Annotated in this window: 104 protein-coding genes, 2 tRNA genes, 1 other RNA gene and 1 pseudogene (1 of these 108 running past the window's edge); 56 read left to right on the forward strand and 52 right to left on the reverse strand. The window is 73.2% G+C overall.

What is annotated here, in order from left to right; all coding sequences use genetic code 11:
- The first annotated feature begins 11 nt into the window (after positions 1 to 11).
- Complete coding sequence (locus ACERM0_RS04500; RefSeq protein WP_373677319.1) at positions 12 to 758, forward strand: DUF899 domain-containing protein; 747 nt, start codon at positions 12 to 14, stop codon at positions 756 to 758.
- Between the two features lie 55 nt (positions 759 to 813).
- On the opposite strand, the gene rnpB is transcribed toward ACERM0_RS04500, so the two are convergent.
- From rnpB to ACERM0_RS04515, 3 genes are all read right to left on the reverse strand, one after another.
- An RNA gene (gene rnpB, locus ACERM0_RS04505) (RNase P RNA component class A) lies at positions 814 to 1,181 on the reverse strand.
- Positions 1,182 to 1,217: 36 nt separating this feature from the next.
- Positions 1,218 to 1,751 carry a hypothetical protein gene (locus tag ACERM0_RS04510; protein ID WP_373677320.1) on the reverse strand — a complete coding sequence of 178 codons (534 nt, stop codon included), beginning with the start codon at positions 1,749 to 1,751 and terminating at the stop codon, positions 1,218 to 1,220.
- Entirely contained in the window at positions 1,748 to 2,230 is a 483-nt protein-coding gene (locus ACERM0_RS04515) for a DUF4442 domain-containing protein (RefSeq protein ID WP_373677321.1), read from the reverse strand. The genes ACERM0_RS04510 and ACERM0_RS04515 overlap by 4 nt, the downstream gene beginning before the upstream one ends.
- Before the next feature lie 101 nt (positions 2,231 to 2,331).
- Here ACERM0_RS04515 and ACERM0_RS04520 point away from each other — a divergent pair, with 101 nt between their 5' ends.
- The 4 genes from ACERM0_RS04520 (at position 2,332) to ACERM0_RS04535 (ending at position 6,434) form a co-directional block, all read left to right on the forward strand.
- Positions 2,332 to 3,156 (forward strand): aminotransferase class IV, encoded by an 825-nt coding sequence (locus ACERM0_RS04520; RefSeq protein ID WP_373677322.1) that lies wholly within the window; start codon positions 2,332 to 2,334, stop codon positions 3,154 to 3,156.
- A gap of 142 nt (positions 3,157 to 3,298) precedes the next feature.
- Positions 3,299 to 4,735, forward strand: coding sequence for a trehalose-6-phosphate synthase (locus ACERM0_RS04525; protein WP_373677323.1), 1,437 nt, complete (start codon positions 3,299 to 3,301; stop codon positions 4,733 to 4,735).
- A complete protein-coding gene (otsB, locus tag ACERM0_RS04530; protein WP_373677324.1) occupies positions 4,732 to 5,529 on the forward strand; it encodes a trehalose-phosphatase in 798 nt (265 codons plus the stop codon). The genes ACERM0_RS04525 and otsB overlap by 4 nt, the downstream gene beginning before the upstream one ends.
- Positions 5,530 to 5,552: 23 nt before the next feature.
- Entirely contained in the window at positions 5,553 to 6,434 is an 882-nt protein-coding gene (locus ACERM0_RS04535) for a GGDEF domain-containing protein (RefSeq protein ID WP_373677325.1), read from the forward strand.
- 4 nt (positions 6,435 to 6,438) lie between these two features.
- Here the strand turns inward: ACERM0_RS04535 and ACERM0_RS04540 are convergent, their stop codons facing one another.
- The 3 genes from ACERM0_RS04540 to ACERM0_RS04550 are packed head-to-tail and all read right to left on the reverse strand — an operon-like array spanning position 6,439 to position 8,692.
- Positions 6,439 to 6,843, reverse strand: a complete 405-nt coding sequence (locus tag ACERM0_RS04540; protein WP_373677326.1) for a hypothetical protein — start codon at positions 6,841 to 6,843, stop codon at positions 6,439 to 6,441.
- Positions 6,840 to 7,568 (reverse strand): zinc ribbon domain-containing protein, encoded by a 729-nt coding sequence (locus ACERM0_RS04545; RefSeq protein ID WP_373677327.1) that lies wholly within the window; start codon positions 7,566 to 7,568, stop codon positions 6,840 to 6,842. Before ACERM0_RS04545 ends, ACERM0_RS04540 begins: the two co-directional genes overlap by 4 nt.
- A gap of 2 nt (positions 7,569 to 7,570) precedes the next feature.
- Positions 7,571 to 8,692, reverse strand: coding sequence for a Nif3-like dinuclear metal center hexameric protein (locus ACERM0_RS04550; protein WP_373677328.1), 1,122 nt, complete (start codon positions 8,690 to 8,692; stop codon positions 7,571 to 7,573).
- 67 nt (positions 8,693 to 8,759) lie between these two features.
- Here ACERM0_RS04550 and ACERM0_RS04555 point away from each other — a divergent pair.
- Positions 8,760 to 8,833: transfer RNA gene (locus tag ACERM0_RS04555), tRNA-Val, on the forward strand.
- A gap of 107 nt (positions 8,834 to 8,940) precedes the next feature.
- Here ACERM0_RS04555 and ACERM0_RS04560 read toward each other — a convergent pair.
- Both ACERM0_RS04560 and ACERM0_RS04565 read right to left on the reverse strand, forming a co-directional pair.
- Positions 8,941 to 9,288, reverse strand: coding sequence for a hypothetical protein (locus ACERM0_RS04560; protein ID WP_373677329.1), 348 nt, complete (start codon positions 9,286 to 9,288; stop codon positions 8,941 to 8,943).
- 112 nt (positions 9,289 to 9,400) lie between these two features.
- Positions 9,401 to 10,930 (reverse strand): glucose-6-phosphate isomerase, encoded by a 1,530-nt coding sequence (locus ACERM0_RS04565; RefSeq protein ID WP_373677330.1) that lies wholly within the window; start codon positions 10,928 to 10,930, stop codon positions 9,401 to 9,403.
- Between the two features lie 126 nt (positions 10,931 to 11,056).
- Between ACERM0_RS04565 and ACERM0_RS04570 the strand changes: the two genes are divergently transcribed.
- The 3 genes from ACERM0_RS04570 to ACERM0_RS04580 are packed head-to-tail and all read left to right on the forward strand — an operon-like array spanning position 11,057 to position 12,538.
- Positions 11,057 to 11,353, forward strand: coding sequence for a DUF3467 domain-containing protein (locus ACERM0_RS04570; RefSeq protein ID WP_373677331.1), 297 nt, complete (start codon positions 11,057 to 11,059; stop codon positions 11,351 to 11,353).
- 1 nt (position 11,354) lies between these two features.
- Positions 11,355 to 12,245, forward strand: coding sequence for an HAD hydrolase family protein (locus ACERM0_RS04575; RefSeq protein WP_373677332.1), 891 nt, complete (start codon positions 11,355 to 11,357; stop codon positions 12,243 to 12,245).
- On the forward strand, positions 12,242 to 12,538 hold the full coding sequence (locus ACERM0_RS04580) for a DUF5522 domain-containing protein (RefSeq protein ID WP_373677333.1): 297 nt from the start codon (positions 12,242 to 12,244) through the stop codon (positions 12,536 to 12,538). Before ACERM0_RS04575 ends, ACERM0_RS04580 begins: the two co-directional genes overlap by 4 nt.
- Positions 12,539 to 12,547: 9 nt before the next feature.
- On the opposite strand, the gene guaB is transcribed toward ACERM0_RS04580, so the two are convergent.
- Both guaB and ACERM0_RS04590 read right to left on the reverse strand, forming a co-directional pair.
- On the reverse strand, positions 12,548 to 14,098 hold the full coding sequence (gene guaB, locus ACERM0_RS04585; protein WP_373677489.1) for an IMP dehydrogenase: 1,551 nt from the start codon (positions 14,096 to 14,098) through the stop codon (positions 12,548 to 12,550).
- Positions 14,099 to 14,177: 79 nt separating this feature from the next.
- The gene (locus ACERM0_RS04590) at positions 14,178 to 14,774 is read right to left on the reverse strand and encodes a hypothetical protein (RefSeq protein ID WP_373677334.1); all 597 of its coding nucleotides are present in this window, start codon (positions 14,772 to 14,774) and stop codon (positions 14,178 to 14,180) included.
- Between the two features lie 139 nt (positions 14,775 to 14,913).
- On the opposite strand from ACERM0_RS04590, the gene ACERM0_RS04595 reads away from it, so the two are divergent.
- The 4 genes from ACERM0_RS04595 to ACERM0_RS04610 all read left to right on the forward strand — a co-directional run bounded on the left by ACERM0_RS04595 (position 14,914) and on the right by ACERM0_RS04610 (position 20,581).
- The gene (locus ACERM0_RS04595; RefSeq protein ID WP_373677335.1) at positions 14,914 to 18,246 is read left to right on the forward strand and encodes an efflux RND transporter permease subunit; all 3,333 of its coding nucleotides are present in this window, start codon (positions 14,914 to 14,916) and stop codon (positions 18,244 to 18,246) included.
- Between the two features lie 148 nt (positions 18,247 to 18,394).
- The gene (locus tag ACERM0_RS04600) at positions 18,395 to 18,706 is read left to right on the forward strand and encodes a sigma factor (protein ID WP_373677336.1); all 312 of its coding nucleotides are present in this window, start codon (positions 18,395 to 18,397) and stop codon (positions 18,704 to 18,706) included.
- A 19-nt stretch (positions 18,707 to 18,725) separates the two neighbouring features.
- Positions 18,726 to 18,908 carry an RNA polymerase sigma factor gene (locus tag ACERM0_RS04605; RefSeq protein ID WP_373677337.1) on the forward strand — a complete coding sequence of 61 codons (183 nt, stop codon included), beginning with the start codon at positions 18,726 to 18,728 and terminating at the stop codon, positions 18,906 to 18,908.
- Positions 18,905 to 20,581 (forward strand): hypothetical protein, encoded by a 1,677-nt coding sequence (locus ACERM0_RS04610; RefSeq protein WP_373677338.1) that lies wholly within the window; start codon positions 18,905 to 18,907, stop codon positions 20,579 to 20,581. Before ACERM0_RS04605 ends, ACERM0_RS04610 begins: the two co-directional genes overlap by 4 nt.
- A 59-nt stretch (positions 20,582 to 20,640) precedes the next feature.
- Here the strand turns inward: ACERM0_RS04610 and ACERM0_RS04615 are convergent, their stop codons facing one another.
- Together ACERM0_RS04615 and ACERM0_RS04620 are read right to left on the reverse strand one after the other, a co-directional pair.
- Complete coding sequence (locus ACERM0_RS04615; protein ID WP_373677339.1) at positions 20,641 to 21,405, reverse strand: DUF4386 domain-containing protein; 765 nt, start codon at positions 21,403 to 21,405, stop codon at positions 20,641 to 20,643.
- A gap of 102 nt (positions 21,406 to 21,507) precedes the next feature.
- Positions 21,508 to 24,873, reverse strand: a complete 3,366-nt coding sequence (locus ACERM0_RS04620; RefSeq protein ID WP_373677340.1) for a BTAD domain-containing putative transcriptional regulator — start codon at positions 24,871 to 24,873, stop codon at positions 21,508 to 21,510.
- Between the two features lie 161 nt (positions 24,874 to 25,034).
- Between ACERM0_RS04620 and ACERM0_RS04625 the strand changes: the two genes are divergently transcribed.
- From ACERM0_RS04625 to ACERM0_RS04645, 5 genes are read left to right on the forward strand one after another with little or no spacing between them, the layout of a single operon-like run.
- A complete protein-coding gene (locus ACERM0_RS04625; protein WP_373677341.1) occupies positions 25,035 to 26,096 on the forward strand; it encodes an NAD(P)-dependent alcohol dehydrogenase in 1,062 nt (353 codons plus the stop codon).
- Entirely contained in the window at positions 26,093 to 26,797 is a 705-nt protein-coding gene (locus ACERM0_RS04630) for a DUF4386 domain-containing protein (protein ID WP_373677342.1), read from the forward strand. Before ACERM0_RS04625 ends, ACERM0_RS04630 begins: the two co-directional genes overlap by 4 nt.
- Positions 26,794 to 27,708, forward strand: a complete 915-nt coding sequence (locus ACERM0_RS04635; protein WP_373677343.1) for an ABC transporter ATP-binding protein — start codon at positions 26,794 to 26,796, stop codon at positions 27,706 to 27,708. The genes ACERM0_RS04630 and ACERM0_RS04635 overlap by 4 nt, the downstream gene beginning before the upstream one ends.
- Positions 27,708 to 28,535: an ABC transporter permease gene (locus ACERM0_RS04640; protein ID WP_373677344.1), complete on the forward strand. Its 828-nt coding sequence runs from the start codon at positions 27,708 to 27,710 to the stop codon at positions 28,533 to 28,535. The genes ACERM0_RS04635 and ACERM0_RS04640 overlap by 1 nt, the downstream gene beginning before the upstream one ends.
- A gap of 59 nt (positions 28,536 to 28,594) precedes the next feature.
- The gene (locus ACERM0_RS04645; protein WP_373677345.1) at positions 28,595 to 29,524 is read left to right on the forward strand and encodes an SDR family NAD(P)-dependent oxidoreductase; all 930 of its coding nucleotides are present in this window, start codon (positions 28,595 to 28,597) and stop codon (positions 29,522 to 29,524) included.
- A gap of 37 nt (positions 29,525 to 29,561) precedes the next feature.
- Here the strand turns inward: ACERM0_RS04645 and ACERM0_RS04650 are convergent, their stop codons facing one another.
- A complete protein-coding gene (locus tag ACERM0_RS04650; protein ID WP_373677346.1) occupies positions 29,562 to 30,548 on the reverse strand; it encodes a GlxA family transcriptional regulator in 987 nt (328 codons plus the stop codon).
- Positions 30,549 to 30,669: 121 nt separating this feature from the next.
- Between ACERM0_RS04650 and ACERM0_RS04655 the strand changes: the two genes are divergently transcribed.
- From ACERM0_RS04655 to ACERM0_RS04670, 4 genes are read left to right on the forward strand one after another with little or no spacing between them, the layout of a single operon-like run.
- Positions 30,670 to 32,169 (forward strand): serine hydrolase domain-containing protein, encoded by a 1,500-nt coding sequence (locus ACERM0_RS04655; RefSeq protein WP_373677347.1) that lies wholly within the window; start codon positions 30,670 to 30,672, stop codon positions 32,167 to 32,169.
- A 44-nt stretch (positions 32,170 to 32,213) separates the two neighbouring features.
- Positions 32,214 to 33,386 carry a DJ-1/PfpI family protein gene (locus ACERM0_RS04660; protein ID WP_373677348.1) on the forward strand — a complete coding sequence of 391 codons (1,173 nt, stop codon included), beginning with the start codon at positions 32,214 to 32,216 and terminating at the stop codon, positions 33,384 to 33,386.
- A complete protein-coding gene (locus ACERM0_RS04665; protein WP_373677349.1) occupies positions 33,383 to 36,013 on the forward strand; it encodes an MMPL family transporter in 2,631 nt (876 codons plus the stop codon). The genes ACERM0_RS04660 and ACERM0_RS04665 overlap by 4 nt, the downstream gene beginning before the upstream one ends.
- A 52-nt stretch (positions 36,014 to 36,065) precedes the next feature.
- Complete coding sequence (locus tag ACERM0_RS04670; protein ID WP_373677350.1) at positions 36,066 to 36,992, forward strand: NAD(P)/FAD-dependent oxidoreductase; 927 nt, start codon at positions 36,066 to 36,068, stop codon at positions 36,990 to 36,992.
- A 573-nt stretch (positions 36,993 to 37,565) separates the two neighbouring features.
- Here ACERM0_RS04670 and ACERM0_RS04675 read toward each other — a convergent pair.
- The 6 genes from ACERM0_RS04675 to ACERM0_RS04700 all read right to left on the reverse strand — a co-directional run bounded on the left by ACERM0_RS04675 (position 37,566) and on the right by ACERM0_RS04700 (position 43,156).
- Positions 37,566 to 38,174: a hypothetical protein gene (locus tag ACERM0_RS04675; protein WP_373677351.1), complete on the reverse strand. Its 609-nt coding sequence runs from the start codon at positions 38,172 to 38,174 to the stop codon at positions 37,566 to 37,568.
- A 100-nt stretch (positions 38,175 to 38,274) separates the two neighbouring features.
- Positions 38,275 to 38,745, reverse strand: a complete 471-nt coding sequence (locus tag ACERM0_RS04680; protein ID WP_373677352.1) for a peroxiredoxin — start codon at positions 38,743 to 38,745, stop codon at positions 38,275 to 38,277.
- A gap of 70 nt (positions 38,746 to 38,815) precedes the next feature.
- Positions 38,816 to 39,607 carry a 5-formyltetrahydrofolate cyclo-ligase gene (locus ACERM0_RS04685; protein ID WP_373677353.1) on the reverse strand — a complete coding sequence of 264 codons (792 nt, stop codon included), beginning with the start codon at positions 39,605 to 39,607 and terminating at the stop codon, positions 38,816 to 38,818.
- Entirely contained in the window at positions 39,582 to 40,826 is a 1,245-nt protein-coding gene (locus tag ACERM0_RS04690; RefSeq protein ID WP_373677354.1) for a DNA recombination protein RmuC, read from the reverse strand. The genes ACERM0_RS04685 and ACERM0_RS04690 overlap by 26 nt, the downstream gene beginning before the upstream one ends.
- A gap of 132 nt (positions 40,827 to 40,958) precedes the next feature.
- Positions 40,959 to 42,173, reverse strand: coding sequence for an osmoprotectant NAGGN system M42 family peptidase (locus tag ACERM0_RS04695; RefSeq protein ID WP_373677355.1), 1,215 nt, complete (start codon positions 42,171 to 42,173; stop codon positions 40,959 to 40,961).
- Positions 42,174 to 42,280: 107 nt separating this feature from the next.
- Positions 42,281 to 43,156, reverse strand: coding sequence for an NAD-dependent protein deacetylase (locus tag ACERM0_RS04700; RefSeq protein ID WP_373677356.1), 876 nt, complete (start codon positions 43,154 to 43,156; stop codon positions 42,281 to 42,283).
- 145 nt (positions 43,157 to 43,301) lie between these two features.
- Between ACERM0_RS04700 and ACERM0_RS04705 the strand changes: the two genes are divergently transcribed.
- Together ACERM0_RS04705 and ACERM0_RS04710 are read left to right on the forward strand one after the other, a co-directional pair.
- Positions 43,302 to 43,607, forward strand: coding sequence for a hypothetical protein (locus ACERM0_RS04705; RefSeq protein ID WP_373677357.1), 306 nt, complete (start codon positions 43,302 to 43,304; stop codon positions 43,605 to 43,607).
- Between the two features lie 139 nt (positions 43,608 to 43,746).
- On the forward strand, positions 43,747 to 44,151 hold the full coding sequence (locus tag ACERM0_RS04710; protein WP_373677358.1) for a hypothetical protein: 405 nt from the start codon (positions 43,747 to 43,749) through the stop codon (positions 44,149 to 44,151).
- A 120-nt stretch (positions 44,152 to 44,271) separates the two neighbouring features.
- Here the strand turns inward: ACERM0_RS04710 and ACERM0_RS04715 are convergent, their stop codons facing one another.
- The gene (locus tag ACERM0_RS04715; protein ID WP_373677359.1) at positions 44,272 to 45,849 is read right to left on the reverse strand and encodes a glycoside hydrolase family 10 protein; all 1,578 of its coding nucleotides are present in this window, start codon (positions 45,847 to 45,849) and stop codon (positions 44,272 to 44,274) included.
- A gap of 276 nt (positions 45,850 to 46,125) precedes the next feature.
- On the opposite strand from ACERM0_RS04715, the gene ACERM0_RS04720 reads away from it, so the two are divergent.
- The 11 genes from ACERM0_RS04720 (at position 46,126) to ACERM0_RS04770 (ending at position 57,428) form a co-directional block, all read left to right on the forward strand.
- Complete coding sequence (locus ACERM0_RS04720; RefSeq protein ID WP_373677360.1) at positions 46,126 to 46,899, forward strand: GntR family transcriptional regulator; 774 nt, start codon at positions 46,126 to 46,128, stop codon at positions 46,897 to 46,899.
- The gene (locus tag ACERM0_RS04725) at positions 46,896 to 47,900 is read left to right on the forward strand and encodes a BadF/BadG/BcrA/BcrD ATPase family protein (RefSeq protein ID WP_373677361.1); all 1,005 of its coding nucleotides are present in this window, start codon (positions 46,896 to 46,898) and stop codon (positions 47,898 to 47,900) included. The genes ACERM0_RS04720 and ACERM0_RS04725 overlap by 4 nt, the downstream gene beginning before the upstream one ends.
- A 10-nt stretch (positions 47,901 to 47,910) precedes the next feature.
- Complete coding sequence (locus tag ACERM0_RS04730; RefSeq protein WP_373677362.1) at positions 47,911 to 49,209, forward strand: sugar ABC transporter substrate-binding protein; 1,299 nt, start codon at positions 47,911 to 47,913, stop codon at positions 49,207 to 49,209.
- Complete coding sequence (locus ACERM0_RS04735) at positions 49,209 to 50,231, forward strand: carbohydrate ABC transporter permease (protein WP_373677363.1); 1,023 nt, start codon at positions 49,209 to 49,211, stop codon at positions 50,229 to 50,231. Before ACERM0_RS04730 ends, ACERM0_RS04735 begins: the two co-directional genes overlap by 1 nt.
- Positions 50,231 to 51,112 carry a carbohydrate ABC transporter permease gene (locus ACERM0_RS04740; protein WP_373677364.1) on the forward strand — a complete coding sequence of 294 codons (882 nt, stop codon included), beginning with the start codon at positions 50,231 to 50,233 and terminating at the stop codon, positions 51,110 to 51,112. Before ACERM0_RS04735 ends, ACERM0_RS04740 begins: the two co-directional genes overlap by 1 nt.
- 119 nt (positions 51,113 to 51,231) lie before the next feature.
- On the forward strand, positions 51,232 to 52,176 hold the full coding sequence (locus ACERM0_RS04745) for a hypothetical protein (protein ID WP_373677365.1): 945 nt from the start codon (positions 51,232 to 51,234) through the stop codon (positions 52,174 to 52,176).
- Entirely contained in the window at positions 52,173 to 53,087 is a 915-nt protein-coding gene (gene murQ, locus ACERM0_RS04750) for an N-acetylmuramic acid 6-phosphate etherase (protein WP_373677366.1), read from the forward strand. Before ACERM0_RS04745 ends, murQ begins: the two co-directional genes overlap by 4 nt.
- The gene (locus ACERM0_RS04755; RefSeq protein ID WP_373677367.1) at positions 53,087 to 54,376 is read left to right on the forward strand and encodes an anhydro-N-acetylmuramic acid kinase; all 1,290 of its coding nucleotides are present in this window, start codon (positions 53,087 to 53,089) and stop codon (positions 54,374 to 54,376) included. The genes murQ and ACERM0_RS04755 overlap by 1 nt, the downstream gene beginning before the upstream one ends.
- Entirely contained in the window at positions 54,373 to 55,479 is a 1,107-nt protein-coding gene (nagA, locus tag ACERM0_RS04760) for an N-acetylglucosamine-6-phosphate deacetylase (RefSeq protein WP_373677368.1), read from the forward strand. Before ACERM0_RS04755 ends, nagA begins: the two co-directional genes overlap by 4 nt.
- On the forward strand, positions 55,476 to 56,516 hold the full coding sequence (locus tag ACERM0_RS04765) for an SIS domain-containing protein (RefSeq protein WP_373677369.1): 1,041 nt from the start codon (positions 55,476 to 55,478) through the stop codon (positions 56,514 to 56,516). The genes nagA and ACERM0_RS04765 overlap by 4 nt, the downstream gene beginning before the upstream one ends.
- A 69-nt stretch (positions 56,517 to 56,585) precedes the next feature.
- Positions 56,586 to 57,428, forward strand: a complete 843-nt coding sequence (locus ACERM0_RS04770; RefSeq protein ID WP_373677370.1) for a rhomboid family intramembrane serine protease — start codon at positions 56,586 to 56,588, stop codon at positions 57,426 to 57,428.
- Positions 57,429 to 57,452: 24 nt separating this feature from the next.
- Here ACERM0_RS04770 and ACERM0_RS04775 read toward each other — a convergent pair whose 3' ends face one another.
- The 5 genes from ACERM0_RS04775 to ACERM0_RS04795 all read right to left on the reverse strand — a co-directional run bounded on the left by ACERM0_RS04775 (position 57,453) and on the right by ACERM0_RS04795 (position 61,313).
- The gene (locus tag ACERM0_RS04775; protein ID WP_373677371.1) at positions 57,453 to 58,196 is read right to left on the reverse strand and encodes a hypothetical protein; all 744 of its coding nucleotides are present in this window, start codon (positions 58,194 to 58,196) and stop codon (positions 57,453 to 57,455) included.
- Positions 58,197 to 58,341: 145 nt separating this feature from the next.
- A complete protein-coding gene (locus ACERM0_RS04780; RefSeq protein WP_373677372.1) occupies positions 58,342 to 58,578 on the reverse strand; it encodes a hypothetical protein in 237 nt (78 codons plus the stop codon).
- Positions 58,575 to 59,918 carry an acetamidase/formamidase family protein gene (locus tag ACERM0_RS04785; protein WP_373677373.1) on the reverse strand — a complete coding sequence of 448 codons (1,344 nt, stop codon included), beginning with the start codon at positions 59,916 to 59,918 and terminating at the stop codon, positions 58,575 to 58,577. The genes ACERM0_RS04780 and ACERM0_RS04785 overlap by 4 nt, the downstream gene beginning before the upstream one ends.
- Positions 59,915 to 60,931, reverse strand: a complete 1,017-nt coding sequence (locus tag ACERM0_RS04790) for an amidohydrolase family protein (protein WP_373677374.1) — start codon at positions 60,929 to 60,931, stop codon at positions 59,915 to 59,917. Before ACERM0_RS04790 ends, ACERM0_RS04785 begins: the two co-directional genes overlap by 4 nt.
- Entirely contained in the window at positions 60,921 to 61,313 is a 393-nt protein-coding gene (locus ACERM0_RS04795; RefSeq protein ID WP_373677375.1) for a metal-sulfur cluster assembly factor, read from the reverse strand. Before ACERM0_RS04795 ends, ACERM0_RS04790 begins: the two co-directional genes overlap by 11 nt.
- Positions 61,314 to 61,448: 135 nt before the next feature.
- On the opposite strand from ACERM0_RS04795, the gene ACERM0_RS04800 reads away from it, so the two are divergent.
- Positions 61,449 to 62,201 carry an IclR family transcriptional regulator gene (locus ACERM0_RS04800; protein WP_373677376.1) on the forward strand — a complete coding sequence of 251 codons (753 nt, stop codon included), beginning with the start codon at positions 61,449 to 61,451 and terminating at the stop codon, positions 62,199 to 62,201.
- A 17-nt stretch (positions 62,202 to 62,218) separates the two neighbouring features.
- Here the strand turns inward: ACERM0_RS04800 and ACERM0_RS04805 are convergent, their stop codons facing one another.
- The 5 genes from ACERM0_RS04805 to ACERM0_RS04825 form a co-directional block, all read right to left on the reverse strand.
- Positions 62,219 to 63,034 (reverse strand): inositol monophosphatase, encoded by an 816-nt coding sequence (locus tag ACERM0_RS04805; RefSeq protein WP_373677377.1) that lies wholly within the window; start codon positions 63,032 to 63,034, stop codon positions 62,219 to 62,221.
- Entirely contained in the window at positions 63,021 to 63,689 is a 669-nt protein-coding gene (locus ACERM0_RS04810; RefSeq protein WP_373677378.1) for a hypothetical protein, read from the reverse strand. Before ACERM0_RS04810 ends, ACERM0_RS04805 begins: the two co-directional genes overlap by 14 nt.
- Positions 63,690 to 63,710: 21 nt before the next feature.
- Positions 63,711 to 65,603, reverse strand: coding sequence for an N-acetylglutaminylglutamine synthetase (gene ngg, locus ACERM0_RS04815; protein ID WP_373677379.1), 1,893 nt, complete (start codon positions 65,601 to 65,603; stop codon positions 63,711 to 63,713).
- On the reverse strand, positions 65,587 to 67,407 hold the full coding sequence (locus ACERM0_RS04820) for an N-acetylglutaminylglutamine amidotransferase (RefSeq protein ID WP_373677380.1): 1,821 nt from the start codon (positions 67,405 to 67,407) through the stop codon (positions 65,587 to 65,589). The genes ngg and ACERM0_RS04820 overlap by 17 nt, the downstream gene beginning before the upstream one ends.
- A 289-nt stretch (positions 67,408 to 67,696) precedes the next feature.
- The gene (locus ACERM0_RS04825) at positions 67,697 to 68,503 is read right to left on the reverse strand and encodes an alpha/beta hydrolase family protein (protein WP_373677381.1); all 807 of its coding nucleotides are present in this window, start codon (positions 68,501 to 68,503) and stop codon (positions 67,697 to 67,699) included.
- Between the two features lie 88 nt (positions 68,504 to 68,591).
- On the opposite strand from ACERM0_RS04825, the gene ACERM0_RS04830 reads away from it, so the two are divergent.
- Positions 68,592 to 70,292 carry an FAD-dependent oxidoreductase gene (locus ACERM0_RS04830; RefSeq protein ID WP_373677382.1) on the forward strand — a complete coding sequence of 567 codons (1,701 nt, stop codon included), beginning with the start codon at positions 68,592 to 68,594 and terminating at the stop codon, positions 70,290 to 70,292.
- A gap of 7 nt (positions 70,293 to 70,299) precedes the next feature.
- On the opposite strand, the gene ACERM0_RS04835 is transcribed toward ACERM0_RS04830, so the two are convergent.
- A complete protein-coding gene (locus ACERM0_RS04835; protein ID WP_373677383.1) occupies positions 70,300 to 71,238 on the reverse strand; it encodes an acetamidase/formamidase family protein in 939 nt (312 codons plus the stop codon).
- A 106-nt stretch (positions 71,239 to 71,344) separates the two neighbouring features.
- On the opposite strand from ACERM0_RS04835, the gene ACERM0_RS04840 reads away from it, so the two are divergent.
- Together ACERM0_RS04840 and ACERM0_RS04845 are read left to right on the forward strand one after the other, a co-directional pair.
- Positions 71,345 to 72,142, forward strand: a complete 798-nt coding sequence (locus ACERM0_RS04840) for an SURF1 family protein (RefSeq protein ID WP_373677384.1) — start codon at positions 71,345 to 71,347, stop codon at positions 72,140 to 72,142.
- Between the two features lie 265 nt (positions 72,143 to 72,407).
- Positions 72,408 to 73,091 carry a response regulator gene (locus tag ACERM0_RS04845; RefSeq protein WP_373677385.1) on the forward strand — a complete coding sequence of 228 codons (684 nt, stop codon included), beginning with the start codon at positions 72,408 to 72,410 and terminating at the stop codon, positions 73,089 to 73,091.
- A 48-nt stretch (positions 73,092 to 73,139) separates the two neighbouring features.
- Here ACERM0_RS04845 and ACERM0_RS04850 read toward each other — a convergent pair.
- Both ACERM0_RS04850 and ACERM0_RS04855 read right to left on the reverse strand, forming a co-directional pair.
- Positions 73,140 to 74,825: pseudogene (locus tag ACERM0_RS04850) on the reverse strand (histidine kinase); the annotation flags it as partial.
- A gap of 13 nt (positions 74,826 to 74,838) precedes the next feature.
- Positions 74,839 to 76,092, reverse strand: coding sequence for an extracellular solute-binding protein (locus tag ACERM0_RS04855; RefSeq protein ID WP_373677386.1), 1,254 nt, complete (start codon positions 76,090 to 76,092; stop codon positions 74,839 to 74,841).
- A gap of 143 nt (positions 76,093 to 76,235) precedes the next feature.
- Between ACERM0_RS04855 and ACERM0_RS04860 the strand changes: the two genes are divergently transcribed.
- Genes ACERM0_RS04860 through ACERM0_RS04870 form a run of 3 tightly spaced genes read left to right on the forward strand, consistent with a single transcriptional unit; the run spans position 76,236 to position 78,524 of the window.
- On the forward strand, positions 76,236 to 77,108 hold the full coding sequence (locus ACERM0_RS04860; protein WP_373677387.1) for a dihydrodipicolinate synthase family protein: 873 nt from the start codon (positions 76,236 to 76,238) through the stop codon (positions 77,106 to 77,108).
- Positions 77,109 to 77,131: 23 nt separating this feature from the next.
- Positions 77,132 to 77,875 (forward strand): N-acetyltransferase family protein, encoded by a 744-nt coding sequence (locus ACERM0_RS04865; protein WP_373677388.1) that lies wholly within the window; start codon positions 77,132 to 77,134, stop codon positions 77,873 to 77,875.
- Between the two features lie 10 nt (positions 77,876 to 77,885).
- Positions 77,886 to 78,524, forward strand: coding sequence for a YitT family protein (locus ACERM0_RS04870; protein ID WP_373677390.1), 639 nt, complete (start codon positions 77,886 to 77,888; stop codon positions 78,522 to 78,524).
- Between the two features lie 31 nt (positions 78,525 to 78,555).
- Here ACERM0_RS04870 and ACERM0_RS04875 read toward each other — a convergent pair whose 3' ends face one another.
- The 3 genes from ACERM0_RS04875 to ACERM0_RS04885 all read right to left on the reverse strand — a co-directional run bounded on the left by ACERM0_RS04875 (position 78,556) and on the right by ACERM0_RS04885 (position 82,088).
- Positions 78,556 to 79,923: a murein hydrolase activator EnvC gene (locus tag ACERM0_RS04875; protein WP_373677392.1), complete on the reverse strand. Its 1,368-nt coding sequence runs from the start codon at positions 79,921 to 79,923 to the stop codon at positions 78,556 to 78,558.
- A gap of 96 nt (positions 79,924 to 80,019) precedes the next feature.
- Complete coding sequence (locus tag ACERM0_RS04880; protein WP_373677393.1) at positions 80,020 to 81,345, reverse strand: sensor histidine kinase; 1,326 nt, start codon at positions 81,343 to 81,345, stop codon at positions 80,020 to 80,022.
- Positions 81,342 to 82,088, reverse strand: coding sequence for a response regulator transcription factor (locus tag ACERM0_RS04885; protein WP_373677394.1), 747 nt, complete (start codon positions 82,086 to 82,088; stop codon positions 81,342 to 81,344). Before ACERM0_RS04885 ends, ACERM0_RS04880 begins: the two co-directional genes overlap by 4 nt.
- Before the next feature lie 203 nt (positions 82,089 to 82,291).
- On the opposite strand from ACERM0_RS04885, the gene ACERM0_RS04890 reads away from it, so the two are divergent.
- Complete coding sequence (locus ACERM0_RS04890) at positions 82,292 to 83,503, forward strand: S1C family serine protease (RefSeq protein WP_373677395.1); 1,212 nt, start codon at positions 82,292 to 82,294, stop codon at positions 83,501 to 83,503.
- A 164-nt stretch (positions 83,504 to 83,667) separates the two neighbouring features.
- Here the strand turns inward: ACERM0_RS04890 and ACERM0_RS04895 are convergent, their stop codons facing one another.
- Complete coding sequence (locus tag ACERM0_RS04895; RefSeq protein WP_373677396.1) at positions 83,668 to 84,444, reverse strand: SDR family oxidoreductase; 777 nt, start codon at positions 84,442 to 84,444, stop codon at positions 83,668 to 83,670.
- A 170-nt stretch (positions 84,445 to 84,614) separates the two neighbouring features.
- On the opposite strand from ACERM0_RS04895, the gene ACERM0_RS04900 reads away from it, so the two are divergent.
- Positions 84,615 to 86,423: an acyclic terpene utilization AtuA family protein gene (locus tag ACERM0_RS04900; protein WP_373677397.1), complete on the forward strand. Its 1,809-nt coding sequence runs from the start codon at positions 84,615 to 84,617 to the stop codon at positions 86,421 to 86,423.
- Between the two features lie 22 nt (positions 86,424 to 86,445).
- Here the strand turns inward: ACERM0_RS04900 and ACERM0_RS04905 are convergent, their stop codons facing one another.
- Entirely contained in the window at positions 86,446 to 87,393 is a 948-nt protein-coding gene (locus ACERM0_RS04905) for a hypothetical protein (protein ID WP_373677399.1), read from the reverse strand.
- Entirely contained in the window at positions 87,390 to 90,485 is a 3,096-nt protein-coding gene (locus ACERM0_RS04910; protein WP_373677400.1) for a DEAD/DEAH box helicase, read from the reverse strand. The genes ACERM0_RS04905 and ACERM0_RS04910 overlap by 4 nt, the downstream gene beginning before the upstream one ends.
- A gap of 274 nt (positions 90,486 to 90,759) precedes the next feature.
- Between ACERM0_RS04910 and ACERM0_RS04915 the strand changes: the two genes are divergently transcribed.
- Positions 90,760 to 91,038 carry a hypothetical protein gene (locus tag ACERM0_RS04915; RefSeq protein ID WP_373677401.1) on the forward strand — a complete coding sequence of 93 codons (279 nt, stop codon included), beginning with the start codon at positions 90,760 to 90,762 and terminating at the stop codon, positions 91,036 to 91,038.
- Between the two features lie 153 nt (positions 91,039 to 91,191).
- Positions 91,192 to 92,352 carry a MarP family serine protease gene (locus tag ACERM0_RS04920; RefSeq protein ID WP_373677402.1) on the forward strand — a complete coding sequence of 387 codons (1,161 nt, stop codon included), beginning with the start codon at positions 91,192 to 91,194 and terminating at the stop codon, positions 92,350 to 92,352.
- A 213-nt stretch (positions 92,353 to 92,565) separates the two neighbouring features.
- On the opposite strand, the gene ACERM0_RS04925 is transcribed toward ACERM0_RS04920, so the two are convergent.
- Genes ACERM0_RS04925 through ACERM0_RS04935 form a run of 3 tightly spaced genes read right to left on the reverse strand, consistent with a single transcriptional unit; the run spans position 92,566 to position 93,267 of the window.
- Complete coding sequence (locus ACERM0_RS04925; RefSeq protein WP_373677403.1) at positions 92,566 to 92,751, reverse strand: hypothetical protein; 186 nt, start codon at positions 92,749 to 92,751, stop codon at positions 92,566 to 92,568.
- On the reverse strand, positions 92,721 to 93,125 hold the full coding sequence (locus ACERM0_RS04930) for a hypothetical protein (RefSeq protein WP_373677404.1): 405 nt from the start codon (positions 93,123 to 93,125) through the stop codon (positions 92,721 to 92,723). The genes ACERM0_RS04925 and ACERM0_RS04930 overlap by 31 nt, the downstream gene beginning before the upstream one ends.
- Complete coding sequence (locus ACERM0_RS04935; protein ID WP_373677405.1) at positions 93,118 to 93,267, reverse strand: hypothetical protein; 150 nt, start codon at positions 93,265 to 93,267, stop codon at positions 93,118 to 93,120. The genes ACERM0_RS04930 and ACERM0_RS04935 overlap by 8 nt, the downstream gene beginning before the upstream one ends.
- 171 nt (positions 93,268 to 93,438) lie before the next feature.
- Here ACERM0_RS04935 and ACERM0_RS04940 point away from each other — a divergent pair, with 171 nt between their 5' ends.
- The 3 genes from ACERM0_RS04940 to ACERM0_RS04950 are packed head-to-tail and all read left to right on the forward strand — an operon-like array spanning position 93,439 to position 95,866.
- Positions 93,439 to 93,900, forward strand: a complete 462-nt coding sequence (locus ACERM0_RS04940; protein WP_373677406.1) for a PPOX class F420-dependent oxidoreductase — start codon at positions 93,439 to 93,441, stop codon at positions 93,898 to 93,900.
- Positions 93,901 to 93,926: 26 nt separating this feature from the next.
- Positions 93,927 to 94,550 carry a DJ-1/PfpI family protein gene (locus tag ACERM0_RS04945; RefSeq protein WP_373677407.1) on the forward strand — a complete coding sequence of 208 codons (624 nt, stop codon included), beginning with the start codon at positions 93,927 to 93,929 and terminating at the stop codon, positions 94,548 to 94,550.
- On the forward strand, positions 94,547 to 95,866 hold the full coding sequence (locus tag ACERM0_RS04950; protein ID WP_373677408.1) for an MFS transporter: 1,320 nt from the start codon (positions 94,547 to 94,549) through the stop codon (positions 95,864 to 95,866). Before ACERM0_RS04945 ends, ACERM0_RS04950 begins: the two co-directional genes overlap by 4 nt.
- Positions 95,867 to 95,894: 28 nt before the next feature.
- Here ACERM0_RS04950 and ACERM0_RS04955 read toward each other — a convergent pair whose 3' ends face one another.
- The 3 genes from ACERM0_RS04955 to ACERM0_RS04965 all read right to left on the reverse strand — a co-directional run bounded on the left by ACERM0_RS04955 (position 95,895) and on the right by ACERM0_RS04965 (position 99,340).
- Entirely contained in the window at positions 95,895 to 97,166 is a 1,272-nt protein-coding gene (locus tag ACERM0_RS04955) for an MFS transporter (RefSeq protein WP_373677409.1), read from the reverse strand.
- A gap of 80 nt (positions 97,167 to 97,246) precedes the next feature.
- Entirely contained in the window at positions 97,247 to 98,392 is a 1,146-nt protein-coding gene (locus tag ACERM0_RS04960) for a hypothetical protein (RefSeq protein WP_373677410.1), read from the reverse strand.
- A 528-nt stretch (positions 98,393 to 98,920) separates the two neighbouring features.
- A complete protein-coding gene (locus ACERM0_RS04965) occupies positions 98,921 to 99,340 on the reverse strand; it encodes a hypothetical protein (protein ID WP_373677411.1) in 420 nt (139 codons plus the stop codon).
- A gap of 183 nt (positions 99,341 to 99,523) precedes the next feature.
- On the opposite strand from ACERM0_RS04965, the gene typA reads away from it, so the two are divergent.
- From typA to ACERM0_RS04990, 5 genes are all read left to right on the forward strand, one after another.
- Positions 99,524 to 101,380, forward strand: coding sequence for a translational GTPase TypA (gene typA / locus ACERM0_RS04970; protein WP_373677412.1), 1,857 nt, complete (start codon positions 99,524 to 99,526; stop codon positions 101,378 to 101,380).
- A 106-nt stretch (positions 101,381 to 101,486) separates the two neighbouring features.
- Positions 101,487 to 103,001 (forward strand): sodium/proline symporter PutP, encoded by a 1,515-nt coding sequence (putP, locus tag ACERM0_RS04975; RefSeq protein ID WP_373677413.1) that lies wholly within the window; start codon positions 101,487 to 101,489, stop codon positions 102,999 to 103,001.
- A 184-nt stretch (positions 103,002 to 103,185) separates the two neighbouring features.
- Positions 103,186 to 104,109, forward strand: a complete 924-nt coding sequence (locus tag ACERM0_RS04980) for a proline dehydrogenase family protein (RefSeq protein WP_373677414.1) — start codon at positions 103,186 to 103,188, stop codon at positions 104,107 to 104,109.
- Complete coding sequence (gene pruA, locus ACERM0_RS04985; RefSeq protein ID WP_373677415.1) at positions 104,106 to 105,731, forward strand: L-glutamate gamma-semialdehyde dehydrogenase; 1,626 nt, start codon at positions 104,106 to 104,108, stop codon at positions 105,729 to 105,731. Before ACERM0_RS04980 ends, pruA begins: the two co-directional genes overlap by 4 nt.
- Positions 105,732 to 105,866: 135 nt before the next feature.
- Entirely contained in the window at positions 105,867 to 106,301 is a 435-nt protein-coding gene (locus ACERM0_RS04990) for an SRPBCC domain-containing protein (RefSeq protein WP_373677416.1), read from the forward strand.
- Between the two features lie 6 nt (positions 106,302 to 106,307).
- Here ACERM0_RS04990 and ACERM0_RS04995 read toward each other — a convergent pair whose 3' ends face one another.
- Together ACERM0_RS04995 and ACERM0_RS05000 are read right to left on the reverse strand one after the other, a co-directional pair.
- Entirely contained in the window at positions 106,308 to 106,793 is a 486-nt protein-coding gene (locus ACERM0_RS04995) for a DUF456 domain-containing protein (protein ID WP_373677417.1), read from the reverse strand.
- A 118-nt stretch (positions 106,794 to 106,911) separates the two neighbouring features.
- A tRNA-Ile gene (locus ACERM0_RS05000) sits at positions 106,912 to 106,988 on the reverse strand.
- Positions 106,989 to 107,150: 162 nt separating this feature from the next.
- Here ACERM0_RS05000 and ACERM0_RS05005 point away from each other — a divergent pair.
- Together ACERM0_RS05005 and ACERM0_RS05010 are read left to right on the forward strand one after the other, a co-directional pair.
- Complete coding sequence (locus ACERM0_RS05005) at positions 107,151 to 108,098, forward strand: ring-cleaving dioxygenase (RefSeq protein WP_373677418.1); 948 nt, start codon at positions 107,151 to 107,153, stop codon at positions 108,096 to 108,098.
- Between the two features lie 2 nt (positions 108,099 to 108,100).
- A complete protein-coding gene (locus ACERM0_RS05010) occupies positions 108,101 to 108,760 on the forward strand; it encodes an alpha/beta hydrolase (protein ID WP_373677419.1) in 660 nt (219 codons plus the stop codon).
- Positions 108,761 to 108,777: 17 nt separating this feature from the next.
- Here the strand turns inward: ACERM0_RS05010 and ACERM0_RS05015 are convergent, their stop codons facing one another.
- The 5 genes from ACERM0_RS05015 to ACERM0_RS05035 form a co-directional block, all read right to left on the reverse strand.
- On the reverse strand, positions 108,778 to 109,485 hold the full coding sequence (locus ACERM0_RS05015; RefSeq protein WP_373677420.1) for an S-layer homology domain-containing protein: 708 nt from the start codon (positions 109,483 to 109,485) through the stop codon (positions 108,778 to 108,780).
- A gap of 55 nt (positions 109,486 to 109,540) precedes the next feature.
- Positions 109,541 to 111,199: an LGFP repeat-containing protein gene (locus tag ACERM0_RS05020; RefSeq protein ID WP_373677421.1), complete on the reverse strand. Its 1,659-nt coding sequence runs from the start codon at positions 111,197 to 111,199 to the stop codon at positions 109,541 to 109,543.
- Entirely contained in the window at positions 111,196 to 111,708 is a 513-nt protein-coding gene (locus tag ACERM0_RS05025) for a hypothetical protein (RefSeq protein WP_373677422.1), read from the reverse strand. The genes ACERM0_RS05020 and ACERM0_RS05025 overlap by 4 nt, the downstream gene beginning before the upstream one ends.
- An 11-nt stretch (positions 111,709 to 111,719) precedes the next feature.
- Positions 111,720 to 112,334, reverse strand: a complete 615-nt coding sequence (locus tag ACERM0_RS05030) for a hypothetical protein (RefSeq protein ID WP_373677423.1) — start codon at positions 112,332 to 112,334, stop codon at positions 111,720 to 111,722.
- A gap of 71 nt (positions 112,335 to 112,405) precedes the next feature.
- Positions 112,406 to 113,159, reverse strand: partial view of a hypothetical protein gene (locus tag ACERM0_RS05035; RefSeq protein WP_373677424.1) — the 3' portion only. It continues 29 nt past the right edge of the window; only the last 754 of its 783 coding nucleotides appear in the window; the start codon falls outside the window, past its right edge; the stop codon is at positions 112,406 to 112,408.

A 113,159-nucleotide genomic window follows, 5' to 3' on the forward strand; every position in this document is an offset into this window, starting at 1 on the left:
AGGAGGAACCAGTGAGCCTTCCGAGGATCGCCACGCGGGATGAGTGGTTGGTGGCGCGCAGAGAGCTGCTCGCCGCGGAGAAGGACCTGACACGGCGGCGCGACGCGATCAACACGCGGCGTCGGGAGCTGCCGATGGTCGAGATCGAGAAGAACTACGTCTTCGAGGGCCCGAACGGCCCGGTGGGCCTCGTCGACCTCTTCGAGGGACGTCGGCAACTGATCATCTACCACTTCATGTTCCATCCCGAGTGGGACGAGGGGTGCCCGAGCTGCACCGCGGGCACCGACGAGGTGTCCAGGGGGTTCCTCGAGCACCTCCGCATCCGCGACACGACCTATGCGCTGGTGTCGCGGGCGCCGTTGGTCAAACTCGAGCAGTGGAAGAAGACGAAGGGCTGGGATCTGCCCTGGTACTCGTCGTTCGGGTCCGACTTCAACTATGACTTCGGCGTCACGATCGACGAATCCCGCGGCTACGACGAGTACAACTTCCGGACGCTCGACGAGTACGCAGCGATGGGCCAGGAGAGCATGAAGACGGCCGAGCAGCCCTATGACATGCCGGGCCGGAGTTGCTTCCTGCAGGTGGATGGGCGCGTGTTCCACACCTACTCCCACTACGCACGAGCCCTCGAGGCCACGGGCGGCTCGTACTACTTCCTCGACCTCACGGCGCTGGGTCGACAGGAGGAATGGGAGGAGCCGAAGGGTCGCACCGAGTCGGCTCGGGCGGCCAGCCCGGACTTCGCGTCATGACACGGCTCGCAGGGGACGTTTTCTGGAGTGCGTCATGGAGCGCGGAGCGGTTGTCGGGAGGAGTCGGCCGGTAAGCCGGATTCTGTCCCGTCGGCGCGTCGCCGCGCCGACGGTGGCGACCATCTCTCTGGGGCGTCGGTCTCCCGGCGCCTCGGTGCGGCCCACCTGGGACGTGGCGGACGGGCCATCCTGTCCCTGCTTGGCCTTGCTCCGGGTGGGGCTTGCCGAGCCACGGCGGTCACCCGCCGTGCTGGTGAGCTCTTACCTCACCGTTTCACCCTCACCGCGACCGGCAGCCGCGGCGGTCTGTTTTCTGTGGCGCTTTCCGCGTGTCACCACGCCTGGGCGTTACCCAGCACCCTGCCCTGAGGAGTCCGGACTTTCCTCACCGCACGGATGCGGCGCGGCCGCCTGGCCGACTCCTCCCGAACGTCCCAGGGTAGCGCGCCGGCGGGCGCGTCAGGGGGCAGCCGTGGTCGCCTCGGGCGGTTGGATCAGGGCGAGTTCAGCGGTGTCGACGACCTCTCCGGCCGCGTCGTACGCCTCGAGCGTGAGCACGGCCTCCGTGTCGGCTAGCTCGACGAGGAACCACTGCCAGCCCTGTGCCTCGAAGAGCGTCGCGTCGTGCTCCGCGCCCAGGTCCGTGGTGACGAGGACGCTGGCGGCATCGGCGCGGACGGGCCCGGCGACCAGCGCGACGTCTCGGCCCGCCAGCGGTATCTCGAGGTGGCTGGCCTCCGCGAGCACGGGCGGGTCGGCGTACTCCGAGACCGCCGAGGCGGTGGTGCGGTCCGGTTCCCGCCGTTGCCAACGCAGCTCCGGTCCGGGCGCGACCCCGAGCCACCACCCGCTGCCCTCGGCCACCACCTCGACGTCGTCACGCATGGTGCGGTGGCCGCCGCAACCGGCCGTGCCGGCGACCAGGCACGTGAGCAGCAACAGCGCGATGGCTGACGGTCGGCCGCCACGCCGCAGACGCGCGCGGTCGCTCACGTCGGCTCCGGAGCGACCGCCAGGTACACGAAGTGCAACCGGGCGTCGGCGACCTGGGTGCCGTCCGGGTCGGTGACCCGCACCTCGACGTCCAGGCGTGGTCGCTCGCCGGCGTCGGCCGCCGCCAGCGCGGGAGCCAGCACCTGCTCGCCGACTTCGGCGGTCGCGGTCAGCTCGCCACGGGCGGGCGCCGTGTAGCGGACCTGCAGCCCGCCGACGACCGGGACGTAGCCGCGCTCGAGCAGCGGGACCAGGCGGCTGGAGGCGGCCAGCGCGCCAGCCAGCTCGACCGGCGCCAGCTCGGCGATCGCGTGCACACCACCGACGTGGTTGCCCAACCGCTCGTCGGCCGGCAGCCGCGTGCGGGCGAGCCCGGGTGCCAGTTCGACCACCTCGACGCCGAGGTGCCGGTTGAACGGCAGCTGGGTGCCCAGTTGCCGCAGTCCGTCCAGCAGCGTCTCCGTCGATCCGTCCGGCACCCGCGCCCCTCCCCTGGTCCGGCCCGGGACGCTAGCCGGACGGCGTCGGGCACCGTGCCACCGGCCGGTCGCAAGCGGCGGCGTCTGGTTGGATGCGCGCCATGGCTGCCACCCACGACCACACCCCACCGACGCCCGGACGCGCGATCGCGTGGGTCGACGGGCGCGTCCTGCCCGCGTCCGACGCCACGGTCCCGCTGACCGACGAGGGCTTCCTGCGCGGCGACGCCGTGTTCGAGGCGGTGCTCGTGCGCGGCGGGCGGACCCATGCCCTCGAACCCCATCTCGCCCGCCTGGAGCGCTCCGCCCGTGCGATCGACCTGCCGCTGCCGCCGGTCCGGCGGGCGGTCGCCGACCTCCTCGCAGCCTGGGGCGAGCGTGACGGCGCCCTGCGCATCATCGTGACCCGCGGCGGCGCGGTCCGCGGCATCCTCGGCGGCGTGTCGTGGCCGCCGACGATCTCGCTGGCCCTGGTCGCGGCGCCGTGGCGCACCGCCATCTCCGGGGTGAAGACCCTCTCGTACGCCGCGAACCAGTGGGCGTTGCGCCAGGCCAGGGCCCGCGACGCGGACGACGCCCTGATCGTCGACGGAGGCCTGCTGCACGAACTGCCCACCGGCGCGTTGTTGCTGGTGACCGACGGGCAGGTGACGACACCCGATCCGGGCAAGCTCCCCATCCTCGACTCGGTGACGGTGCAGGCGCTCGGCCAGATCGTCGAGGTGGAGCAGGCGACCCCGGACGTGGACACGCTGCGTGCCGCCGACGAGGTGTTCGTCGTCTCCGCGACCCGTCCGGTCCTGCCCGTCCACGCCGTGCTGTTCGAGGGCGAGGAGGAGGTCGAGTACCCGGCGCCCGGGCCGGTCACCGCCCGGCTGCAGGAGGCGTTCGCGGCGCACGTGCTGGCCAACCTCGACGACGGCTGATCGCCCACCCGGCACCCTTGGCCCACCGCCGCGTGGGCGATGGGCCCGCGTCGCCGCCTCACAGGCGGGTACGTCCGGCCGACCCCGCGGCGCCAGGAGCGCGGGCGGCCCTCGTTAGGCTCGCCGCCCGAGGAGGACCGCCGTGCCGACCGATACATCGTCACCCGCCGCATCCCTTCGCCGACCGCTCGTCGTCGTCGCCAACCGGCTCCCGGTCAAGCAGACCGAACGGGGTTGGGAGGCCGCGGCGGGCGGCCTGGTCACGGCGCTTCGTCCGGTCATCGAAGAGACCGGCGGGGCCTGGGTCGGCTGGGACGACGCCGGCGAGTCCGTCCCGCGTCGGGTCGACGGGCTGCCGGCCGACCTGCACGCCGTCACGCTGACGCCCGAGGAGGTCGCGGGCCACTACCACGGCTTCTCCAACCGCACGCTGTGGCCGCTCTTCCACGACCTCGTGGTCCAGCCGGTGATCGACCGCAGCTGGTGGCACACCTACGAGGACGTCAACCGCCGCTTCGCGGACACGGTCGCCAAGGTCGTCGGCGACCACGACGAGCCGCCGGTGCTGTGGGTGCAGGACTACCACCTGCTGCCGCTACCGGAGATGCTGCGCCGCGTCAGTCCCGCCAGCCCGATCGGCTTCTTCCTCCACATCCCGTTTCCCCCGCCGGAGCTGGTCGCGCGCCTGCCGTGGCGCGACCAGTTGCTGCACGGCATGCTGGCCGCCGACTCGATCGGGTTCCACACGACCCGCTACCGCGACAACTTCGTGCGCACCGTCCAGCAGCTGTTCAGCGGCGTGACGTCGTTGGGCGACACGCTGGCCCTGCCCGACGGCCGGCACGTGCGCGCGGTCGCCCACCCGATCTCCATCGACGCCGACGAGTTCGCGCAGCTGGCCACGGACCCGGAGACCGAGCGCGACCTCGCCGAGTTGCGCGAGCAGTTCGCCGGTCGGCGGGTGTTCCTGGGCGTCGACCGGCTCGACTACACCAAGGGCATCCGCCACCGGCTGCAGTCGATCGAGTTGATGCTCGAGGAGAACCCGGACCTGCGTCGCGAGGTCGCCTTCGTCCAGATCGCGGTCCCCAGCCGGGACGACGTGCAGGAGTACCAGGAGCTGCGCACCGAGGTGGAGACCGAGGTCGGGCGGATCAACGGCCGGTTCACCGAGCCGGGCCACGACGTCCCCGTGCACTACCTCTACCGCGGCGTGCCGCGCCACCACCTCGCCGCCTACTACCGCCTCGCCGACGTCATGTGCATCACCCCGCTCAAGGACGGGATGAACCTCGTCGCCAAGGAATTCGTGACGGTCCAAGCCGCCGCCGGCGAGGCGGGCGTCCTGCTGCTGAGCGAGTTCACCGGGGCGGCCCAGGAGTTCGAGCCCGACGCCGTGCGCTGCAACCCGTTCGACATCGAGGGGACGAGCCACCTGATGCGCTCGGCGCTGACGCTCGAGCACGACGACCGGCGCGAACGCATCGGGCGCATGGCGGAGTCCGTCCGCTCCTGCGACGTCTTCCGCTGGGTCGCCGACGAACTGGCCGACATCGAACGGGGACACGCCGGACCATGAACCTCGATCTCGACGACCCGGACACGCTGGCCGCGGACCTCGGCGCCGCCGAGGACTGGCTGGTCGTGCTCGACTTCGACGGTGTGCTGTCCCCCATCGTCGAGCACCCCGAGGACGCCGCCACCGCTCCCGGCGTGGTGCCGGCCATCGAGCAGCTCGCCGGCCGCACCCAGGTCGCGGTCGTGTCGGGGCGACCGATCGCCGAGCTCGAGGCACGCCTGGGCCTGCTGCCGGTGACCTACGCCGGCGGCCACGGCGCCGAGGTGCGCACCGCCGACGGCCGGCAGACCGCCTTCGTCTCGCCCGACGCGGTCGCCGGCACCCTCGACGACGTCGAGGCAGCGCTCGAAGAGCTGCTGTCGACCGACGCCGGCTGGCAGGTGGAACGCAAGGCCGCCTCGCTCGCCGTCCACCACCGCCGGGTCGACGACCGCGACCGCGACGCCCTCCTGCCGCGCGTCCACGAGTTGCTCGAGGCACGTCGCGACGACGACCCCGGCTTCGAGGTGCTGGCGGGCAAGGCCGTCGTCGAACTGCGCCCCGCCGGGGTGGACAAGGGCCGCGCACTGGCCTGGATCGCCGAGCGGGCCGACGGGCGCCGGCCGGTGGTGCTCGGCGACGACGTCACCGACGAGGACGCGTTCCGCGCGGCCGTGGAGCGCGACGGGCTGGGTGTCCTCGTCGCCGACGCCCCGCGCGCTACCGTGGCACGCCGCCGCCTGCGCGACCCGGATGCGGTCGTGGACTTCCTTCGCGCGTTCGGGACCGGGCGGGGTTCCGGCGCGCCCGACTAGAGCCGGGACCGACGAGGACGACGGTGGGACGACCGACGCTGCCGGGACGGACCCGAACGCTGCTGGCCGAGGCGGCCAGCGCGCTCGCTCCTCGCCCCGTGCGCCTGGCCGTGCTCATCGGGTCGTTGGCCGTCACCCTCGGCCTGCACCTGGCGCTGCGCGACGACACGGTGGCGTGGCTGCTGGTCCCGTTCGTGCTGCTGGCCGGCCTGGCCGGCGGAACCCGCACCGCACTGGTCTACGCCGCCATCGCCGCCGTCGGACACGCCGCCCTGGACATCGCGTTCGACTTCACCGGCGGCGACGTCGTCGGCCTGCTGGTGCGCACCGCCGTGCTGCCGTGGCTGGCACTGGTCGGAGCCGCCGGGGCGGAGTTGACCCGCGCCCGCGACGTGGCGGTTGCCCGGTCGGTCAGCGAGGATCCCGTCACGGGACTCCTCAACGTCCGGGTGTTCTACGACGAGTTGGCGCGGCTGCGCCGGGCCGGCATGCCGTTCACGATCCTGCTGGCCGACATCCGCGGCATGCGCAAGCTCAACGAGCGCTATGGCCACCCGACCGGTACGGAGGCGGTCCGCGTCCTCGCCCACGTCATGCGTCGCGCCGCCGGCGAGGAGTTCACCGCCTGCCGCCTCGGCAGCGACGAGGTGGCCATGGCCCTCGCCGGCGAGGACCGCCAGCGCACCCGCGAGATCGTCAAGCGGGTGATCGAGCGACTGCACGACGAGCAGGTCGTGCTGCCCGACGGTGAGTGGTTCGAGGTCCACGCCGCCTACGGCCTGGCCCGCTTCCCGGAGGACGGCGCGGACGAGGTCGCGGTGCTCCGCGCCGCCGACCGAGCCAAGGAGCGCGCCAAATCGGCCGGCCTCGACCGGGTGGCCAACGCCGACGGCAGCGTCGTCTGACCGCTCAGGTCTCGTCGGCCTCGTCGTCGACGAGGTCTTCCGGCGTGGGCGCCTCGTCCGGTACCGGCATCTCGTCGGCGGCCACCCCGTCGGCGGCCGCCTCCTGGGTGGATGCCTCGCCGGTCGGCGCCACGCGCTCGGCTGGCGCGGCCGGGTCCGCCCCACCGCCGAGGTCGTTCGCCGAGAGTTCGCCCGTGGGACTGGGACCGCCGGTACGCAGTGCCATCGCGACCGTCGCGACGAGCTTCGACGCCTCGGCACGGGAGCCGGCGCGCCAGAGGCGGGTCTCGTCGTCGGTGCGGGCCTCCACCAGCCACGTCGTGCCCGGCAGCAGTGCAGCCAGCGGACGTTGCGGGTCGGGACGCCGGGCGACCTCCCAGACTCGTCCGTCGGGACCGTGCGACTTCATGCGCTCACCACCAGCAGTCGACGGCACTGCGGACACGTGGTCAGCGGCGGACCGTCGAAGAGCTCGCCCACGTCCGCGTACGACATCTCGATCCGGCAGGCGGTGCAGGCGTTGCCTTCCAGCTTGCCGATGCCGGTCCCGCCGCCGCGCTGGGCGGCCTGCTCGTAGCGCTGCAGCAGCTCCGGCGCGACCTCGCCTGCCTGCCGGTCACGGACGACGCGCAGCTCGGCCAGTTCGGCCAGCCAATCGCGCGCGGACTCGTCCAGGGCGACCTCCAGCTCGGCGACCTGCTGGCGGGTCGCGTCCGCGGCGGCCAGCAATTCGGCGGAGCGCTGCTCGAGCTCGTCGAGACGCTCCATCACCTCGAGCATGGATTCCTCGTGCTCCTCGATGCGGCGCACCGTCGCGTCGACCTCGGCCTCCACCGACTTCAGCTCGCGGGCATTGGTGACCGAACCGTCGTAGAGCCGGACCCGTTCGGCGTCGCGGCGTTCGATCAGCACGTCGGTCTCGCGCTCGAGCTGGCGCTGCTCGGCGGTCACCCGCTCCAGCTCGACCCGGAGGTCCTCGTGCTGGCGACCGAGCTCGGCCAGCCGCTCGGTGGCCTCCGCGAGCTGGCGCTGCTCGGGCAGGTCGTCGAGGGTGTGCTGCACCTTCCGGATGCGATGATCGGTGGCCTGCAGCTCGAGCAGGCGCTCGAGGTCCTCGGGACTGGGGTCGGCCACCGTCACCTCCACGGGGTCGTCGGCGTGTCCGACGCTATCACCGGGGCGGTCAGGCCCCGGCCGTCCGCCGCCTCGGTCAGGCGGGCGATCCAGTGCGGCAGCGCGGCCGCCTCGGTCGCGTGATGGCCGGCATCGACCAGGCAGAGGCCCTGTTCGAGCGCATCCAGGGTCACGTGATGTCGAAGGTCGCCGGTCACGTAGACGTCCGCGCCTGCGCGCAGGGCGTCCCCGATGTGGCCGTCGCCGGCCCCGCCGACGACCGCGACCCTCTCCACCGTGCGGTCGGGATCGCCGGCGAAACGCAGGTGCGGGGCCGGCAGCCCGTGGCGCACGGTCTCGGCCAGGTCGGCCAGCGTCCGCGGTTCCGGCAGCCGCCCGATGCGACCGAGGCCGACCTCGGCGCCCGCCACCAGCGGGTACAGGTCGTAGGCGACCTCCTCGTACGGATGTGCCTCGTCGAGCGCGGTGACGACCGCACCGGCCCGGCCGCGTGGCAGCACCACCTCGAGGCGCCACTCCTGCTCCGCGGCGTCCTGGCCGACGCCCTCGCCGCTGTAGGGGTCGCTGCCGGGCAGCGGCCGGAAGGTGCCGGTGCCGTCGACCCGGAAGCTGCATCGCTCGTAGTCGCCGATCCGTCCCGCGCCGGCGGCCGCGACGGCGTCCAGGACGGTGTCGAGCGCCTCCGGCGGCACGAACGTCACCAGCTTGAGGTCACCGGACTCGCGCAGCTCCGTCGTCAGGGGCCGCACGTCACGCAGACCGAGCACCCCCACCACCGGGTCGGACGTGCCGGCACCGTCCCGGGCGACGTCGAGGTTGGTGTGCGCCGCGACCACCGCGACGCCGGCCCGGGCGGCGGCGAGTGCCGTGCGGCCGCTGGCCGTCGACGGGGTCAGGGCGGCCAGCGGCCGGAACAGCAGCGGGTGGTGGGCAAGGACGAGCGTGTCGGGGACAGCGGCCGCCTCCTCGACCACGGCGCCGGTGACGTCGAGGCAGACCAGGACCCGCGCAACCGGCCAGGCGGGGTCACCGACCTGCAGGCCGACGTGGTCCCAGCTGGCCGCCTCGGCCGGTGGGTAGCGGTCGTGGACGAGTTGCAGCCAGTCGCCGACCCGGTCGCTCATCGCTTCGTCGCCTCACGTCGCGGACGTCGTGGGCGGCGCAGCCTACGGGTTACCCTGCCGCCCTTCCGGGCGGTTAGCTCAGCTGGCCAGAGCGCCTCGTTTACACCGAGGAGGTCGGGGGTTCGAGCCCCTCACCGCCCACAGGCCCAGAGGCCCCTTTCCACCGAGGAGGTCGGGGGTTCGAGCCCCTCACCGCCCACCGGCCCAGAGGCCCCCTTTCCGCCGAGGAGGTCGGGGGTTCGAGCCCCTCACCGCCCACCGACGCGGCGCCGGTCCGGCGGCGACGAGGATTCGTGCCGGCGGCGTGCGCGCGTCACGAGCCGGGTCACGACGACCGCCGCGATCCCGGCGAGCAGCGCCAGCAGCAGCACCTCGTCGAAGGACAGGCCGTCGATGTTCGGCTGCAGTTCGTCCTGCGTCGCCCAGCCGAACCAGACCTCGCTGATCAGGATCCCGGCGACGAAGTAGGTCACGGCCGCGATCGCCCACAACCACCGCGTGATCGACCGGCCCGCGACGAACTGGGCGATGAGCCCGAAACCGAGCGACATCCCGACGAGCAGGCCCACGCCCTGCGGCCCAAGGTCCCACTGCATGGTGGTCACCTCCCCCGCGTGGCGCCACGCCCATCCTGCGCGCACCGCCCCGCGGGGAACAGGGCGACATGGCCCTGTCCCCGTCGGGTCGCCCCTTTCCTGGGCGGCGCGCTCAGAGGTCGGCGATCGCCTCGGTGGTGATGCGTACGGCGCGGCGGCCGGCCGCCTGCAACGCGGCGAGGTCGCCGGCTGCCTGGGCCCGTTTCAGGCGCCCGAACGTGTAGTCCCGACCGGGGATGTCGACGTCCTGGGCGTCGTCGCCGACCACGACCAGGAACCGGCCGGTGTCGGGCCCGCCTTTGTGCAGTTGGCCGGTCGAGTGCAGGTAGCGCGGGCCGATGCCGACGGTGACCGGGACCCCGAGCCGGGCGCGCAGCCGGCTGGCGGCCGCGTGCAGCGCCCGCTCGTCGTCGCCGCCCGGCGTCACGAACCCGAGCAGCGCGACGTAGTTCCCTGCCGAAACGTCCGCCAGTACCTCCTCGGCATCACCGGCCGGCGGAACGTCCTCGCCGGAGGACAGGACCCGGTCGGTCGCCGTCTTGGCCGACTGCACGTCGGGTTGGTCGAACGGGTTGATGCCCAGCAGCGCACCGGCCACCGCCGTGGCGACCTCCCAGCGCACCACCTCGCCGGCGAGCTGCTCGGGGCCCTTCCACGGCAGCTGGACGACGGGGTGCCCGGCCCGGGCGATCTCCTCGGCGGCGGGGTGTTCGCCAAGCACGACCACCAGCCGGTCATCACCCCACCGGTCGACGTCGGCGAGGTCGGCGTCCAACACCGGCAGGATGCCCACGCCCTCCTTGCCGGTGGATTCGGCGACCAGCTGCTCGATCCACAGGCCGAAGGTGGCGATCTCCTCCGGCAGGACCAGCACCAGCTTGTCGCGGCCCGAGCGGTGGGCCGCCGCCATGGTGGCGCCCAGCACGGCGGGTGCGTTCACGTCCGGATCGCTGCTGCGGGCGGCGGTCAGCTGCTCACGCGCCGGGGCGAGGTGAGCCTCGAGGTCGAGCCCGAGCAGCGCGGCCGGCAGGAGCCCGAACGGGGTCAGGGCGCTGAAGCGGCCGCCGACGTCCGGCTGGCCGTGCACGACGGTGCGGTAGCCCCGATCCTGTGCCTCGTGTTCCAGCGCGCTGCCCGGATCGGTGATGGGCACGATGTGACTGCCGGCGGCGGACTCGCCCACGACCTCGAGCAGCCGCTGGCGGAAGCGCGCCAGGTGGCAGGCCATCTCGACCGTGCCCCCCGACTTCGAGGCGGGGACCAGGAGCGTCGCCTGCCAGGGCAGGTCCTGCTCGACCGCGGCCACCGCGGCCGGGTCGACGGAGTCCAGCACCCGCAACCGCGGGAACCCGGCCGACGGCCCGAACGTGGTGGCGAGCACCTCCGGGTACAGCGACGAGCCGCCCATCCCGACCAGCAGCACGTCGGTGATCCCGTCGGCGACCACGTCGGCGACCAGCCGGGTCAGCTCACCCAGGATCTCGTCGGCGCGCTCGGGGGCGTCCAGCCACCCCAGCCGATCGCTGATCTCCGTGGGATCGTCGCGCCAGACGGTGTGGTCGCGCTCCCACATGCGGGGCACGAGCTCCATGGCCTGCGTGGTCGCGGAGGAGACGGCGTCGGTGAGCGGTCCGAGGGTCATCCGGCACTCCGGGAGACGGGACGGCGGGCGGAGCCCGGCAGCCTAGGCGCCCCGACCACCGGCGCCTCCCGGTCGATAGCCTCGGGCGCACGTGTCCCCGCTCCCGCCACCACGACGAGGTGCCCCGTGTCCGACCAGCCCACGCCCGAGCAGCCCCGCCAGCAGCCGCAGGTCCAGGTGGTCGTCCCCGACGACACCAAGCACGGCGAATACGCCAACTTCCTGGTCGTGTCGCACTCGCCGCACGAGTTCACGCTCGACTTCTGCCAGCTGCTGCCCGCCGGCGAGGCCGGTCGCGTCAACGCCGAGGTGGTCAGCCGCGTGCGCATCGCGCCGACCATGGTCGGCCGGGTCCTGAACGCGCTCAACACGAACCTGTCGAACTACGAGGAGCGGTTCGGCCAGGTCAAGGCGCTGGGCTGAGATGACCACCTCCCCCACGGCGCTGCCGGCCGGCATCCGCCCGGGCGGCCGTTACGCCGACTGGCACCAGCCGGCCCCCGCATACGTCGTCTGCGACGTCGACGGGACCCTCATCGGCCCGCAGGTGGACGCGACCGACGAGGTCGTCGAGGCGGTCGTGCGTGCCCAGGACGCCGGCCTGCGCATCGGGTTCGCGACCGGTCGGGCGCGTCTGGGCGTGCAGGCCCTGTGGGACCAGCTGCGCACCGGCGGCCCACACCTGCTGCACAACGGTGCCGAGGTACGCGCCGACGGCCGTACGGTGGCGGCCTGGTCGCTCACCGTGGACCAGGTGGCCCGGCTGCTGACCTTCGCGCGCGAGCGTGACGACGCCTACCTCGAGGTCTACACCGACGACGGCTACTGGGTCTCGGCCTGGGACGAGCGCGCGCGGACCCACTGGGAGATCCTCGGCCACGAGCCGCTGGGCGTGCTCGAGGACCCGGCGAACCTGGCCGGTCAGCCGATCCCGAAGATCACCATGACCGTGTTCGAGACCGCCGCGGTGCCGGCGATCATCGACGGCATCACCTCGGCGGGCCTCACGCCGGGTCAGGCCGACTCCCCCCGGGCACCGGAGCTGCACTTCGTCAACGCCACGCATCCCGACACCGACAAGGGCCGGGCGCTGGCGCGTGCGGCCGAACACCTCGGGATCGACCTGTCGCGCACCGTCGCCATCGGCGACGCCGCCAACGACCTGTCGATGCTGCAGGTGGCCGGCACCGCGATCGCGATGGGACAGGCCCCGGCGGAGATCCAGGAGGTCGCCCACCTCGTCGTCCCGGACGTGGACGCGCACGGGGTCGCGGTCGCCCTCGACGCCGTGCGGGTCTGGCGCGAGCAGGGATGACGGCGGGTCCGCCGGACGAGCGGCGACGGCCGCTCGTCGCGCGCTTCTCGCCGGACGCAGCCGGCTTCGACGCCGCGATCCGGGCCCACGAGACGGCGATGGCGCGCGGCGAGCCCGGCTATCTCGACCCGGCCACGGGCGCGTTCGTGTTCACGGCGGCGGCCCTGTGGGCACGCGGGCGCTGCTGCGGTTCCGGGTGCCGGCACTGCCCCTACGAGGCCGGAGAACGGGTCGACTGCTGCCAGACGCACTGCCCGGGCTGCCCGTTCACCGACCACTTCGTCGAGGGCTGAGCACGAACCTCAGCGCTTGCCGGGCACCGAGTAGTTCGGGGCCTCGTGGACCACGTCGAGGTCGTGGACGTGCGACTCGCGGGCGCCGGCGGCGGACTGGCGGACGAACCGGGCCTTGGCAACCAGCGACGGCAGGTCCGGCGCGCCGACCAGCCCCATCCCGGCCCGCAGACCACCCTCGAGCTGGCCCGTGACCTCGGCCAGCGCGCCGCGGTAGGGCAGCAGGCCGGACACGCCCTCGGGTACCAGCTTGGAGGGCTGGTTGGCGGCCTCGCGGGCGCTGCCGGCGAGCTTGTCGCCCTGGAAGTAGCGGTCCGCCGACCCCGCGCGCATCGCGTCGATCGAGCCCATGCCGCGGTACTCCTTGTAGCGGCGACCGCCGACCAGCACCTGCTCACCGGGCGACTCGTCGGTGCCGGCCAGCAGGTTGCCGACCATGACCGCGGACGCGCCGGCGGCCAGCGCCTTGACGACGTCGCCGGAGTAGCGCACGCCACCGTCGGCGACCGTGGCGACGCCGAGCTCCACGCCCACCTCGGCACAGTCCATCACGGCACTGAACTGCGGCATGCCGACGCCGGTCACCACACGGGTGGTGCAGATCGAGCCGGGCCCGACCCCCACCTTGACCACGTCCGCGCCGTGGTCGACGCACGCCCGCACGCCGTCGCCGGTGGCGACGTTGCCGACCATCAGCACCACGTCGGGCAGGCGCGCCTTGAGCTTGGCGGCGAACTCCAGGATGCCGGCGGAGTGGCCGTGCGAGGAGTCGATCGCCAGCAGGTCCACGCCGGCGGCGGCGAGGGCCTCGGCGCGCTGCTCGCCCTCCGGGCCGACGCCGACGGCGGCCGCGCACAGCAGCCGCCCGCGCGCGTCCTTGGCCGCGTTCGGGTAGGTGATCACCTTCTCGATGTCCTTGAAGGTGAACATGCCGGTCAGCAGCCCGGGGACGTCGCCCTGGCTGTCGACGATGGGCAGCTTCTCCACCCGGTGGCGCTGCATGAGGTCGCGCGCCTGCTCGAGGGTGGTGCCCGGCTCGGCGGTGACCAGCCCCTGCGAGGTCATGTACTCCGACACGGGGCGGCCCGGCTCTGCCCCCAGCCGCAGGTCGCGGTTGGTGACGATGCCCACCAGGCGCCCGGCGTCGTCGACGACCGGGAAGCCGGACACCTTGTAGCGCGCCATCAGCTCGAAGGCGGTGTCGACCGTGTCGACCGGTGTCAGGGTCACCGGATCGAGGATGAACCCCGACTCCGAGCGCTTGACCGACTCCACCATCGCGGCCTGCGCCTCGATGGTCGTGTTCTTGTGCACGACACCGAGGCCGCCCTGGCGGGCCAAGCCGACGGCCATCTCGGCCTCGGTGACCTTGTCCATCGCCGCGGACAGCAGCGGCAACTGCAGGCGGATCCGGTCGTGCAGGCCGGTCGAGATGTCCACGTCGCGGGGCAGCACCGCCGATGCTTGCGGCACCAGCAGCACGTCGTCGTAGCTGAGGGCCTCGGGGATGTCGGACACGGGCACGCCGGACTCCTCCTGTCCCCACACGGCGGGGAGCATCGCAGTGGGTGGCGACACCGTACCCCTCCCGGCTCGCCCGGTCGCCGCCGCGGCGGGCGGCGGCCGGGCGGCGGTGCTGCTAGCTCCAGATCACCGGCTGCGGCAGGTCGAAGTACCTCGGCTCACCGAAACGGCTCCAGAACTCCTCCATCTCGGCGGCCGCGTCCTCGGGCAGTTCGGCCGCCTCGTGCTCGCGTGCCTCCTGCTCCGAGGTGAAGTAGACGACCTCGAACATCGTCCCGTCCGGGGCGACGGCGCACAGGCCGCCGAGGACGTCGGGCCGGTGGGCCGAGACGAACCGGGAAGCGCGCTCGGCCACCTCCTTCGCCGTGACACCCTCGTCGGCACGGGCCGTGATCACCTGCACGAATCCGGCCTCGTCGCTGCCCCCCTCCAGCATCGTGGCGACGTCGGTGCAGTCGTGGAAGCGCACCTCACCATGGAGGTGCTTGCTCACCTGTGACCACCAGTCGCCCTGCTCGGGGCGCTCGCTGTTGCGGCGCGCCTCCTCCTCCGAGGCGAAGCGGGCCACCACGATCAGGTCACCGGACGGCGTGCGCCCGCCGGTCGAGCCGAGGAACCCGATCGCACCGGGCCGCAGCTCCTGCTGCCAACGCGTCATGACGTCGAGCACGTCGGGGTCGGCGTCGGCAGCGTGGATCACCTGTACGAACATCTCCCACCTCCTCGCGTCCTACCTGCTCAGCATCCCCCTGTTCGGGCCGGCATGGAAGGGGCGGTGTCGACAGCGTCTCGAAAGGTTGCCTGGGTAGCGTCGATCGGCAGGTCGGTCGTGGTGCGCCGAAGGGGCTCCCATGGAGGCGTTCGTCGCTGCGGTGCTGCGGCGTCGCTCGGTGGTCCTGTTGGTGGCGGTCGGGCTGGCGGTGGCCGGCCTGTGGGCGGCGTCGTCACTGCGGCAGGAGGTCTTCCCGGCGATCGAGACGCCCTACCTCGTGGTCACCGCCGTGTGGCCGGGCGCGGATCCCGCGTCGGTCGCCGACGAGGTGGCCGAGCCGATCGAGGACGCCCTCGAGGGCACCGAAGGCATCGAGCACGTCAGCTCGACCAGCGTCGAGGGGCTGACGATCGTGTCGGGCGAGTACGAGTTCGGCACCGATGTCGTCGACCGGGAGCGGCGCGTGCGCGACAACCTCGCGCAGGAGGACCTGCCCGACGACGTCGAGGATCCCGAGGTCCAGCGGGTCAACCCGCAGTCGGCGCCGGTCTTCACCATCGCGCTCACCGGCGGGAACGAGGCGGACCTGCGCACCTTCGCCGAGGACGTCCTCGAACCGCGGCTGGTCACCGTCGACGGTGTCGGTCAGGTCCGCGTCGCCGGCGGGCGCGAGCGCGTGGTGGCCGTCGAGCTGGACCCTCGGCAGTCCGAGCGGGAGGACGTGACCGCGTTCGGCGTCGTCGGCGCACTGGCGGACGCCGACTTGTCGGTGCCGGTCGGGAGTCTGCCCGAGGGCGACCGCGAGGCGACGGTGCGGGTCACCGGGCCCACCGACGCGCTGGACGTCGTGGCTGCCGTCCCCGTCGGCCGCGGCGCCGACACGGCGTCGCTGCCGCCCGCGACCGCGACCGTGGGCGCCGGCCCGGCGGCGAGCGGCGACCCGGCGGCGAGCGACGACCAGGCCGTGACCGACGACCCGGCGGCGGACGGCGAACCTGCGGCGGGCGACGGCGGACCGGGCGGGCAGGGCCGCGAGGCGGGCGGCCAGCGCGGCGCCCGCTCGACGTGGTCGGCGCCGATCGTCGCGGGCGACCCGGACGAGAACGTCCGGTCCGCACCGCCCTCGCCCGAAGACGTGCTGCTGGAACAGCAGCTCGAGCAGCTGCGGCGGCTCGACCTCGAGGTCGGCGACGTGGCCGCAGTCACCTTCGACGACCGCCGTCCCGACGACGCCATCAGCACGCTCGGCGGGGCGCCCAGCGTCACGCTGGAGGTGATCCGCCAGCAGGATGCCAACACCATCGAGGTCGTGGACGGGCTCCAGGCCCAGCTGACCGACGTCGAGGTGCCCGCGGGCATCACCGCCACGGAGATCGTCAACCAGGCGCCCGACGTGCGCGAGGCCGTCAGCGACCTGTCGACCGACGCGCTGATCGGTGGCGCGCTGGCCGTCCTGGTGATCTCGCTGTTCCTCGGCAGCCTGCGCAGCACCGTGGTCGCCGGCGTGTCGATCCCGCTTTCGCTGCTGGTCGCGCTGCTGGCGATGCGGGTCGGCGACCTGACCCTGAACATCCTGACCCTGGGGGCGCTCTCGGTGGCGGCCGGGCGGGTGATCGACGACTCCATCGTCGTGCTGGAGAACATCGCGCGGCTGCGCGAGGCCGGCCTGACCCGCTGGACGGCCGTCATCACCGGCACCTCGCAGATGGTGCCCGCCATCACGGCCTCGGCGATCACCTCGTGTGCGGTGTTCGTGCCACTGGCGTTCGTCGGCGGCCTGGTCGGCGAGGTGTTCGTCGGCTTCGCGCTCACGATCGTGTTCGCCCTGCTGGCCAGCCTGGCGGTGGCCGCGATGGTCGTGCCCGCGCTCACCTCGGTGCTGCTGCCGGAGCGGGCCGCCGAGCGGGGCCTGCGGACTTCGGTCACCAGCCGGCTGGCGGCGGGGGCCCTGCGCCCGGCGCTGCGCCACCGGGCGCTGACGGTGCTGGTCGCCCTCGGGCTGCTGGCGGCGTCCGCGGCCACCCTCCAGTTCGTGCCGGTCGTGCTGTTCCCGGCCGAGCAGGTCGAGGAGCTGGAGGTTGTCGCCGAGGCCCCGACCGGTACCAGCCTGGAGGGCACGGCGCAGCGCATCGACGCGCTGGAGGCGCAACTGCGCGAGGTGCCGGGCATCGAACGGATCACGGCCGTGATCGGCAGCGTGCCGGGCGCGTTCGGCGGCGCCCGCGGCGTGGAGTCGGCGACGCTGACCGTCACCATGGCCGACGGTGCCGATGAGGCCGAGGTCACCGCCGCGATCGACACGGCGGTGGCGGAGACCGACCTGACCGGCGCGGTGTCTCCGTTCGCGGGCATCCCCGGTGGGTCGGACATCTCGCTGCAGGTCAGCGGCGACGACTTCTCGCAGGTGCAGGCGGCGGCGGACACGCTGGTCGGCGCGCTCGAGCAGGTCGACGGGCTGCGCAACGTCGAGTCGAACCTCGACGAGGCACAGCCGGAGATCGACGTCGAGGTGGACCGCGAGGAGGCGGCGGACGAGGGGCTGACGCCGGCGACGGTGGCCCAGGAGATCGGCGCGATGCTGTCGGAGACCGAGGCCGCGACCGTCGACATCGACGGTGACGAGCGCCCCGTCGAGGTGTCGATGGCGCTCGGCGACACGGTCACGGTCGAGGAGCTCGGCGAGCTGGAGGTGGCGCCCGGCGTCGAGGTGTCCGAGGTCGCGACGCTGACGGAGGTGCAGGGCCCCACCGCCGTGACCCGCTACGACGACGAGCGGTCCGCGGAGGTCAGCGGCCGGATCACGGCCGAGAACGCCGGCGCGGTGTCGGACGTCGTGCAGCAGGTGGTGGCGGCCCAGGACCTGCCGCCCGGGGTGAGCGTGAGCTTCGGCGGGATCACCCAGCAGTTGAACGACAGCTTCAGCTCGTTGATCGGGGCGATGGGGGTCGCCCTGGTGCTCGTCTACCTGTCGCTGGTCGCGACGTTCGGCAGCCTGCTCGTGCCGCTGGTGATGATGGGCAGTATCCCGCTGGCGGCGATCGGCGCCTTCCCGCTGCTGTGGATCACCGGGCGGGAGCTCGGCCTGCCGACCCTGATCGGCCTGCTGATGCTGATCGGCATCGTCGTCACGAACGGCATCGTGCTGTTGGAGTTCGTCGAACGGCTGCGCCGCGAGGGACGCACCACGTACGACGCGCTGGTCGAGGCTGCCGGCACCCGCGTGCGCCCGATCCTGATGACCGCGCTGACGACGATCTTCGCGCTGGTGCCGCTGGCGCTCGGCCTGAACGAGGGGGCCCTGCTGTCCGCGGGACTCGCGACGGTGGTGATCGGCGGGCTGATCAGCTCCACCGCACTGACGCTGGTCGTGGTACCGGTGATCTACAGCCTCGTCGATGATCTCCGGCGATGGCTCCTCCGAACGCCGCAGCGTCCCGACACGCCCACACGGCCCGACACTTCCCCACCGTGACGCGGCCGGGGCGGCCCCGTGGCTGCGCCGTCGCGCGAGACGCGGATGATCGGGCATAGGTCGTTCGAGGTCGGCTAAAACCTGCGACGGCACTCCGGCGTCTATCTGCGGACGCCGAGGTCGACAGGGGTGAACGCTGGCAGCGGGGGTGGAGTCCGACGACGTGGCCGTGACCGGCCACGACTTCGACGAGGTCTACACACAGCACGCGGAGGCCACCCTGGCGGTGGTGATCGCCCTCCGGGGCGCACGTGTCGGGGTCGAGGACGTCGTCCAGGAAGCCTTCACCCGGGCACTGCAGCGGTGGGATCAGGTCGGGGCGATGGAGCGACCGGATCTCTGGATCCAGAGGGTCGCGCTGAACCTGGCCACCTCCCGACTGCGGCGGCTCGCCTCGGAACGACGTGCACTGGAGCGTCTGCGGCGCCACCGCGCCGCGATCGGCAGCGTTCGCACGTGAGCAGCCGTTCTGGGACCTCGTGCGGCGACTCCCCGAGCGGCAGGCCCGGGTGGTGGCACTCCGCTACGCGGGCGACCTGTCGGTGCGAGAGATCGCGCAGGTGGTCGGCGTCGCCGAGGGCACGGTCAAGGCGCAGCTGCACACGGCGCGTGCACGTCTGCAGGCCTTCCTGGAGGCGACCGAGCGGCGGGAGCGGCCATGAGCGACGTCGAGACCCTGGCACGTCGTGCGGGTGCGGCGGCGCGTGAAGAGGCACGAATGCGTCTGGCCGGTACAGCCGTGCCGGCGATGCCCGACCGTCGGCGCGGCGGCCGTGTTCGCGCCGTCGGGCTGGTCGTCACGGGCCTGGTCACCGGGATCGTCGTCGCCGCCCTGGCGGTGTCGGCGAACGGTCCCCCGACACCGGTCGTCGAGCCGGCGAGTCCACCGGTGCTGCCCGCCGTGACACCCGACCAGCCGACGGCGCGGGGCGGCGAGCTGCCCGTCCCGGCCGTGGGCGAGGCCCTCGCCGCCTATCTCGACGACGGACGCCCCGTCTTCGTCAGCCACCCCGTCGAGAGCGAGGTCGTCGTCCTGGACGCAGAGGACCCGCGTGCGCCCTGGGGCTCGCGCCAGCTGGTGGCCTACTGCTCGAGCAGCGGATGGTTCGAGGAGCTCCGCCATGGCAGCCGTTTCAATGGCTGGGGGCAGTGGACGGGGGGACCGTCCCCGGCTGGTCTGGCGGTCCATCCGAGCGAGCTCGCGCCGGACGGGCAGACCGTGCGGGTCACCGGCCCCGCGGGCGAGCACCCGGAGCGCGACCCCGCCGACCAGCGGGACCAGTCCTCGCGCGGGCCGTCGTGCAGCGACGAGACCGACGGCCGCGCGACCGGCGGGCCCGGTGTCGTCCAGCACCTGCCGCCAGACTCTCCTTCGGTGACGGACGGCAACGACCTCCCCACGGATCGGTGGACGTGGGTTCGCCTGCTGGTCGGCGGGTCGGCGGCCGAAGCGGTCGTGTGCGACCGTGACGGCACGTGTCCGCAGGATGGCCCGGCGATCGCCGGGCTCGAGCCGTCGGATCCGTTCGTCCTGCTTCCCGACGTCCGCCGCACGATGCTCGCACGAGCGACCGAACATGGTGCCGTCGAGGTGGTCCTGCCGGCGAGCGATGCCGAGGGGCCGCACCCCTTCTTCGTGCCGGTCGAGGACCGACTGCTCGCGCGTCCCCCCGCGGGCGAGGCTTCGGCGAGCTTTCTCGCGGACGGGACACCGGTCTGGGTCGTCCATGAGGCCGGCGGTGAGGTGCGCGTCGTCGACGGCACGTCACCGGACATGCCGACCAGCCTGCTGACCTGGTGCCCCGAGGAGTCCGTGCTCGTCGACGCGGGCGGCCGCGCCTACGGACCTTCGAACCTCGCCCACTACCCCAGCGGACTGGTGGACCATGCTGACACCGTCGGGGTACGCGTCACCGGCGGCGGACCAGTACCGGGATCGGGCGCCGCATCGGAGACGGCGGCCGGGACCACATGCCGCCGCGGGGTCGGTCACGCGCCTCCCCAGTTGGCCATGGTTGCAGAGGGCGGGCGGTTCGTCGCCGGCCCCCACCGATGGACCTGGGTCGACATGGAGATCCGGTCACAGGCCGGCGATCTGTACCTGTGTGCGAGCAGCCGGCACGGCTGCGTCTCCGGTACGGATCCGGAAGCGGCAGCCCGTTGCGAGACCCTCGGGACGCACGCGGATCCCGAGGACTGCGAGCCCTACCGGGATCCGATCGTGACGACGCCGGGCGCGAGGCCCTCCGACGGACGTCAACTCATGCTCGTACGCCTCGCCTCCGACGGGACGGTCGACGTCCGCATCCCGTTGGTGGCGTTCACCTCGAACTGAGCACGGCATCCGGGTCAGGCATCCGGTTCCAAGCCATCAGTTCTCTACGGAGGTTCTGCCTATGTCGGCCGGATGACCTGATCGCGGGCTGTGATGAGGACGTTCGAGTTCGGCGGTCCATGCGGCGTCTGGGGGCCGGTGAAGCCTCGTGCGATCAGCCACCCGCCGAAGAAGACCTCGAACAGGCCGCCGGGAAGGGACAGCACGAGTCCCCCAGCCAGGCCGAAGAGCTCGAGCAGGGCGCCCGCCAGGAACACGGCGTATCCGACCAGTCCCCAGATGGCGAGCGGCCGTGGCACCAGTCCGGCCCGGTCCAGCAGACGGCAGAAGAAGAGGCTGCCGAGACCGAGGGCGGCCATGCCCACCTGGTAGGAGATGTCGTTGACGGCGACAGCGAACGTACTGACCGTCCCGATGTCGGCGGTACCACCGCCGGCCATGTCCGCGATCGGGATGAGTGTCAGGAGTGCGACGACCCCGAGGGCGAGGAGCGTCCCTTCGATGATCCGGCAGGCGAGGTAGCCCAGTGCGACACGTTCGTTGGCCGGCCGCAGGATGGGGTAGGTCAGCACGCCGATGGCGACCACGACGGCGCAGTTGAGCAGCATCAGGACGGCACCGGACACGAAGAACGACGGCCGGTCCGCGACGCGGGTCAGGAAGTCGGGTGCGTCGACGAAGGATGCCACGATGCCGCTTCCGGGCCCGTAGGTGAACATCGCAGCCAGGAAGAGCAGACCGATGGCGCGCGCCCGGGTCCGGCCAGGCGCCCGGCCGGTTTTGGAACGAGGTTCGGTGGACGGGGTGCGGGTCGCGGACGTCATCGGTGTGCTCCTGTCGATCGGATCGGTGACTCGCGATCGACAGCATCACGACGACGGGTGGAGTCTCGGTGGAGACCGGGTGGATCCGCGGTTGCGAAGCCCTCAGTTCCGCTCACGCGCGATGACGTCCTCGAGGACGTCCCGCATGTGGGCCAAGGCGGCTCTCGCGTCGGGGTCGGCATCGAGTTGGGTGGCCAGGGTCGGGTCGGACTCGATGTCGGCGATCGGTTCGGCGATCAGGTGCGTCCGGGCCATGCTGGCGAAGTCGCCGGTGGTGTCCAGGTAAGGCAGTACCCGGGCGGCGTCGCCGAGGCGACCGAGCGACGTCATCATGGGGATGAACTCGACGGCGACCATTCGGGTCACGTCGGTGTAGTCGCTGTCGAGCAGCACCTGGATGTTGTCGCGCAGGATGCGACAGGCCCCGGTGCGGTCGCCGTGCTCGAAGGTCAGCCGGGCCTGCGCGGTCTGGAGCACGCGGTAGGTGCCGGCGGGTAGGTCCAGTCGCTCGGCCTTGTCGAACAGGCGCTTGGCCTCGTCGTAACGGCCGCGGTACTGCGCGGCGTAGGCCTGCATGCCGAGCGCGAAGTAGTGCAGCGTCGGTGGGGCGTGTCGGCGGTGCCGTTCCACCATCTCGGCCGCAACGTCCGCGAGTTCGTCGAACCGCTGGAGCACGATCAACGAGGCCGCCGATCCGGATACCTCGAGCAGGTTGGCCGAGTGTTCCTCGCCGTGCGCGCGGAGCCAGTCGACGGCGGCGAGCGACACCGCCAGCGAGTCGGCACCGACGTTCGCCATGTAGGTGTGGTTGAACCGGACGACCGGGTGATCGGCGTAGCCATGGCGGGCGACGAGCTCGGCGTACTCCCCGGGTGCGTCGGCCTGTGCCCGGCGGTGGCCGGCCCACAGCAACCAGTACACGATCCGTGGTTCGTCCTCGGGTGGGGTGAGGTCCAGGATCCGTTCGGCCCAGTCCGCGATCTCGACCTGGCGTCGCAGGCTGACTTCGGCGGCGATGGGGTGCACCAGCGCATCGGCGAGGTCCGCAGCCCGCGTCGTGCAGGCCCACTCGACCGCAGCACGCAGGTCGGCCCAGAGCTCGGCGAGTCGCGCGACGCCCTCGATCTCGCCGTTGCCGGCCAGGAGTTGACCGATGTCGGCGGTCTGGTCTCGGCACCAGCGGGCGTGGCGGGTCGAGACTTCCTCGTGCTCGCCGCGCTCCGCCAGCGCTTCCCGCGCGAACTCCCGCAGGGTCTCGAGCAGCCGGAACCGCCGCCCGAAGGGACCGGATTCGACGGTGACCAGGGAGCGTTCGACCAGTCCCCCGACGAGCCGGTCGACCTCGACCGCGTCGAGGTCGGCGTCGGTGGCCACGGCCTCAGCGGCGGCGAGGTCGAACGCGCCGGCGAACACGCCGAGCCGTTCGAACAGTCGCTGCTCGTCGGGGGTGAGCAGGTCGTAGGACCAACGCACGGTGGCGCGCAGGGTCTGGTGCCGTGCCACGGTGGCGTGGCGTCCGCCGCCGAGCAACCGGAGGCGGTCGTCGAGCCTTGCGAGCAGCTGCGCTGGTGACAGGCTGGTGGTGCGCGCGGCGGCCAGCTCGATCGCCAGAGGCAGGCCGTCGAGGCGGCGGCAGAGCTCCACGACGTCCGCGCGGGTATCCGCCAGGTCGAGCTCGCCGCCAGCGGCGCGTGCCCGGTCGGCGAACAGTGCGACGGCGGCACCCGCCGCCTCGAGCGGATGGACGGAGACCACCTGCTCGGCAGGGATGCCGAGCGGCTCACGTGAGGTCGTCAGGACCCGCAGGTCGACCGCAGCGTCGGTGATCGCCTGCACGAGCCTCGCCGCGCCCGTCACAACGTGCTCGCAGTTGTCCAGCACCAGCAGCGTGGGACGCGCCTGGAGGGCGGCCGCGATCGACTGGGTCAGGGTGCGGCCGGCGCCGCCGCCGATGCCGAGCGTCTCGGCGACCAGATGGGGGACGTCCGCGGAGGTCGTGATCTCGCTCAGTTCGACCAGCCGCACCTGCGTGCGGTGATCGTCGGCGGCACGGTGTGCCGCGGCGAGCGCCAGCGACGTCTTCCCGACGCCGCCGGGACCCGTGAGCGTGACGACCGGCGAGGAGGTGAGCGCGTCGGCGAGGGCAGCCAGGTCCTCGTCACGTCCGAACAGGCGCACGGAACGGCCCGGCAGCTGGCTACTGCTCGTGCGGGGCGGCGGGTGGTGCCCCGCGTCGAGCTGGAACAGGTCGTGGCCGCCGGCCACCCCGTCGAGCTGGTGCCGACCGAGGTCCTGCAGGCCGTCGCGCTCGAGCAACGCGGCGGTGACCCCGGACACCAGGATCTGCCCGGGATGTGCGGTGGCGGCCATCCTCGAGGCGATGTGCACGGCCGGTCCGAAGTACCCGCCACCCTCCTCCCGCGTCTCGCCGGTATGGAGCGCGATCTGTAGCCGCAGCGCGACCCCGCCGGGCCACGGCTCGTCATCGACCACCGTCTGCAGCTCGCTCGCCCAGCTGGCGGCATCCTCGGCGCGGTGGAAGGCGGCGCCGATCGACTCCCCGGCGGCCACGACGACCGTGCCGCCGTGTCGCCCGGTTACCTCTCGCACCACCTCGTCGAGCCGCCCCAAGGCCACCGCCATCTTGCGGCGATGCTCGACCCACAGGCTGGTGGCGTCCGCGACCTCGGCGAACCCGAAGGTCACCGTCCCCGTCGGCGCCACAGGCGCCAGCGCCTGGCCCCGGTTCGGGCTCGAGGCCTGCGTCTCGCCGTGCAGCGCCTCGTCGTGGGCGAGGATCATCGACTCGACCTCACGCAGGCGACGCCCCGGTTCGACGCCCAGCTCGTCGACGAGGTGGGCGCGGGCGCGCTGGAAGGCACCCAGGGCGTCGGCCTGACGGCCGGTCCGGTACAGGGCGCTCATCAGCAACGCCCACAGCTCCTCGCGGAAGGGATGGGCCGCGGTCAGCTCCGTCAGGGTGGCGACCGTCGAGGCCGCATCCTCGCCCACCAGGTGGCCGAGTTGTGTCTCCATGGCGCCCAGCCACTGTTCGACGAGGCTGTCGATCGCTGGCTGCAGCCCGGGCGCATCCAGGCCTGCGAGCGGTGTGCCGGTCCAGACCGCCAGGGCGCCGTCGACGTCGCCGGCGGCGAGCCGTCGCCGGAACCGGGCCACGTCGACCTGCTCGGGGTCCAGTTCGAGCCGGTAGGCCGCGCCGACCCGTGCGACGACGTCGTGCCCGAGCCCCCGTCGAAGCTGCGCGACGTAGCCCTGCAGGGTCTTGTCGGCCGTGCGCGGCGGCGCCTCGCCCCAGATCACGTCGATGAGCCGCACCACCGGAACCGGCTCGCCGACGGCGAGCGCAAGCGCCGCCAGCAGCACCTGGCACTTGGCCGGGCCGACGTCGAGCGGCTCGCCAGACGCGGTGGCGGCCCCGACACCACCGAGGAGCCGGACCCGCACCACGGCTGCTCCTCGCCTCGGTCGTCGGTCCCTGGGCCAGCGTAGGGCGACCCCCGGCGTGGTGGTCCGGATCGGCTCCACCGGTTCCCCACCGCAGCCCCACCGGGCTCCCCGATGGTGATCCCACCGCGACCGACGACGGTCGCTTCCCACCAGGAGCCACCATGGAACCCACCACCATCCCGCGGCACGCCACACCCGACGCAGCGACACCGATGATGCGGGCCGCAACCCGCGATCACTACGGGCCCGCGAGCAACGTGCAGGTCCGCACCGTCCCCCGCCCCCGGATCAACGACGACGAGGTGCTCGTCCGCGTCCACGCTGCCGGCGTCGACCGCGGCGTCTGGCACGTCATGGCCGGGCTGCCCCACCCGATCCGTCTCGCCGGCTTCGGCCTCCGCACGCCGAACAAGCCTGTGCTCGGCACCGACGTCGCGGGCGTCGTCGAAGCGGTCGGCGCGGCCGTGACACGGTTCCAGCCAGGCGATGCCGTCTTCGGCATGGGCAAGGGCTCGTTCGCCGAGTTCGTCGCCGTGCCCGACGCCAAGCTCGCCACCAAGCCGGCCAACCTCAGCTTCGTCCATGCCGCGGCCATGCCGGTCTCCGGGGTCACGGCGCTGCAGGCGCTGCGTGACAAGGGCGGCGTCCGGGCCGGCCAGAAGGTCCTGATCATCGGCGCATCCGGCGGGGTCGGCACCTTCGCCGTGCAGATCGCCAAGGCCTTCGGCGCCGAGGTCACCGCGGTGTGCAGCCCGGCCAAGGCCGTCATCGTCCGCTCCACCGGCGCCGACCGCGTCCTCGACTACACCCGCGAGGACTTCGTCGCCGACGGACCGATCCACGACGTCATCATCGACATCGGCGGTAACTCCTCGCTCACACGCCTCCGCCGGGCACTCGCCCCCACCGGCACGCTCGTCATCACGGGCGGCGAGACCGGCGGCCGCTGGCTCGGCGGCAACGACCGCCAGGTCCGTGCACTCCTGCTCTCACCCTTCGTCTCCCAGACGCTGCGCACGTTCGTCGCCTCCGAGAACCACCAGGACCTGGCCGTCCTCACCGAGCTCGCCGAGGCCGGCAAGATCGCCCCGGTCATCGACCGCGTCTACCCGCTCGCCGACGCCGCGACGGCCATCCAGCACGTGGCCGACGGTCGCGCCCGCGGCAAGGTCGTCCTCGCCGTCCACCCGACCGACCACACCACGGGGGGTGGCCCGCGATGACCGCCACCACCCTCACCCCCACACGTGACCTCCGCCTCACCGCCCTGATCGGCGGGCTCGGCATCCTCCTCCTGGCCGTCCTGTCGGGTTGGGCGCACTTCGGCGTGCTCGAGGCCCTCGTCACCGACGGTGACGCCGCCCGGACCGCGACCGACGTCCTCGCCGCCTCCACCAGGTTCCGGTTCGGCGTCGTCGCCCTGGTCCTGACCGCGCTCCTCGACATCGTCGTCGGCTGGGCACTGTGGGCCTTCTTCGCCCCGGTCCGCCCCACCGCGGCCGCGGTCGGCGGTGCGCTGCGCGTCGTCTACGGCGTCGTCTTCCTCGCCGCGATCGCGCAACTGGTGGCCGCGCTGGACGTGCTGACCTCGGCGAGGACCGTCACCACACAGGTGCAGCTCGAGGCGCTGCACCGGATCGAGAACTTCCACGTCGTTTGGGACGCTGGCCTGGCCATCTTCGGCCTGCACCTGCTGATCACCGGCTACCTCGTCGCCCGCGCCACCTACGCCCCGCGGCTACTGGGCTGGCTGCTTGCCCTGGCCGGAGTCGGCTACCTCGTCGACAGCGGCGTGGCCCTGCTGGCCCCCGGCGCCGTACCCGAACTGGCCATCGTCACCTTCGTCGGCGAGGTCTGGCTGTTCGTCTGGCTGCTCGCCAAGGGGCGCCACGTGACCCTCGACAGCGAGAAGGTGGACCGATGACGTCGATCCGGACCCGGGGACTGACCAAGGACTTCGGCGACCTCCGGGCCGTCAACGCGATCGACCTGGACCTCCCCTCCGGCGGGGTCGTCGGGTTCGTCGGCCCCAACGGCGCCGGCAAGAGCACCACCATCCGCATGCTGCTCGGCCTGATCGAGCCGACCAGCGGCGAGGCACACGTGCTCGGGCACCCGATCGCCGACCCCTCGGGCTACCTCCACCGCGTCGGTGCGCTCATCGAAGCGCCGGCGTTCTACCCGACACTGACGGGAGAGGAGAACCTGCGGGTGTTCGCCACCTTGGGCGGTCACGACCGCCGTCGCATCGGCGAACTCCTCGAGGTCGTGGGCCTGGGGCGCCGCGGCCAGGACAGGTACAGGAGCTACTCGCTGGGGATGAAGCAGCGGCTCGGCATCGCCGGGGCCCTGCTCCCCGACCCCCACCTGCTGGTGCTCGACGAGCCAACGAACGGGCTCGACCCGCAAGGCATCGTCGAGATCCGCACCCTGCTCCGCGACATCGGCGCCAGTGGCAAGACGGTGTTCGTCTCCAGCCACCTCCTCGCGGAGATCCAGGCCGCCTGCGACTCGATCGTGATGATCGATCACGGCGGCGTGGTCTTCAGCGGCACGATGGCCGACCTGCTCGAGAGGACCTCCCCCGCCATCCGGGCCGCCGCGCAACACGACACCGACACCCCCCGTCTGCTCCAGCTGGCGACCGACGCGGGCTACCGCGCGACGAGAAGCAACGGAGCGATCCAGGTCGACGCCCCCGCGGACTGGGCGCCAGACCTCAACCGTCTCGCCTGGCACGCCGGCATCACCCTCCGAGAGCTGCGGGCCACCTCCGCCGACCTCGAACGTGCCTTCTTCGCCATGACCGGCGCCGACCAGCGAGGAACCGACTGATGCGTGCCTTCCGTTCAGAATGGGTCAAACTCAGCAGACGCAGCACGCTGCTCGGGTTCGGGGGCGCCATGATCGGCTTCTCCCTGCTGTTCACCATCCTCGCCTTCGTCAACGTCGGCGGTGGGAACATCGATCTCGACAGCGGAGGGGCCGAGTCGTTCGTCACCACGGCCGCACTCTCCCGACCCGGCGGCTCGGTCTTCGCCGCCACCAACGTGGCGAGCTTCCTCGGCGTCATCGCCCTCTCGCTCTTCGCCTCCAACGTGGCCGGCGAATTCAGCAAGGGCACCCTCCGCACGCTGTTCGTGACCGAGCCCGACCGGATCAAGGTGTTCGCCGGGAAGATCGCCGCCCTGCTCTCGTTCACCGCGATCGCGGTCGCGGCGACGCTGGCCGTCAGCATCACCGCCGGCGCGCTGCTGGCACCAGGCGTCGGCGTCGAGACGGCAGCCTGGTGGACCGCGGACGGCCTCTCCGCTATCGGAACCACCTACCTCAACCTCACCAGCGCGGCGCTGGTGCCGGCACTGCTCGGCGCCACCATCGCCATGCTGTCCCGATCCGCAGCGATCGCCATCTCCGTCGGTGTCGCCTGGTTCATCCTGGGAGAAGCACTCATCAGCGCCTTCTGGTCCGACCTCGCCGAGTGGGGGCCCGCAGCGGTCACCAACGCGCTGGCCGTCGGTGGCGTCGGTGGCCCCGGACTCATGGGCGGCCCCCCACCCGTGATCGGTTACGCCACCGCGGCCCTGCTCGCCGTTGGCTACGGCGCCTTCAGCCTCCTGCTCTCCTCCGCCGTCCTCGCCAAACGGGACGTGACCAGCTGATCAGCCGGGGAGGTCGCCCGCCCAGCGGCCGGCCCCGGCTCCGACAGGACGGATCGGCCATGAGAAGCTCCGCCTGGCACCCACGGCAACTTGGTCCACGAACCGGGCGCACGTTCGTCGTCACGGGCGCCAACAGCGGCATCGGCCTGGAGGTCACGCGCGACCTCGTGCGACGCGGCGCCCACGTCGTCATGGCCGTCCGCGACACCGCCCGAGGAGCCGCCGTCGCGTCGCAGCTCGACGGGCCAGGCACCACCACGGTCCTGCGACTCGACCTCGCCGACCTCGACCAGATCCCCGAACTCACCCGAGCGCTCCTCACGGGGCACGACGAGGTGGCCGCACTCGTCGCCAACGCCGGGATCATGGGCGGACCTCTCCGCCGCAGCCCGCAAGGCCACGAACTCCAGATGGCCACCAACCACCTCGGGCACGCTGCCCTCATCGCCGGCTTGTGGCCGCTCCTGGAAGCCAGCCGCTCACGGCTCGTCCTGGTCACCAGTGGCGAGGCCCGCGACGGCCACCTGTCGCCCGCCACCACCCGCAAGGAGCTCCTCGACCCCGACCCCTACGACGGCAGACAGGCCTACCGCAACAGCAAACAGGCCAACCTGCTGTTCGCCCAGGAGCTCCACCGCCGGAGCTGCGCGACCGGATCGGCCGTGTCCGCGGTGGCGGCTCATCCCGGCGCGGCTGCGACCGGCCTGCTCGCCCGCCAGCTCCAGCGGGCGGGACGCCCTCGGCTCGCCGGGCTGAGCAGGGGCGTCACTTGCGTCATCCTCCCCTCCGCGCGGGCGGGCGCACGGTCGACGCTCCGGACCCTCGACCCGGACACCCCGAGCGGCGCGTTGGTTGGTCCGGCCCGGTTCGGTCAGCTCCACGGACCACCGCAGCTCCTCGACGTCTACGACTCGGCGAGCGACCCCGCAACCGCCGCCCGCCTCTGGCAACTCACCCAGGATGCGCTCGGCACCCCGTTACCGTTCTGACCCCGATCGTCGACGCCGGGCACCGACCTCGAACGATCTACGTCGCCTCAGGCAGGCTCACATGGTCGCCGGCGCCGAAGTGGTGCCGGTGTCCGCCCGGGGTGGTGTTCAGCCGACGACGGAACACCCGGTTCATGGTCTCGGTGGCACCGAACCCGCACACCCTGGCGATCTCCTCGATGGGGTTGTCCGTGGTCTCGAGGAGCCGGCAGGCAGCATCGAGCCGCAGGGTTTCGACGTGCTCGGCCGGGCTCGCGCCGACCTCGTGCTTGAAGCGCCGGCTGAACTGCCGCTCGGAGAGGTTCACGTTGCGGGCCAGCGCGGGGACGGACAGGTTGTCGGCGAGGTGGTCGGGGAGCCACGCGAGCAGTTCGCGGATCGGTTCGCTGTCGGCGGACTGCGCCGCCAGGAGTTTGGAGAACTGGCTCTGACCACCGGAACGGCGCAGGTACACGACGAGCTGGCGGGCGACGCGCGCGGCCGCGCGTCGGCCGTGGTCCTCGGCGACGAGCGCCAGGGCCATGTCGATCCCCGCGGTGATGCCGGCGGAGGTCCACACGTGGCCTTCCTGTACGTAGAGCGCGTCGGGGTCCACCTCGACCTCGGGGTAGCGCTCCGCCAGCTCGTCGCATTCGGCCCAGTGGGTGGTGGCCCGTCGGCCGTCGAGCAGCCCTGCGGCAGCGAGCAGGAACGCGCCTGAACACACCGAGGCCACTCGGGGTGCCTTGCAGGCGAGCCGTTGCAGGTGCTCCACCAGGATCTCGTCGTTGCTCGGCTCGTCCATGTCCTGGCCGCCCGCGGCCACCAGCGTGTCGAGTGGGCCGTCAAGGTCGACGATCGATGAGGTCGCCATCTCGAGCCCGCAGCTCGACCGGACCGGTCCGCCGTGGGTGCTGACGAGCTCGGTCCGGTAGTCGGCCGTGTCGAGGAACCGGGTCGCGGTCGAGAACACCTCCATCGGCCCGGTCACGTCGAGGATTTGTACGCCCGGGAACGCGACGAAGACGACCCGTCGTGCACGCACGCGCTGGCTCCTGCTCGCGGGCCTCTGACCCTTCCAGCCGTGTCCGACATCGTCAAGCACGTGTCATGGCGTCGTGAGGTGAGGTGCCGGAGTCTGCGAGGACATCCCGATCGGAGCCTCCATGTCTTCTCGCCGTCTCGTCCAGCTTCTCGTCTCGGCAGCCGTCGCCGTGAGCCTGCTCGCATCACCTGTCGTCGCCGCGGCGGCGGCCGAACCCATCGCGCCAGAGCGTCTCGATGCCTGGATCACCGAGCGCATGGATGCCCACGGGATTCCCGGCGCTGCGGTCGCGGTCGTCCAGGGTGGCCGCACGGTGCACCTGGGTGGCTATGGCAGTGCCGACGGCGCGGACCGGCCGGTCACCGAGACCACGCCGTTCCTGATCGGTTCGGCGAGCAAGCCGTTCACCGCCAACGTGGTGCTGCAACTGGTCGACGAAGAGCGGCTGTCGCTGGACGAGCCGGCCTGGCCCTACATCTCCGACTTCGTACCGTCGCCACCGGACGGGTTCGAGGACGCCACGATCCGGCAGCTGCTGACCCACACGGCCGGTCTGGGCATGTCCGTGGGGCTGCCGGGCACCGTGCCGGTCCACACTTCAGCCGACGCGCTCGAGCGGCGGGTGGCCGACATGCTCGCCCAGCCGCTGGCCGCACCGCCTGGTGAGCGCTACGAGTACGCGAACAGCGGCTACGCGGTGCTGGCCGCGGTCGTCGAACAGGTGACGGGACAGCGTTTCGACGAGGTGCTGCGCGAACGCATCCTCGATCCGCTCGGCATGCAGGACACCTTCGCCACCGACGACCACCCTGCCGCATCGCGTTTGGCCAGCGGGCACCGGCAGTGGTTCGGCAGCTGGCGCCCGGCTGACCTGCCGTTCGACCGGGCCGGGGTCGCGTACGGCTATCTCGGCTCCACCGCCGCCGACCTCGCGACCTTCCTGCAGGCCCACTTCGACGGCGAGTCGCCCGCCATTCCGCGCAGCGCGGCACAGATCGCGGACGGACCCACCATGCCCAGCGGCTGGGACTTGCCGCTGGAGGCCAACCAGGGGCTGGGCTGGATGGTCGACGAGCTCGCCGGCCACCAGGTCGTCAGCCACGCCGGCTCGCTCGGCCACTTCACCACCCACCTCATCCTGGTGCCTGGCGCGGACGACCTCGGTATCGCGGTGGCCACCAACGCCAGCGCGTTCGTGGCTGCCGGCCACACCAGCCAGTACGACCTCAGCGTCGGTCTCACCGAGCTGCTGCTCGGCCAGGAGGGAGCCGTCGAGACCGCCAGCCCACTGACGGTCCTGGTCGCTCCGATCGTGACCTGGCTGCTGCTCGCGGCCCTGGTCGGCCTCGCAGTACGGCATCTGGTGACGACATTGCCGCGCTGGAGGCGAGCGGCCGCGACCGGAACCGGCCGTCGTTGGCTGCGCAGGGTCGTCCTGCCCGCTGCCGGCTGGCTGTCCCTCGCCCTCGGACTGTCGCTGTCGCTGCCGCTGGGCGCTGCACGCCACTTCTACCCGGACGTCGGCTGGGCAGCGACCGCCATCGTCGCCGTCGCGCTGCCCTGGGCCGTGATCCGCACCGCAGTGACCATCGCCGCCCTGCGGCCCCGAGCGACCGCCTGACCCGGCGCGCCTCCCTCCGTCCTCGACCCGAGGAGAGATAGATCATGCCCGCGTCCGTCATCAGCACGCTCATCGTCGCTGCCGTCGCAGCGATCGGCGCCACGGGGGCCGTACGAGCGAAGCGTGCCGCACGCACGTTGTACCCGGCGCCGCCACCGGTGGTCGACGACAACACGGTCGACCTCGACCGTCACGACCCGGACCGCCCCACGGCCTTGGTGCTGCTCGACCACGCCGGCACAGAGGTCTCCGACTTCCTGCTGCCCTACGAACTGTTGGCCGCCTCACGGGCGTTCAACGTCTACGCCGTCGCCCCCGAACGCCGCCCCGCAACCCTGACCGGCGGCCTGGACGTCGTCCCGCACCTCGGCTTCGCCGACGTCGCGACGCTGCCGTCGAGCCGGGTCGAGGTGGTGGTCGTCCCGCACCTGCCCACGCCGGACGACCGTGTGCTCGGCTGGCTGCGGGCGCGCTCCGAGGCCGGTGCGCTGGTGCTGACCATCTGCACCGGCGCCGGCGTCGCCGCAGCGGCCGGCTTGCTCGACGGCCGGACGTCGACGGCCCACTGGGGCGACATCGGCCGTTTCGAGCGGCGCTACCCGCAGGTCCGCTGGCGGCGTGACGTCCGCTATGTCGACGACGGCGACTTCATCGCCAGCGCCGGCATCACGTCCGGGATCGACGCGACCCTCCACGTCATCCGACGTCTCGCCGGCGACGAAGGCATGCACCGCGCCGCTGAGACGGTCGGCTACACCGACCTCGGCTACCTCGACGATCCCGCGGTCGAGCCCTTCCGGGTCTCGATGGCTGACCTCATCGTCGTGCTCCGGGCGGCCTTCGCCCGTCGGCCGCGCATCGACGTGTTCCTCGACGACGACGTCGACGAGTTCGCGCTCGCCGCCGTCATGGACACGCTCGCCGCCAGCTTCACCGCGCGCCTGACCACCGTCACCCCGGACGGCACGGCGGTGCGCACCCGGCACGGGCTCACCGTCATCCCCCGGGCATCGGCGGCCACGGCACCGGCCTCTCAGCGCCGCTACCCGGCCCGGACGTCCGGGACGCCGTACCGCGCGTTCGACGAGGCGCTCACCGACCTCGCCGACCTCGGCGGCCGGGCGATCGCCCGGTTCGCCGCCAAACGCCTCGAACTTCGCAACACCCCGATCGACCCCACGACCACGCAGAACGACCACGCAAGGAGCATCCGATGACCCACCACGCCCCCAACCCGCCGTCCGCCAACGTCGACCGGCCGCTTCGCGAACTGGTCGCTCGCCCGGTCGCCGGCCTCGCCCGTGCGGTCCACCGCGCCCCCCGCCTGGTGATCGCCGTCGCCGTGGCCGTCACCGCCATCATGGCGGTGGCCTCCGGTCGGGCGCACGACGCGCCCTCCGGCGAGGGGATGATGCCCGACGTCGCGGAGGCGGCCGCGGCCGAGACCATCAGCGAACGCTTCGGTGACGACCGCGAACAGCTGCTGCAGGTCGTGGTCCGCTCCCGCCGCGAGAGCCTGGTCGGCGCTCACGGCTACCTCGCCGCCGCGCGGATCGAGGCGGCCGTGCGCGACAGCGACGCGGCTGCACGGATCGCTGATCGCGACGGCCGGCCCGGCGTCATCACCTGGGCCTTCCCGGCCCAACGGGCGCTGGCCGGGGCAGATCCGGCGCGGGTCACCGACGCGGAGGTCCGCGCGGCCTACGCCGACGGGCTACAGGCGCTGCCGAGCGAGCACGCCGCGATGGCCACCGCGCTACTGCCCGCCGACACCCCTCCCGAGCAGGCCGACCGCGCGCTCGCGCTGGTCGCGATCGACACCACCGGCCTGAGCGACGATCCCGAGCAGCGCCACGATGAACTGCTCGCGATCCACACCACACTGGCCGACGCCATCGCCGCGGCCGACCTCCCGAGCGATGTCCACGCCGAGCCGTTCACGCCCGAGCTGCTGTTCGCCGGCGCCGAGGAAGCCTTCGAGGTCGAGATCGGGCGACTGTTCACCAGCGCGCTCCTCATCATCGTGGCCATCCTGGCCGTCGTCTACTGGGTCCGGCCCGGCGCCGGGATGTCCAGACGACGTGCCGGCCGCCGCTCGGCAGCCGACGTGCTTCTCAGCACCGCCACCACCTTCATGGCGATCGTGTGGATGACCGGCGCCGCCGCGCTGCTCGGCCCCGGTGGCCTCGACGTCATCGGCGGCATGAACGAATTCACCCAGGTCATCCCCATCCTGCTCATCGGCCTCGGCGTCGACTACGCCATCCACCTGACCTCCCGCTTCCGCGAGAACCTCGGCACCGGCGCATCGGTGACCGAAGCGGTCACCGGCTCGATCCGCACGGTCGGCGGCGCACTCGTGCTGGCCACCATCACCACCGCACTCGGGTTCCTCACCAACGTCTTCAACCCCATCCCCGCGCTTCGCGACTTCGGTGTCCTCGCCGCGATCGGCATCGTCGCCGCCTTCGCCCTCACGATCACCGTGCTGCCCGCCGCCCGGCTGCTGCTCGACCGTCGCGCCGAACGGGCCGGTCGTCTGCCCACGACCGCGTTGGCGCGATCGTCCGATCAGTTCCTGCCGCGCCTGATGGGCCGCACCGCCGTCGTCGCCGAGCGAGCCCCGGTGGCGACCCTCGTCGTCACCGCCTGCCTGGCTGTCGTCGGCGTGTACGGCATGACCCAGCTCGATACGCGGTTCAGCAACACCGACTTCGTGCCGCAGGACGCTCCTGCCCTCAAGACGTTGGAGACCCTTCAGGACGACTTCGCCAGCGCCTACGCCGAGACCACGGACGTGCTGATCACCGGCGAGGTCGCAACGCCTGCCGTGCACAACGCCCTGGTCGCCGTCCACCACGACCTCGCGGCGGTCGACGGGGTGGTGACCGTCGGCGGGATCGCCGACGCGGCCTCCCCCGTGACCATGCTGGCCGGGCTCCTCCAGCCCGGACCAGACGGCGCGACGGCTCCTGGACAGCTGGCGGCTGCCGCGTCGGCGACCGGTCTCGGTGACGATCTCACCGTGGCCGAGGATGCTGACGTGGACGCGCTGTACCGCGAGCTCACGTCGGTCGCCCCGGAGGCCGCCGAGATGATCGCGAGCGACGGGTCCGGCAGTATCGATCACCTGCGACTGCAGGTAGCGACCGTCGCCGACCAGGATCGGGCGGCAACGCTCATGGCCGACCTCGCCGCGGTGTTCGCCCCAGTCGAGGCACACGGCGTCGAGGTGGTCGCGACCTCGACGGGCATCCAACAACAGGTCGTCGTCGACGCCCTCCAGGAATCCCAGGCCACCTCCATGATGCTGACCCTGGTCGTCGCGATGCTGCTGCTGATGGCGGTGTTCGCTTACGAACAGCGACGGCCGGCCCTCGGCGTGATCACGACCATCCCAGTCATCCTGGTGGTGCTCTGGACCTTCGGGATGATGGCCGCAACCGGGATCCCGTTCGGTCCCATCACCGCGACCATCGCCGCGCTCGCCATCGGCATCGGTCTGCCCTACGCGATCCACATGACGCACCGCTTCACCGAAGACCGCCGACGTCACGCGGACATCGGCGCAGCGATCCGGGCGACGGTCCGCCACACCGGTGGTGCGATGGCAGGCTCCGCGTTCACCACGATGGCCGGCTTCGGGATCCTGATCACCTCGTCGCTCGTCCCGTTCCGCCAGCTCGGCGCCGTCACCGCCTACGCCGTCGGCTTCAGCCTGCTGGCCGCAACGCTCGTGCTGCCCAGCCTGCTGGTCCTGTGGGACCGGTGGCACCACCGACACAGCGAGCCGGCTCCCACCACCGAGGTCGATGAGCCGCTCCTGGCCACCGTCGACGCGTGAGCACCCGGCGGGGCCGTCGAGACGGCGGCCCCGCCCACCACCGGAGACAGACATGAAGACCGAGCTCGACGTGGCCATCATCGGAGGCGGCGCCGGCGGCCTCAGCGCTGCCCTCGTCCTCTGCCGCGCACGACGGCGCGTCGCCGTCATCGATGCAGGACAGCCGCGCAACGCTCCGGCGGCTCACCTGCACGGCTTCCTCACCCGCGACGGCACCTCACCGGCCGACCTCATCGACCGGGGCCGGCAAGAGGTCGCCAGCTACGGGGGCCACCTCATCGACGCCCGTGTCCTGGACATCGACGCGGGCGACGAGAGCTTCCGGCTCCGGCTGTCCGACGACGCCGAGCTGTCCGCGCGCCGCCTGCTGTTCGCCACCGGCCTGACCGACCGCCTCCCCGACGTGGAAGGCATCGAGGCCCGCTGGGGCCACGACGTCCTGCACTGCCCCTACTGCCACGGCTACGAGATCGCCGACCAGCCCCTCGGCGTCCTCAACGCCGGACCCACCGCCGTCGAGCAGGCAGCGACCATCCGCAACTGGTCCACGGACGTCACCCTGTTCACCAACGGGTCACGACTCGAAGCGCAGGAACGCGCCACCCTCACAGCGATCGGCATCGAAGCGGTCACCACGCGAGTCGACCGACTCGTCATCACCGACGACGCACTCGCCGGCCTCCGCCTCGCCAATGGCACGCTCGTCACCCGCACCGCACTGTTCGTCGCCATGACACCCATCCCCAACGACACCCTGCTCCGACACCTCGGCGCCGCAACCCGCGACCACCCGATGGGCAAATTCGTGAGCACCGACGAGCAAGGACGCACCAGCATCTCTGGCACATGGGCCATCGGCAACGTCGTCGACCCACGGGCACAACTGATCACCGCCGCCGGCGATGGCTCGAGAGCGGCGATCAGCATCAACACCGACCTGATCGCAGAAGACATCAGGCTGGCCGCCGCCACACACTGAACAGGTCCTGGCATCGTCGTCTGCAGACTCGTGATGTACCGCCGATACGAACCCACATACGAAGGACGGCGAGTGGTGACGCCCCTCGCGGCGATCCGCCGTGGCCTCGACGCCATTGCGGCCGGCGAGGTCGTCTCGCTCGACGAGTCGGTGCCGAGCATGCCGCCCGCGACCGCTCGTAGTGGCGCGGGTCTTCCTCAGCCGTCTGCCGATCATCTACGAGCTCCGAGACCACCGGACTCACCCCGTGGTCGCCATTCGGCACCGCGGCAGCGCTCACGGCACCGACCCGCGGTAGGCCCCGGCGACCAGGGCGCAACGCCCGGCTCCGCCGCTGCCGTACGCGCTCGAGCGGAGCACGCTCCGCGGTTCGTGCTCCCGCTCTAGGCACACGCACCCCCTACCGCCCGAAAGCATGGTCGAGGCAGTGCCGCACGGTCGCACAGATGACGCACCGGCGCGGCGCTCGACCGACCGTGCATCGCAGATCCGACCTCCTACCGGGCGGGGCGCCACTTCCCCTCACCCGCGTGTCCGCTGCCACGCCCTGAGCACGGGAAAGCGGCGCCGGCGTCAGTAGCCCTCGAGGCGCTGCCAGCCCTCGCCGACGACGTGGAGGAAGGCGACGCCATTGCCGCGGGCGACGCGATCCACGCCGTCGGTGCCGTCGCCGAGGTACCAGTGCTCGGCACCTGCCTCGACGTCGAAGGGATGGGCCTGCTCCGACAGGTCGAACCGGCGACCGTCGACCTCCCAGTGCACCCAGCACGGCTCCGGGTACTCGACGCCGTCGTCGTCGGTGAAGTCCTCCTCGACGTCGACCGGCTCGCTGCACTCCTCGACCAGCTGCACCGGCATGATCTCGCACGGCTCCGGCAGTGGTGCCTCGTCGTCGGTGAGGTCGAGGTCGGCACGCTCGTCGGCCGTCATGCAGCGGGCCCAGGGGCCGTCGAGGTGGCCGTGGTCGTCGGGAACGACCGACGGGTCCTCGATGACGCCGGCCCGAATCAGCGCCGTCTGCAGCTGCTGGATCTCCCAGGAGTCGTCACCGTCGGGAACCGAGCCGGCCGACCAGGCGGCGTCGCGTGCCTCGAACGCGACCTGCATCGCCACGAAGGCGAAGACGGCGGCCAGCCCAGCGAGCACGAGCGTGACGACCTGGACCCAGTGCGGCCGTTCCATGCGACTCCCCTGCCCCGTACGGCGGCGAGCGCCACCCCTGATGCGGAGGATAAGTCACCGAGCTGCGGGCACCCGGCCGAAACCGCGCGGCGGTACGCCGTCAGTCGATCGCGCCGATCTCGCGAAGGGCGGTCTTCCAGGTGTCCTGGTCGCGCGCCTCGGGGATCGGGTTGTTGTCGGCGTAGATCACCTTGCCGTCCTTGTCGACGATGAAGGTGCCACGCGTCGCGATCCCGAGCCGCTCGTCGAACACCCCGTAGGCCTGCGCGACGGCCCCGTGCGGCCAGAAGTCGCTCAGCAGTGGGAACTCGAAGCCCTGCTCGTGGGCCCAGCGCTGGTGGGTCGGCGGCGAGTCGACGGAGATCGCCACCGTCTCCACCTCTTCGTTGCGGAACACGTCGATGGCGTCGCGGATCCCGCACATCTCGGACTCGCACACGCCGGTGAAGGACATCGGGTAGAAGACCACGACGACGTTCTTCTTGCCCCGGTAGTCCGACAGCCGCACCGGCTGACCGGTCTGGTCGCGGAGTTCGAAGTCGGGCGCTTCCTGGCCGATCTGCACCGTCACGGTTCGTGCTCCTGACGACGCCGGGGCGGGGATGCGGGAGGAGGAACAGCGGGCGCCGCGGCCGCGCAGGCTACTGCGCCGCCGGCCGACCACGGTCGCGGGCGAGGCGGCCGAGCAGCGGGATGGCGGCGATCTTGTCGTCGGTGAGCTGGTCCCAGACGATCCGGCCGGCACTCCAGTCCTGCGTCCGCGGGATCCGCAGCACCCGTTCGGGCGTGACCACCAGGTCGACGCGCAGGTCGTGGGCCGTGCGCGGGATCTGGCCGGCCGGCAGCACCTGCAGGTCGTGCACGGTCGTGGCGATCACCGTGTCCGGACCGATCATCCCGGCCTCGCAGGCCAGCGCGAACTCCAGGTCGCTGAACCCGCCGCCCTTGCCCAGCCGCGTGCCGTCCTCGGACACGGCGACGCAGCCGGTGACCACGAGGTCGACCGGCTCGAGCTCCTCGACGGCGACGGTGCGGGCGCTGGCGGACGCACCCTTGATGGACGAGGCCTTGCGCGGCGTGTCCGCGAGGTGATCGGGATCGAGTAGGAAGAACGGGTCGTCGCCGGCCAGCCGCGGCACCGCCATGAACACGACCTTGCCGTCCTCGAGCGCCCGCTGCCGCACCGGCCACTGCGGGCTGTCCGGGTTGGCCTTGACCGTGCGGGCGGCCGCCCACTCCTCGGTCTCGCGCAGCCGCTGCGCGGCCGCTTCTGCGCCGACGAAGTTGCTGATCCGGTGGTGCGCGCCCGGGAAGCGGGCCACCTTCGCGGCGCTCAGCGCGTCCCAGGTCCGCGTGCGGAGCTCGGCCTTGCGCTCCAGCAGCTGCCGGTCACCGCCGGCGTCGGCGTCATGCCGTCGAGGCTTCCGGGCCACGCTCGACCTCCTCCCCCGGCTGCTCCACGGTGTCGGGCAGACGCAGCAGGCGCGGCCGGTCGTCGACGGTCTCCGGCGCGACCTGCCGCTGCTCGCGCACCTCCTCGATGCGCTCCAGCTGCCGCTCGAGCTGCCGGCGGCGGGTCGTTGCGAGCCCGTCGTAGGTGCGCCGCACCGTGTCGAGCTGCCGGCCGAGCTTGTCCATGTCGTCCACGTACTTGCCCCACTGCTGCGTGAAGCCCGACAGCAGCGCGACGATCTGGTCGGACGTGCGCTGCAACGCCACGCCGTCGCAGGCCTGACGCACCACCGCCAGAACGGCGAAGAGGGTCGAAGGCGAGCACAGCACGACCCCTTGTCGCAGCGCGTCGTCCAGCAGCTGCGGATCCTGTTCGTGCACGTAGCCGTACACGTGTTCGTTGGGCAGGAACAGCAGCACGAAGTCGAGCGTGCCCGCCTCGGGGTCCACGTACCCGCGTGTCGCGAGCTCCTTCACCCGGCCACGGACGTCGCGCAGGAACGCCTTGCGGCAGCGCTCCTGGTCGGCCTCGCCCGCACACTCCAGCATCGCGAGGTAGTTCGCCAGTGGGAACTTCACGTCCATGTGCACGCACAGCTCGCCGGGCAGCAGGAACGTCACGTCGGGCCGGCTGCCCGAGGCGAGCGTGCGCTGCGTGACGTAGTTGACGCCGTGCTTGAACCCGGCCGCGTGCAGCACGTCCTCGGCCATGCGCTCGCCCCACTGACCGCGCGCCTGCGACGAGGTCAGCGCCTCGCGCAGCGCACCGGCGGTCGCCGCCAGCTCCGCATGGGTGCGCGTCACCCCCTGCAGCTGTTCGCGCACCTGCCCGAGCTGGCCTGCCCGCTCCGACTCCAGCTGCTGGACCAGCTCCACCACCTGGCCGAGGGTGGCCCCCATGCGCTGCAGTTCCGCGTCGATCAGCGCCTTGCGCCCGTCCAGTTCGGCCGCGCCGGTGCGCTGCGTGGCCGCGACCTGCTGGTCGGCCACCTCGACCAGGGTCTGGATGGCGTGCTGCAGCTCCTGGCGGTTGCGTTGCGCCACCACCTCCGTCGCGGCCTGCTGCTGGGCGAGCAGCTCACCGCGCAGCCGCTCGACCAGGTCGCGGGAGTCGTCGCGCTGCTGGCGCGACATCCACCACGCGACGGCCAGACCGACCGCGGCCGCGGCGAGCGTGGCGGTCAGCATGGTCGTGAGCATCGGCGTCCCTTCGTCGAGCGAACGGGCGCACCGTACGAACCGGGTGTGACACGACCGCGGATTTGGCCCCGCCATGGCGGCCACCACGTCCCGCCGCGACACCGCCACCGCACGGCGCCGCCGGCGACGCCCTCAGGCCTCGTGGTCCTCGGGGAAGGGTGTGTCCTCGATCAGTTCCTCGGCCTCCGGGTCCCACTCGGGCTCGCGGCGGACCGGTTGCACGGCCGTCGACGGGAAGTCCTTGAGCGGGCCGCTGGGCTCGGCGTCCCACTTCGCGAAGGTCAACGGTGTCTGCAGGTACAGCGCCAGCAGCTCGCCGACCGCCACCAGCGAGTCGAGGTGGGTGCGCTCGTGCCCGTGGGTCGCGTCGACACCGAATCCCAGCAGCGCCGCGCGGGTCTCCGCGCCCGCCTCGAGTGCGGAGGCGACGTCCGAGCGGTAGTAGCGGAACACGTCGCGGTGGGCCTCGATGCCGTGCTCGCGGGCCAGCCCGTGCAGCTTGCGCGACAGGTGGTAGTCGAACGGGCCGTGCAGGTCCTGCATGGCGACCGTCACGCCGGTCTCGGTCGAGTGCTGGCCCGGCGCCACGACCGCCGCGTCGACGGACACCAGTTCGGCCACGTCATGGTAGAGACCCGAGGACGCCCCGTGACCGACCTCCTCCGCGACGGTGATCAGCAGGTGCGCGCCGACCTGCAGTTCCTCGCCGCGGTCGAGGACCGCCTTGAACGCCGCCAGCGTCGCGGCCACGCCCGCCTTGTCGTCGAGGTGGCGTGAGGTGACGAACCCGGACCGGGTGATGACCGGGAACGCGACCTGCGCCACGAAGTCGCCGACCTGGATGCCGAGGTCCGCGAGGTCCTGCGCCGTGGCCACGCGCTCGTCGACCCGCACCTCGACGTGCTGCCAGCCGATCGGGTGCGTGTCGATGTCGTCGCCGAAGGCGTGCCCGGACGCCTTGGTCGGCAGGATGGTGCCGTAGTAGGTGTTCTCCGGGTCGTCGGTGAAGATCTGCACGCGCGTGCCCTCGGAGAACCGCGCACTGTGGGTGCCGACGGGCACGATCGCGAGCCGGCCGTTGGGCTTGAGCTCCTGGACCATGCAGCCGATCGTGTCCGTGTGGACCACGACGGCGCGGTCGAGGGTGCCTTCCTCGCCGTCGAGGCTGCCCACCATGACACCACGGCGGGTGACCTCGAAGGGCAGGCCGATCTCCTCCAGGCGCTCGCCGACGTGCTGCATGATCACGTCGGTCCGCCCGGACGGGCTGGGGATGCGCAACAGCTCGAGCAGGACCTCCTGCATCCAGTCCACGTCGAGGTCGAGCTTCTTCTCGTCGGTCGTCATGATCTCTCCGAGGTCGCCTCCGGGCCCGAGAGCACGCTCCGGAGCCGTTCGCCGCCGGCCGGCCGTGCCCGGTGGCCGGCCGCGCCGCGCTGGTCGGCCGCGCCACGCTACCCGGCCGGCGCCACCTCGGGATCCCGCGCCCCCATGGCCAGGACCAGGTCCGGCAGCACCTCGCCGAGCGGGGCGTCGATCTTCAACGTCGCCTGGCGGTCCCCGCGCGTCACCCCTCGGGTGACGACGGCGACCGGCAGCCCCCGACGTGCCGCCGCGGTCACGAACCGGAACCCCGAGCCGACCATCAGCGACGATCCCAGCACCAGCAGCGCCGCCGAACGGTCGAGCAACCCCAACGCCGCCCGGAAGCGCTCGGCCGGGACGTGCTCGCCGAAGAACACCACGCCCGGCTTGAGGGTGCCCTCGCAGCGGCGGCAGTCGACCACCCGGAACCGGGACACGACGTCGTCGGGTATGACGACGTCGCCGTCGGGCCGGTGCGTGGCGACGCCTTCGTCCAGCAGCCGCCGGAAGCCCGGATTCACCGCGTCCAGCCGCAGACCGAGCTCCAGGCGTGGCCGGCGCACCCCGCAGTCGAGACACACGACCGTGTCCAGTCGCCCGTGCAGGTCGATCACGTCTCGCGTGCCCGCCGCGGTGTGCAGCCCGTCGACGTTCTGCGTGACGACGCCGGACAGCCGGCCGGCCCGCTGCAACTGGGCGACCGCCCGGTGGGTCGGGTTCGGGCGGGCGAGTGCGATGCGCTGCCAGCCGAGGTGGCTGCGCGCCCAGTAGCGCCGGCGCTCGTCGAGGCTGCCGCAGAAGCGCTGGAAGGTCATCGGCGATGCATGGCGCATGCGGCCGGTGGCGTCGCGGTAGTCGGGGATGCCCGAGTCGGTGGAGACACCCGCGCCCGTGAGGACCAGGACCGGACCCCGCGCGAACAGCTCGCTCAGCGCCCTGGTCTGCTGCCGCACCGCCGGTGTCATGGCGGCGAGGGTACGGCCCGACCGCAAGTGGCACGTCAGCGGCCCCAGAGCGACCTGGGGGCAGATCCGGGTGGTCGTGGGGCGCAGCGCGGGCGATGGTGTCAACCGGCGCGGCGCCGTCCGGGCGCCGGCAGAAGGCACACGGATGTCCGGCAACACCTCCCCCGCCCCCCACGACGCGAGCCCCACCACCCGGGTCGGCGAGATCGTCGCCCTGGTCGTCGCGGCACTCCTGCAACTCGTGGTCGGCTTCTTCACCTGGAGCAGCGGCCTGGTGGCGCCGCTCTGGGCGATCGCACTCCTCGGCCTGCTGTGGGTCGCCGCCGTGGTCGTCCTCGTGAGACTCGCCCGTCGGCGGCCCCTGGCCACCCCCGCCGTCCCGGTCGTCAACGGCCTGCTGTGGTGGGGGCTGCTGACCGCGGGCGAGCGGTTGCTCGGCTGGACCGCCTGAGCGCGGCCCCCGACCGCTGAGAGCCGATGCGGCCCGAGCCGACCTTCGCGGCACGCGACACGTTCGGCGTTGACCCGTGTCCGCGACCGGCGTACCGGTGGACCCGGGCGCGGCGTCGGGCCGCGCCGAGGAGGCGACGATGCTCGGCAGGGAGATCGGACACGAGATCGGACAGCAGACCGGCGTGCGGGTGCTGCCCGACCCGCAGCACGGCATCGTGATGGAGGTCAGCGTGCACGCCGAGGGGAGCCTGCTCGGCACCCATTACGACGACCACACCACCTACCGCAGCTGGGAGGAGGCCGACGGGACCATCCGCGGCAGTGGACACGGGATCGTGGCCGGTGAGGACGGCGAACAGGCGACCTGGGAGGGCATGGGGGCCGGGACGCGCCAAGGCGACGGTTCCGTGCAGTTCCGCGGCGCGCTGTTCTACCGCAGCCGCACGCCGCGGTTCTCGGAGATCAACGGCCGGTGCTGTGTCTTCGAGTACGACGTGGACCCGGGCGGCAAGTCCGAGGGCCGGTTCTGGCTGTGGGAGTGAGACCCCCGGAGCAACCGGCAGCCGCGCCAGGGCCCGGATGCCGGTTGCCGTCGGCCTGGCACACGGCGACGGCCCGCCCCCGGGAGGGGCGGGCCGTCACGACGTGCGTCAGGTCGCGGGTCAGGGTGCGACCGGCTGCAGGCGCACCTCGGTCAGGGAACCGGCCGTCACCGTGACGACCTGGTTGCGCGGCCCCTCGATGCCGGGTCCGTCGACCCGGACCTGGTAACGGCCGGGCGGCAGGTCCACCGCGCCGAACCAGCCGGAGCCGTCGGTCAGCGCCGTGCGGGGCTCGCCGCCTGGGCCGAGCCGGCGGACGGTCACCTCGACCTGGTCGGCCGCGTCGCCGGAGAGGGTCACCTCGCCGGCGAGGTGGCCGGTGGTCGGCGCGGACTTCCACGGCATGTCCGGGACGGCGGCCGGCTCCGCGAACACCGGAATGTCACCCTCCGGGTCGTCGGTGGTGAGCGCGGCGATCAGGGCGTCGCGCTCCGCGACCTTCGTCGCGGTGGCACTGCTGGCCGTCGCCGTCTGGGACGCGTTGGCGTACGAGTAGCCGCTCCAGCCGGCCACGGTGTTGCCCGCTGGGCTCGGCACGAACGTCCGGCGCACCTGCGCGATCGAGTCCTCGACGTCGTTGAGGTACAGCGCCGGGCCGTTGACGGCGTGGCGGTCGTACTGGAAGTCGGCGAGCGCGTCGGTCCACTCGTCGAACATGCGCGCCTGGTCGTCGAGCCAGTTGCGCTTGTAGTTCATCGCCACGTTGAGGTCGACGATCCCCTCCTCCATCCAGGCACGCCAGTCCTGCAGCACGTTGGTGTAGGGGCGGGTGCCCTCCCAGCCGCCGTAGGTCGGCGGCCCGAACGCGTAGGTGGTGGCGTTCACGCTCACCGCGACGTCCGGGTCGGAGGCATGGGCGCCGAGGTAGAGCTTGCGGACCAGGTTCGTGACCTGCGCGCGACGCCAGTCGGACCACTCCGGGTCGTCCACGGCCGGCACGTCGGTGCGGCCGGTGGCGTCCTGGAAGCGCGCCAGGGCGACCTCGGTGTAGCCCCAGTCGTTCTGGAACTCGCCGGCGTTGAAGTCGGGGTAGCGGATGTAGTCGAAGTTGACGCCGTCCACGTCGTAGTTGTCGATGATGCTGCGCACACCCGCGACGACGTAGTCCACCGCAGCAGGGTTGCCCGGGTCGATGTAGGCGTTGTTGCCGACGAGTTCCGTCCCGTCGACGCGCCGGTTGAGCCAGCGGTGCGCACCCTCGGCGCTGGGACCGTTGGTGTTGAAGGCGTGGTCGGCGGAGCGCGGCGGCGTCGCCAGGTTCCACAGGGTCGTCGCGTTGATCCAGGCGTGCACCTCGATGCCGGCGGCGTGGGCCTGCTCGATCACCTCGGCGAGCGGGTCGTAGGGGGCCGGGGCGATGGCGGCATCGGTGCGCGGGTAGAGCGCCTCGTTGCAGAAGCAGTCGAAACGCCGGCCGACCTGGACGAACAGCGCGTTGGCGTTGGCCGCCCGCGCGTCGTCGACCAGCGTGGCGACCTGCTGTGCGTCGTAGATGCCGGGGTTGAAGGCGTCCACCCAGAACCCCCGGAGCTGTTCCTGTTGGGCGGCGGCGCCCTGCGCCGCCGGCTCGGTGGCCACGGCGGCCGCCGGCGGCAGCGCCAGCGTCATCGCCAGCGCCGCGAGCAGTGTCCTTCGCACGTCGTGTCTCCCTCTCCCGCCGCCACGCCTGCCGCGGCGGCGCTCGCTGACCAGCACCTCGATTGGTCTGGACCAGTGGTTGCGAGACCCTAGGCGTGGCTCTGCGCGTATGTCTAGTCCTTTTCAACCTCGCCTCTGGGCCGCCTCGCCACAGACCGCCGTAGCTGGCCCCCACGACCCGAGGAACGAAGGTGACCCACGGCGACTGCTTGCCGGGATTGGTCTAGACCTTCTAGGGTGTGCGTCGGCACCGGTCCGAGGGAGCAGGGAAACACGATGACGGAGACGGCATCGCCGGCGGCGTCGTCGAGGACGAAGTACCGCTCGGCGCACGCGGAGCTGCTCGAGCTGCTCGAGGACCTGGCGGTCGGCGACGCCCTGCCGGCCGAGCGCACCCTCGCCGCCCGCCTCGGCGTGTCCCGCATGACCCTGCGCCGGGCCGTGGACGAGCTCGTGCGCGACGGCCGACTCGTACGCCGCCAGGGCGCCGGGACCTTCGTGGCCGCGCCCAAGATCTCGGCCTCGTTGCACGTCAGCTCGTTCTCCGAGGACATGCGCCGGCGCGGCCACGTCCCGCGCAGCCGAACCGTCGAACTGGACGAGATCTTCGCCGGGCCGCAGCTGGGGCGCCGGCTCGACGTCTCCCCCAGCGCCCGCGTCCTGCGGGTGGTGCGCCTGCGGCTGGCCGACGACGCGCCCATGGCGATAGAGACGCTGCACGTCCCGTTGGAACTCGTGCCGGGACTGACCGGCGGCGACCTGGCGGACGCGTCCTTCTACGAACTGCTCTCCACGCGGTACGGCATCGTGCTGGCCCGCGGCCTGCAGGAGATCGAGCCCACGGTCACCGACGAACGCGAGTCGGGCCTGCTCGAGGTGCCGCTGCACTCCCCCGCCTTCCTGTTCGAGCGCACGTCGTGGGACCAGGCCGGCCGCACCGTCGAGTTCGTGCGCAGCGTCTACCGCGGCGACCGGTACCGGCTGACCGCCGAACTGCTGCCCGACACGCCGGCGACCGGCAGCCTCGGCAGCACCGGATCGCGGGCATGAGCGCCGTCCTGGTCGCCGACGTGGGCCGCACCACCTGCCGGGTGGCGCGGTTCGCCGGCGCACACCGCGAGGCCGAGGCCCGCGCCCACAGCGGCGCCAGCCTGGCCGACGCCGACGGCGCGGCGCGGATCGCCGCCGCGGTGCGCCGTGCCGTGACCGCGTTGCCGGCCGGCGAGGCCGCGACCGCCGTCGTCGTCGGCACCACGGGGCTGGCGCAGGCACCTGCGGCCGGGCGCGCACTGGCGGATGCGCTGCTCGTGGACCATCCGGACGCCGAGGTGGTCCTCGCCACCGACGTCCTGACGGCCCATCTCGGCGCGTTGGCAGGTGACCCGGGCGTGTGCCTCGTCGCCGGGACGGGCGCCGTCGCGCTGGCCGTGCCGGCCCACGGCAGGTCGCGCATCGTCGACGGGCACGGCTACCTGCTCGGCGACGACGGCAGCGGCTTCGCGGTCGGGCGCGCGGGACTGCGCGCCGCTCTACGCCACCACGAGGGCCGTTCCGGGGGGTCGGCGGCACTCGCCCGTGCCGCCCGCGTCCACGTCGGTGACCTCGGCCGCCTCGCGGGTGCGGTGCAGTCGGACCCGGACGCCGTCCGCCGTGTGGCCGGCTTCGCGGTGGCCGTCGCCGACGCCGCCCGCGCCGGGGACACCACCGCGCGCGCCATCTGGGCGGACGCGGTCGCGGCACTGGCCGACACCGCCGCGGCCGCCTGCCGCCACGTCGCCGTGGACCCGGTCCCCGTCGGGCTGGCCGGCAGCCTGTTCGACCTCGACGACCTCGTGACCGCCCCGCTCGCGGCCGCGATCACGACGGCGTGCCCCGGGGCACGTCCCGAGCGTGCCCGGGGGGACGCGCTCGACGGTGCCCGGCTGTTGGCCGGGCACCACCCGGGCATCGACACCGACCGTCTGCAGGCCGACGGCCTGCTCCTCCGCTTCGCACGGGGGGAGACACCCGCACGCCATCGGCGGCGGGCCGAGAGGGAACACACGAGCTGAGGAGGCTTGGATGAGGACCCGTAGCTGGCTGGCCGGCACGGCCGCCGTGGCGCTGCTCGCCACGGCGTGCGGTGGCGGCGGCGACGACACCGCGAGCGCGGACGGCGGCGCGGAGGGCGGCGCCGAGAACGCGTCGGGCGACGCCGGCCCCCAGACGCTCAGCGTCTGGATCATGGAGCCGGGCAACGACGAGGTCGAGCGCATCGTTCGCGACTCGGCCGAGCAGTTCGAGGCCGAGAACGAGGGCGTGACCGTCGAACTCGAATTCGTCCCGTGGGCCAGTGCCCACGACCAGTTCGTCACCGCCGTGGGCGGCGGGCAGGTCCCCGACGTCGCGGAGATGGGCACGACCTGGACCGCCGAGTTCGCCCAGCTCGGACTCGCCCCGGTCGAGGCCGACGCCGACGCCGACTACGTCGCCAGCCTGGTCGAGGCCGGCACGGTCGAGGGCACCAGCTACGGCTACCCGTGGTACGCCGGCGCCCGCGCCCTCATCTACCGCGCCGACGTGTTCGAGGAGCACGGCCTGGAGGTCCCGGAGACCTGGGACGAGCTGCTGGACGTCGCGGAGACGATCGAGGCGGAGACCGACCTCGCCCCGATCCACGTCGCCGGCAACTACAACCACATGCTGCTGCCGATGGTGTGGCAGGCCGGCGGTGAGATCGCCACGCAGGAGGGCGAGGCGTGGAACGCCACGCTCGACAGCCAGGAGGGCCGCGAGGCCTTCGGCTTCTACGCCGACCTGTGGGAGCGCGGCTGGACGCCCGAGGGCGCCGTCAGCTGGAACTCCGCCGACGTGCGTACCGCCTTCGCCAACGAGGAGTCGGCCATGATGGTCGGCGGCGGCTGGGACCTGGGTGCCCTGCTGGCCGACAACCCGGAGCTCGAGGGCCGCGTCGGCACGGCGCTGCTGCCCGAGGGCCCCGGCGGCTCGCGTGACACGTTCGCCGGTGGCAGCCACCTCGTCGTCTTCGAGGAGGCCGAGAACCCCGACCTCGCGGTGCAGTTCGTCGAGTTCATGCTGCAGGACGAGCAGGTCTCCGCGTTCGCCGAGGCGGTCGGGTTCCTGCCGGGCACGGAGTCGGGTGTCGCGGCCTCCAGCGCCGCCACCGATCCGCTCTACGAGCCCTTCACCACCCAGCTGGTCGAGCACTCCCGCAGCTACCCGGCCAGCCCGAACTGGGGCACGGTCGAGGGCGACGCGGTGTTCGTCAACGCCATGCAGCAGGTGATGACCGGTGACCTCACGGTCGACGAAGCCGTCGAGCAGGCCAACCAGCAGCTCGACGACACGCTCAACCGCTGATGTCCCTCCCGCCGGACACCGTCGGACGGCGTCGCGCCGAGCAGGCCGCGACGCCGTCCGGCGCGGGCGGTGACGGGGCGGCCCGCGGCCGGGGTCCCCGTCGCCGCCGCCGGCGCGGTGCCAGCTGGCGGCAGCGCTTCGACCGGACCCTGCTGCCGCCGCTGCTGCTCGCCCCGGCCCTGCTGATCATCTTCGGCCTGGTCGGTTATCCGGTCCTGCGCACCTTCTGGCTCTCGTTCCACGACGCCGGGCTGGCCGCCATGGTCAGTGGGGACATGGAGTTCGTCGGGATCGACAACTACGTCACGATCCTGACCGACGCCCACTACCGGCGCGTGTTCCTGGTCACGGCCGTGTTCGGCCTGGCCTGCGTCGTCGGCACCATGGTCCTGGGCATCGGCGTCGCCCTCCTGCTCAACCAGCCCTTCAAGGGCCGCTTCGTGCTGGGCGTGCTCGTCCTGCTGCCGTGGGCGATGCCGCGGGTCGCGGCCGCCACGATCTGGCGGTGGATGTTCCACGACCAGTACGGCGTCGTGAACTGGCTGTTCACCACGTTCGGGTTCTCGAACTTCGAGGGCTTCGCGTGGTTCGTGTCACCACTGCGCGCCTTCACCGCCATCGGCGTGGTCGTGGTCTGGCAGTCGTTCCCGTTCGTGGCGCTGTCGGTCCTGGCCGCGTTGCAGTCGATCCCCCAGGACGTCGTCGAGGCCGCCCGCCTCGACGGTGCGACCGCGACCCAGCGGCTGCGGCACATCACCCTGCCGATGATCAAACCCGTCCTGGTCGTGATGGTGATCATCTCCACGATCTGGAACTTCAAGGTCTTCGACCAGGTCTTCGTCATGACCGAGGGCGGACCGGCCCGCTCCACCGAGGTGCTGTCGATCGCCACCTGGCGCGAGGCGTTCACCCGCCTGGACTTCGGCCTGGCGTCGGCGCTCGCGATCGCGATGTTCCTGATCCTGACCGTCGTCACGATCGTCTACGTGCGGGTCATCCGTGACGACGAGGAGCTGACCTGATGGCTGCCGTCCCCGCCGCTGGCACCCGGCCGCGCACCAGCCTGCGCCGCTCGCGCGCCAAGCGCCGTGCCGGCCGCGTCGCCACCTACCTCGTCGCCGCCGTCGTCGGTCTCTTCAGCGTGTTCCCGCTGTTCTGGATGGTGCTGACCTCCATCAAGCCGCGCGCGGAGATCGTCACCCGCGACCCGGTGTTCTGGCCCAGTGAGTTCCAGTGGGAGCGCTACGGCGACGTGCTCGCCCGCGGCTTCACGACCTACCTCGGCAACTCGCTGTTCATCGCCACGACCGTCACCGTCATCGGCGTCCTGGTCGCGGCGCTGGCCGGCTACTCGCTGGCACGCTTCGACCTGCCGCTGAAGCGCTACCTGCTGCTGGTCGTGCTCGCGACGCAGATGTTCCCCGTGGTCGTGCTGCTGATCCCGTTCTTCGCCGTCATGCGGCAGTTGGATCTGCTGAACAGCTACACCGGGCTCATCATCACCTACATGAGCTTCTCCATCCCGTTGGCGATCTGGATCCTGCGCGGCTTCTTCCGGGGCATCCCCGACGAACTCGAGGACGCCGCGCTGGTCGACGGCTGCAGCCGCTTCGGTGCCATGTGGCGGATCGTGCTGCCGCTGGCCGGCCCCGGCATCGCCGCCTGCTCCATCTACGTGTTCATCGCGGCCTGGAACGAGTTCCTGTTCGCGCTGACGTTCACCAGCTCCGACGACATGCGCACGCTGCCGGTGGCGCTGCAGGCCTTCATCGGCCGCGACGCCACCGACCACGGCGCGATCATGGCCGCCAGCACGTTGTTCACGCTGCCGGTGGTGAGCTTCTTCCTGTTCGTCCACAAGCGGCTGACCGAGGGCATGGTCAGCGGCGCGGTGAAGGGCTGACACCCAGCGGCGGCCCTCGGCCACGCATCCCACCGACCTCGCCAGCACGGAAAGGCAGTCCCATCGCCATCGGCGTCTCGTACTTCGGCAACCGCATCCTGCGCCACGTCCAGGCCGACATGGAGGACCTCGTCGCCCGCGGTTTCACCGGCGTCCTGCACACGTTCAGCGAGAACGACTACAACTGGTACCGGCGCCAGATGGCGCGGATCGTGCAGGTCTCGCACGACCTCGGCCTCGAGGTCCAGGTCGGGCCCTGGGGGCTCGCGCACGCGTTCGGTGGTGAGGCCGAGTCGCTGTTCATGACGCAGAACCCCCACCTCGGCCAGCAGTTCGCCGACGGCCGTCGCGTCGGCGCCGGCTGCCCGAGCCAGCCCGCGTTTCGCGCGTTCGTGAAGCAGTGGGCCGAGGCCGCGATCGAGATCGGTGCCGACCGGGTCTTCTGGGACGAGCCGCACTGGGCCCATCCGGTCCGTTTCCACCCGGAGCCCAACTCCGCCGGCGCCTGGACCTGCGTGTGCGAGGCGTGCACCGCCGGGTTCCGCGAGCGCTTCGGTCACGACCTGCCGCGCGAGCTCACCGAGGAGGTCCGCGCCTTCCGCGAGGACGTGCTGACCGACTTCGTGCGCGAACTGGTCGCTCACGTCGACGGCCTCGGTGGCCGCTCGACCGTGTGCCTGCTGCCGTCCGTCGACGGGCTGCACGCCGTCGACAGCTGGGAGCCGGTCGCCACGGCGCCCGGGCTGGACACGCTGGCGACCGACCCGTACTGGAGCTTCTTCGGCCTGGACGTGCGCGAGTTCGTGGGTGGCCAGGCGCGCCGCACCGTGGAGCTGGCGCGCGCCAACGACCTGACCCCGCAGATCTGGATCCAAGGTTTCAAGCTCGGCCCCGAGGACGAGGCCGACATCCACGCCGCCGTGCAGGCCGCCCGCGACGCGGGGGTCGCGGACCTGTGGACCTGGGGCTACGAGGCGTGCGGCCACATGAGTCACCTGGACACGCGCGAGCCCGAGAAGGTCTGGGAGATCCTGACCGAGGCGCTCACCGGGGGCCGCCCGTGACCGAGCGACTCGTGCTCGACCACCTCGCGACCGAGGGGCGTCTGCCCGCCGCGCGCGACCTCGACCGGCTGCCCACCCGCGAGCAGGTGGCGCTGTTCGCCGCCGAGGATGCCCGGGCGGCCGCCGCCGTGGCCGCGGCCGGTGACCAGATCGCGGACGCGATCGACCTGGTCGTCGCCGGCATGCGACGCGGCGGCCGGCTGGTCTACGTCGGAGCGGGGACCCCGGGCCGGCTCGCCGTGACCGACGCCGCGGAGTGCCGCCCCACGTTCGGGCTCACCGACGGGCACGTCGTCGCGGTCATGGCCGGCGGTGACGACGCCATGTCGAAGGCGGCCGAGCGCGGCGAGGACGATGCCGACGCCGGCCGGGCCGACCTGGTCGCCCAGGACCTGCGCCCCGAGGACGTGGTCGTCGGCATCACCGCCTCCGGGCGGACCCCCTACGTGGCCTCGGCCCTCGCGTACGCGCGCGAGGTCGGCGCGCCGACGGTCGCCGTCGTGAACAACCCCGGCTCCCCCATCGGCGACGCGGCCGACGTCGCCATCGTCGCCGACACCGGACCCGAGATCCTGGCCGGCTCCACCCGCCTCAAGGCCGGCACGGCCCAGAAGCTGGTCCTCAACACCATCTCCACCCTGACCATGGTGCAGCTCGGGCGCACCTACGGCGACCTGATGGTCGATGTACAGGCCAACAACGCCAAGCTCGTCGCGCGGGCCCGCAGCATCGTCGTCGCCGCGACCGGGGTCGACCACGACACCGCCGAGGCCGCGCTGACGGCGGCCGGTGGGCGCGCCAAGGTGGCCATCGTGGCGCTGTTGGCCGGGGTCGACGTCGTGGAGGCCGAACGCCGGCTCGCGGCCGCCGACGGCCACGTGCGGGCCGCCGCCGAGCGGCCCGACCACTGATGCGCGTCGTCGGCCTGCTCTCGGGCACGTCCGTCGACGCCGTCGACGCGGCCGTCGTGGACGCCGAACTGGCCGACGGTGGCGAGGTACTGCACCTGCGCCGTGTCGGCGAGACGACCGTCCCCTTCGACGAGGACCTTCGCCGCCGGGTCCTGGACGCCCTGCCGACCGGCGCGAGCGCGCCCCGGGGCGAGGCCGACACCCGTGCGTTGTGCCTGCTCGACGCCGACCTCGGGCGGGCGTTCGCCGCCGCGGCACGCCGCACCGTCGAGCGCGTCGCCGGCGGCCACGCCGACCTGCTGGTCAGCCATGGACAGACCGTGCACCACGAGGTCGCCGACGGCCGGGTGCTGGCCACCCTGCAGTTGGGGCAGCCGGCCGAGCTGGCCGAGGCCACCGGCCTACCAGTGGTCGCCGACCTGCGCACCCGCGACGTCGCCGCCGGCGGGCAGGGAGCCCCGTTGGTCAGCATGCTCGACCACCTCGTGCTCGCCGGAGCGGACGCCCCCGTCGCCGCGCTGAACCTCGGCGGCATCGCCAACCTCACCGTGGTCCGGCCCGACGGGCCGACGATCGCCTTCGATGCCGGTCCGGCCAACGCGCTGCTGGACGCCGCGATGCGCGCGGCGACCGAGGGTGGCGGGGATCACGACGAGGGTGGCCGGCTGACGGCGGCCGGCCGCGTCGACGCCCGCCTGCTCGGGGTGCTGCTCGACGACCCGTTCCTCGCGGCCCCGCCGCCGAAGTCCACCGGCAAGGAGCGCTACCACGCCGGCTACCTCGACGCCGCCCTGGCCCGTGCCCCCGTACCACGACTCGAAGACCGGCTGGCCACCCTCGCCGACGCCGTCGCCGCCGCGGTGGCCGACCACGCGGCCCGCTACGGGGTGCGGCGCGTGGTCGCCAGCGGCGGTGGCGTCCACAACGCCGGGCTCGTCGCCGCGCTGCGTCGCCGGCTCGGCGACGTCGGGGCCACCTGGGCGACCACCGACGACGTCGGCCTGCCCGTGGACGCCAAGGAGGCCATCGCGTTCGCACTGCTGGGCTGGCTGACCTGGCACGGGCTGCCCGGCACGGTGGCGTCGTGCACGGGTGCGGCCGGTCCCCGCGTGCTCGGTTCGATCACCCCGGGGGCGCAGCCGCTGCGCCTGCCCGAGCCGCTGCCCGTCCTGCCCTCCCGCGTCGTGGTGAGCCCGCCGGCCGGGACGTCCGGGGCGGGGTCCGATGGGCCACGCACCGACCGCGACCGCCTGCCGCGGGCCGGCACCATCCCGGAGAGGGCCCCATGAGACTCGGAGTCGACGCCGTCGTGGACGCCGGTGTCCTGCGCCCCGGCGACGTGGAGATCGCCGATGGCCGGATCGCCGCCGTCGACCTGCCACCCGCCGGCAGCGGCCTGCTGGGCGCCCGCGGGTTCGTCGACCTGCAGGTCAACGGCTTCGCGGGGGTCGACGTGCTGGCAGCCGACGCCGACGGCCTGCGCGAGGCCGGCCGCGCGATGGCGGCCACCGGCGTGCAGGCCTGGCAGCCGACGCTGATCACGTCGGCCGAGCCGGACACGCTGCGGGCCCTGCGGGCCCTGGCCACCGTCGGCGAGGACCCCGGCGGGGCCCGAATCCTCGGCGTCCACCTCGAAGGTCCGTTCCTGGCCCCGGAGCGGCTCGGGACCCATCCCGCCGAGCACCGCCGCGAGCCCGACCGAGCCCTGCTGCTCCGGCTGCTGGCAGCTGGCCCGGTGACCTACGTCACGCTCGCGCCGGAGCGTCCCGGCGCGATGGCGCTCGTGGACCTGCTCGTCGCCCGCGGCATCGTCGTGTCGCTCGGGCACAGCGCGGCCGACGCGGCGCAGGCGCACGCCGCCTTCGATCGTGGCGCCCGCACCGTCACGCACCTGTTCAACGCGATGACCGCCTTCACGCCGCGCGCACCCGGCATCGCCGGGGCCGCCCTCTCGCGCGACGACGTGGTGGTCCAGCTCATCGTCGACGGCCATCACCTCGCGCCCGAGACGGTGCGGTTGGCATTCGCCGCCGCCCGCGGCCGGGTGGCGCTGGTGACCGACGCCGTCGCCGCGGCCGCGCTCGGTGACGGCGACTACCGGCTGGGTGACGTCGAGGTGCACGTCGCGGAGGGCGCCGTACGTCGCGGTGACGGCACGCTGGCCGGCAGCGCGCTGACGATGCCGGCAGCCGTCCGGAACGCCGTGGCCCTCGGGATCCCGCTGGTCGAGGCGGTCGCTGCCGCCACCGTCACCCCGGCCGGCCTGGTCGGTCATGCCGAGCTCGCCACCGTGCGACCCGGCGCCCCCGCCGACCTCGTCGCGCTCGACGAGACGGGTGGGCTGCGACGGGTCCTGCAGGCCGGTCAGGAGTACGAGGAGGTCCACGGATGAGCCGCCTGTCCACGGAGATCGCCGAGCAGCCCGCCGCCGTGGGCCGCCTCGTCGACCGCGTCACACCGATGCTGCCGGAGTTGCACCGTGCCCTGTGGCCGGCCGACGTCCACCACGTCGTGCTCGTCGCCCGCGGCTCCTCCGACAACGCCGCCCGTTACGCGCAGTACCTGTTCGGCCTGCACCACCGCCTCCCGGTCGCGTTGGCGGCTCCGTCGCTGGGGTCGGTCTACGGCGTGGAGCCGGACTTCCGCGGGGCGATGGTGATCGCGGTGTCACAGTCGGGCCAGTCCCCCGACGTGGTCGGCGTCCTGGACGCGGCCCAGCGTCAGGGCCGTCCGACGCTCGCGGTCACCAACGACCCCGACTCGCCGCTGGCCGCCGCTGCCGGGCAGGTCCTCGACCTCGGCGTCGGCCCCGAGCGGTCGGTCGCCGCCACCAAGACCTACACCGCCTCGCTCGCCGCCTTGGCACTGGTCAGCGTCGCGCGGTTCGGCGACGACCGGCGCGCCGCGCTGCTGGCGGACCTGGCGGCGCTGCCCGAGGTGCTGTCCGCGACCGTCGACCTCGACGTGACCGCCGCGGCGGCCGGGCTGCGCGACACCGAGCACCTGCTGGTGGCCGGGCGCGGGCTCAACTACGGCACCACCTTCGAGGTCGCGCTGAAGGTCCGCGAGCTCAGCGGCATGGTCGCCGAGGCCTATTCGCCGCCAGACCTGCTCCACGGTCCCATCGCGGCCGTCGCGCCCGGCGCCGCGGCCCTGCTGGTGGCCCCGACGGAGCCCAGCCTGGCCGGCCACCGCGAACTGGTCGCGCCGCTGCGCGCCCGCGGCGCGGTCGTGGCCGCGCTGAGCGCCGACCCCGAACTGTTGGAGTCGGTCGACCTGCCGATCGCGCTGCCGCGCGAGCCGGCGGACTGGCTCACCCCGGTCAGCACCGTCGTGCCGGCGCAACGGCTGGCCGCCGCGCTGGCCGCCGACCGGGGACGCGACCTGGACGCGCCGCCGGGGCTGCACAAGGTGACCCGCACGAGCTGAGGTGGGAGGAGGGGCCCGGATCCACGTCGGTACCTTGGCGTTCCGACGAGCGACGAGGGCCCCGCCTCCGTGAGCGAGCACGAGACCAGCACCGACACCTGCTACCTGCACCCGGATCGCGAGGCCCTGCTGCGTTGCTCGCGCTGCGAGCGACCGATCTGCGCCGACGACATGATCGAGGCCCCGGTCGGGTACCAGTGCCGGCAGTGTGCCCAGGGCGGGCAGCCGGTCCGCCGGCTCGGTGACCTGTTCGTCCGCCCGCTCGTGAGCCAGACGCTGGTCGGGATCATCGCCGTCGTCTACGTGGTCAGCATGGCGGTGCCGCTCACCCGGCAGTTCGGCCTGGTGCCGGTGCTCGTCGGCACCGAGCCGTGGCGGCTGATCACCAGCGCGTTCCTGCACGTCGGGCTGATCCACGTCGGCTTCAACGGCCTGCTGTTGTGGCGGCTCGGCGAGATGCTGGAGCCCGTCCTCGGCCACCTGCGCTTCGGCGCGCTGTACCTCGCCGGGCTGGCCGGCGGTGCGCTGGGCGTGGTGGGCCTCGCCTGGCTGACGGCCTTCACCCCGCTGGCGAGCATCCCGCTGCTGGGCGTCGTGTTCGCGACCGGACCGGCGAGCGTGACCGTGGGCGCGTCCGGTGCCGTGTTCGGGCTGATGGGCGCCGCCATGGCCGGGATGCGGGCGCGCGGTGTCGACCCGTGGCGCACCGACGTGGGCAGCCTGGTGCTGCTCAACCTCGTCATCACGTTCTTGATCCCCGGCATCTCCGTGGGCGGCCACCTGGGCGGTCTGCTGGCGGGCTTCGTCGCCGGCAAGGTCCTGTTCGTCGACGCCGGCCGCGCACGTCGAGCGGCCACCGTCACCTTCGCCGCGGCCGCCGCGGTCCTGCTCACCACCACGCTGCTGTTCTGAGCGACCGTTCCGCCCGTCCGAGCGTCAGACGAGCCGGACGGTGTCGCGCACGAGGTCGACCAGCCCGACCGCGAAGACCAGCACGAGCGCACCGCGGGCCACCAACGCGGTGGTCCGACCGACCGCGGGACGTCGCAGGGTCGGCACCGACCGGTGGGCGAGATGGCCGATGAGCACCGGCAGCAGCAGAACGAGGCCCGGCCCGGCGAGGACCAGCGGCACCAGCCCGAGCAGTGCCCACCGCGAGCCGGTGAGGAACCACGAGTCCTCGCGCAGCCAGCGGTCACCCAGCCGTACGACCGCGTAGGCGTACATCGCGGGAAGTGCGACGAAGAGCGCGATGGAGAGCCACGCGGGCTGCAGCAGCGTGAAGTCGACGCCACCGGTGTGCACGAGCAGCGCGCCGACGACGACCGCTGGCCCGACCACCATGGAGCTCGTCCGAAACCACCGCGGCCCGAACCGCAAGCCACGCACCACCAGGAAGATCACCCCGCCCAGGACGCCGATCGCCACGCCGAAGGTGACGAGGTCGAGGGTCTCGGCCAGCCCGAACTGCCCCATCCGGAAGCCGTCGTCGCTGATCCGCCCGGTCGCCTGCGGATTGAGCCGGGCCAGCAGCAGCATGGCCAGACGCGAGCCCACCCCGTTGACCAGAAAGCCGACGACCAGCCCGGCCGTGGCGGCCGCGGCCAGCCGCCGCAGATCGCGTTCCACCCAGCCCGTCGCCGCCGCCTGCCGCACGGCCACCTCGTCGGCAACCCCCATGCCCTGCTCCCCCACTGCTCGTCGCGACCGGGCAGCATCGCGCCACGGGCGTGCCCGCAGGCGGCACTCGGGAGCGCGGTCCGCACCGACGCGCAGCGCCGGCCGTCCGGCCGCCGGCCGCGCCGCCCGCTCGAGCCGGCGGCCGTCAGCCGCCGGCCATCGGCGGATGGAGCTCCACCCGGGCGCCGTCGGGAATGGCGGCACTGCCGCGGACGGCGGTGCCGCCCACGACCGCGACGTAGGGGCCGGGCGGCAGTCCGAGTGCCGACACCAGCGACGTCACCGTGGCATCGCCCGGCACGTCGACCGGGCCACGCCCGCCGGGCAGGCGGGGGATCTGCCCGGCGAGCGGGCCCTTGAGGACCACCTCGACGGTGGTCACCAGCCGTCGGCCGGACCGTAGGCCTGCTCGACCAGCCCGGCGACTCCGAGCGCCTCGAGCCGCCGGCGCGGCACCTGCAGGCTCAACTGCACGAACCCGGGGAGCCGGCCGATCTCGACCGCGCCCGCGATCGTGCCGCGGTTGCGGACCTCGTGCACGCTCAGGTCCAGCAGCCGGGCCGCGCGTTCGACCGCGTTGTCGACAGCGGCGTTGACGAACGGTCCCGAACCCAGCACCTGGATGGGCAGGACCGCTCCCTCCAGCACCGTCGCGTTGGCGTCGGCCAGTTGCCGGGCGCGCTCGACCTCGTCGGCGGCGAAGGGGCGGGCCAGGAAGGGCAGGTCCTCCACCGGCGGCAGCAGCAACGGCCCGTCCAGGGTCAGGCCCTTCACGACCTCGACACGAACCACCAGCCGCGCCCCGATGTCGGTGGTGTGCACCGCGATCTCGCCGTCGCCGATCATCGCGTGGACGTCGCCGGCGTAGATCCCGGCGCCGTCGACCTTGACGGGCACGACCACCGTCGCGCCCTCGCGGACCGAGTCGACGTCCATGTGCACGTCGGTGCGGGCCTCGAGTTGCTCCTCGGTGACGGCGAACTCGTGCTCGGCCCCGACCAGGAAGGCCCCGAAGTCGCCGCAGTTGTGCGAACTGGGCAGGTCGATCGCCGGGATGGAGCCGAGGTTGCCCGCCGAGATGCGACACCGCGTCATCGTGCCGACGAGGTCCGCCTTGGCGAGGACCGTGATCGGGTGCTGCGCCGCGTTGTCGGGCAGGCCCACCCACGCGCGCCCGTCGCCGGCGATCTCCTCCGCCCGCTGGCCGGTGACGGTGACCCCGATCGCCTGGTCGTCGTCGAAGACCATCGTGTAGCCCTCGATCATGCGAAACGGGATCACCTCGCCGTGGCAGGCCGAGCACCGCACCGCGGCGTGCCCGAGACCGTCGAGGTAGGTGTCGGGGTACAGGAAGTGACGGCCCTCGTCGCGGCACGTCGGACAGATCCCGGCGACGAACGGATCCGACAGGAACCGGCCGTCCCAGCCCTCGTGCGTGCCCGAGGTCGTGGCGCGCGAGACCTGCTCCAGCCGCTCGACGTGCAGGGCCACGGCGTCACCGACCTCGGCGCCCTCGACCCGCACCGGCAGGGTGACCTCGTGGCCGCTGCGGATCGACGGGGTGATCATGGGCCCCCAGCAGCCGGGGACCGTGAGGTACTCGATCCGGCCACCGTCGCGGACCGGGCCCAGCATCTCGTTGCTCGGACCGACGACGTCGGTGTAGCGATCGACCAGGACGTGGTCGAGGGCCTCCTGGCGGCCCGTCTCCATGGTGGTCATCGTTCGCCCTCCCGGCGGCGGCCGAGCCGCGCGACCGTCTCCTCGACGTCCATGCCGTGCAGGCGCAGCAGGTTCTCGCCGAGGATCTTGCGCTTGGCCTGTTCGGTGAGCTGCGGGTAGCCGTAGCCCTCGACGAGGTCGTCGGGGATCTGAAAGTCCCAGAACGCCTCGAGTGCCCACTGCGGATGGAAGATCGGCGCCTCGCTGCCGTAGACGATCTTGTCCTCGCCGGCCCAGAACAACAGCTTGCCGAGCACCTCGGCGAACTGCCGTGGCGCCCGGACGATGAAGTCGATCGTCGCCGCCAGTGACGCGTACAGGTTGGGATGCCGGATCAGCTGCCAGCAGGTCTCGTCGAGGAAGGGCAGCCCGACGTGGAAGATGACGAAGTCGATGTCGGGGAACGCGGCGGCGGCGCCGTCCATGTCCCACGTCTGGGTGTGCTCGATGGGCTGCGGTCCGAGTGGCACGCCCTTGTGGACCCCGATCAGGTGGATCCCGAGCTCGCGGGCCTTCTCGAACACCGGGAACGCGACCACCGGGTCGTCCATCCGCCACGGCACCGGCCGGCCGTAGTCGTAGCGGGTGTTGTAGAACTTGAAGGCCCTCGCGCCGTAGCGCTCGACCTGTTCCTCCATCTCGTCGAGCGCCTTGCGGCCCTCCATCGGGTTGACGGTGCCCCAGAAGACGATCCGTTCCGGATCGCGCTGAGCGAGCTCGGCGCACTCCTGCCACGGCGACAGCCCGTCCCGGAACAGGTCCGTCAGCGGCAACGGCATCGACACCAGCATGTCCGTGTCGGACTGGTCGAAGACCATCTCGCGGATCTCGCCGATGTCCCACTGCTTGAGCCACTCCTCCGGCGGCAGGACGGTCTGGCCCTCCGGTGTCAGAGTCGCGTGGAAGGCGTACAGGTGCTGGCCGAACGCCTCGCCGGCGGAGCCGAGGGCGTTCTTGGGGTCGGCGTTGAAGGGGTGGGCCACCCCGTCGAACACGAAGGCGTCACCGATCATGGTCGGCTCCTGGCTCGGAGTTCGTCGCGGCGAGGAAGGCGTCGCGGTCGCCGACCTCGACGGGTTCGGGCAGGAAGCGCAGCGCCGCGCGGGCCGCCGGCGAGAGACGGTCGCCGGACCAGGCCGTGTCGAGGGTGATCCGCACCGCCGCGTCCGCGACCCCAGGCACCGTCCGCACCGCGGCGGTGATCTCGTCCAGCAAATCCACCTGGAACGGGCACCAGCCGCTGGTCAGCACGATCTCCACGTCGGCGTTGCCCTGGCCGTCGACGCGGACGTCGTCGACCAGCCCCATGTCGACCACCGAGATGCCGCGGTCCCGGCAGCACGGATCGACGACCCCACGCAACGACTCGACGATGGCCTCGGGTACCGACGCCACGGCGACCTCCCGTCCGACCGGCCGGCGCACGGCGCCGTCCGATCCGCTCCCGAGGTCAGCCAACGCGGCGGGACCCCTTCCCGCAACGACGGGGTTTTCATATCCTGAACGCCGGGTCGAGCGGGAGGCGGGATCGTGGAGCCGCCGTCGGATCTCATCCAGAGCGTGTCGCGGGCGCTGCGGATCCTGGAGGCCGTTGGCGCCTCGCCCGGTGGCTGCAACCCGAAGGTGGTCGCGCGGCGCTGCGACCTGCACCTGTCGACCACCTACCACCTGCTGCGGACCCTGGCCTACGAGGGCTACCTGGCGCGAACGTCCGAAGGCGACTACCGGCTGGGGCTGGAGATCTCGGACCGGTTCCGCGACCTGCAGGCCAGCCTCACCCGGCCGCCACGCGTCGCCGCGGTGCTGCGCCACCTGGCCGACACCACCGGCCACAGCGCCTACCTCGCCCGGTTCGTCGACGACCGGGTCGCCATCGCCGGGGTGGTCGAGGCCGCCGGCTCACCGCACCTCGAGGACCTCATCCCCGGTTTCGACGAAGCCCCGCACGCCACCGCGCTGGGCAAGGCGCTGCTGTCGCGGCTGCCGTCGCGTCGTCGTCACGATCTCGTGCGGGGGGCCGGGATGCGGCCGTTCACGTCACGCACCATCCGCGACCTCGCCGCACTGGACGCGGAACTGGCCGGCACGGATGTCGACACGGTGTTCGTCGAGCACGGCCAGTTCCGCGGCGGCGTGTCGTGCGCGGCGATGCTGGTGCCCACCGCCGACCCGGAGGACCCCTGGTGGGCGATCGCGGTCAGCGCGGCGTCACCGACCTTCGCCGGCCGGCGCGAGCGGCTGGCCGCGGGCCTGCGCGTGGCCGCGGGCGATCTCGCGGCCTGAGAAGCCCCCGTCGCCGGTCAGACGTCCGGGTGCCCGAGCAGCGCCAGGACCTCGTCGTGGACGCGCCCGTTGGAGTACAGCACCGGACCGCCGTGGTCGAGACGCGGCGCGCCGTGCAGGTCGGTGCAGCGTCCGCCTGCCCCGGCCACGATGGCCGCGAACGCGGCGAAGTCCCACGGCCCGCCGCGCACGTGCAGGCAGGCGAGCGCCTCGCCGGCCGCGACCCGCAGGGCCCCGTGGACCGGCCCGTCGAGGTGGCCCGCGCCGCCCGCGAGCGTCGCGAGCGCCGCCGCGTGCGCGGGTGACAACGACGCACGGGACGGCAGCGACGTGACCGGACCCGGCAGGCCGCCCGCGGCCACGGCCAGTTGACGGGCCACCATGGGCGGTCCCGACCGGGACGTCGTGGGTGACGCCGGCGGCAGGTCGGCGACCTCGGCGGGATGCTCCGGCCCGCCCCACCAGCGGCGCCCGAGTCCCGGGCTCGTGCTGATCCCGTAGGTCACCACCCCGTCGACGACCAGCGCGATCTCCGTCGCCCAGCCCGGGCGGCCGCGCACGAAGTGCACCGTGCCGTCGATGCCGTCGACGACCCAGGTCCGCCGTGCTGCCCCGACCGCCCCGATCTCCTCGCCGAGGACGGCGTCGCCGGGCCGTGCGTCGGCCAGAGCCGCCAGGATGGTGCGCTCGACCTGCAGGTCCGTCGCGGTCACCGGGCTGCCGTCGGCCTTGGTCTCGTGACTGAGCGTCGCGCCCGTGAAGGCGGCGGCGGTCACCGCGTCGGCGAGGTCGGCGAGGTGGTGTGCCAGCCCGACGTCGTCAGCCGTCGCCATCCCGGCTCCCCTCGTGAGCGGCGTCCTCGGCGTCCTCGGCGTACTCGGCGTCCGCGTCGCCACGGTTGGTGCGTACGACGTACGTGGCGATGCCCAGCAGCAGCCCGGCGACGAGGATGCCGGGCACACCGACGCGGTCGGTGACCGCCTGGAACCAGCGGCTCTCCCGCGAGGTCGGGTCGGCGAGGACCATCCCGACGAAGGCGGCGGCCGTCAGGGTCGACACGGCCGTGACCGCCCGCGCCCAGGGCCCGCGCAGCCCGTGCCGCTCGCCGATGACGCGTCCGGCCTTGACGATGCGGCGGACCCGCACGATCCGCAGGGCGCCGAACACCCGTAGCAGCCGGAGCAGTTGCACCGGCCCCACGGCGAAGACGACCGCCGGGATCACGGCCAGGGTCAGCGCCACCAGCCACCGGTTGCGTCGCAGCCAGGCCCGCTTGTCGCCGGCGACGGCCAACAGCACCACCGTCTCGGCCACCAGCACCGCACCGGAAAGGGTGTTGAGGGTCGAACCCGCCGTGGCCAGCGGTTCTCCCAGCAGGGTCAGGAAGGTCGCGGGCACCGACGCCAGCGCCGCGACCAGCACCGGCACCGCCAACCGCTCGGCGAGGCGGTCGGCGCGGTCCGAGCGGTCGGCGCAGGTGTCGGTCACGTGGGTGACGCTACCGTCCGCTCATTCCGACCCGGCGGCGGCGTGGTCGGCGCCGACCGCGCCGGGCTCCCAACCACGCGGCAGGGCACGGGTGGCCGGGAAGAGCAGGTCGATGAACTTCTCCGCCGTCGGCTGCGGCTCGTGGTTGGCCAGCCCAGGGCGCTCGTTGGCCTCGATGAACACGTACTCGTCGCGGCTCACGTCCGGGACCAGCAGGTCCAGCCCCACCACCGGGATGTCGAGCTTCTGGCTCGCCCGCACGGCGGCCTCCGCCAGCGCCGGATGCAGCCGCTGCGTGACGTCGTGGATGGTGCCGCCCGTGTGGAGGTTGGCGGTGCGGCGGACCTCCAGTTCCTCGCCCTCGGGTAGCACGTCGTCGAGGGCGTAGCCGTTGTCGATGCAGGCCTTCTCCGTGACCTCGTCCATCGGGATGGCCGACTCACCGCCGGTCGCCGCCGAGCGGCGCCGTGACGTGGACTCGATCAGCTCGCGCACGCTGTGCTCGCCGGTCCCGATCACGGTCGCCGGTCGCCGGATGGCCGCCGCGACGACGTGGTGGCCGATCACCACGATGCGCAGGTCCTGCCCGCTGACGCACTCCTCGAGCAGCACGTTGGGGCAGTACGTCTCCGCGCGGCGGATCGCCTCGCGCAGCTCGTCGACGCTCGTCACGCCGACGGTGATGCCCTGTCCCTGCTCCCCGCGAGCCGGCTTGACCACCAGCTCGCCGAGCTCCTCGAGCAGGACCTCGTCCTCGGTGTCGCCGCTGGCGAGGGCACCGCGCGGGACGCGCAGGCCCGCCTCGGCCAGCAGCCGGTTCGTCAACCGTTTGTCGTCGCACTTGCTCATGGCGACGGCGGTGGTGAGCTCGGACAGCGATTCGCGGGTCTGCACGCTTCGCCCGCCGTGGGTGAGCTGCAGCAGCCCGCTCTCCGCGTCCAGCACCTCGACGGAGATGCCGCGACGCAGCGCCTCGTCGGCGATGATCCGGGCGTAGGGGTTGAGGTCGTCGAGTCGCTCGGCCGGCGCCGCCGCGAACAGCCGCTCGTTGATGGGGTTCTTGCGCTTGACGCAGAACACCGGCACGCGGACGAAACCGAGCTTCTCGTACAGGCCGATCGCCGGTTCGTTGTCGTGGACGACCGACAGGTCGAGGTAGGCCCGCCCGCGCGCCTTGAAGCGGTCGAGCAGCGTGCCGACCAGCGCCTTGCCGACGCCGGGCCGTGTCGTCTGGGGATCGACGGCCAGGCACCACAGGCTGGTGCCGTCCTCGGGGTCGTTGAAGGCGAGGCGGTGGTCCACGCCGGTCACGGTGCCGATGACCTCGCCCGTGTCGGCGTCCTCGGCGACGAGGTAGGTGAAGGTGGCCGTGCGCTGGTTCGCCCACAACACCTCGGCCGGTGCGGTCACCATGCCGGCCGCCGTGTAGATCCGGTTGACCGCGTCGGCGTCGCTCTGCGAGCGCATGTCCCGCACGATGACGCCGCGGACCGGATCGCGGGCGGCCCGGTGCTGGTGCAGCCACATCCGGTAGGTGTGGCTCGGGTCGATGAACAGCTCCTGCGGCGCGCGGGCGACCAGGACGTGGGGCTCGCGCACGTACAGGCAGATGTCGCGGCGGCCCGCCTCCTCCTCGGAGACGGTCTTGACCAGGTCGTCGTGCGTGGCGAAGGTCTGGCCGAAGATCAGCCGGCCCCAGCCGCACTCCAGGGCGACGTCGGGGACGAGGTCCGTCGTCAGGTGGGGCGGGCGCACGTCCCAGGAACGCGTCGACAGGCGTGACCCGTGGCTGGGCTTGGAGGCGTCTCGGACGTGCCCGCGGGCAGCCCGCACACCCCGCTGGGACTGCGGGTTCACCGGATCTCCTCCACGTCGATGCCGGTCGTCGCCGTCCGGGTCACGGACGGACGTCATGGGTCTGCAGCCACCGTTCGAGCAGCGCGAGCTGCCACAGCTTGTTGCCACGCAGCGGCGTGAGCTGGCCGTTGGGGTCACCCAACAGCTGCTGCACCGCCTCGGGCCGGAACAGCCCACGCTCGCGGGCCTCCGGTGCGTGCAGGGCGTCGCGCACCAGGTCCAGGTACGGGCCCTGCAGGTACTTCAGCGCCGGCACCGGGAAGTACCCCTTCGGCCGGTCGATCACCTCGTTCGGGATGACGCGCCGGGCGGCCTCCTTGAGCACGCCCTTGCCCTCCTGGGCGAGCTTGAGCTCGGGCGGGATCCGGGCGGCGACCTCCAGCACCTCGTGGTCCAGGAACGGCACCCGGGCCTCCAGGCCCCACGCCATCGTCATGTTGTCGACCCGCTTCACCGGGTCGTCGACCAGCATGATCTGCGAGTCCAGCCGCAACGCCATGTCCGTGGCGGTCTGCGCACCGGCCGTGGCGAAGTGCTCGGCGACGAAGCGGCGCGAGACGTCCTCGTCGACGAGGTGGTCGGGCGCGACCAGCGCGGCCATCTCCTCGTGCGGGCGGTCGAAGAACGCCTGGGCGTAGCGTTCGACGGCGGCCGCCACGAGCCGCTCGCGGTCGGCCTCGCCGAGTTCGTCGGTCAGCGCCTGCATCGGCGGGTACCAGTGGTAGCCGGCGAACACCTCGTCGGCGCCCTGGCCGGACTGCACGACCTTGACGTGCTGGCTGACCTCCTGGCTGAGCAGGTAGAAGGCCACGGCGTCGTGGCTGACCATCGGTTCGCTCATGGCGTGGATGGCCTGGTCCAACGCCGGCAGCATGCGCTCGGTGTCGATGCGCAGGCGGTGGTGATTGGTCTCGAAGTGCTCCGCGATGACGTCGGAGTACTTGAACTCGTCGCCTTCCTCACCGCCGAACGACTCGAACCCGATGGAGAAGGTGTTGAGGCCCTTCTGACCGGCCTCCGCGAGCAGGCCGACGACCAGCGACGAGTCGAGTCCGCCCGAGAGCAGCACCCCGACCGGCACGTCGGCGACCAGGCGCCACTGCACGGCGCTGCGCATCGCGTCGAGGACCGCGTCCTCCCAGTCGTGCGCCGTCCAGTCGGCACGGTCGGGGTCGCGCGTGAAGTTGGGCCGCCAGTACTCGGTCGTCGTCCGCGACCCGTCGGCCTCGATGGCGATGGTCGTCGCCGGCGGCACCTTGCGCACGCCGTTGAGGATCGTGCGCGGCGCCGGCACGACCGAGTGCCAGGTGAGGTAGTGGTGCAGGGCCACCGGATCGATCGAGGTGTCCACGCCCCCACCGGCGACCAGCGCCGGCAGGCTGGAGGCGAACCGCAGGCGCGACGGTTCGTCGACGACGTACAGCGGCTTGATACCGAACCGGTCCCGACCGATGAAGGTGCGGCCGGTGCCCCGCTCGTGGATGACGAAGGCGAACATGCCCTGCAGGCGGTCGACGAAGCGGTCGCCCCAGGCGTGGTAGGCCTTGAGGACCACCTCGGTGTCGGAGGTGGAGAAGAACTCGTAGCCCTCGGCCTGCAGTTCCTCGCGCAGCGGCTGGTAGTTGTAGATGCAGCCGTTGAAGACGAGCGTGAGGCCGAGCCGCGCGTCGTGCATCGGCTGGTTGCCGCACGAGGACAGGTCGATGATCGACAGGCGTCGGTGTCCCATCGCGATCGGGCCCGCCGACCAGATGCCTTCGCCGTCCGGTCCGCGCGAGATCATCCGTCCGGTCATCCGGTAGACGGCACCGACGTCCGGCGTCGCACCGTCGAATCGGAGTTCACCGCTGAAACCGCACATGTCGGGGGGTTCCTTCGTGTCCGTTTGGCAGCATGCGTGGTGGCCGCAGGGGCGGGTGGCGTAGCGGGGCCGCACCCCTCGGTGGCCGCCACACGCCCGGCCGCGACGGCCACCTCGACGTTGCCCCGAGCCTGTCGAGTGCCGCGGGACCCCTCAACCTCCGGGCACTGACCGATCGGGCAGCCTCACCGTTTGCGGGTCCACCCGGACAGGCGGCCCGCCGGCCGGCGACGCGGCCGGTCCTGCTCGTCAGGGGTCACACGACACGGGTGCCGTACGTCTCGCCGAGTCAGGAGTGCGCTGGTGCCGCGTCGCAGCGCTGCTCGAGCCAGGCGGCCGCACGCTGCCAGAGCGGCTCGTCCGGGTCGATGACCGCCATGTGCTCGCAGGTGTCCACGAGCAGTTCGACCTCGTCCCCGACGGCGGTGACGGCCGCGGCGTAGGCCTCGGACTGTGCCAGCGGCACACTGTCGTCGTCCTCGCCGTGGACGAGCAGGACCGGCACGCCGTGGCCGACCAGCTGCACGGGGTCGGCGAGGTCCCAGCGCTCGGGCACGTCCGAGGACGCGCCGCCCAGCAGGTCGGCCATCGCGCCGCTGCCCATGCCGTCGCGCTCGCCGCGCCGCAGGTCCGCGACCGGTGCCAGTCCGACGGCGACGGTCGGGACCAGCCGGGGGGCGGCACCGACCGCACCCGCGGGTAGCCGTGATCGGCCGGCGAGCCACAGCGCGAGGTGGCCACCGGCGGAGTGGCCGACCACCGCGACGCGGGTGAGGTCCAGCGGCGCGTCGAGGTCGGCCAGCGCGTCGACGGCCGCCGCCACGTCCAGGAGTGTGTTCGGCCAACCGCCGCGGTCCTCGTCGGGGATCACCCGGTCGGGAGGGGGCACCCGCCGGTACTCCACGTTCCAGACCGCGAACCCGCGCCTGGCCAGGTCGCGCGCGAGCGGCTCGGTCAGGTCGCGGACGTACTGGTGGCGCCAGAAGCCGCCGTGGACGAGCACGACGACCGGCCAGCCGGTCTCGGGCAGGTCCCCGTCCGGCAACCACAGGTCGGCGACCTGGTCGGTGGCGGGGCCGTAGCGCTCGGTTCGCACGGCAGCGGGTCCTTCCGGCGGCGTCGGGGCGCGCACGCTACTCGCCTACGCTCCTCGCCCCACCCGTCGTCCGCCGAAGGCCCATGCCGTGGAGCACGCCGCCCTCTCGCCCGAGCGTCGTCACCGCGACCTCGCACGCCTGCGCGCCGAGACGTTCGACCTCGTCGTCATCGGCGGTGGGGTGACCGGCGCGGGGATCGCCCTGGACGCCGCGACGCGTGGGCTGACCGTGGCGCTCCTCGAGCAGCGCGACCTCGCCGCGGGCACGTCCAGCCGCTCCTCGAAGCTCATCCACGGCGGTCTGCGCTACCTCGAGCAGCTGAACTTCGGGCTCGTGCGGGAGGCGCTGCGCGAACGTGGCCTGCTCCTGAACGAGCTGGCACCGCACCTCGTGCGCCCGGTGTCGTTCCTCTATCCCCTGCAGCACGCGGTCTGGGAGCGCGGCTACGTGGCCGCCGGGGTCACGCTCTACGACACCCTGGGCGGGGCGCGACAGCTGCCACGCCACCAGCACCTGTCGCGCCGTGGCGCGCTGCGGCTGGCGCCGGCGCTGCGTGGCGACGCGCTCGTGGGCGCGGTGCGCTACTGGGACGCGCAGGTCGACGACGCCCGCCACACCATGGAGGTCGCGCGCACCGCCGCCGCCTACGGGGCGGCGGTGCTCACCTCGACCCGGGTCACCGGCCTGCTCCGCGAGGGCGAACGGGTCGTCGGCGTGCAGGCCCGCGACCAGGAAGGCGGCGAGGACCTGCAGGTGCGGGGCCGGCAGGTCGTCAACGCGACCGGCGTGTGGGCCGACCGGATCCAGGAGATGGCCGGCCGAGGGCGGATCCGCGTGCGCGCGTCCAAGGGGATCCACCTCGTCGTACCGAAGGACCGCATCCACGCGGACACCGGGCTGATCCTGCGCACGGAGACCAGCGTGCTGTTCGTGATCCCGTGGGGCCGGCACTGGCTCATCGGCACCACCGACACGGAATGGGACCTCGACCTCGCCCACCCGGCCGCGTCGGCACGCGACATCCAGTATCTGCTCGACCGCGTCAACAAGGTGCTGCGCACCCCGCTGACCCACGCCGACGTGGAAGGCGTCCAGGCCGGCCTGCGTCCGCTGCTGTTCGGCGAGTCGGAGGCCACCAGCCAACTCTCGCGCGAGCACGCCGTGGCCCAGACCGTCGCGGGCCTGATCACCATCGCCGGCGGCAAGTACACGACCTACCGCGTGATGGCCAAGGACGCCGTCGACGCGGCGGCACGCAACCTGCGCCAGCGGGTGCCGCCGAGCGTCACCGACCGCACGCCGTTGCTGGGCGCGCAGGGCTGGCACGCATTGTGGAACCGGCGCCACCGGCTCGCCGACGAGGTCGGCCTGCACCCGAGTCGCATCGAGCACCTGCTGTCCCGGTACGGCGCACGCGTCGAGGAGCTGCTCGATCTGCTCGCCGACCGCCCGGAGCTCGGCGCCCGCATCGCCGGCGCCGAGGACTACCTCAAGGTCGAGGCGGTCCATGCCGCCAGCCATGAAGGTGCGCTGCACCTCGACGACCTGCTCACCCGGCGCACCCGGATCTCGATCGAGACCTTCGACCGCGGCCTGGCCGCGGCGACGGACGTCGCCCCGCTGATGGGCGAGGTACTGGGCTGGGACGAGGACGACATCGCCCGGGAGATCGAGCACTACGAGGCACGGGTGGCGGCCGAGGTGGAGTCGCAACGGATGCCGGACGACCGCACCGCCGACGCCGCCCGCATGGGCGCCCGCGACGTTCGGGTCGGCGGCGCCGGCTGACCCCCGGTCAGCTGCCGGGCCTGCCCGGTCCGCCGGCCAGGACGTCGAGGTCCAGCTCCAGGCCGACGACCCAGTTCGGCGCGTCGACCACCTCGAGGATCCGCAGGTGTGCCGCGACCGAGCACAGCGCATAGGCGTCGGCCGGGTCGAGACCGTGCTCCTCGCCCAGCCGCTCGATCATCGCCCGGGTGGCGTCGCGGGCGCCGACGTGGAGGTCGGGACCGACCCCGGTGGTCAGCAGCCGCGGGCCCGACGCCGGCGGTGCTCCGCGCGGCAGCTCCAGTTGCGGCGCGGCCGGCGCCCGGCCACGCACGACGTCGACACGGATCGAGACGGTGCCGGTCGTCTCCACCGCGGTGCCGCAGACCTCGCCGTCGCCCTGGGCGGCATGCGGGTCGCCCATCGACAGCAGCGCCTCCGGAACCTCGACGGGCAGCAGCAGGGTCGCGCCGGCGCGCACGTCGCGGCAGTCGAGGTTGCCCCCGACGTTCCGGGGCGGGATCACCGAGTGCGGCCCCGGTGCCGCCGGCGCCACGCCGACCGTGCCGAGGAAGGGCCGGGCCGCCACGCGGGCGAAGCCGCCGACCTCGACGACCCCGTCGCGCACCTCGGACACCACCACGTGCGGGTCGGGGAACTCGTCGGCGAGCAACCCGAAGCCGGGGATCAGGGTGGTCCAGCCGCGGGCGCCGACGTCCAGCGCCAGCACCTCGACGGCCAGCGCGTCACCGGGTCGGGCGCCCTCCACGGTCAGCGGACCGGTCAGCGGGTTGGCACGCCCGAGGTCCAAGGCGGCCACGTCGGCCGCCGTGGCGTCGGCGCCGAGCTGACCGTCGAAGCAGTCGGCCAGCCGCAACTCGACGGTCTCCCCGGGTGCGATCCGGAGGCGCGGCGCGAGCGTCCGGTCCCAGCCGTGGTGACCGTCCCGGTGGTGCAGGGTGTGCATCGTCGCGACCTTCCATGGCGCCGGGGCGTGCTGCGCCCGCCCGCGACCGTAGGGCGCGCCGCCGCACCGTGGGTCGGGATGCCGACCGTCGGTACGCTGCCGGACGATGCTCAAGGACCTGCTGCGGCCGACCGCGCTCCTCAGCCACGTGCTCGTGCTGCTCGTGGCCGTCACCTGTGTCGCGCTCGGGCAGTGGCAACTGGACCGGCTGGCGCAGGTACGTGCCAACAACGCCCTGCTCGAGGAGCGCCTGCAGGCACCGCCGGTCGAACTCGCGACGCTGGTCGACGAACGCCCCGTCGACGAGGCGGGGTTGGAGTACCGCCGGGTGACGGCCCGCGGGATCTTCCGGCCGGAGCAGGAGGTGCTGCAGCGCGGGGCCCAACACAACAACCAGCAGGGCTTCTCGGTCCTGACCCCGCTGGAACTCGAGGGCGGTGGCGTCGTGCTCGTCCGGCGCGGCTTCGTACCGTCGGCGCTGGACACGCCACCGGTCGCCGAGGCGGCCCCGCCGTCGGGGACGGTGCAGATCGCCGGCATCCTCGAGCGGCCGGTCCCCCAGCCCGACTTCGGGCCGCAGGACCCGCCCGGGGGCGACCTCGCACGCGTGTTCCACACGGACACGGCGCGACTCGACCGCCAGGTCGACGGTGAGCTGTACCCGATGGTGGTGCGGGTGCAGACCGACGAGGTCGTCGCCTACGACGCGTTGCCGGTCCCGCCGGAGCCGCCCGTGCTCGACGAGCGCAACCACTTCTCCTACGCGATGCAGTGGCACGCGTTCGCACTGCTCGCGGTCGTGACCTACGGCGCCTGGCTGTGGAAGCGCCGCGGCCGTGGTGACGATCCGGACGCGAGCGAGAAGTCAGCGCCACCCGCGCCCCCCGCGCGGGTGGCCGGCTGACTCCCGCGGACGAAAACCCGCGAGTTGTGGCCGCCCCCCGCGCGGCCACCTGCTCGCGGGACCCCTTCTTCGTCCGCGCCCCCGCGACCTTCCGGTGTTCACCGGTTGGTCGCTCCCGTGCCGAGCGCTTCGACATGGTCGCACGGCCGGGTCCGCGACGGAACCGTGCCCCTACGTGACTTGCAAGGTGGTGCTAGCACCACCGCTGCCGGCCACGGAGACGTTGGCGGCTGCCTAGTCTCCGGGGCGCAGCAGGAGGTGGCCCTTGCCGTCCGGATCGGCCCGCACGACGCTCTTGATCGCCGAAGACGACTACCTCGTGCGCGAAGGTGCCCGGTCGGTGCTCGCCGCCCATCCGCGCCTGGAGGTCCTGGGCGCGGCGGGCGACCCGCAGGGTGTCCTGGAGCTGCTCGAGCAGCACGACCCGGACGTCGTCATGCTCGACATCCGCATGCCGCCGACCTTCACGACCGAGGGCATCGAACTGGCGCACCGGATCCGCGAGATGCGCCGTGGCACCGGCATCGTCGTGCTCTCGCAGCACGCGGACCCGGAGTACGCGCTGGAGTTGCTCAAGCACGGTTCGGACGGCGTCGCCTACCTGCTGAAGGAACGGCTCGGCGACGCCGACCGCCTGGTGCAGGCCATCGAGGAGGTCCGCGCCGGCGGATCGATCCTCGACCCGCGGATCGTCGAGGGCCTGCTGGAGGCACAGCGCCGTCGCACCGCCTCCAAGCTGGCTGGACTCACCCCGCGCGAACTCGAGGTGTTGGCGCTGATGGCGTCAGGACGGGGGAACGTCGCGATCGCGCGGGAGCTGTCGATCACCGACCGGTCGGTGGAGAAGCACACCAACTCCATCTTCCGGAAGCTCGGTCTGTCCGAGGAACTCGAGCTCAACCGGCGGGTCGCCGCCGTCCTGTTCTACCTCCAGCGCTCCCCCGACTGAGGGCTCGCCGTCGCCGCCGACGGATGGTCGCGACCTGGTCAGCGGCAGCAGGGCCGTCATCGAGGTGCCCTCGCCGGGGCGCGACAGCAACTGCAGCGATCCGCCCAGGGCATTGACCCGGTCGCGCAGGTGCACGACGCCGCCGGATCGGGTCGTGCGCTCCGGGCGGAAGCCGATGCCGTCGTCGCCCACGCTCACCCGCAGCATGTCCCCCTCGTGGCGTACGTCGACCCGGATCCGGGTCGCGTGCGCGTGCTTGAGCGCGTTGGTGACCGCCTCGGAGATGAGGAAGTAGGCGTTGGTCTCCACGTCCTCGTCGACCCGTGGCAAGGGGTCCGGCTCCAGGGTGACGCTCATCGGCGTCTCGGAGCGGCTGGCGAGGCTGTGCAGCGCGCCGCCCAGGCCGCGGTCGCGCAGGATCGACGGGAACAGCGCCTGTCCCGTCGCGCGCAACTCGTCGAGGATGCCGTCGATCGAGTCGGCGAGCCGCTCGGTCACCTCGTCGACCTTCGCGGCGTCGTCGCGCAGTTGGTGCCGGGCGGCGCCGACCTGCATCCGCAACACGACCAGCTGCTGCTGGATGCCGTCGTGGAGGTCCTGCGCGACCCGCTGTCGCTCGGCGTCCTGCACGCCGACGATGCGTCGTGCCGCTTCCTGCAGGGCCTCGGCCTGCTGACGGATCACCAGCAGCTGCGCACGGAGGGCCCGACGCATGCGCTCCAGGGCGCCGGCCAGCATGCCGATCTCGTCGCGGCGCTCGACCTGGAACGAGCGCTCGAGGTCGCCCGCAGCGATGGCCGTCGCGGTGTCGGTCAGCGCCAGGATCGGGCGGGTCATCACCCGTGCCATGGCGAAGGCCAGCGCCCCACCGAGCACGATGAGCAAGGTGACCATCAGTGCGCGGGTCCGCGTCAGCCGGGCGTCCAGCGCGGCGAGCGGGTCGGCCGTCACCAGGCCGATCGCCGCCGCGTGCCCCCAGTTGCGCTCGGCCCCGATGGCGACGTAGCGCACCAGGCGACGGTCACCCACCTCCTGCGTCTGGCGTTGCAGCGTCGGATCGGCCAGCGCCGGGTCCCCGACCGCCTCGCCGTCCGACGAGGCGATGACCCGGCCGTCCACCACGATCTCCACGCGGTCGACACCGGTCTGGCGCTCGACGCTGCGCGCGTGGGCGTCGGAGAGGGCGAAGCCCACGACGACGAGCAACTGCTCGCTGACGCGGCGGACCGGGAAGGCGTACACCAGGCCCCACTCCCCGCTCTCCAGCCGGACCACCCGCTGGCCCTGGAAGGCGGAGACCGGGGCGTTCGCCAGCTGTTCGGGGTACGGCGCCGCGACCGTCGTGCGCGCAGGCAGCCGCTGGAGCAGCTCACCGGTGGACAGATCGATGACGGCGCCGAGCTCCAGGCTCGAGTCACTCGTCCCGACCGTCGACAGCAGGTCCGCGAGGCCGCGCTCGAAGGCGTCCTGATCGGGCGTGTCGCTGAGCATCTGCTGGGCGAGGGTGCTCAGCAGCAGGTTGATGCGCAGCCCGTCACGCTGGACCTCGTAGTCCAGCGCGTTGCCCTGCTCGACGGTCAGTACCCGCGCCTGCTCCTGTACCGCCTCGCGGGTCAGGCGGGTCTCCAGTACCAGCGTGACACCGCTGGCGAGAACCAGGACGGCCAGGAAGGCCGCCAGGATCTTCGGCAGCAGGGATGCCTCGCGATCGAGTGCCGCCCGCAGGAAGCTCATGGCGCCGCCCGCATCACGCGCCCGTGTCCGAGGCCAGCCATGCCTCGGCGAACTCCTGCAGGTCGGCCATCGACTCGACCGCGGGCCGGTGGCCGGACAGGATGTCGTTGAGCGCCTCGGAGAAGGCCTGCGCCACGTCCGGATAGGCGATCAACGGCATCACGCGGGCGTTGGGCAGCTGCTGCACGAAGGTGCTGAGCAGCGGGTCCTCCGTGAACAGCGGCGCGTCGAAGACCCGGATGCGGGCCGGCAGGCGGCCCTCCTCCTCGGCCAGGCGCAGGGCCACGTCGTCGTCGATCAGTCGCAGCGCGAGCTCGAAGGCCAACTCGGGCTGCTCGGCGCCGGTCGGCACGAACAGGCTGGAACCGCCGAGGACGGTCACCGGCTCGTCCGGGTCCGCCTGCGGCAGCGGCAGCACCCCGACGCGCAGGTCGCGGTCGGCGCTGCGGGCCACGATGTTGAGGTCCCAGGAGCCGGTGGCGTGGGTCGCCACCTGGCCGGACGCGAACGCCTGCACCGTGTCCGCAGCCAGGTCCGCGCCGTAGGGGCCGGGCGCGAGATCGGTCCGGATGAGGTCGACCAGGAACTCCAGCGCGGCGACGGTCCGCGGATGGTCGAAGGTGAACGTCGGCTCGCCGGTCGCCTGGTCGATGCGCAGCAGCTCGCCGCCGAAGGCACGGATCCAGCCGTAGGCCTGCCAGCTGCTCGTCGAGATCGGCAGCATCCACTGGGCGCCGCCTCCGGCCACCACCTTCTCGGCCGCCGCGTGGAAGCCCTCCATGGTCCGCAGCTCGCCGGGGCTCGCGACCCCGGCCTCCTCGAGTGCGTTCAGGTCGGTGAGGAGCACCAGGGCGTTCGTGTCGAGCGGGACACCGTAGGGCTCGCCCAGCCAGGTGACGTCCTCCACGGCACCGGGAAGGAACTCGTCGGCGCGCAACCCGGCGTCCCGCCACTGCGCACCGAGCGGCTCGGCGAGGTCCGCGGCGGCCGCGGCGAAGGCGTGCCAGTGGGCGAGGTCGTAGGGCTGTTCGAGGTCCTGTGCGGCGGACACCAGGTCGGGGATCTGCGAGAACGGCACGGCCTGGACCTGGACCTGGACCTGCTCGTGGTCGCGTTCGAAGGCGTCGAGGACGTCACGCACCGCCGGCGCACTGGCCCAGTCGTCGGCCATGATGACGCGCAGGAGCGTCGGTTCGGCCGGGACGGCCGACGCCGTGCACCCAGCCGCGAGCACGGCGAACAGCGCAAGGGTCGGTACCGCGCGCACCTGCCACCGTCCTCCGCCCACGGGACCTCAGCGTTGCACAGCCATCGGCCGAACGTCCACCAACCCAAGGCACCGCGCCGCGTGGGCGACGATCTCCCTCACCTGGTGCGCAGGTGCCCGGCGACGCACGGTAGCGTGCCGGCATGGCCGACTTCCGCACCGTCCCGTTCCTGCCGACCGCATTCCATGACGACGCCACGCTCGACCTCGACGGTCAGGCGGCGCTCGCGGCCACCGTCGCGGCGGCCGGCGTCGACGGCGTGAACGTCCTGGGACTGACCACCGGCGAGGTCACCTCCCTGCGCGTGGAAGAGATCGGCGACGTCGTGGCCGCCACGCGGCGTGGCGCCGCCGGGCTGCCCGTCGGCGTCGGCCTCGGTCCGCCGGGCGCCGGGACACTGGCGCTCGCACGCGCCGCCGCGGCCGCTGGCGCGGACCTGCTGGTGGCGCCGGTGCCCGCCGGCAGCGACCCGCTGGCACCGCTGGGCGAGGTCGCCGAACTGGGCCTGCCGTTGTGGCTGCACCACCACCCAGCCGTCACGGGCGCGCGCCGCAGCGGCGACGAGCTCGCCGCGCTGGCGACGGAGATCGGCGCCGCGGTCGTCGTCGTGGAGGAGGCACCGCCAGGCGATCTGCTGGCGGTGCTGGCCGGTGGTGCGAGCGCGGGGGTCGGTGGCCTGGCCGCGCTGTTCCTGCCCGAGGAGGTCGAGGCCGGCGCGGTGGGCACGGTGGCCGGATGCGCCGTCCCCGAACGGCTCGTGGAGGTCGTGGCCCGCTACCGTGCCGAGGATGCCGGCGCCGCGTGGGACGCCTACCTCGAACTGTTGCCCTGGCTGCGTCTGGAGGTGGGCAGCCCGGGGCTGCGTGTGCGCAAGGAGGCCTGGCGTCAGCGTGGTGTGCTGTCGTCGGGGCGCGTCCGCGAAGGCGCGCCGCTGGCGGCGGCGTCGAAGCTGGCGATCACGCGACGCCTGCGGCAGGTCGGCGCCGACGTGAGTGCCCCGTACCCGGGCAGCTGAGCCCATCCGAGCAGGGAGCCCCCGTGCCCGCAGACGACGATCGCGACCAGCCCGACGGCGAGCTGTGGCAGCGCCGCGTCGAGCTGCGCGACGGGACGCCGGTGCTGGTGCGCCAGATCCAAGCCGAGGACCGCGAGCGGCTGGCGGCCGGCTTCCGGCAACTGTCACCGGCGTCGCGCTACCTGCGCTTCCACACCGTGTTGGACGAGCTCACCGACGAGCAGCTGACCTACCTGTCCGAGGTCGACCACGTGGACCACGAGGCGGTGGTGGCCATCGACCTGCTCCACCCGGAGCGACCTGGCGTCGGTGTGGCGCGCTACGTCCGCGAGCCCTACGAGGAGCACGTGGCCGAGGCCGCGATCACCGTGGCCGACGAGTACCACGGGCAGGGCGCCGGCACGTTGCTGCTGGGTGCGCTCGCCGACCGTGCCCGCGCCAACGGCGTGACCACCTTCCGCAGCTACGTGCTCGACGGCAACAACGCCATGCTGGAGGTGTTCGAGCACCTCGGTGGGCGGCGGGAACGCGAGAACGAGAACCTGTGGCGCGTCGACCTGCCGCTGCCGAGCACGCTGGAGGAGCTGCCCGACTCGGCCGCAGGCCGGGCCTTCCTCGGCGCGGCGCGCGGCCAGCGGCACCTCATCAGCCTGTTCCCGCCCATCTGGAGCCGCCTCAAGGGCCTCGCCGGCATCGGGGACGACGAGGACGAGCTCGCCACCGTCCGTGACCGGGTCGAGCCGTGGCTCGACCGGCGCGAGCGGTAACGTCCGCGGGATGCTCGTGCCCCACTCCCGCGCCGAGTTGCGCCGCCGGATGCCCCGCCTGATGGCGGGGCTCGTGCTGTGCGGCCTGGGAATCGCCGTCATGGTGGCCGCCGACCTCGGGCTCGGCCCGTGGGACGTGCTGCACCAGGGGCTGTCGAACCGCAGTGGGATCCCGATCGGGACCGTCGGCATCCTCGTCGGCGTGCTCGTCCTGGGCGGCTGGCTGCCGCTGCGCGAGCGTCCGGGCCTGGGGACCGTGCTGAACGTGCTCGTCATCGGCGTCGTGATCGACGTGACGCTGCTGTTCCTCGACACACCGTCGCAGGCCTGGCTGCGCTGGGTGCTGATGGCGGCCGGGCCGGTGCTGTTCGGCGTCGGCTCGGGCTTCTACATCGGGGCCGGGCTCGGGGCGGGCCCGCGCGACGGGATCATGACGGGCCTCGCCCGTCGCGGGCTGCCGGTGGGAGGCGTGCGTGCGGCGCTGGAGCTGTCGGTGCTGGCCGGTGGCTGGCTGCTCGGCGGCACGGTGGGGGTCGGGACCGTGGTCTTCGCGCTCGCGATCGGCCCGATCGTGCACGTGGCACTGCCGCGGCTGTCGGTCCGCGACGCCCCCACCACGCCGCCGCCCGGCATGGGCTCGGCACGTTGACGCGGCCGGCGTCCGGCACGGCCGGCGCGGCTCAGCGGCAGAGCGGCGCGATCGTCGGGTAGGGGTTCACCCACGAGCCACCGACACGACGGCCGAGGTGCAGGTGCGGCGGCGTGGTCCTGGCGTTGCCGGTGTTGCCGACCGTGCCGATCGTCTCCCCCGCCGACACGCTGGCGCCCGGCACGATTCCGGCCGCGATGGTGTCGAGGTGGGCGTTGTACCACTCGCTGCCGTCGGCGGTCCGGTACGTGACCGTGATGCCGCCGAGGCTGGTCGGTGCGTCGGCCGGGTTGGTGCGCAGGACGACCCCGTCGGCGATCGCGACCACCGGTGCGCCGCGGGCCGCGAACACGTCCGTGCCCTCGTGGGTGCGCCCGCCGGACCGCGGGTAGCCCCAGTCGTTGCTGAAGTCGCGACCGGCGACCGCGCCCACCACGGGGCAGTAGCCGCCGTCGACGCTGGGCCCGCCGGCGCTGCGGCCGGCACCGGCGCCGGCGCGCTCAGCGGCCCGCCGTTCGGCCTCCTCGCGGGCCCGCCGTTCGGCCTCCTCCTGGGCGCGACGCTCCGCGAGCTCGGTCTCCAGCTCGGCCCGGCGCTCGTCGACGCGCGACAGCAGCGCCGAGGTCGCCTGGGCGTCGGCCTGCAGGGACGCCAACACGTCGCGCTGGCGCGCCTCGTCGGCCTCGATCTCCGCGGCCAGCTCCTCGGCCTGCGCGCGCAGGTCCTGCACCACCTCGAGGGTCTCCGCCGCCTCTGCCGCGGCCTGGGCGGCCCGGCCGCGCGCCCGCGCGGCGTCCTCGGCCTGCTGCGACCGCGTCTGCCGCAGCTCGAAGACCTGCTGGACGGTCGACTCCTGCGTGTCGACGACGACCTTCAGCTGCTTCATGCCGACGGCGAACGTGTTGGGGTCCTCGGCCCGCCGCAGCACCTCGAGCACCATCGCGCCGCGGGTCGCGCCGACCGTGCCGTACTTGAAGCTCTCCACGATCTGCTCGGTGAGCAGCTGCTCCTCGCGGCGCAGTCGCTCCTCGGTGCGTGCGAGCACGTCCTCGGCCCGGCGGTGGTCGGCCTCGGCCTCGGCCTGCTCGGCCCGCGCATCCTCGAGTGCGGCCTCGGCCAGCGCCACCTGGCCCTCGGCGGCCCGGAGCCGGCCCCGGGCGTCGTCCAGGCGCACGGCGAGCTGGGCGAGCTCCTCCTCGGCGCTGTCGATCTCCGACTGCACACGGCCGAGTTCGTCCGACAGCCGATCCGCCCGGCGCTCGGCCTGGTCGAGCTCGTCCGCGACCTCACCGCTGTCGCGCGGCTGGGCGCCGGCGGCGGCGGGGACGACGAGCAGGATCGCGGCGAGAGCCGCGACCACACGCAGACGTCCCCGTCCGGGCGTCCTGGGGCCGAGCACGACGTTCCTTCGCATCGCGGAGCGCGGGGCGCGACGGAATGCAGCGCGGAACCGTACCGCCCCTGACGAGTGTCATCGGCCATTCGCCACGAACACTCAAGGGCGCGCGCGGGCACCGGGCAGCAGCAGGCAGGCCGTGCTGCCGTCCGGGCCGATGGCGATGCTGAGCTCACCACCCTCGGCGTGGATCAGCGCGCGGGCGAGCGGGAGCCCGCGCCCGCCGGCCGCGGCAGGGTCGTCGTCGACGCGGGCCGGCAAGCCGTCCTCGGTCGGGGCGGGCGCCGGCACCGCGACCGGCCCCTCGTCCAGCACGCACACGCGGACCGCGCCGTCCGGTTCGTCGGGCAGCGCCGGTGCCAGCCGCACGGTGATCGTTCCCGTGGCGTGACGGAGGGCATTGTCCAGGAGCACCTGCAACGCCTGACCAACGGCACCGGGCCGGACCCGCACGGGCGGGACCGGCAACGCCTCGAAGACCAGGTTGCGGCCGCGCTGCTCCGCGAGGTCCTCCCACACCGGCAACCGGTCGCGGACCAGCGTGGCCAGGTCGAGCTCCCGGGCCGCCGTGTCGGGGCGGGTCAACGCCACCAGTTCGTCGATCGTGCGCTCGAGCCGGTCCGCCTCCTCCAGTGCGGCGTCGACCGACGGGCCGGGCTGGGCGGCAGCGAGGGTCTCCAGGTGCAGCCGCAGGGCCGTCAACGGGGTGCGCAACTGGTGGGACGCGTCGGCCGCGAACGCGTTCGCCCGGTCGACCGAACGCCCCAGACGCGCGGCGGTGTCGTCGAGCGCGTCCGCGATGCGGTCGGCCTCGGGCAGGCCGCTGCGCGGCGCACGGGCGCTGAAGTCGCCGTCGCCCAGCCGACCCGCCGACGTGGCCAGCCGTTCGAACGGCTTCGCGAGGCGGCGACCGACGAGCCAGGCGACGCCGGCGGCCGTCGCCGCCACGGCCGCCGCCACGCCCGCGATCAGCAGCCAGGCGCCACGTACCTGCGCCCGCAGCGTGGCGTCGTCGGCGACCATGTGCAGCAGCACGGGCTGCCCGCAGACCTGCGTCGACAGCGGCACGCCCACCGCGACCCGCCCGTCGCCGACGGCCCGGCCGGGCACCCCGGCGCCCGCCTCGGCCACCTCGGGACCGATGCTCGGGCGGCCGTCCGGCGCGGTCGTGGCCACCAGTCCCCCTTCGACCGTGATGACGCTGACGACGACGGCCAGGTCGCGCAACTGCACGACCCGCAGCTGCAGCTCCGGACAGTTGCGCGAGGTGTCGAGCAGGAAGCCGAATGGTTCGGCCGTGCTCTGCAGCGAGTCCACGGCCCGGCCCTCGAGCAGCCCACGGACCGACCACGCCAACGGCAGCGCGAACGCCAGCAGCGCCGTCATCACCAGGGCCACGGCCGACACCAGCAGGCGCTGCCTCATGCGAGGGTGTCCCGCCCATCCGCCGGGGGGGCGCCCTCGCCGGTGGGATCGGTGGGCTCGAAGCGCAGGCCCACACCCCGGACCGTGCTGATGTAGCGGGGCTCGGCCGGGTCGTCACCGAGCTTGCGTCGCAACGACGAGACGTGCACGTCGATGGTCTTCGAGGCGCCCATCCAGCGGGTGTCCCAGACCTCGCGGGCGAGCTCGTCACGCGTCACCACGCTGCCCGCCCGCGCCAGCAGCAGTGCGAGCAGGTCGAACTCCTTCGGGGACAGCTCGAGCTCCTCGCCTCCGAGCCAGGCGCGCCGCGCGGCCGGGTCCAGTCGTACGTCACGGACGACGAGTTCCCGGGCGAGCGGTGGGCGGGCGGCGGCGGCGCGGCGCAACAGGGCGCGCAGCCGGGCCTGCAGCTCCGCGAGGCGGAAGGGCTTGGCGACGTAGTCGTCGGCGCCGGCGTCCAGACCCACGACGACCTCGGTCTCCGTGGTGCGTGCCGTAAGCACGAGGATCGGCAGGTCGGCCCCCAGGTCGCGGCGCAGGCGCCGGCACACCTCGATGCCGTCGACGTCGGGCAGCCCGAGGTCGAGCACGACCGCGTCGGCGTCGCGCGCGGCCGTCAGCGCCTCGCGCCCGGTTGCCACCCGGACCACCTGGTGACCGCTGGCGGACAGGGCCGTCACCAGCGGCCGGGCGATCCCGTCGTCGTCCTCGACCAGGAGCACCCGCGCCGGCGCGTCGCTCACGTCCACCTCCGACCTTCGTTCGCGGCCCGGCCAGCCTACGGCGGTCGCGACGCGTGGAACCGGTATCGGCGCGCCTTCTTGGGCCGCGACCGCCCGTCTTCACCCTTTCCTTACCTGGGCCCTGACGAGCGCTCACCCACGCGTCCGTACCGTCGCGACGGCGAGGTGAGGTCCCCCGCGCACCGACGAAGGAGGAGGCGACGATGGATCACCGGACGGGCCCCGAGACGAGCCGGGCGAGCGCCGCCCCGGACACGACCGTGCCCGCCGAGCCCACCGTCACCTCCTACGCGCCGCCGCCCCCGCCGCCCCCACCCGAGGCACCGGTCGACGAGTCCCGGCCCAGGCCGCTGCGCGCACGTCACCTGGTGGCGGCCGCGCTGGCGGGTGCACTCGGTGCCGGCGCGGTGGTCGTCCCGGCCCAGTTCCTCGACGACGACGGTGCCGCCGGGCCCGCGACCGCCGAGCCCGCACCAGGTGAGCAGGCGCCGGCCACCGCGAACACCTCGAGCAGCGTCATCGGCGCGATCGCCCAGCAGGTGTCCCCGTCCGTGGCGCGCGTCGACGCCAGCGGGCCGGTCGGCGCCGGCTCCGGTTCCGCCGTCGTGTACCGCGCCGACGGCATCCTGGTGACCAACAACCACGTGGTCGCCAACGCCAGCGACATCACCGTCACGCTGCCCGACGGGGAACGTCTGCCGGCCGAGATCGTCGGGACGGACCCGAGCTCCGACCTGGCCGTGCTGCGCGTGGACGCGACCGACCTGCCCGTGCCGGTGTGGGCCGACGCGGAACACCAGCCCGCCGTCGGCGACACGGCCGTCGCGATCGGTTCGCCGTTCGGGCTCGACGGGTCCGTCACCGCCGGCATCGTGAGCGCCCTCGGCCGCAACGTCGCGACCGCCGAGGCCAACCTCGTCGACCTGCTGCAGACCGACGCCGCGATCAACCCCGGCAACTCGGGCGGCGCGCTCGTCGACGGCGAAGGGCGGGTCATCGGCGTCAACACCGCCATCGCCAGCAGCGGCGGCGGCAACGAGGGCATCGGCTTCGCCATCCCGGCGACCACGGTCGGCAACGTCGCCGACCAGCTGCTGGAGAACGGCGCCGTCCGCCACGCCTTCCTCGGCATCGCCGGGCAGACCGTCGATCCGGACGTGGCCCGGCTCTACAACCTGCCGGTCGAGCAGGGTGCCGTCCTCGCCGAGGTCCCCGACGGCCCCGCGGCGGACGCGGGGCTGCAGCCGGGCGACATCATCGTGCGCATCGACGACTTCGAGGTGACCAGCATGATCGACCTGGCCGGGCGCATCCAGCAGTACCAGCCGGGCGACGAGGTCACCGTCACCTACCTCCGCGACGGCGCGGAGCAGACCACCACCGTCACCCTCGGCGAACGGCCCAACCAGAACTGACCGCATCCTCCCAGACCGTCCGGCGCCGCCGCCCCCCGGCTCGCCGGACGCGGCCGACGCGGCGTCGTCACCGCATGCCGGGCCTCTCTCCACCCGGCTCTCGCGTCGGCCTCCGGACCCCGGCTGCATCCCCCAGCGGCCGGGGTCCGCTCGTGTCACCGGCTTCAGCGGCAGGTCGCGTGGCCACCGTCGACCGGGATCACCGCCCCGGTGGTGTAGGCGCCGGCACGGGAGGCGAGGTAGATCGCGATGCCCGCCATGTCCTCGGCCCGGCCCACGCGCCCCAACGGGATCGTCGCGACGACCTCCTCCTCGTGCGCCATGACCACCTTCGTCATCTTCGAGGGGAACAGGCCCGGCGCGATCGCGTTCACCGTGACCCGGTCGGGCGCGAGGAACTTCGCGAGGTGTCGGGACAGCTGATGGACGGCGGCCTTCGAGGCCGAGTAGGCGTAGCTCTCGAACGCCGGGACGTGGAAGCCACCGTCGATCGAGCCGATGTTGATGACCCGCGCGGGGTCCTCCTCGGTCGCGGCCGCCCGTAGCCGCGACGCGAGCGCCTGCGTGAGCAGGAAGACCGACTTCACGTTGAGGTCCATGACCTTGTCGTAGCCGGATTCGGGATACTCGTCGAAGGGCGCGCCCCACGTGGCGCCGGCGTTGTTCACCAGCACGTGCACGCGGTCCTCGCGTTCGGCCACCTGGGAGGCCAGCTGGTGCACCCCGTCGCTCGACGACAGGTCGGCCGGCAGGGCGACGCACGTACCGGTCGCGGACAACTCGTCGGCCAGCGCCTCGCAAGCCTCCACGGACCGCGACGAGATGTAGACCCTGGCGCCGGCGGCGACGAAGCCGCGGGCGATCATCTCGCCGATCCCCCGCGATCCGCCCGTCACCACGACGACCTTGTCGCGCACCGCGAACAGCTGCTCGATGTCCATGGGTCCTCCGTGACGGTGTCCACCGTCGGGTTCGGGATCACGTGGCCGCGGCAGGCGCGGCGACGTCGCCGCGACCGTAGCCGCACCGTCGGAACGGGAACGATCACCGGCCGAACGTTCCAGTTCGCTACGGTCCCGGCGACCGGCCGGCGGGACCCCGGGAGGCAGCGATGGACGCGCCGTTGCGGATCGGCAACTGCTCCGGCTTCTACGGCGACCGGTTCGCCGCCGCCCGCGAGCAGGTCGAGGGCGGCCCCCTGGACGTGCTGACCGGCGACTACCTCGCCGAGCTCACCATGCTGATCCTGTGGCGCGCGCAGCAGAAACCCGGCGGCGTCGGCTACGCGAAGACGTTCCTGCGCCAGATGCGCGAGGTCCTGGAACCCTGTGTTCGTCGCGGCATCCGCGTGGTCGTCAACGCGGGCGGCCTGGACCCGGCCGGCCTCGCGGCGGCGCTGCGCGAGCTGGCCGGCGAGTTGGGGCTCGACGTCGCCGTCGGCCACGTCGAGGGCGACGACCTGCGGCCCCGACTCGCGACACTCCAGGCCGACGGGCACGCACTCGCACACCTCGACACCGGCCGACCGTTGGCCGCGGCCGGCGCGCCGGCCCTGACGGCCAACGCCTACCTCGGCGGCTGGGGGATCGCGGCGGCACTGGACGCCGGTGCGCAGGTCGTCGTCACCGGCCGCGTCTCCGACGCGAGCCTGGTGGTGGGTCCGGCGGCCGCACACTTCGGCTGGTCGCGCCGCGACTGGGACCGCCTGGCCGGTGCGGTGGTGGCGGGCCACGTCCTCGAGTGCGGCGCGCAGGCCACCGGCGGCAACTACGCCTTCTTCACCGAGGTGCCGGGCATGGAGCACCTCGGCTTCCCGATCGCGGAGGTCCACGCCGACGGCACCAGTGTCGTGACCAAGCACCCCGGCACCGGCGGGCGCGTCGACGTCGGCACCGTGACGGCGCAGCTGCTCTACGAGCTCGGTGAGCCGGCCTACCGCAACCCCGACGTGACGGCCCACTTCGACACCATCCGGCTCGCGACCGACGGCGACGACCGCGTCCGGATCGAAGGAGTGCGCGGTTCGCCTCCGCCGTCGACCAGCAAGGTGTGCGTCAACGCCTTCGGCGGCTTCCGCAACCGGGTGACGTTCGTGCTCACCGGCCTGGACGTCGAGGCGAAGGCGGACCTCGTGCGCCGCCAGCTGGACCCGGTCCTGCGCGCGGCGGCACCGGACCTCGTCGACTGGCGTCTGGTGCGCAGCGACCACCTCGACAGCGACGACAACGCGGCCGCGACGGCCTCGCTCACGCTGACCGTGCACCACCACGACGCCGACGCCATCGGCCGCCCGCTCGCCGGCGCCTGCGTGGAGTTGGGCCTGGCCTCCTACCCCGGGTTCACGGTCACGGCACCACCGTCGGACGCCGAACCGTTCGGCCGCTACTGGCCCACGACGGTCCCGGCGGCGCTGGTCGAGGAGGTCGCGGTCCTGCCCGACGGTGGGCGTCGGCCGATCACCCAGACCGGCGCCGACCTCGGCGAGCCCGCCGGGGCAGTGAGCAGCGCGGGCAGCGGGGACGTCACGTCCGGCGACGGCCACGACGGCGGGGCGCTCCCGACGGCCGGGACGACCCGGCAACTCCCGCTGGGCGTCCTGGCCGGTGCGCGTTCCGGCGACAAGGGCGGCATCGCCAACGTGGGGCTGTGGGTGCGCAACCCGGACCACTACCCGTGGCTCCTGCAGGTCGCTGGCACCGCCGACGCGGTGCGTCGGTTGCTGCCGGAGGCGGCCGGACTCCCGGTGCGGGTGCACCACCTGCCCCGCCTCGCGGCCGTCAACGTCGTCGTGCCCGGGCTCCTCGGCGACGGGGTCGCGTCCTCGACGCGGCCGGACCCGCAGGCCAAGGGCCTGGGCGAGTACCTGCGCTCGCGACTGGTGCCCGTCCAGCCCGCGCTGCTCGAGCCGCGGCCGACCTGACCGATCCGCGGCGCTTCCGTCGTCAGGTCGCGCGGTAACGGGCGCGGTCACCGGACCCGGTGCGAAGCACCGTGCCGGCCTCGAACAGCCGGTCGAGCTGCTCGCGGATGGCGTCCTCGTCGCGTCCGAGGGCGGCCGCCAGCGACGTCGCCGTGCCCACCCGCTGCGCCCGCAGCTCGGTCAGCAGCAGCTCCTCGTCGGCGGCGTCGCTGCCCTCGCCCGCCGCCAGCCGCCAGGCGCCGTCGGCCGCCCGCTCGATCGTGCGGACGTAGGGTCGGACGTCGTCGACGCCGGGTGGGTCGCCGAGCCGCTGGAACAGTGCCGAGGGATCCTCGACCGGCGTCGGGTGCAGCGAGATCGCGTCCAGGTCCCCGCGCGCCGCGTACAGCCCGCGGGACAGGTCGAGCTCCTCGGCCATCATCTGCTCGTTGCCGCCGCGGCGCGCCCGCAGGTCGCGCAGCAGGTCCTCCCGATCGCGGCCGCGCAACCGCAGCAGCAGGAACGGGTCGCGGTCGATCGCGGCCCCGGCGACGGTGTGGACCCCGGCCGCGTGCTGGCACACCCGCCGTTCGGGATCACAGGAGCAACGGAAGTGCAGGTCGTCGAAGTGCGGCAGCACCGGCACGCCGACGTCGGCGAGGACCTGGGCGACCCCTTCCGGCAGCTGCCCGTCGAGCAACGCCGCGGTGAAGCGCAACTCGGACGCCAGCGCGTCCGACGCCCGGTCCCAGACGTCCTCGCCCGGAAGCTCCCAGGTGATGGTGACGTCGCAGGGCGCCGACCGGTCCTCGCGAACGGTGCCACGCACCACGCCCGGCTCCACCGTGACGTCGCTGACCGCGCCGCGGCGCGCCAGGCCCTGACCGCGCTGGACACGGCGGGCGTTGGACGCGCCGGCCGCGTCCAGCACCTCGAGCCAGCGCTGCCCCCACCACCGCCGCGCGTCGATGCCGTTCAACAGCCCACTCATGCGCGCCCGCCCGGGATGGACGTCAGCATCGGGCGGCCGGGCCCGACCGTCGCCGGCTCGTCGTCGTCCTCGTCGGCGAGGTCGGCGGTCGACAGCGACACCAGCTCGCGCAGCTCCTCGTCGTCCAACTCGGTGATCCAGGTCTCGCCGGCCTCGACGACCGCATCGGCCAGCGCCCGTTTGCGCTGCAGCAGTGTGGCGATGCGCTCCTCGATGGTGCCGGCGGTGACCAGCGTGTGGACGGTGACGGCCCGCGTCTGCCCGATGCGGTGCACACGGTCGGTGGCCTGGTCCTCGACCGCCGGGTTCCACCACCGGTCGAAGTGCATCACGTGGCTGGCACGGGTCAGGTTGAGTCCGGTCCCGCCCGCACGCAGCGACACCAGCAGGATCGGCGGCGCGTCCTCGTCCTCCTGGAACCGCTGCACCATCGCGTCGCGGCGCGGCAACGGCAGCCCACCGTGGAGGAACGGGACCTCCGGCACGCCGAGCTCCGCGGTGAGGTGGCGCACGAGCAGCTCGCCCATCTCGCGGAACTGCGTGAAGACCAGCGCGCGCTCGTCGTTGTCGACGATCTCGCCGAGGATCTCCGTGGCGCGGGCGAGCTTCCCGGAGCGGTTGGGCAGCCGCCGGTCGCCATCGGGGCCGGCCGCGTCGCGCAGGTACTGGGCGGGGTGGTTGCAGATCTGCTTGAGCGCAGTCAGCAGTGCCAGGATGCGCCCGCGGCGTTCGAAGGCCGTGTTGCCCAGGCCCCTGCCGCTGAACGCCTGGTCGATCGCGGCCTGGTACAGGCTCGCCTGCTCGCGGGTCAGCGAGCAGGCCACGGTCAGCTCCTGCTTCGGGGGCAGGTCGACCGACACCTCGGGGTCGGCCTTGCGCCGCCGGAGCACGAACGGCGCGACCAGGCGGCGCAGGCGCGTGGCGGCGTGCTCGTCGTGCCAGCGCTCGACGGGGACGGCGAAGCGCTCGTTGAACGCCCGCTGCGAGCCGAGCAGCCCCGGGTTGGTGACGTCGACGATGGCCCACAGCTCGGCGAGGCGGTTCTCGATCGGCGTACCCGTCATCGCGATACGGGCCCGCGCCGTGAGCGACCGAGCCGCCCGGGCGCCCTTGGACGCGGCGTTCTTGATCTGCTGCGCCTCGTCGAAGACCACGACGTCCCAGTCGACGTCCTCGAGCATCCCGATGTCGCGGCGCAGCAGGGCGTAGGAGGTGACCGTGACGTGGCCGGGCTTGAAGGCCCGGCGGGTCATCGCGCGTTCGGGCCCGTGATGGCGCAGGACCGGCACGTCGGGCGCGAACCGCGCCAGTTCGCGTTCCCAGTTGCCGACGACGGAGGTCGGGCAGACCACCAGGTGGGGGCGGTCCTGGGCGCGTGACGTGAGCAGGGCGATGGCCATCAGCGTCTTGCCGAGCCCCATCTCGTCGGCAAGCACGCCGCCCATGCCCAGCTCGGTCAGGCGCTGCAGCCAGGCGACGCCGCGACGCTGGTACGGGCGCAGGTCACCGTGGATGTGCTCGATGCGGGCGTCACCGGGTTCCTCGGCCTGCCGCAACCGGTCGATCAGCTCGCCCAGGGCGCCGTCGGCGACGGCGTCGACCCAGCCGAGGTCGGCCACCTTGTGCTGGCCGGAGAGGGCGGCCGCCAGCGCCTCGGTCAGCTCCAGCGAGGCGGTCTGGCCGGCGAGTTCGGCCATCCGGTCGACCTCGTCGAGGTCGACCCGGACCCAGCTGCCACGCCAGCGGACCAGAGGTTGCTTGAGCGCGACGATCTCCGCGAACTCGTCCGCGCTGAGCGTGTCGTCGCCGAGGGCCACCTCGTAGCGCAGGTCGGCGATGGACGACAGGCCCAGGGGGTCGGCGCCCTCGACGCGTGGGGCGAGGTCGGTGCTGCGGCCGATCCGGATGCGCAGGCGCAGCCGCTGCTCGCCGGCGTCGCGGAGCTCCGGCGGCACCTCGACGCCGATGCCGCCGGCGGCCAGGGCGTCAGCCCCCTCGCTGAGCAGCGTGGCGACCTCGCGGGCCCGCAGGTCGAGCCCGACCGGGCGGGACTCCGACAGGCTGCGGTCGATCGGCGCGAACAGCCGTGCGGCCGTCGACAGGCCGCGGACCAGCGTCGCCTCCGGATCCGGCAGGCGCCGCCCGGCCAGCTCCAGGCCGGCGCCGGCACCGTTCCAGACGTTCGCGGCATCCAGCCGCGCGGTGGGGTCCGCGGTCGACTGCAACAGGTAGTGCAGCCGCCAGGTCGCCTCGGTCGCGGCCAGCCGCGCGGACAGGTCGTCGCCGCCGTCGTCGCCGATGACCGGCGGCTCCAGGCGCACGGCCAGCCGGGCGACCGCCTCGCGGTCCGACCCGAGCAGTGGACCGGCCCACTCCTCCAGTTCGTCGGCGACCTCGTCGGCCGGGACGCGCAGGTGCGCGACGGTCGGGTCGCTGCCGGCCAGCGCGTCGGCCCACATCTCCTGCCACGGGCGCCGGGGGCCGCGCCGGCGGGGATCGAGCTCCGGGCGCCGGCCCTCACGGGCGCAGGCGTCGGCGACGGCGTCGAGGAACGCGCCGACCATCTCGGCCGGACGCCACAGCTGTCCGGAGGGGCGGCGCACCGCATGGGCCGCCACGGGCAGCGCCGCGGCCAGCTGGGACACGCGCGTGTCGGACGGCGCCGCGACCCGCCAGGACGCGATGCCCGAGCTCGGGTGGTCACCGGCCCGGAACACCGGCAGCAGCCGCCCGGCGGCGACCAACTCCAGCGCCAGCTTGGCCGCGACGCTCCAGGCGAGCACCGCCGGCGCCGGCCGGGACCAGGCCGGCCAGTCCGGACCCGGGGGCATCGCCGCCAGCCGGCGCACGGCCGGCAGCAGCGGGACGAGCCGGGCCGGCCGCTCGCACGGCCGCACGCCGCCGTCCGCGAGATCGACCGTGGCCAGCGTGCCGGTCTCGCCCTCGGGCAGGTCGAGCGCGCGGACGGCGTGCAGCAACGTCTGCTCGTCCGTGTCATCCCCGCCGTCGATCGGCGCGAGCCACAGCGCGAAGGAGCCGCCGGCGGGGACCAGTGAGCCGGGCACGAACGTGAGCTGCGCGCGCTCGGCCAAACGTGACTCCTCGACGGCAGACGGCCCACGAGCGTAGACGGTTCGGAGCCGGCCGGCCGTCCGGCGTCTCGCCGTGCGGACGCGGTGGGGCAGGACGCCGGTCGTCGGGAAGGAATGCGGCCCTTGGAACGTTGTACGTAGCTGGAGACCGTCCGATCCCGTCCGGGCGGTCACTCCTGCATGGATGACGACAAGCCCGCGGGCTCGTTCCCTACGAACCACGGGGAAACGACCGCAGGCAGACCTCTCCCGACCCCCCGCCACGGAGGTGACCGTGACCGACTCCACCCAGACCACGGCCACGACGGACAAGCCCGGAACCACGCTCACGGCCGACACCGACGGCCTGGTCATCGAATGGCTCGAGACCGAGTTCCCCGGGTGGCAGTTCTCCGTGGACGAGACCTCGACCTGGGAGGGTGACCTCAAGCCGCTCTGGATCGCCAGGCGCGGCGGCCACCACCCTCAGTCCGAACTCTCCGCGGCCAAGCTGCACACCCGCCTGACCGAGTACCTGGAACGCGAGCAGCGCAAGTCGGCGCTCGCGAACTGACCGGTCGTCCGGCCACGACGACGGCGCCCGTTCCGGCGGGCGCCGTTCGCGTGTCCGGACCCGAGCGCGTCACGACGGGGACGGCCGGGCGTTGGGCTCGCCGACGCTCGCGTCCCGAGCCGGGCGGACACCTGCCGCCGCTAGGGTGATCCCGTGAACCTTCTCGACGTCCTGCTGGTGCTGCTGGTCCTGGTCGCCATCGGCGGGGGCCTGCGCCTCGGCTTCGTCGCGCGCGCCGCTTCGTGGATCGGGCTGGCGGTCGGCGTGGCCCTGGCGATGTGGACCGTCCCCACCTCGCTGGCCTTCGTCGAGGGTGGTGAGCCCGGACTGCGTCTGTTCGTCGGCCTGGTGGTGCTCGCCATCACGGTGACCGTGGTCGCCTCGCTGTTCCAGGCCGTTGGTCTGCGGGCCCGCCGCTCGATCGCCGCGACGCCGCTGTCCGGACTCGACCGGGCCGTCGGCGCCGTGGCGGGCGCCTTCGCCATGGTCGCCGTGGTGTGGTTCCTGCTGCCGGCCGCCGCCCAGGTCCCCGGCGAGGTGTCGCGCCAGGTGCGCACGTCCATGCTGGCGGCCACGATCGAGCGCTCCACGCCCGAGCCGCCGGACGCGGTCCGTGCCCTGCGCAATCTCGTCGACAACAGTCGCTTCCCGGAGGTCTTCGCCGACCTGCAGCCGGCCCCGGTCACGGGGCCGCCGCCGGAGGAGATCCCCGTCCCCCAGGACATCGTGGACCGGGCGACGGCCGCCACCGTCAACGTCGAGGCGGACGGGTGCAACCGCCGCTACGAGGGTTCGGGCTTCGCCATCGCGAGCGACACCGTCGTGACGAACGCCCACGTGGTCGCCGGCGCCGAGGACGTGCAGGTCAAGCGGCCCGACGGCGAGATCCGCGCCGCCACGGTCGTCGTCTTCGACCCGGACCGGGACCTCGCCGTCCTCGAGGTGCCCGACCTCGGCCAGGAGGCGCTGGAGACCACGCCGGGCGAGGTCGGCTCGGACGGGGCCGTGATCGGCTACCCCGGCGGGCAGGACACCCCCCGCGTCGCGCCGACCCGGATCGACGACCAACGCACCGCCGTCGGACGCGACATCTACGGCCGCGAGCGCACCGAACGCCAGGTGCTCTTCCTCTCGTCCGCCCTCCAGCAGGGCGACTCCGGCTCGCCGGTGATCGACGTCGAGGGCCGCGTCAACGGGGTCGTGTTCGCCATCAGCCCGGACAACCCGACCGTGGCGTTCGCGCTCGACCTCGGTGAACTCGAGGCCGTCCTGGACGCCCCGCGCGACCCCGGCGCCACGGGTCCCTGCATCTGACGCCGCCGTAGCGGGCGCGGTGGTGTCACACCCCGCCCGTAGCGTGCGACCGATCGCGCCGATCGCGCCGATCGCGCGGATCGCGACGACGTCGAGGCAGGAGTACGGGTATGGACCTGGTCTTCGCCGTGCTGGTGTGGGCTGCCGTGTTCGGCGTGGCGGCCGGACTGCTCCGCGGCCCGGCACCGGCCCGACGGCCGCCCCGCCATGGCGTCAACCGACCGTCCGGCGGACGAACCCGCGCACGCCGGCCCACAGCAGCGCCAGCGTCGCCGCCCACAGCGCGGCCAGGACGACCGGCGCGGGCATCGTCTCCACGCTCGGCGTCAACGCGGCGCGGAGCCCCTCGCTGACGTACACCAGCGGGTTCAGCAGGACCACGACCTGCAGCCAGCGCACCGCGTCCAGGGCCGCCCCGGGGTAGTACACGGCCCGAGGAAGGTCAGGGGCAGGACGACGAGGGAGAACATCAGCCCGATCTGACGCGGGTTCACCCGTGTGCCCAGCGTCAGCCCGAGCGCGCCCGACAGCAGCGCGGACTGCACCGCGACGACCAGCGTCAGCGGGTGCTCCAGCGCCAGCGCCACCTCCCCCGCCGGCACCACGGCGACCAGCGGCAGCACGACCATCCCGGCCAGCAGGCTCTGCCCGGCGCCGAACAGCATGAAGGCACCCAACTCGAGGCGGACCACGCGCAGGTCGCGCAGCAGCAGGCCGTGCACCGTGGCGAGCGTCACGCGCCAGCCCGCCGCGGCCGTGGACACCTCACTCACGCAGCAGGCCCCTTCCGGTCAGCGCGATGAACGCGCCCTCCAGCGTCGAGCGGCTGACGCTGACGTCGGTGAGCCCGTCGGCGGCGAGGCCGGCCACCAGCGTCCCCACCAGCCCCTCCCGGTCCGCCGCTCGCACCCGCACGCCACCGTCGATGTGTTCGGCGCCGAGGGCGGGGCGCCCGCCGGTCGGGGCTCGCCGTCCGGTTTCGTCCCCGGGAGCGCTCCGTACCGGTGCACACGACCGCGGCGCGACCCCCCTTCCGGCGGCCGTGGCGGGCGGCCGGCCGCACGCCGGGTGGTCTACGGTTGCCCCATGAGCCGCAAGATCGCCACCGCCGACCGCGTCGACCGCGACGCGCTCCTCGACTTCGTCCGTCCGCGCCACAAGGTCGTGCTGACGACCTTCCGCGCCGACGGCGGACTGCAGTCCTCACCGGTCACGGCCGGTGTCGACGGCGACGGGCGCCTGGTCGTCGCCACCTACCCGCAGCGCGCCAAGACGCGCAACCTGCGCCGCGACCCGCGGGCCAGTGCCGTCGTGCTGTCCGACGACTGGGACGGTCCGTGGGTCCAGCTCGACGGGCACGCGGAGGTGCTGGACGTCCCCGAGGCCGTCGAGCCGCTGGTCGAGTACTTCCGCGTCATCTCCGGCGAGCACCCCGACTGGGACGAGTACCGGCGGGCGATGGTGGACCAGGGCAAGAGCCTGCTGGGAATGACGATCGAACGCTGGGGCCCGATCGCCACCGGCGGCTTCCCACCCGAGCTCGCCTGAGCGGGCCCGTCCACGCCGAGGCTCCCGTGGCACTGCGCATCGCCCTGCTGCTCTTCGACGGCTGCGACCTGCTGGACGTCGGCGGCCCCTACGAAGTGCTGCTGACCGCCAACCGGCTTGCCGAGCGGGACGGACGGGAGGTCCCCTTCGACGTCGTCACCGTCGCGCCCGACGAGCGGCCGTTGGCGGCCTACGGCGGGCTCGGCCTGCGCGCCGACGCGACCGTCGACGCGGTCGACGATCTCGACGTGGTGATCGTGCCCGGCCTGATCGACGTGCCCCGCGCGCTGCAGGACGGCGGCCTGCTCGCAGCCGTCGCCGGGCTCGTCCGCCGCAGCGCGGTCACCAGTTCGGTCTGCACGGGTGCGTTCCTGCTCGCCGAGGTCGGCGTACTGGCAGGCCGCGCGGCGACGACCCACCACGAGGACGCGGCCGACCTGGCCGCGCGCGACGACGTCGGCGAGGTCGTCACGGGCCGGCGCTGGGTCGACACGGGTGACGTCGTCACCGGCGGCGGGCTGTCCAGCGGGCTGGCGCTGGGACTGCACCTCGTCGACCGGTTCGTCGGCCGTGACCTGGCCCTGGCGACGGCCCGGCAGCTCGAGCACCCGTGGGATCCCGAGGGACGCGACCAGGTCTCCGCCCCATGACCCCGCCCCTCAGCGAGCGCCTCTACCAGCGGCTCGTCGGGACGGACGACGGCGCGGCCGGCGGGCTGGACCAGGAGGTCGCCGCCGCGGTTCCCCGCAACGCCACCCGGCAGGTGGGTGCGCTGGCACTGCAGAGCGCCGGTGATCTCGTGGTCGACGCGAAGACCGTGCTGGCCTGGCTGTTGGCGGCCGTCGGGGCTCCGACGGCCGTCGCCGGCCTGCTCGTGCCGGTCCGGGAGTCCGGGTCGATGCTGCCCCAGGCGGCACTGGTGCCATGGCTACGGCGCAAGCCCGTGCGCAAGTGGGTGTGGGTCGCGGGCGCGGTCGGGCAGTTCGCCGCCGTGACGGTGATGGCCCTGCTGGCGGCGACGGCGACCGGCGCGACGGCCGGCTGGGGCATCCTGGCCGCGCTCGCGGGGTTCGCCCTGGCCCGCTCGTTGACGTCGCTCGCCTCCAAGGACGTCCTGGGGCGGACCATCCCGCCCGGGCAGCGTGGCCAGATCAACGGGTGGGCGTCGGTGGCCTCGGGGGTGGTGGCGATCACCCTCGGGCTCGCGCTGCGCGTGTTCGGCGGCGACGAGACCGACCCGGTCGCGTTGGCGTGGCTGATCGGGGTCGGGGGGCTCACGTGGCTGCTCGCCGCGGCCGTGTTCGCCGGCGTCGTCGAGCGGCCCGAGCCGGACCCGGCCGACGACGCCCCCGGCGCGGTCGCGACCGCCGTCCGACTGCTGCGCGACGATCGGCCGTTCCGCCACTTCGTCGTCGCACGCACCCTGCTGCTGGTGTCGGCGCTCACCCCGCCGTTCGTGGTCACGCTGGCCGGCCAGCAGGGCGGCGCGGGTCTGGCCGGGCTGGGGCCATTCGTGCTCGGCAGCGGGATCGCGTCGCTGATCGGTGGGCGGCTGTGGGGCCGGGCGTCGGACCGCTCCAGCCGCCTGGTGATGGTGGCGGCAGCGGTGATCGCGACCGGCATCACGCTGACCTTCCTCGCCGTCCTGCAGGTCGACGCGCTGCGTGAGGCCGCGTGGTTGTACCCGACGACCTACCTGCTGCTCGCGATCGCCCACACCGGCACACGCATCGGCCGGAAGACCTACGTGGTGGACCTGGCCAGCGGCAACCAACGCACCGAGTACGTCGCGGTGTCCAACGCCGCGATGGGACTGCTGCTGCTGGTCACGGGCGCGGTCAGTTCCGCGGTGGCGACGCAGGGCCCGCAGGCGGCGCTGCTGTTCCTCGCCGTGCTGGGTCTGGTGGCCGTCCCGGTGGGGCTGCGTCTCCCGGAGGTCAGCGGCGAACGCGCCGCGGCCGGCTGACGCCCGCGGGCGCCGGCCGTCGGCCGCGTCAGGTCCCCGCCTGGGTGCCGGCGTGCGACAGCGTGCGCCGGACGAGGAGGACACCGGCGGCAGCGGCGGCCAGACCGCCGGCGACCATCGCCCACGCCGCGAGGTACGACACCCGGCCGGCGAGCGTGCCGAAGGCCAGCGGCCCGAGTGCTCCCCCGAGCCCGAGGCCGCTGAGCACCACACCCGCGGCCGTCGCCGGCGCGGCCGGATTGGCCCGCACGGCCGCGAGGAACGCCAGCCCGGTCCAGCCCCAGCCGCCACCGAGGACCAGCACGGCGGCCAGCACCGAGACCGCCGGGACCACGGACAGCCCCAGCACGACGGCGGCCAGGCAACCCGTCACGCAGAGCACCAGCACGGCCCGCATGGGGTCCGTCCCCGGCAGGTCCGCCCAGCGGCCGGCACCGATCCGGACGACGATGCTCGCCACGCTCGCGACCGCCAGGACCAGCCCGGCGACCGTCGGCGTCAGGCCCTGGGCCAGCAGGCCGGGAACCAGGAACGTGGCCGCGGCCGTGGCCGCACCGGCGCCCAGGCCGACCCCGACGGCGAAGCCGAGGGTGGCCGACGAGACGCGCGGCCTGCTCGCGCCGGTCGCGGGCGGATCGGCGGTCGCATCGGCGACCGCTTCGGCGACCCGCGCGTCGACCGCCTGCGCGTCGCCGACCGGTGCGTCGGCGGCGCCTGTGTCGGGGACCGGTGCGTCGGTCCTCGACGTGCCCACCGGCCGCCGATCGACGCCGCGCAGCAGGACCAGCACGACGGCGGCCACCACCGCGCCACCGAGGAACGCCGGCCGCCACCCGAGCGGCGCTGCGATCACGGGGACCGCGACACCGGCGAACAGCGACGCCGCCGGCACGCTGGCCTCCTTGAGCCCGAAGGCCTGGCCGTGCTGGCCCGCGGTCAGACGGTCCGCGAAGGCGCGGGCCGCGCCGGTGTCGACCAGCCCCACCGAGACGCCCACGAGCGACAGCGGCAGGACCAGCGTCAGCCACGTCCGCGCGAACGCCGCGACGGCCACGGCGACGAGCCCGGCCAGCACCACCCCGGTCCGCAACGTCGGTCCTGCCCCGACCCGTTCGCTCAGCCGTCCGGCCGGGGTCGCGGCCGCGGCGGCGACGAGGAACACGACGGTGATGATGGCACCGATCGCGGCCTCGCCGAGGCCGAGCTCCTGCCGGATGTTCTCGCTCAGGGCCCCGAGCAGGAAGATCGGCACCATCGCCGTCGTCAGGGCCGCCGCGGCCGGCCCGACCGTCCGAACCACGCGCTGCCCTCCTCACGACCGCCGAGCGCCGGACAGCATCGCACAGCCCGCACACGCGGCCCTCACCGCCGGGCGCGGGATCAGCCGGCCGAGGCGGTCGCGCGCCGGTAGCGCTCCCCGCGGTCGGTGGTGGTCCGCTCCCAGCGCCCGGACAGGCTGGCCGTCGAGGCGAGCCGGACCTCGCCCCGCCAGCGGTACGTGGTGGGCCAACGCCGGAAGGTCGGCAGCAACCGGGTCACCGCCCGCAGCAGCGGCGGCAGCCCCGAGGGCGGGCGCCACGGCTCGGTGACGTCGAGCCCGAGGGAGATTCGCTCCCCTGCCCGGGTCGCCTGCCACACGCCGCCCGTCATCGCGTTCCCGTCGACCGCGACCTCCCACGCACCGGTGACCGTCCGGCCCTCGGGAAGGCTTTCGAGGGCCGGTAGCGCGGGATCGAGCACGAACGTGGCGGCGTGTCCACTGGCCTCGGCGCGGACACCGGCGATCCCGTGCCCGCCGGTAGCGAGCACGACCGGCCCGGGATCCGCCACGTCGACCGGCGTGAGCGCCCGGTCGCCGGTTCGACAGACCGTCGCCACGACCAGCGGCGCGGCGGCCTTGACGAGGTGACGCCGGTGCAGGCCGGCACCCGGGAGGATCCCGGTGGAAACCTCGCGTCCGTCGATGTGGATCCGCGGCGGCTGCGACGTCCGACGCAGCAGGTCGAAGCCGTGCAGGACGACCAGCAGCAAGGAGGCGGGTGCGTCGATGCCGGCCCCGACCGGCGCGAGCAGCACACCGCTCCGCCGGGGGCCGGCCTCGCGGTCGTCGAGCACGATCTCGATCTCGCGCCCCTCCCGGTCGAGGAAGCGCACCTCGGCACGGACCCCGTCGGGTCCGACCTCGAGCACGTCCGCGTCGAAGACGGTCTCCACCCAGGCGCCGGTGCCGCCCCCGATGTGGTAGGTCGCGCGATCCAGCCGCAGTTCCGGCGCCGCGTAGTAGTCCGTGCGGCGGTCCTCGCGTCGCGAGAGGAACGCCAGCAGCCCGCGGCCGTGCACGTCGTCGTCGAACCACTGCAGTTCGAGCCCGTCGTAGACCGGGTGGTCGGCCAGCTCGCAGTTCATGAACCGCGCGACACGGTCGACCCCGACGTCGAACGGGCACAGCAGGGCCGGAGCGTCGACGTCACCGGCCGTCGGGGTGCCCGTCGCAGGGGTCGACGCGAGCCGTCGTCCGGTCACCATCACCACGCCTCCGGCAGGACCGACACACCGAGGGTCCACGGTGTGCCGGTCACGGGCCAGGGCCCGACGGCCCGTCGCGCCCGCCGAAGGACCGAGCGACGCGAACGATCCGGCACCGATCGCGCGCTTGGCGTAACGGAGCGGTGCACGCGTGACTCAGCCCCGGGGACGGCGAGGCAACCTCGATGTCGAGGCGGAGACGCTTGGTCGAGCCAGCGAGGCACCGGTGCGCCGCTGGCCGACCGTGCGTCGCTCGTTCGACCCAGTGCCGACGGTTCGACGCGGGGTCCGTCCCGGCGGTCGGCATGCTCGAAACCTGGCCATTGTCAGGGAATGGGCGTTCGCGCCGTCAGCCCGGGCCGTCGGCATGCTCGAAACCTGGCCATGCTCAGGGAGTGGGCGGCCGCCGGTCCGCCCCGGACGTCGGCACGCCGGAAACCGCCGTGTGTGCACGGTGCCGGCGCACGATGGACCGACGCCGTGATTCCACGGCTGGCCGAGGTGAGCCCATCGAGGCGGCTGGCGAACTCAGGCGGTGTCGAGGCCGGCGCGGACGCGGAGCAACTGCGCGAAACCGGTGGGGTCCTGCACCGTCACGGTCATGCCCGTGTGCCGCAGGACGCGGTGTCCGGCGAGGGCGCCGACCGGCTCGTCGAACTGCACGCAGACCCCGGTCCGGGCGTTCGTACCGAACGTCACCCCCCGGTCGGCCAGCGAGAGGTGCGGACCGATCACCTTGAGCGGCGTGAACGGCCCGGTGACCGTGACGTCGCGGATGTTGTCCACCGTCGTGTCCAGCAGCCACGGCCCGAACCTGGCTCGGAGCACCCCCGCACCGACCACGACCTGGGCCGTGGCCGGCGTGACGCCGAGCAGCCGGAGCAGCGGCCGGTAGCGCCCGTCGAAGTCGAACTCGAACGCCTGCATCGTGCCCTGCTCGACCATCATCTCACCCTCGCGCCGCGGACCGCACGGGTCGGGGGTACCGCGTGGCGCGGCGACGTGTGGGCGTCGCACCCCGTCCCGATGGCTGCCCGGCCCGTCGCCGGTACGCTTGGCCGACTCCGTGCGCGCTCACCTTCCGCCGCGCCGGTGGCTCCTCCCGCTTCCCTCGAACACTCGGGTTCCTCTGTGGCTGTCCGTTCCGACCTGCGCAACGTCGCGATCATCGCCCACGTCGACCACGGCAAGACCACGCTGGTCGACGCCATGCTGTGGCAGTCGGGCGCGTTCCGGGAGAACCAGGACGTCGGCGAACGTGTCATGGACTCCAACGACATCGAGCGCGAGCGCGGCATCACCATCCTCGCCAAGAACACGGCCATCTCGCTGCCCGGCCTCGACGACGCGCCCCCGACGGTCGTCAACGTGGTCGACACCCCGGGCCACGCCGACTTCGGCGGCGAGGTCGAGCGCGCGCTGACGATGGTCGACGGCGCCCTGCTGCTGGTCGACGCGTCCGAGGGCCCGCTGCCCCAGACCCGGTTCGTGCTGCGCAAGGCGCTGGCCAGCAAGCTGCCGGTCATCGTCGTGGTGAACAAGATCGACCGGCCCGACGCGCGGATCGACGAGGTCGTCGAAGAGACCCTGGACCTGCTCATCGACCTCGGCGCCGACGACGACCAGATCGACCTGCCGGTCCTGTACACCAACGCCAAGGACGGCACCGCCACCCTGGACCTCGACACCCCGGGCACGGACCTCAAGCCGCTGTTCCGGACCATCCTCGACCACGTCCCGGCACCAACCTACGACGCCGACCATCCCTTCCAGGCGCTGGTCACCAACCTCGACTCGTCCAAGTACGTCGGGCGCCTCGCGTTGTGCCGCATCCAGCACGGGACCGTCAGGCGGGGGCAGACCGTTGCGTGGTGCCGGGCCGACGGGACCGTCGAGAACGTCAAGCTCAGCGAGCTCTACCTCACCGAGGCCCTCGACCGCGTCCCGGCCGAGGAAGCCGGCCCCGGCGACCTGATCGCCGTCGCCGGCATCGCCGAGGTGACCATCGGCGAGACACTGGCCGACGCCGACGACCCGCGCCCGCTGCCCGTCATCACGGTGGACGAGCCGAGCCTCGGCATGACGCTCGGCGTCAACACCTCGCCGTTGGCGGGCCGCAGCGGGAACAAGCTCACCGCCCGGCTCATCGAGAGTCGGCTGCAACAGGAACTGATCGGCAACGTCTCGCTGCGGGTGCTGCCCACCGAGCGCCCGGACACGTGGGAGGTCCAGGGCCGGGGAGAATTGCAGCTCGCCATCCTCGTCGAGAACCTGCGTCGCGAGGGGTTCGAGCTGACCGTCGGCAAGCCGCGGGTGGTGACACGGGAGGTCGACGGCGTGGTGCAGGAGCCGTTCGAACACCTCTCGATCGACGTCCCCGAGGACTACGTCGGCGTCGTCACCCAGCTGCTCGGGCTGCGCAAGGGCCGCATGGAGCAGATGATCAACCACGCCACCGGCTGGGTGCGCCTCGAGTACCGGGTGCCGGCCCGCGGCCTGATCGGCTTCCGCACCGAGTTCCTCACGGAGACGCGCGGCACCGGCATCCTGCACCACGTCTTCGACGGCTACGAGCCGTGGCAGGGCGAGATCAAGACCCGCCCCAACGGCTCGCTGGTCGCCGACCGCCAGGGCCAGGCGACCCAGTTCGCGCTGCTGAACCTGCAGGAGCGCGGCCAGCTGTTCATCGGCCCGGGCGTCGAGGTGTACGAGGGCATGATCGTGGGCGAGAACGCCCGCAGCGAGGACATGGACATCAACCCCGCCAAGGAGAAGAAGCTCACCAACGTGCGCTCCTCCACCGGCGACGAACTCGTCCGCCTCGCCCCGCCGCGACTGCTGTCGCTGGACCAGGCCCTGGAGTTCATCCGGGAGGACGAGGCCGTCGAGGTCACCCCGGACGCGGTGCGGCTGCGCAAGGTCGAGCTCAGCGCCACCGTCCGCGGCCGCCAGGCCAAGCGCGCCAAGCACGGTGCCGCGCCGGCCTGAGGCGGCTCGAGGCGGCCTGAGCGCCGCCGGCGACGACCGGTCGTCCCTGCCCGTTCCCCTCCCGCCTGACTAGCCTCTGCGGAAGACGTCCACGGGAGGGGCGGCAATGGTCGAGGTGTCCGCACCGGTCGTGACCACGATGGTGCTCTACCTGGCCGGCATGATCGGCGTCGGCGTCTGGATGTTCCGCCGCACCAACGACCTCGGCGACTACGTGCTGGGTGGACGGTCGCTCGGGACCGTGCCGGCGGCGTTGTCGGCGCAGGCGTCGGACATGAGCGGCTGGCTGCTGCTCGGCCTGCCCGGGGCGATCTACGCCGCCGGGCTGGGCGAGGCCTGGATCGGCATCGGGCTGCTGATCGGCACCTACCTCAACTGGCTGCTGGTCGCGGGCCGCCTGCGGACCTTCACCGAGCACGCCGACGACGCCCTGACGCTGTCCGCCTACTTCGAGGCACGCTTCGAGGACCGCACCCGGCTGCTGCGGATCACCTCGGCGCTCGTGACGATCGTGTTCTTCGCGATCTACGTCTCCTCGGGGCTCGTCGCCGGCGGACTGCTGTTCGAGATGGTCTTCGGCTTCGAGCCGGACAACGCGATGGTCGTCAGCGCGCTCGTGATCGTCGCCTACACGCTGCTCGGCGGCTTCCTCGCCGTCAGCTACACCGACGCGTTCCAGGGCTCGCTGATGCTCGTCGCCCTGGTCGCGGTCCCGATCATCGGGGTCGTCGCCGACGGCGGCTTCGGGCAGATGACCGCGACCGTGCGCGCCGAGACGCCCGACCTGCTCGACCTGCTCGGGTCGGCGCAGTTCACCGGTGACGGCTGGGACGCGGGCGGGGCGCTGGGCGCCGTCGCGATCGTGTCCGGCCTGGCGTGGGGGCTCGGCTACTTCGGCCAACCGCACATCCTGGCCCGCTTCATGGGAATCCGCGACGCCGCCCTGGTCCCCGTGGCCCGCCGGATCGGCACCGCGTGGGTCACGATCTGCCTCGCGGGCGCCGTGCTCGTCGGCATCAGCGGCATCGCGTACTTCGACACGCCCCTCGACAACGAGGAGACCGTCTTCCTCGGGCTCATCTCGGAGACGATGCCGGCCTGGATCGCCGGGATCCTGCTGACCGCGGTGCTGGCCGCCATCATGTCGACCGCCGACTCGCAGCTGCTGGTCAGCTCCTCGGCGCTGACCGAGGACGTCTACCGGGCGCTGCTGCACCGCGACGCACCGGCCCGGACGCTGCTGTGGGTCGGTCGGCTCACGACCGTCGGCGTCGCCGTCGTCGCGCTGTGGCTGGCGTTGCGGGGCGGCACGGTCCTCGACCTCGTTGCCTACGCCTGGGCCGGCTTCGGGGCGGCCTTCGGCGTCCCACTGCTGCTGTCGCTGTACTGGCGCCGCATGACCGGTGCCGGCGCCCTCGCGGGCATGATCGCCGGGGCGGTCACCGTCGTGCTGTGGAACAACGTCGTCGACAGCGACCTGTACGAGATCGTGCCGGGCGTGCTCGCGTCGCTCGTGGCCTGCCTGGCGTTCAGCACCGTCGGCACGCCCCCGAAGCGCGACCTGGTCGACCAGTTCGCCGCCGCCGGCCGGGACACGACCGGCGCCGCCGGGACGGGATGAGACCGGCCGGCCACCGCCGCGTCCCCGACCGCGTGCCCATCGCACGCGACGTGCCCGAGCCCGTCGCGGCTGCTTCGATCACCCCAGCAGTGCGGCGCGCGCACCGCGGCCGATCCCGCACGCGCAGGCCGAGGTTCGACGATCGCCCGACCGACGTACCGTCGGGGGCGAGGAGGAGACGAGGATGCTGCGTTGGCTGCTGCTACGCGCCGCCGGGAGCCGCCGCCTGGCCGAACTGAGTGCGAGCAGTCCCGCCGCGCGGCGGGTGGTCGACCGCTACATCGCGGGCGACACCCTGGCCGCCGGACTGCGGGTCGCCCGCGAGCTGGCCGCGAGCGGGATGTCGCTCACCCTGGACCACGTCGGTGAGTACGTCACCAGCACCGAGCAGGCCGAGCAGGCCGCCCAGGTCTACCGCGACCTGCTGCGGCAGGTCACGGCCGAGGCGCTGCCGGCCGGCATCAGCGTCAAGCCGACGCAACTCGGGTTGCTGCTGGATCCCGAGCGGTGCGACAAGCTCGTCGACGACCTCGCGCAGGAGGCCGCCGAGGCGGGCGCGCACGTCACCCTCGACATGGAGGACCACACCGTCACCGAGGCGACCGTCGCGCTGGTGGAACGCGTCCACGCCGACGGCGTGACCAACGTCGGCTGCGCCATCCAGGCGGCGTTGCACCGCACCCCCGAGGACGTGCGCCGCCTGACGCGGCTGGGGGCCAGCGTGCGGCTGTGCAAGGGCGCCTACGCGGAGCCGGAGCACCTGGCCTGGCAGCGCCGTGTCGACGTGGACCGGGCCTACCTCGAGGCGGCCCGCTACCTCGTCCGCGAGGCGGACCACCCCCGTTTCGCGACCCACGACCACCGCCTGGTCGCCGCCATCAAGCGAGAGGCCGCGGCCGTCGGCCGGCCGCGTGACAGCTACGAGTTCCAGATGCTGTACGGGGTCCGCCCGGAGATGCAGCGCGCCCTCGTCGGCGATGGCTACCGCCTGTGCGTCTACGTTCCGTTCGGAACGGAATGGTTCCCCTACTTCACCCGCCGGCTCGCGGAACGACCGGCCAACCTGGCCTTCTTCCTGCGGGCCCTGACCAGTGGAGAGCAGCGATGAGCGACGGCCGCTACCGCGTCCCGGACCCGGTCAACGAACCGATCAGGGGCTATGCGCCCGGCAGTCCAGAACGCGCCTCGCTCGAGCAGCGCCTGCGCGAGCTCTCGTCCGAGCGCATCGAGGCGCCGTGCGTCATCGACGGACAGGACGTCACGACCGGCAACACGTTCGTCGCCCGGGCGCCGCACCGCCACGACCTCGAGCTCGCCGACGTGCACGCCGCCGGGCGCGACGAGGTCCAGCGCGCCATCGACGCCGCGCTGGCCGCGAAGCACGACTGGGCCCGGATGCCGTTCGAGCACCGCTGCGCGATCTTCCTGCGCGCTGCGGACCTGCTGGCCGGCCCGTGGCGCGACACGCTGAACGCTGCCACGGTCCTCAACCAGTCGAAGTCGGTGCTGCAGGCGGAGATCGACGCCGCCTGCGAGCTGATCGACTTCCTGCGCTTCAACGTCGCCTTCGCGCAGCGCGTCTACGACGAGCAGCCCAACTCCGTCGCGGGCGAGTGGAACCGCACCGACCACCGGCCGCTCGAGGGCTTCGTGCTGGCCGTGACGCCGTTCAACTTCACCGCCATCGCCGGCAACCTGCCGACCGCGCCGGCCCTGATGGGCAACACCGTCGTGTGGAAGCCGTCGGAGAAGCAGGCCGTGTCGGCGCACCACCTGATGCGGCTGTTCCAGGCGGCCGGGCTGCCCGACGGCGTCATCAACCTGGTCCATGGCGACGGCGCTCAGGCGGTCGACGTGGCGACCGCCTCGCCGCACCTCGGCGGGCTGCACTTCACCGGGTCGGCGACGGTGCTGTCCGGACTGTTCAAGAAGGTCGGCGAGCGCATCGACACCTTCCGGGCCTTCCCGCGCATCGTCGGCGAATCGGGCGGCAAGGACTTCGTGCTCGCGCACCCGTCGGCGGACGCCGAGCGGCTGGTCGTCGCGCTCGGGCGGGGCGCGTTCGAGTACCAGGGCCAGAAGTGCTCGGCCGCCTCGCGCGCCTACCTGCCGCGCAGCGTCTGGGACCGCGTCCGCGACCCGCTGGCCGACCTCGCGAGCTCGCTGACCATGGGCGACGTCGGCGAGGACCTGTCCACGTTCATGGGTGCGGTGATCGACGGCAGGGCGTGGAGCAAGCACCGTGACGCGATCGAGCAGGCGCAGGCCGGCGGCGCCGAGGTGCTGGTCGGCGGCAAGCCCGACGACACCGACGGGTGGTTCGTGCCGCCCACCGTGCTGGTCAGCGAGGACCCGCGGTCGACGACGATGACCGAGGAGCTGTTCGGCCCCATCCTGACCGTCCACGTCTATGACGACGGCGACTGGGAGGGCATCCTGCCGGAGGTCGACCAGGCGGCCGCCTACGCACTGACCGGGTCGATCTTCGCCGACGACCGGCGTGCGGTCGCCCAGGCCACCGAGGCGCTGCGCGACACGGCCGGCAACTTCTACGTCAACGACAAGCCGACCGGCTCGATCGTCGGCCGCCAGCCCTTCGGCGGCGCGCGGCGCTCCGGCACGAACGACAAGGCCGGCTCGGTGCTGAATCTGCAACGGTGGGTGTCGCCGCGGGTCATCAAGGAGACCTGGGCGGCCCCGCTGGACCACCGCTACCCGCACCAGGGCTGACCCGCTGCTCCGCCGCAGTGTCCGGACGGCGGTCCCGCCAGGCCGTCCGGACACCGCAGCGCCCGAAGGACGGGCATCGTCGCCCCGGCCGACACGTCATGCTGCTGCCTTCGCCCGAACCCGAAAGGTGGCGACGTGGCCGAGGTGGTCCGCATCATCCCGGCGTCGCGTGCGGCGGTCTTCGCCGCGCTCGCGGAACCCGGGACCTATCCGCGCTGGGTCGTCGGGGCGCAGCGGATCCGGGCGGTGGAGGGTCAGTGGCCGCTACCGGGTGCGACCTTCCACCACGTCGTCGGCGCGTTCCCGCTGCGCCTGCGTGACTCGACCACGGTCGTGGACGCGGCGGACGACGAGCGGCTGGTGCTGGAGGCACGCGCCCGCCCCGTCGGCCGCGCCCGCGTCGAGCTGCACCTCGAGGAGGTCCCCGGCGGCACGCGGGTCCGCATGAACGAGTACCCGATCTCCGGGCCGACCCGGTTCGTGCCCGAGGCGTTCCTGGCGCCCTCCATACGGCAGCGCAACGAGCTGTCGCTGGAACGGCTGGAAGGGCTGGTCACCGAGACCGGCTGACCAGATTCACCGCACGAGCGCGGCGACCCCCCAGATCAGGATCATGGTGACGCCGACGACCAGTTCGACGAGCACCCCGATGCCGTAGGCGCGCACCACGCCGAGCACGGAGCGCCACGCCCGGTCCCAGCCGCCCAGGCGCTGCTGCTCGGAGACGAGCAGCCCGAGGGCACCACCGATCAGGAAGCCGACGACCGGGATCGCGAAGAAGCCGACGATCGCACCCGCGGCGGCGATCCCCAGCGATCGCATCGGCACGCCGCCACGCCGCCCGTGCCGCGCCGGCAGCCAGATCGTCGCGCCGGTGCCCACCGCGAACAGCACGGTCAGCGCCGCGGCGATCGTCCAGCCGGCGGCATCGGTCGCCACGAACAGCGTCGTCGCCACACCGGCGAGCCACACCAGCAGCAGGCCCGGCAGGACCGGCACGATGACGCCCACGAGGCCGACCAGCATCACGAGCAGCGCCAGTACGGCGACGACCGGATCCATCCCTCACCCCTGCGGTGCGGGCCGCCGCCACGTCGACGGCCGGTCCCGACGCTAGGCGCTGACGCCGGTCACCTCGCAACTCGCGCTGTCGACGCCCGCGGCGACGCGGCCGTGATCATGGTGGGCCGGGCGGGGCTCGAACCCGCGACCAAACGATTATGAGTCGTCTGCTCTGACCGACTGAGCTACCGGCCCCGAACCCCACAGGGTAGTCGCCGGCTGCGCGGCGCCCGTCGCCGCGGCCACACGGACACTGGCGCCAGCCGCGTCCACCGGTACGGTTGCGCCTACAACTTCCTTCCCGCCGCCAGGCTTTCCCGCCGCCATCGGGTGCCTCGTTCTCGCAGGAGGACCGTCGTGTCGACCGTCCAGCCCCTCGGCCTGCACCACGTCACCGCCATCGCGTCGGACCCCCAGCGCAACCTCGACTTCTGGTTCACCGTGCTCGGCCAGCGTCTGATCAAGCAGACCGTCAACTTCGACGCCCCCGACGTCTACCACCTCTACTACGGCAACGAGGCCGGCCAGCCCGGCACGGTCATGACGTTCTTCCCGTGGCCCGGCACGCCGCAGGGCCGTCGCGGGGCGGGGCAGGCCACCATCACCTCGTTCTCGATCCCGGAGCAGTCGCTCGGCTGGTGGAAGACCCACCTCGGTGCGCTGGGTGTCGAGGTGGTCGACGTCCAGACCCGCTTCGAGGAGGACGCACTGCGCTTCCACGACCCCGACGGACTGCTCGTGGAACTGGTCGCGCACGAGGGCGGCGTGGGCGAGCCGTGGGACGGCGGGCCCATCCCCGTCGAGCATGCCATCCGGGGCTTCCATTCGGTCACGCTCACGCAGCGCTCGCTGGACGGCACGGGTGGCATGTTCGCCGACCTGCTCAACTTCGGGACCAGCCACGAGGCCGGCGACCGCGTCCGCTTCGAGGTCGGCGCCGGCGGCCCGGGCCGCTGCCTCGACGTCCTGATCGACCCGAAGGCGCAGCCCGGCCTGGTCGCCAACGGCACGGTGCACCACATCGCCTGGCGCGCCCCCGACGACCCGACCCAGCAGGACTGGCGCAGCCAGATCGTGGAGTCGGGCACGCCGGTCACCGACATCCTCGACCGCCAGTACTTCCACTCGATCTACTTCCGCGAGCCCGGAGGCGTGCTGCTGGAGATCGCCACCGACGAGCCCGGGTTCACCAAGGACGAACCGCTGCTGGAGCTCGGCCGGACGCTGCGGCTCCCGCCGTGGCTGGAGCCGAACCGCGAGGCGATCGAGGCCAACCTGCCGACGCTGAAGCTCCCGGAGTCGTGACCGTGGCGATCGGCGTCGACCACCACGTCCACCTCCACGAGCCGGGCACCGGGGACGACCCGCTCACCCTGGTCCTGCTGCACGGCACCGGCGCGGACGAACGCGACCTGCTGCCGCTGGGACGGTTCCTCGCCCCGGGCGTCACCCTGCTCTCACCGCGCGGCAACGTCGCCGAACACGGCATGAACCGCTTCTTCGCCCGCCACGCCGAGGGCGTGTTCGACCGCGACGACCTCGTCCGCCGCACGCACGAACTCGCCGACTGGCTCCAGGCCGCCGTCGACCACTACCACCTCGACCCCACCCGACTGGTCGCCGCCGGGTTCTCCAACGGCGCCAACATCGCGGCCTGGCTGCTGCTGCTACGCCCCGAGGTGCTGCGCGGCGCGGCGCTGTTCGCCCCCATGCTGCCCTTCGAGCCCGACCAGCCGGGCGAGCTGTCAGCGGTCGCCGTGCATCTCTCGGCCGGCCGCCGCGACCCGATCTGCCCGCCGGAGCAGGCCGAGCGGTTGGCACAGCTGCTCAGCGAACGGGGCGCCGCCGTCGAGCTGAGCTGGCACGACGGCGGTCACGAGCTCCCACGCACGCAGGCCGAGGCCACCCGCGCATGGCTCGAGCGGCTCCGCGGCGCGACGGCCTCGGACCCCGGCCACGTGGCCTGAGCGTTCCCGCGGGAACGTCAGGGGGTCGGCGCCTGCCCCATCGGCGCCGTGATGGCGGTCAGCGTGCCCGACGCCTGCAGGTCGCCGGCCCTGGCACCGGTCACGAAGACCGCCAGGCGGTAGGTCTGCTGCCGTCCGGTCGGCACCTGCAGTGTCCAGTCGACGGGCACGGAGATGGAGCTCTTGCCCGGACCCGACCCGCTCGCCGGCGCGCCCGGCTGGCCGGAGAGCACCGCGTAGGACGACGGGCCGTGGCGGTCGTTGGGGCCCAACACGTAGGCCTCCACCTCGCACGGGCAACCAGCGACCACGCCGTCGCCGTACACCGAAACCGATCCCTGCAGGGTCACGTAGCCGCTGCCGCTGCCGCGCTCCCCGGTCGTCTCCACGTCGACGACCGCGGCGACGCCGCTGACCCCGTTGTAGCCGCTGCGCGCGGCCGCCAGCGTGGTGGCGCTGTTCTGGCTGTCCGCGGTGATCTTGGGCAAGCCTCGGTCGAGGAACGTCGCCATCTGCCCGCGGCGGACGAAGCTGTTCGGGCAGAACACCGACGTGGTCCGACACCCGATCGTGATGCCGGCCTCGCGCACGGCGCTGATCGCGTCGTGGTGCTCGTGGTTGTTCGGCACGTCGCTGAAGTGGTGGTGGGCCGAAGCCGGCACCGCGACCAACAGCAGCAAGAGCATGGCGGTCAGCAGGAACGGACGGCGGCGGGGCAGCTTCACGACGGCTCCTCACGGGTGACGCGACGTGGGTCGCGCGGGTCGGACTCGGCGGCGGTCATCGGTTGAGGTGGTTGGGTGACGTGGGGGTCCGGCCGGACGTGCGCGCCGGATTGCGCGAGGCCAGCCGGTCTGGAGCGGTCGCGTCGCGGGGGCGCACCACGCTGACGCTGCCGCCGGGTTCGATCACGATCACGCCGCCCTCGAACGACGTGCGCTGCTGCCCGTTGCTCACGCGGATCGTCTCGCTGGTGGGCAGTCCCAGCGAGCCGCCCGGTCCCCCAGCGCTCTGGTAGGCCGACAGCGTCGGATCCTGGAGCAGCCGCGTCCCCGAGGTGCCGGGGGCGCTGTAGATCGTCCCGTTCGCCAGCACGACGGCCTGTCCCCGGCCCCCGGCGACGTTGACCGCGGCGCGGGTGGGGCGTCCGAGCGAGCCACCGGGGCCGCCCTCCTGCCGGTAGCGCTCGAGGAGCGCACCGCCGAGCGGCACCAGTTCGCCGGCCGTGGTCTCCACCACGATGCCGTTCTGGAACTCCTGGTAGCGGCCGCCGCTGCGCAGGCGCTCGTTGAGGATCGCGAGCCCCAGCGGCCCGTCAGCGCCGGCCGGTGTGCGCCGCGACGCGTCGTACATGTCGTGGCGGACCTCGACGATGGGCTCGCCGTCGGCGGCCGCGAGGTTGCTGTGCTGGAACCGGACCATCTCGCCGCCCGACTCGACGATGCGCTGCGTCGGGTAGCCGTAGCGACCGGTGGCGCCGCCGCCGCTGCGGTAGCGTTCGTCGATCCGCCCGACCGTCTCCACGGGGTCCGCGGACCGGGTGCGCTGCCAGATCGTCCCCCGCTGGTAGCGGGTGTGCAGGCCCGTGCCGTCCCCCACCGCACGAACTTCGGTGGTCGGGTACCCGAGCTCCCCGGCCTCGCCACCCAGGCGGCGATGCCGGGCGTCGATGGCGCCGTGGACCGCCAGCGCCCCCGTGGCCGAGCGGTAGAAGATCGAGCCGTTCTCGTAGCGGCGGTAGCGCCCGTTGCCGGCGCCGTTGCGCTCCGGGGTGGTGGGTCGACCCAGGATCGAGCCCGTCTGGCCCATGTCCTGGTACTTGAGGTCGATGTGGGTGGCGTTGCGCTGTGGCAGGCAGGTCGAGTTGTGGCTGCGGGTGCGGTTGTCGACCCGCACCGTCCGGTTGCAGGCCGGGTCCCAGTCCCAGGGCGCGATGCAGGTCACGACGCGGCACACCACCTCGGTGACGCCGGCGACCTGGGTGTTGCACTGCCCGTAGCGGAAGTTGTTGCAGCACACGCGCCGCTGGTCACAGGGGTCGTCGGCGCAGCGGCAGGAGCAGCGCGCCGACGGGCTGCGGTTGCAGTCGATGACGTAGCGGGCGCGGCCCATGCAGAACGGCGAGTCGTCGATGCGCCACCAGCCGGCGGCGTAGGAGCCGGGCGGGCAGGTGTTGGCGCCGTTGTTGACGGTGCAGCAGAACGCCGTCCAGCCGCTGGAGCAGGATGCGCCGGTGCCGCAGACCTGCGCGTAGGCGGTCCCCGGCTTCAGGGTGTAGCGGATCGGGCCGACGGCCAGCGCCGAGCCGACGACCGCGACGCGGCCGAGGAAGCGGCGGCGGCTGAGGCCCCGGCCGGCCAGCGCGCGGCCGAGGCGGTCGACGACCCGGACCGTGATCGGCGCAGCCGCCTCGGCCTCCGGTGCGGGAGCGATCGTCATCGGGGCTCCTCCCCGCCCGCGGCGGGTTCGATCGTGACCTGCGCGAGCACCTCTTCGACCCGGCGGACCTGCCGGTTGGCGTCCCCGCCGTCGCCCAGCACGACGTACAGGCAGAAGGCGCGACCGGCCTCGGTGAAGAAGTGCTGCCAGCCGGCCTGCTTGCGCATCGCCCGCTGCAGCGAGCGGTTGCTGAAGGCCCGCGGGTCGAGTCGTCGCGGCAGCCCCTGTGCGGCGAACAGCGGCGTGCCCGCTTCCTCGGGCCCGTACTCGAGCAGCGCCACGAACGCGTCGTCGTCGGCCATGAGGTCGACCGCACCGGAGCCGAAGTCGCCGCGCTCGCCGGGCAGTGCGAACGTCGCGAGGTGCATGACCGGCGGTGACTCGTCGCTGGCCGCGGCGGCCGCGGCGAACTGCCCCTCGGGCAGCTCGTCGGCCGCGGCCTCACGCCGGATGCGGCCCTCCCAGCCGCGCGGGAGCTGGGCCCGCAGGCCGTGTCCACGCAGTTGCATGCGATGCTCCTTCAGACGACCGTGCCGACGGCGAGTACCGCGACGGCGGCACCGACGGTGAGCGCGGTGAGACGCTGGGCCAGCGGTGCGCCGGCGTCGAGGCGGCGGTGGAAGCGCTGCAGGCCGGCGGGCTCGCGCAGGCCCGCGGTCGTGAGCAGCGGCAGTGCACGTACCAGGCCGAAGGTGGCACCCAGCAGCGCACCGATCGGCGCCGACGCCGACGCGACGGCGAACAGCAGCAGCAGGTGCGTGGCGGCGGTCGGGATGCGGGTCAACACGGCCGCGCCGAGTTGGAAGCCGAACCCGGCCCCGTAGACCCAACCGCGGTAGGCGGTCAGCCAGCGCTCGTCGACCTGCCGCTGCCAGCTCGGCAGCCGGACCGGCAGCCGCCCGGCGTCCGCCGCCAGCGCGAGCAACCCCGCAATGGCGAGGATCGCCAGCACCAGGTCCCCGGGCGGGGTCACCCCGAACCCGGTGAGCCCACGGGCGGCGAGCCAGCCGACGCCGCCGGCGAGCGCACCGACCGTGGCGCCGCCGACCGTGGACGCGACGAGGTAGGCGATGGCCGTGACGGTCCACCGCTGTCCGCGCGAGGCCTCCCCGACCGGGGAGATGCTGGCGAGCATCGACATGCCTCAGGGCGACCAGGAGCTGCGCAGCGCGGCCGCGGCCGCGAGGGTCAGCCCGAGTGCGGCGATCACGCGTCGTGCTCCCGCTCGTCGTCGCCGTGCGCGCCGGCGTCGGCGAACGGCTCGGGCGCGAACTGGTCGGCCGGCTGGTACAGGCTCGGATCGCCCGGCGCGATCCCGGCCGCCAGCAGGTGGCGGTCGGCGTCGCGCTCGCGGCGGCTGTCGGCCGCGGCCTTGTCGCGACCGGCGGACCCCTGCAGCAGCAGGCGGCGCACGGCCGGCCAGGTGCCGGCCGTGCCCTCGCCGCGGACGCGGCCGGTCGTGCCGTCGACGTGGACGACGTACGGACTGCCCGGCACGTCGTGTGCGTCCCAGGTCGCGTCGCTCATCACGACGGTGGCACCGGCCGGCGCCAGGCGGGCGATGGCGTCGCGGTCCTCGTCGGGTTCCTCACGCGTCACGATCACGACCCGTGTGTCGCCGGGGACGTCGGGCGCCTCCAGCGCCGGCCAGTAGGGCTTGCAGCCGACACAGGTGGACGACAGGAACACCAGCACGGTGTCGTGACGGACCTCCTGCACACGCAGGGCGAGCAGTTCGCCGCCCGGGCTGACCCCGACCACGTCCGGCGCGGTGCGGCCCTCGACGGCGGCGGCCGGGCCGGTCTCGAACGCTGCGACCCCCGCCGGCGGCGCCGGTGCGGCGGCGGCGTCGGCCGGCTGGTCGGGGTCGATGCCGGCGCCGAGCTCGTGGAGGCGGCGCAGGATCTCCGCGTGGCTGCGCAGGAGCCCCACGAGCAGCACCAACTGGACGGCGACGACC

Origin of the sequence: Egicoccus sp. AB-alg2 (genome assembly GCF_041821065.1) — a bacterium.
Lineage (GTDB): Bacteria > Actinomycetota > Nitriliruptoria > Nitriliruptorales > Nitriliruptoraceae > Egicoccus.

Coding starts and splice junctions, on each gene's coding strand:
- ACERM0_RS05025 (WP_373677422.1), bottom strand. CDS start 111,708: ATGCAACTGCGTGGACACGGCCTGCGGGCCCAGCTCCCGCGCGGCTGG.
- ACERM0_RS04640 (WP_373677344.1), top strand. CDS start 27,708: ATGCGTGCCTTCCGTTCAGAATGGGTCAAACTCAGCAGACGCAGCACG.
- ACERM0_RS04860 (WP_373677387.1), top strand. CDS start 76,236: ATGGCCGACTTCCGCACCGTCCCGTTCCTGCCGACCGCATTCCATGAC.
- ACERM0_RS04645 (WP_373677345.1), top strand. CDS start 28,595: ATGAGAAGCTCCGCCTGGCACCCACGGCAACTTGGTCCACGAACCGGG.
- ACERM0_RS04665 (WP_373677349.1), top strand. CDS start 33,383: ATGACCCACCACGCCCCCAACCCGCCGTCCGCCAACGTCGACCGGCCG.
- ACERM0_RS04575 (WP_373677332.1), top strand. CDS start 11,355: ATGACCACCTCCCCCACGGCGCTGCCGGCCGGCATCCGCCCGGGCGGC.
- ACERM0_RS04725 (WP_373677361.1), top strand. CDS start 46,896: ATGAGCGCCGTCCTGGTCGCCGACGTGGGCCGCACCACCTGCCGGGTG.
- ACERM0_RS04765 (WP_373677369.1), top strand. CDS start 55,476: ATGAGCCGCCTGTCCACGGAGATCGCCGAGCAGCCCGCCGCCGTGGGC.
- ACERM0_RS04690 (WP_373677354.1), bottom strand. CDS start 40,826: ATGCTCACGACCATGCTGACCGCCACGCTCGCCGCGGCCGCGGTCGGT.
- ACERM0_RS04870 (WP_373677390.1), top strand. CDS start 77,886: ATGCTCGTGCCCCACTCCCGCGCCGAGTTGCGCCGCCGGATGCCCCGC.
- ACERM0_RS04655 (WP_373677347.1), top strand. CDS start 30,670: ATGTCTTCTCGCCGTCTCGTCCAGCTTCTCGTCTCGGCAGCCGTCGCC.
- otsB (WP_373677324.1), top strand. CDS start 4,732: ATGAACCTCGATCTCGACGACCCGGACACGCTGGCCGCGGACCTCGGC.
- ACERM0_RS04635 (WP_373677343.1), top strand. CDS start 26,794: ATGACGTCGATCCGGACCCGGGGACTGACCAAGGACTTCGGCGACCTC.
- ACERM0_RS04565 (WP_373677330.1), bottom strand. CDS start 10,930: ATGACCCTCGGACCGCTCACCGACGCCGTCTCCTCCGCGACCACGCAG.
- ACERM0_RS04740 (WP_373677364.1), top strand. CDS start 50,231: ATGGCTGCCGTCCCCGCCGCTGGCACCCGGCCGCGCACCAGCCTGCGC.
- guaB (WP_373677489.1), bottom strand. CDS start 14,098: ATGCTCCCCGCCGTGTGGGGACAGGAGGAGTCCGGCGTGCCCGTGTCC.
- ACERM0_RS05030 (WP_373677423.1), bottom strand. CDS start 112,334: ATGCTCGCCAGCATCTCCCCGGTCGGGGAGGCCTCGCGCGGACAGCGG.
- ACERM0_RS04835 (WP_373677383.1), bottom strand. CDS start 71,238: ATGCACACCCTGCACCACCGGGACGGTCACCACGGCTGGGACCGGACG.
- ACERM0_RS04960 (WP_373677410.1), bottom strand. CDS start 98,392: ATGGTGACCGGACGACGGCTCGCGTCGACCCCTGCGACGGGCACCCCG.
- ACERM0_RS04980 (WP_373677414.1), top strand. CDS start 103,186: ATGCTGCGTTGGCTGCTGCTACGCGCCGCCGGGAGCCGCCGCCTGGCC.
- ACERM0_RS04560 (WP_373677329.1), bottom strand. CDS start 9,288: ATGCAGTGGGACCTTGGGCCGCAGGGCGTGGGCCTGCTCGTCGGGATG.
- pruA (WP_373677415.1), top strand. CDS start 104,106: ATGAGCGACGGCCGCTACCGCGTCCCGGACCCGGTCAACGAACCGATC.
- nagA (WP_373677368.1), top strand. CDS start 54,373: ATGAGACTCGGAGTCGACGCCGTCGTGGACGCCGGTGTCCTGCGCCCC.
- ACERM0_RS04950 (WP_373677408.1), top strand. CDS start 94,547: ATGACCCCGCCCCTCAGCGAGCGCCTCTACCAGCGGCTCGTCGGGACG.
- ACERM0_RS04675 (WP_373677351.1), bottom strand. CDS start 38,174: ATGGAACGGCCGCACTGGGTCCAGGTCGTCACGCTCGTGCTCGCTGGG.
- putP (WP_373677413.1), top strand. CDS start 101,487: ATGGTCGAGGTGTCCGCACCGGTCGTGACCACGATGGTGCTCTACCTG.
- ngg (WP_373677379.1), bottom strand. CDS start 65,603: ATGACGTCCGTCCGTGACCCGGACGGCGACGACCGGCATCGACGTGGA.
- ACERM0_RS04595 (WP_373677335.1), top strand. CDS start 14,914: ATGGAGGCGTTCGTCGCTGCGGTGCTGCGGCGTCGCTCGGTGGTCCTG.
- ACERM0_RS04550 (WP_373677328.1), bottom strand. CDS start 8,692: ATGAGCGACCGGGTCGGCGACTGGCTGCAACTCGTCCACGACCGCTAC.
- ACERM0_RS04705 (WP_373677357.1), top strand. CDS start 43,302: ATGTCCGGCAACACCTCCCCCGCCCCCCACGACGCGAGCCCCACCACC.
- ACERM0_RS04670 (WP_373677350.1), top strand. CDS start 36,066: ATGAAGACCGAGCTCGACGTGGCCATCATCGGAGGCGGCGCCGGCGGC.
- ACERM0_RS05020 (WP_373677421.1), bottom strand. CDS start 111,199: ATGACGATCGCTCCCGCACCGGAGGCCGAGGCGGCTGCGCCGATCACG.
- ACERM0_RS04755 (WP_373677367.1), top strand. CDS start 53,087: ATGCGCGTCGTCGGCCTGCTCTCGGGCACGTCCGTCGACGCCGTCGAC.
- ACERM0_RS04695 (WP_373677355.1), bottom strand. CDS start 42,173: ATGACGACCGACGAGAAGAAGCTCGACCTCGACGTGGACTGGATGCAG.
- ACERM0_RS04730 (WP_373677362.1), top strand. CDS start 47,911: ATGAGGACCCGTAGCTGGCTGGCCGGCACGGCCGCCGTGGCGCTGCTC.
- ACERM0_RS04710 (WP_373677358.1), top strand. CDS start 43,747: ATGCTCGGCAGGGAGATCGGACACGAGATCGGACAGCAGACCGGCGTG.
- ACERM0_RS04610 (WP_373677338.1), top strand. CDS start 18,905: ATGAGCGACGTCGAGACCCTGGCACGTCGTGCGGGTGCGGCGGCGCGT.
- ACERM0_RS04905 (WP_373677399.1), bottom strand. CDS start 87,393: ATGAGTGGGCTGTTGAACGGCATCGACGCGCGGCGGTGGTGGGGGCAG.
- ACERM0_RS04890 (WP_373677395.1), top strand. CDS start 82,292: ATGGATCACCGGACGGGCCCCGAGACGAGCCGGGCGAGCGCCGCCCCG.
- ACERM0_RS04745 (WP_373677365.1), top strand. CDS start 51,232: ATGGAGGACCTCGTCGCCCGCGGTTTCACCGGCGTCCTGCACACGTTC.
- ACERM0_RS04660 (WP_373677348.1), top strand. CDS start 32,214: ATGCCCGCGTCCGTCATCAGCACGCTCATCGTCGCTGCCGTCGCAGCG.
- ACERM0_RS04735 (WP_373677363.1), top strand. CDS start 49,209: ATGTCCCTCCCGCCGGACACCGTCGGACGGCGTCGCGCCGAGCAGGCC.
- ACERM0_RS04630 (WP_373677342.1), top strand. CDS start 26,093: ATGACCGCCACCACCCTCACCCCCACACGTGACCTCCGCCTCACCGCC.
- ACERM0_RS04880 (WP_373677393.1), bottom strand. CDS start 81,345: ATGAGGCAGCGCCTGCTGGTGTCGGCCGTGGCCCTGGTGATGACGGCG.
- ACERM0_RS04625 (WP_373677341.1), top strand. CDS start 25,035: ATGGAACCCACCACCATCCCGCGGCACGCCACACCCGACGCAGCGACA.
- ACERM0_RS04520 (WP_373677322.1), top strand. CDS start 2,332: ATGGCTGCCACCCACGACCACACCCCACCGACGCCCGGACGCGCGATC.
- ACERM0_RS04775 (WP_373677371.1), bottom strand. CDS start 58,196: ATGGGGGTTGCCGACGAGGTGGCCGTGCGGCAGGCGGCGGCGACGGGC.
- ACERM0_RS04580 (WP_373677333.1), top strand. CDS start 12,242: ATGACGGCGGGTCCGCCGGACGAGCGGCGACGGCCGCTCGTCGCGCGC.
- ACERM0_RS04590 (WP_373677334.1), bottom strand. CDS start 14,774: ATGTTCGTACAGGTGATCCACGCTGCCGACGCCGACCCCGACGTGCTC.
- ACERM0_RS04790 (WP_373677374.1), bottom strand. CDS start 60,931: ATGATCGGTGACGCCTTCGTGTTCGACGGGGTGGCCCACCCCTTCAAC.
- ACERM0_RS04965 (WP_373677411.1), bottom strand. CDS start 99,340: ATGATGGTCGAGCAGGGCACGATGCAGGCGTTCGAGTTCGACTTCGAC.
- ACERM0_RS04895 (WP_373677396.1), bottom strand. CDS start 84,444: ATGGACATCGAGCAGCTGTTCGCGGTGCGCGACAAGGTCGTCGTGGTG.
- ACERM0_RS04940 (WP_373677406.1), top strand. CDS start 93,439: ATGAGCCGCAAGATCGCCACCGCCGACCGCGTCGACCGCGACGCGCTC.
- ACERM0_RS04900 (WP_373677397.1), top strand. CDS start 84,615: ATGGACGCGCCGTTGCGGATCGGCAACTGCTCCGGCTTCTACGGCGAC.
- ACERM0_RS04840 (WP_373677384.1), top strand. CDS start 71,345: ATGCTCAAGGACCTGCTGCGGCCGACCGCGCTCCTCAGCCACGTGCTC.
- ACERM0_RS04820 (WP_373677380.1), bottom strand. CDS start 67,407: ATGTGCGGTTTCAGCGGTGAACTCCGATTCGACGGTGCGACGCCGGAC.
- ACERM0_RS04540 (WP_373677326.1), bottom strand. CDS start 6,843: ATGAAGTCGCACGGTCCCGACGGACGAGTCTGGGAGGTCGCCCGGCGT.
- ACERM0_RS04700 (WP_373677356.1), bottom strand. CDS start 43,156: ATGACACCGGCGGTGCGGCAGCAGACCAGGGCGCTGAGCGAGCTGTTC.
- ACERM0_RS04805 (WP_373677377.1), bottom strand. CDS start 63,034: ATGGCGACGGCTGACGACGTCGGGCTGGCACACCACCTCGCCGACCTC.
- ACERM0_RS04785 (WP_373677373.1), bottom strand. CDS start 59,918: ATGACCACCATGGAGACGGGCCGCCAGGAGGCCCTCGACCACGTCCTG.
- ACERM0_RS04615 (WP_373677339.1), bottom strand. CDS start 21,405: ATGACGTCCGCGACCCGCACCCCGTCCACCGAACCTCGTTCCAAAACC.
- ACERM0_RS04720 (WP_373677360.1), top strand. CDS start 46,126: ATGACGGAGACGGCATCGCCGGCGGCGTCGTCGAGGACGAAGTACCGC.
- ACERM0_RS04995 (WP_373677417.1), bottom strand. CDS start 106,793: ATGGATCCGGTCGTCGCCGTACTGGCGCTGCTCGTGATGCTGGTCGGC.